Annotated in this window: 96 protein-coding genes and 4 pseudogenes (2 of these 100 only partly in view); 42 read left to right on the forward strand and 58 right to left on the reverse strand. The window is 71.7% G+C overall.

The features are described 5' to 3' along the window. The 3 genes from BJ964_RS38415 to BJ964_RS38425 form a co-directional block, all read left to right on the forward strand. Positions 1-517 carry the 3' portion of a zinc-dependent alcohol dehydrogenase gene (locus tag BJ964_RS38415; protein WP_188125244.1) on the forward strand. 494 nt of this gene lie to the left of the window's left edge, so the window shows 517 of its 1011 coding nt (coding positions 495-1011); its start codon lies off the left edge, out of view; its stop codon occupies positions 515-517. A gap of 29 nt (positions 518-546) precedes the next feature. Beyond that, on the forward strand, positions 547-1140 hold the full coding sequence (locus BJ964_RS38420) for a GNAT family N-acetyltransferase (protein ID WP_188125245.1): 594 nt from the start codon (positions 547-549) through the stop codon (positions 1138-1140). A 274-nt stretch (positions 1141-1414) separates the two neighbouring features. Beyond that, positions 1415-2254, forward strand: coding sequence for a universal stress protein (locus tag BJ964_RS38425; RefSeq protein ID WP_188125246.1), 840 nt, complete (start codon positions 1415-1417; stop codon positions 2252-2254). Here BJ964_RS38425 and BJ964_RS47590 read toward each other — a convergent pair. From BJ964_RS47590 to BJ964_RS38445, 5 genes are all read right to left on the reverse strand, one after another. Beyond that, entirely contained in the window at positions 2251-2508 is a 258-nt protein-coding gene (locus tag BJ964_RS47590) for a hypothetical protein (RefSeq protein ID WP_203832445.1), read from the reverse strand. The genes BJ964_RS38425 and BJ964_RS47590 overlap by 4 nt on opposite strands. After that, positions 2505-3053: a sulfite exporter TauE/SafE family protein gene (locus BJ964_RS38430; protein WP_203832446.1), complete on the reverse strand. Its 549-nt coding sequence runs from the start codon at positions 3051-3053 to the stop codon at positions 2505-2507. Before BJ964_RS38430 ends, BJ964_RS47590 begins: the two co-directional genes overlap by 4 nt. After that, positions 3050-3544 (reverse strand): rhodanese-like domain-containing protein, encoded by a 495-nt coding sequence (locus tag BJ964_RS38435; RefSeq protein ID WP_229807197.1) that lies wholly within the window; start codon positions 3542-3544, stop codon positions 3050-3052. The genes BJ964_RS38430 and BJ964_RS38435 overlap by 4 nt, the downstream gene beginning before the upstream one ends. A gap of 86 nt (positions 3545-3630) precedes the next feature. Then, on the reverse strand, positions 3631-3921 hold the full coding sequence (locus tag BJ964_RS38440; protein WP_188125247.1) for a metal-sensitive transcriptional regulator: 291 nt from the start codon (positions 3919-3921) through the stop codon (positions 3631-3633). A gap of 17 nt (positions 3922-3938) precedes the next feature. After that, positions 3939-5330 (reverse strand): polysaccharide deacetylase family protein, encoded by a 1392-nt coding sequence (locus tag BJ964_RS38445; protein ID WP_188125248.1) that lies wholly within the window; start codon positions 5328-5330, stop codon positions 3939-3941. A gap of 391 nt (positions 5331-5721) precedes the next feature. On the opposite strand from BJ964_RS38445, the gene BJ964_RS38450 reads away from it, so the two are divergent. From BJ964_RS38450 to BJ964_RS38455, 3 genes and pseudogenes are all read left to right on the forward strand, one after another. Then, positions 5722-6306: a DoxX family membrane protein gene (locus tag BJ964_RS38450; RefSeq protein WP_188125249.1), complete on the forward strand. Its 585-nt coding sequence runs from the start codon at positions 5722-5724 to the stop codon at positions 6304-6306. A 139-nt stretch (positions 6307-6445) separates the two neighbouring features. After that, positions 6446-6785 (forward strand): annotated as a pseudogene (locus tag BJ964_RS48655) (type III sulfide quinone reductase, selenoprotein subtype); the annotation flags it as partial. Further along, positions 6742-6933 (forward strand): annotated as a pseudogene (locus BJ964_RS38455) (TusE/DsrC/DsvC family sulfur relay protein); the annotation flags it as partial. The pseudogenes BJ964_RS48655 and BJ964_RS38455, both read left to right, overlap by 44 nt. 72 nt (positions 6934-7005) lie before the next feature. On the opposite strand, the gene BJ964_RS38460 reads toward BJ964_RS38455, so the two are convergent. After that, positions 7006-7398, reverse strand: a complete 393-nt coding sequence (locus tag BJ964_RS38460; RefSeq protein ID WP_188125250.1) for an Hsp20/alpha crystallin family protein — start codon at positions 7396-7398, stop codon at positions 7006-7008. Positions 7399-7608: 210 nt separating this feature from the next. On the opposite strand from BJ964_RS38460, the gene BJ964_RS38465 reads away from it, so the two are divergent. Together BJ964_RS38465 and BJ964_RS38470 are read left to right on the forward strand one after the other, a co-directional pair. After that, entirely contained in the window at positions 7609-8304 is a 696-nt protein-coding gene (locus BJ964_RS38465; RefSeq protein ID WP_188125251.1) for a response regulator transcription factor, read from the forward strand. Next, positions 8294-9643, forward strand: a complete 1350-nt coding sequence (locus tag BJ964_RS38470; protein ID WP_229807196.1) for a sensor histidine kinase — start codon at positions 8294-8296, stop codon at positions 9641-9643. The genes BJ964_RS38465 and BJ964_RS38470 overlap by 11 nt, the downstream gene beginning before the upstream one ends. A 59-nt stretch (positions 9644-9702) precedes the next feature. On the opposite strand, the gene BJ964_RS38475 is transcribed toward BJ964_RS38470, so the two are convergent. Then, on the reverse strand, positions 9703-12003 hold the full coding sequence (locus BJ964_RS38475) for a heavy metal translocating P-type ATPase (protein ID WP_188125252.1): 2301 nt from the start codon (positions 12001-12003) through the stop codon (positions 9703-9705). A 259-nt stretch (positions 12004-12262) separates the two neighbouring features. Here BJ964_RS38475 and BJ964_RS38480 point away from each other — a divergent pair, with 259 nt between their 5' ends. Further along, a complete protein-coding gene (locus BJ964_RS38480) occupies positions 12263-12766 on the forward strand; it encodes a pyridoxamine 5'-phosphate oxidase family protein (protein ID WP_188125253.1) in 504 nt (167 codons plus the stop codon). Positions 12767-13368: 602 nt separating this feature from the next. Further along, a complete protein-coding gene (locus tag BJ964_RS38485) occupies positions 13369-14256 on the forward strand; it encodes a universal stress protein (protein ID WP_188125254.1) in 888 nt (295 codons plus the stop codon). A gap of 452 nt (positions 14257-14708) precedes the next feature. Here the strand turns inward: BJ964_RS38485 and BJ964_RS38490 are convergent, their stop codons facing one another. From BJ964_RS38490 to BJ964_RS38520, 7 genes are all read right to left on the reverse strand, one after another. Next, on the reverse strand, positions 14709-14894 hold the full coding sequence (locus BJ964_RS38490; RefSeq protein WP_188125255.1) for a hypothetical protein: 186 nt from the start codon (positions 14892-14894) through the stop codon (positions 14709-14711). Between the two features lie 84 nt (positions 14895-14978). Further along, on the reverse strand, positions 14979-15431 hold the full coding sequence (locus BJ964_RS38495; RefSeq protein ID WP_223149685.1) for a hydrogenase maturation protease: 453 nt from the start codon (positions 15429-15431) through the stop codon (positions 14979-14981). Positions 15432-15457: 26 nt separating this feature from the next. After that, the gene (locus BJ964_RS38500; protein WP_188125257.1) at positions 15458-16756 is read right to left on the reverse strand and encodes a Ni/Fe hydrogenase subunit alpha; all 1299 of its coding nucleotides are present in this window, start codon (positions 16754-16756) and stop codon (positions 15458-15460) included. After that, the gene (locus BJ964_RS38505) at positions 16753-17589 is read right to left on the reverse strand and encodes an NADH-quinone oxidoreductase subunit B family protein (RefSeq protein ID WP_188125258.1); all 837 of its coding nucleotides are present in this window, start codon (positions 17587-17589) and stop codon (positions 16753-16755) included. Before BJ964_RS38505 ends, BJ964_RS38500 begins: the two co-directional genes overlap by 4 nt. After that, complete coding sequence (locus tag BJ964_RS38510) at positions 17589-18446, reverse strand: FAD/NAD(P)-binding protein (RefSeq protein WP_188125259.1); 858 nt, start codon at positions 18444-18446, stop codon at positions 17589-17591. The genes BJ964_RS38505 and BJ964_RS38510 overlap by 1 nt, the downstream gene beginning before the upstream one ends. Next, a complete protein-coding gene (locus tag BJ964_RS38515; RefSeq protein WP_203832447.1) occupies positions 18443-18946 on the reverse strand; it encodes a Crp/Fnr family transcriptional regulator in 504 nt (167 codons plus the stop codon). Before BJ964_RS38515 ends, BJ964_RS38510 begins: the two co-directional genes overlap by 4 nt. Then, on the reverse strand, positions 18943-20103 hold the full coding sequence (locus BJ964_RS38520; RefSeq protein ID WP_188125260.1) for a 4Fe-4S dicluster domain-containing protein: 1161 nt from the start codon (positions 20101-20103) through the stop codon (positions 18943-18945). The genes BJ964_RS38515 and BJ964_RS38520 overlap by 4 nt, the downstream gene beginning before the upstream one ends. Before the next feature lie 624 nt (positions 20104-20727). Between BJ964_RS38520 and BJ964_RS38525 the strand changes: the two genes are divergently transcribed. Further along, positions 20728-21594: a universal stress protein gene (locus BJ964_RS38525; protein ID WP_188125261.1), complete on the forward strand. Its 867-nt coding sequence runs from the start codon at positions 20728-20730 to the stop codon at positions 21592-21594. A gap of 330 nt (positions 21595-21924) precedes the next feature. Beyond that, positions 21925-22200 carry a DUF1876 domain-containing protein gene (locus BJ964_RS38530; protein WP_188125262.1) on the forward strand — a complete coding sequence of 92 codons (276 nt, stop codon included), beginning with the start codon at positions 21925-21927 and terminating at the stop codon, positions 22198-22200. Between the two features lie 293 nt (positions 22201-22493). On the opposite strand, the gene BJ964_RS38535 is transcribed toward BJ964_RS38530, so the two are convergent. From BJ964_RS38535 to BJ964_RS38550, 4 genes are all read right to left on the reverse strand, one after another. Beyond that, complete coding sequence (locus tag BJ964_RS38535) at positions 22494-23108, reverse strand: CBS domain-containing protein (RefSeq protein WP_188125263.1); 615 nt, start codon at positions 23106-23108, stop codon at positions 22494-22496. Positions 23109-23568: 460 nt separating this feature from the next. Then, positions 23569-26094 carry a cation-translocating P-type ATPase gene (locus BJ964_RS38540; RefSeq protein ID WP_188125264.1) on the reverse strand — a complete coding sequence of 842 codons (2526 nt, stop codon included), beginning with the start codon at positions 26092-26094 and terminating at the stop codon, positions 23569-23571. Further along, positions 26091-26327, reverse strand: a complete 237-nt coding sequence (locus BJ964_RS38545) for a DUF1918 domain-containing protein (protein ID WP_188127411.1) — start codon at positions 26325-26327, stop codon at positions 26091-26093. Before BJ964_RS38545 ends, BJ964_RS38540 begins: the two co-directional genes overlap by 4 nt. Position 26328: 1 nt before the next feature. After that, entirely contained in the window at positions 26329-27231 is a 903-nt protein-coding gene (locus tag BJ964_RS38550; protein WP_188125265.1) for a universal stress protein, read from the reverse strand. A gap of 579 nt (positions 27232-27810) precedes the next feature. Here BJ964_RS38550 and BJ964_RS38555 point away from each other — a divergent pair. The 3 genes and pseudogenes from BJ964_RS38555 to BJ964_RS49350 all read left to right on the forward strand — a co-directional run. Continuing rightward, entirely contained in the window at positions 27811-30438 is a 2628-nt protein-coding gene (locus BJ964_RS38555; RefSeq protein ID WP_239163844.1) for a bifunctional acetate--CoA ligase family protein/GNAT family N-acetyltransferase, read from the forward strand. Positions 30439-30834: 396 nt separating this feature from the next. Next, positions 30835-31665 carry a ferritin family protein gene (locus tag BJ964_RS38560; RefSeq protein WP_188125267.1) on the forward strand — a complete coding sequence of 277 codons (831 nt, stop codon included), beginning with the start codon at positions 30835-30837 and terminating at the stop codon, positions 31663-31665. A gap of 15 nt (positions 31666-31680) precedes the next feature. Further along, positions 31681-31992: pseudogene (locus BJ964_RS49350) on the forward strand (universal stress protein); the annotation flags it as partial. 803 nt (positions 31993-32795) lie between these two features. Here BJ964_RS49350 and BJ964_RS38570 read toward each other — a convergent pair. After that, positions 32796-33461: a hypothetical protein gene (locus BJ964_RS38570; RefSeq protein ID WP_188125269.1), complete on the reverse strand. Its 666-nt coding sequence runs from the start codon at positions 33459-33461 to the stop codon at positions 32796-32798. Positions 33462-33823: 362 nt separating this feature from the next. On the opposite strand from BJ964_RS38570, the gene BJ964_RS38575 reads away from it, so the two are divergent. Continuing rightward, on the forward strand, positions 33824-34471 hold the full coding sequence (locus tag BJ964_RS38575) for a DUF2202 domain-containing protein (protein WP_188125270.1): 648 nt from the start codon (positions 33824-33826) through the stop codon (positions 34469-34471). 168 nt (positions 34472-34639) lie between these two features. Continuing rightward, positions 34640-35116 (forward strand): universal stress protein, encoded by a 477-nt coding sequence (locus BJ964_RS38580; RefSeq protein WP_188125271.1) that lies wholly within the window; start codon positions 34640-34642, stop codon positions 35114-35116. A 224-nt stretch (positions 35117-35340) separates the two neighbouring features. Here BJ964_RS38580 and BJ964_RS38585 read toward each other — a convergent pair whose 3' ends face one another. From BJ964_RS38585 to BJ964_RS38595, 3 genes and pseudogenes are all read right to left on the reverse strand, one after another. Then, positions 35341-36129: an endo alpha-1,4 polygalactosaminidase gene (locus tag BJ964_RS38585; RefSeq protein WP_188125272.1), complete on the reverse strand. Its 789-nt coding sequence runs from the start codon at positions 36127-36129 to the stop codon at positions 35341-35343. Then, positions 36123-36770: a spherulation-specific family 4 protein gene (locus BJ964_RS38590; RefSeq protein ID WP_188125273.1), complete on the reverse strand. Its 648-nt coding sequence runs from the start codon at positions 36768-36770 to the stop codon at positions 36123-36125. Before BJ964_RS38590 ends, BJ964_RS38585 begins: the two co-directional genes overlap by 7 nt. Then, positions 36770-37306 (reverse strand): annotated as a pseudogene (locus tag BJ964_RS38595) (NAD-dependent epimerase/dehydratase family protein); the annotation flags it as partial. The gene BJ964_RS38590 and the pseudogene BJ964_RS38595, both read right to left, overlap by 1 nt. Before the next feature lie 160 nt (positions 37307-37466). Between BJ964_RS38595 and BJ964_RS38600 the strand changes: the two are divergent. Beyond that, complete coding sequence (locus tag BJ964_RS38600) at positions 37467-38288, forward strand: universal stress protein (RefSeq protein WP_188125275.1); 822 nt, start codon at positions 37467-37469, stop codon at positions 38286-38288. On the opposite strand, the gene BJ964_RS47595 is transcribed toward BJ964_RS38600, so the two are convergent. Together BJ964_RS47595 and BJ964_RS38610 are read right to left on the reverse strand one after the other, a co-directional pair. Continuing rightward, positions 38255-38440 carry a hypothetical protein gene (locus tag BJ964_RS47595; protein WP_203832448.1) on the reverse strand — a complete coding sequence of 62 codons (186 nt, stop codon included), beginning with the start codon at positions 38438-38440 and terminating at the stop codon, positions 38255-38257. The two genes, BJ964_RS38600 and BJ964_RS47595, sit on opposite strands and share 34 nt — an antisense overlap. Beyond that, entirely contained in the window at positions 38437-39474 is a 1038-nt protein-coding gene (locus tag BJ964_RS38610; protein WP_188125276.1) for a zinc-dependent alcohol dehydrogenase family protein, read from the reverse strand. Before BJ964_RS38610 ends, BJ964_RS47595 begins: the two co-directional genes overlap by 4 nt. 129 nt (positions 39475-39603) lie before the next feature. On the opposite strand from BJ964_RS38610, the gene BJ964_RS38615 reads away from it, so the two are divergent. From BJ964_RS38615 to BJ964_RS38625, 3 genes are all read left to right on the forward strand, one after another. Beyond that, a complete protein-coding gene (locus BJ964_RS38615) occupies positions 39604-40509 on the forward strand; it encodes an ABC transporter ATP-binding protein (protein ID WP_188125277.1) in 906 nt (301 codons plus the stop codon). Then, on the forward strand, positions 40506-42122 hold the full coding sequence (locus BJ964_RS38620) for an ABC transporter permease (protein WP_188125278.1): 1617 nt from the start codon (positions 40506-40508) through the stop codon (positions 42120-42122). The genes BJ964_RS38615 and BJ964_RS38620 overlap by 4 nt, the downstream gene beginning before the upstream one ends. Positions 42123-42258: 136 nt before the next feature. Next, positions 42259-43356 carry a carboxylate-amine ligase gene (locus BJ964_RS38625; protein WP_188125279.1) on the forward strand — a complete coding sequence of 366 codons (1098 nt, stop codon included), beginning with the start codon at positions 42259-42261 and terminating at the stop codon, positions 43354-43356. A 65-nt stretch (positions 43357-43421) separates the two neighbouring features. Here BJ964_RS38625 and BJ964_RS38630 read toward each other — a convergent pair whose 3' ends face one another. Further along, complete coding sequence (locus BJ964_RS38630) at positions 43422-43703, reverse strand: hypothetical protein (protein WP_188125280.1); 282 nt, start codon at positions 43701-43703, stop codon at positions 43422-43424. Positions 43704-43995: 292 nt separating this feature from the next. Then, positions 43996-44853: a universal stress protein gene (locus BJ964_RS38635; protein ID WP_188125281.1), complete on the reverse strand. Its 858-nt coding sequence runs from the start codon at positions 44851-44853 to the stop codon at positions 43996-43998. Between the two features lie 296 nt (positions 44854-45149). Here BJ964_RS38635 and BJ964_RS38640 point away from each other — a divergent pair, with 296 nt between their 5' ends. From BJ964_RS38640 to BJ964_RS38665, 6 genes are all read left to right on the forward strand, one after another. Then, positions 45150-45722 carry a hypothetical protein gene (locus tag BJ964_RS38640; RefSeq protein WP_188125282.1) on the forward strand — a complete coding sequence of 191 codons (573 nt, stop codon included), beginning with the start codon at positions 45150-45152 and terminating at the stop codon, positions 45720-45722. Between the two features lie 54 nt (positions 45723-45776). After that, positions 45777-48281 (forward strand): cation-translocating P-type ATPase, encoded by a 2505-nt coding sequence (locus tag BJ964_RS38645; protein WP_188125283.1) that lies wholly within the window; start codon positions 45777-45779, stop codon positions 48279-48281. Between the two features lie 79 nt (positions 48282-48360). Then, positions 48361-49230: a universal stress protein gene (locus BJ964_RS38650; RefSeq protein WP_229807194.1), complete on the forward strand. Its 870-nt coding sequence runs from the start codon at positions 48361-48363 to the stop codon at positions 49228-49230. Positions 49231-49261: 31 nt separating this feature from the next. Further along, the gene (locus tag BJ964_RS38655; protein WP_188125285.1) at positions 49262-50899 is read left to right on the forward strand and encodes an NAD(P)-binding protein; all 1638 of its coding nucleotides are present in this window, start codon (positions 49262-49264) and stop codon (positions 50897-50899) included. After that, entirely contained in the window at positions 50896-54420 is a 3525-nt protein-coding gene (gene nifJ / locus BJ964_RS38660) for a pyruvate:ferredoxin (flavodoxin) oxidoreductase (protein ID WP_188125286.1), read from the forward strand. Before BJ964_RS38655 ends, nifJ begins: the two co-directional genes overlap by 4 nt. A gap of 26 nt (positions 54421-54446) precedes the next feature. Beyond that, complete coding sequence (locus tag BJ964_RS38665; protein WP_188125287.1) at positions 54447-54932, forward strand: hypothetical protein; 486 nt, start codon at positions 54447-54449, stop codon at positions 54930-54932. A gap of 17 nt (positions 54933-54949) precedes the next feature. Here the strand turns inward: BJ964_RS38665 and hypE are convergent, their stop codons facing one another. The 14 genes from hypE to BJ964_RS38735 all read right to left on the reverse strand — a co-directional run bounded on the left by hypE (position 54950) and on the right by BJ964_RS38735 (position 69249). Then, a complete protein-coding gene (hypE, locus tag BJ964_RS38670) occupies positions 54950-56005 on the reverse strand; it encodes a hydrogenase expression/formation protein HypE (protein WP_188125288.1) in 1056 nt (351 codons plus the stop codon). Next, the gene (hypD, locus tag BJ964_RS38675) at positions 55992-57101 is read right to left on the reverse strand and encodes a hydrogenase formation protein HypD (protein WP_188125289.1); all 1110 of its coding nucleotides are present in this window, start codon (positions 57099-57101) and stop codon (positions 55992-55994) included. Before hypD ends, hypE begins: the two co-directional genes overlap by 14 nt. Further along, positions 57098-57346 carry a HypC/HybG/HupF family hydrogenase formation chaperone gene (locus tag BJ964_RS38680; RefSeq protein ID WP_188125290.1) on the reverse strand — a complete coding sequence of 83 codons (249 nt, stop codon included), beginning with the start codon at positions 57344-57346 and terminating at the stop codon, positions 57098-57100. The genes hypD and BJ964_RS38680 overlap by 4 nt, the downstream gene beginning before the upstream one ends. A 1-nt stretch (position 57347) precedes the next feature. Continuing rightward, positions 57348-59639, reverse strand: coding sequence for a carbamoyltransferase HypF (gene hypF, locus BJ964_RS38685; RefSeq protein ID WP_188125291.1), 2292 nt, complete (start codon positions 59637-59639; stop codon positions 57348-57350). Beyond that, positions 59636-60094, reverse strand: a complete 459-nt coding sequence (locus tag BJ964_RS38690; protein WP_203832449.1) for a hydrogenase maturation protease — start codon at positions 60092-60094, stop codon at positions 59636-59638. Before BJ964_RS38690 ends, hypF begins: the two co-directional genes overlap by 4 nt. Before the next feature lie 2 nt (positions 60095-60096). After that, positions 60097-61395 (reverse strand): Ni/Fe hydrogenase subunit alpha, encoded by a 1299-nt coding sequence (locus tag BJ964_RS38695; RefSeq protein WP_188125292.1) that lies wholly within the window; start codon positions 61393-61395, stop codon positions 60097-60099. After that, on the reverse strand, positions 61392-62141 hold the full coding sequence (locus BJ964_RS38700; RefSeq protein ID WP_188125293.1) for an NADH-quinone oxidoreductase subunit B family protein: 750 nt from the start codon (positions 62139-62141) through the stop codon (positions 61392-61394). The genes BJ964_RS38695 and BJ964_RS38700 overlap by 4 nt, the downstream gene beginning before the upstream one ends. Then, a complete protein-coding gene (locus BJ964_RS38705) occupies positions 62141-62965 on the reverse strand; it encodes an FAD/NAD(P)-binding protein (protein ID WP_188125294.1) in 825 nt (274 codons plus the stop codon). Before BJ964_RS38705 ends, BJ964_RS38700 begins: the two co-directional genes overlap by 1 nt. Beyond that, a complete protein-coding gene (locus tag BJ964_RS38710) occupies positions 62962-64095 on the reverse strand; it encodes a 4Fe-4S dicluster domain-containing protein (RefSeq protein WP_188125295.1) in 1134 nt (377 codons plus the stop codon). Before BJ964_RS38710 ends, BJ964_RS38705 begins: the two co-directional genes overlap by 4 nt. Before the next feature lie 102 nt (positions 64096-64197). Then, entirely contained in the window at positions 64198-64386 is a 189-nt protein-coding gene (locus tag BJ964_RS38715) for a hypothetical protein (RefSeq protein WP_188125296.1), read from the reverse strand. A gap of 26 nt (positions 64387-64412) precedes the next feature. Further along, on the reverse strand, positions 64413-65336 hold the full coding sequence (locus BJ964_RS38720; RefSeq protein ID WP_188125297.1) for a universal stress protein: 924 nt from the start codon (positions 65334-65336) through the stop codon (positions 64413-64415). A 68-nt stretch (positions 65337-65404) separates the two neighbouring features. Then, the gene (locus BJ964_RS38725; protein WP_188125298.1) at positions 65405-66043 is read right to left on the reverse strand and encodes a CBS domain-containing protein; all 639 of its coding nucleotides are present in this window, start codon (positions 66041-66043) and stop codon (positions 65405-65407) included. Then, positions 66022-68745, reverse strand: coding sequence for a cation-translocating P-type ATPase (locus tag BJ964_RS38730; protein ID WP_188125299.1), 2724 nt, complete (start codon positions 68743-68745; stop codon positions 66022-66024). The genes BJ964_RS38725 and BJ964_RS38730 overlap by 22 nt, the downstream gene beginning before the upstream one ends. Before the next feature lie 75 nt (positions 68746-68820). Beyond that, the gene (locus BJ964_RS38735; protein WP_188125300.1) at positions 68821-69249 is read right to left on the reverse strand and encodes a universal stress protein; all 429 of its coding nucleotides are present in this window, start codon (positions 69247-69249) and stop codon (positions 68821-68823) included. 201 nt (positions 69250-69450) lie between these two features. Between BJ964_RS38735 and BJ964_RS38740 the strand changes: the two genes are divergently transcribed. Next, positions 69451-69642, forward strand: a complete 192-nt coding sequence (locus tag BJ964_RS38740; RefSeq protein ID WP_188125301.1) for a DUF1918 domain-containing protein — start codon at positions 69451-69453, stop codon at positions 69640-69642. A gap of 53 nt (positions 69643-69695) precedes the next feature. Here BJ964_RS38740 and BJ964_RS38745 read toward each other — a convergent pair whose 3' ends face one another. Beyond that, on the reverse strand, positions 69696-69971 hold the full coding sequence (locus BJ964_RS38745; RefSeq protein WP_188125302.1) for a DUF1876 domain-containing protein: 276 nt from the start codon (positions 69969-69971) through the stop codon (positions 69696-69698). Between the two features lie 152 nt (positions 69972-70123). Between BJ964_RS38745 and BJ964_RS38750 the strand changes: the two genes are divergently transcribed. After that, a complete protein-coding gene (locus BJ964_RS38750) occupies positions 70124-71584 on the forward strand; it encodes a bifunctional aminoglycoside phosphotransferase/ATP-binding protein (RefSeq protein WP_203832451.1) in 1461 nt (486 codons plus the stop codon). Between the two features lie 26 nt (positions 71585-71610). On the opposite strand, the gene BJ964_RS38755 is transcribed toward BJ964_RS38750, so the two are convergent. Beyond that, positions 71611-72636: an Acg family FMN-binding oxidoreductase gene (locus tag BJ964_RS38755; RefSeq protein WP_188125303.1), complete on the reverse strand. Its 1026-nt coding sequence runs from the start codon at positions 72634-72636 to the stop codon at positions 71611-71613. A 124-nt stretch (positions 72637-72760) separates the two neighbouring features. Between BJ964_RS38755 and BJ964_RS38760 the strand changes: the two genes are divergently transcribed. Further along, entirely contained in the window at positions 72761-74188 is a 1428-nt protein-coding gene (locus tag BJ964_RS38760; protein ID WP_188125304.1) for a DUF4389 domain-containing protein, read from the forward strand. A gap of 10 nt (positions 74189-74198) precedes the next feature. Here BJ964_RS38760 and BJ964_RS38765 read toward each other — a convergent pair whose 3' ends face one another. Beyond that, positions 74199-74909: a CBS domain-containing protein gene (locus tag BJ964_RS38765; RefSeq protein ID WP_229807193.1), complete on the reverse strand. Its 711-nt coding sequence runs from the start codon at positions 74907-74909 to the stop codon at positions 74199-74201. A gap of 184 nt (positions 74910-75093) precedes the next feature. Here BJ964_RS38765 and ppdK point away from each other — a divergent pair, with 184 nt between their 5' ends. The 3 genes from ppdK (at position 75094) to BJ964_RS38780 (ending at position 80567) form a co-directional block, all read left to right on the forward strand. Further along, positions 75094-77760, forward strand: coding sequence for a pyruvate, phosphate dikinase (gene ppdK, locus BJ964_RS38770; RefSeq protein WP_188125306.1), 2667 nt, complete (start codon positions 75094-75096; stop codon positions 77758-77760). A gap of 9 nt (positions 77761-77769) precedes the next feature. Continuing rightward, positions 77770-78111 carry a hypothetical protein gene (locus BJ964_RS38775; RefSeq protein ID WP_188127590.1) on the forward strand — a complete coding sequence of 114 codons (342 nt, stop codon included), beginning with the start codon at positions 77770-77772 and terminating at the stop codon, positions 78109-78111. Between the two features lie 89 nt (positions 78112-78200). Then, positions 78201-80567 (forward strand): bifunctional acetate--CoA ligase family protein/GNAT family N-acetyltransferase, encoded by a 2367-nt coding sequence (locus BJ964_RS38780; protein ID WP_188125307.1) that lies wholly within the window; start codon positions 78201-78203, stop codon positions 80565-80567. Here BJ964_RS38780 and BJ964_RS38785 read toward each other — a convergent pair. The 3 genes from BJ964_RS38785 to BJ964_RS38795 all read right to left on the reverse strand — a co-directional run bounded on the left by BJ964_RS38785 (position 80550) and on the right by BJ964_RS38795 (position 82729). Continuing rightward, positions 80550-81005, reverse strand: coding sequence for a hypothetical protein (locus tag BJ964_RS38785; RefSeq protein ID WP_188125308.1), 456 nt, complete (start codon positions 81003-81005; stop codon positions 80550-80552). The genes BJ964_RS38780 and BJ964_RS38785 overlap by 18 nt on opposite strands. A gap of 26 nt (positions 81006-81031) precedes the next feature. After that, positions 81032-81982, reverse strand: coding sequence for a lysylphosphatidylglycerol synthase transmembrane domain-containing protein (locus BJ964_RS38790; protein ID WP_188125309.1), 951 nt, complete (start codon positions 81980-81982; stop codon positions 81032-81034). A 105-nt stretch (positions 81983-82087) separates the two neighbouring features. Continuing rightward, a complete protein-coding gene (locus BJ964_RS38795) occupies positions 82088-82729 on the reverse strand; it encodes a hypothetical protein (protein WP_188125310.1) in 642 nt (213 codons plus the stop codon). A gap of 121 nt (positions 82730-82850) precedes the next feature. Between BJ964_RS38795 and BJ964_RS38800 the strand changes: the two genes are divergently transcribed. Further along, positions 82851-83780 (forward strand): TAXI family TRAP transporter solute-binding subunit, encoded by a 930-nt coding sequence (locus BJ964_RS38800; protein ID WP_229807192.1) that lies wholly within the window; start codon positions 82851-82853, stop codon positions 83778-83780. Between the two features lie 82 nt (positions 83781-83862). Continuing rightward, positions 83863-86172, forward strand: a complete 2310-nt coding sequence (gene lon, locus BJ964_RS38805; RefSeq protein ID WP_268248037.1) for an endopeptidase La — start codon at positions 83863-83865, stop codon at positions 86170-86172. A gap of 49 nt (positions 86173-86221) precedes the next feature. Here lon and BJ964_RS38810 read toward each other — a convergent pair whose 3' ends face one another. Continuing rightward, the gene (locus tag BJ964_RS38810; RefSeq protein ID WP_188125311.1) at positions 86222-87748 is read right to left on the reverse strand and encodes a ricin-type beta-trefoil lectin domain protein; all 1527 of its coding nucleotides are present in this window, start codon (positions 87746-87748) and stop codon (positions 86222-86224) included. An 89-nt stretch (positions 87749-87837) separates the two neighbouring features. Further along, positions 87838-89196 (reverse strand): HAMP domain-containing sensor histidine kinase, encoded by a 1359-nt coding sequence (locus BJ964_RS38815; RefSeq protein WP_188125312.1) that lies wholly within the window; start codon positions 89194-89196, stop codon positions 87838-87840. Positions 89197-89421: 225 nt separating this feature from the next. On the opposite strand from BJ964_RS38815, the gene BJ964_RS38820 reads away from it, so the two are divergent. The 3 genes from BJ964_RS38820 (at position 89422) to BJ964_RS38830 (ending at position 98565) form a co-directional block, all read left to right on the forward strand. Further along, the gene (locus BJ964_RS38820; RefSeq protein ID WP_188125313.1) at positions 89422-90303 is read left to right on the forward strand and encodes a hypothetical protein; all 882 of its coding nucleotides are present in this window, start codon (positions 89422-89424) and stop codon (positions 90301-90303) included. Positions 90304-90531: 228 nt separating this feature from the next. Further along, positions 90532-94179, forward strand: a complete 3648-nt coding sequence (locus BJ964_RS38825; protein WP_239163845.1) for a tetratricopeptide repeat protein — start codon at positions 90532-90534, stop codon at positions 94177-94179. 435 nt (positions 94180-94614) lie between these two features. Further along, the gene (locus tag BJ964_RS38830; RefSeq protein WP_188125315.1) at positions 94615-98565 is read left to right on the forward strand and encodes a tetratricopeptide repeat protein; all 3951 of its coding nucleotides are present in this window, start codon (positions 94615-94617) and stop codon (positions 98563-98565) included. Between the two features lie 44 nt (positions 98566-98609). On the opposite strand, the gene BJ964_RS38835 is transcribed toward BJ964_RS38830, so the two are convergent. The 7 genes from BJ964_RS38835 to BJ964_RS38865 form a co-directional block, all read right to left on the reverse strand. Next, positions 98610-99269 carry a response regulator transcription factor gene (locus BJ964_RS38835; RefSeq protein ID WP_188125316.1) on the reverse strand — a complete coding sequence of 220 codons (660 nt, stop codon included), beginning with the start codon at positions 99267-99269 and terminating at the stop codon, positions 98610-98612. A 219-nt stretch (positions 99270-99488) separates the two neighbouring features. Then, positions 99489-99791, reverse strand: coding sequence for a hypothetical protein (locus BJ964_RS38840; protein WP_188125317.1), 303 nt, complete (start codon positions 99789-99791; stop codon positions 99489-99491). A 25-nt stretch (positions 99792-99816) separates the two neighbouring features. After that, complete coding sequence (locus tag BJ964_RS49355) at positions 99817-100296, reverse strand: (2Fe-2S)-binding protein (protein ID WP_188125318.1); 480 nt, start codon at positions 100294-100296, stop codon at positions 99817-99819. A 14-nt stretch (positions 100297-100310) separates the two neighbouring features. Next, positions 100311-102572, reverse strand: coding sequence for a molybdopterin cofactor-binding domain-containing protein (locus BJ964_RS38850; protein WP_188125319.1), 2262 nt, complete (start codon positions 102570-102572; stop codon positions 100311-100313). Further along, positions 102569-103711 (reverse strand): oxygenase MpaB family protein, encoded by a 1143-nt coding sequence (locus BJ964_RS38855; RefSeq protein WP_229807191.1) that lies wholly within the window; start codon positions 103709-103711, stop codon positions 102569-102571. The genes BJ964_RS38850 and BJ964_RS38855 overlap by 4 nt, the downstream gene beginning before the upstream one ends. Before the next feature lie 16 nt (positions 103712-103727). Next, a complete protein-coding gene (locus BJ964_RS38860; RefSeq protein WP_188125321.1) occupies positions 103728-104900 on the reverse strand; it encodes an oxygenase MpaB family protein in 1173 nt (390 codons plus the stop codon). A 36-nt stretch (positions 104901-104936) separates the two neighbouring features. Next, positions 104937-106100, reverse strand: coding sequence for an ISAs1 family transposase (locus BJ964_RS38865; protein WP_239163898.1), 1164 nt, complete (start codon positions 106098-106100; stop codon positions 104937-104939). 364 nt (positions 106101-106464) lie between these two features. On the opposite strand from BJ964_RS38865, the gene BJ964_RS38870 reads away from it, so the two are divergent. Beyond that, positions 106465-107091, forward strand: a complete 627-nt coding sequence (locus BJ964_RS38870) for a TetR/AcrR family transcriptional regulator (RefSeq protein WP_229806957.1) — start codon at positions 106465-106467, stop codon at positions 107089-107091. Here BJ964_RS38870 and BJ964_RS38875 read toward each other — a convergent pair. The 3 genes from BJ964_RS38875 to BJ964_RS38885 all read right to left on the reverse strand — a co-directional run bounded on the left by BJ964_RS38875 (position 107061) and on the right by BJ964_RS38885 (position 109933). After that, positions 107061-107912, reverse strand: coding sequence for an FAD binding domain-containing protein (locus BJ964_RS38875; RefSeq protein ID WP_188125322.1), 852 nt, complete (start codon positions 107910-107912; stop codon positions 107061-107063). The genes BJ964_RS38870 and BJ964_RS38875 overlap by 31 nt on opposite strands. A 72-nt stretch (positions 107913-107984) precedes the next feature. Next, positions 107985-108911 (reverse strand): acetylxylan esterase, encoded by a 927-nt coding sequence (locus BJ964_RS38880; RefSeq protein WP_229806956.1) that lies wholly within the window; start codon positions 108909-108911, stop codon positions 107985-107987. Beyond that, positions 108911-109933 carry a LacI family DNA-binding transcriptional regulator gene (locus BJ964_RS38885; RefSeq protein WP_188125324.1) on the reverse strand — a complete coding sequence of 341 codons (1023 nt, stop codon included), beginning with the start codon at positions 109931-109933 and terminating at the stop codon, positions 108911-108913. The genes BJ964_RS38880 and BJ964_RS38885 overlap by 1 nt, the downstream gene beginning before the upstream one ends. 212 nt (positions 109934-110145) lie before the next feature. Here BJ964_RS38885 and BJ964_RS38890 point away from each other — a divergent pair, with 212 nt between their 5' ends. The 3 genes in view from BJ964_RS38890 to BJ964_RS38900 are tightly spaced (each overlapping or abutting the next) and all read left to right on the forward strand, a layout consistent with a single transcriptional unit that may run on beyond the window. Next, complete coding sequence (locus BJ964_RS38890) at positions 110146-112476, forward strand: beta-xylosidase/alpha-l-arabinosidase (RefSeq protein ID WP_188125325.1); 2331 nt, start codon at positions 110146-110148, stop codon at positions 112474-112476. Then, positions 112473-113438, forward strand: coding sequence for an ABC transporter permease (locus BJ964_RS38895; RefSeq protein WP_188125326.1), 966 nt, complete (start codon positions 112473-112475; stop codon positions 113436-113438). The genes BJ964_RS38890 and BJ964_RS38895 overlap by 4 nt, the downstream gene beginning before the upstream one ends. After that, positions 113435-114127, forward strand: the 5' portion of a protein-coding gene (locus BJ964_RS38900; RefSeq protein WP_229806955.1) for a carbohydrate ABC transporter permease. It continues 177 nt past the right edge of the window; 693 of the gene's 870 nt are visible here — the first part of the coding sequence; it begins with the start codon at positions 113435-113437; its stop codon lies beyond the right edge, outside the window. Before BJ964_RS38895 ends, BJ964_RS38900 begins: the two co-directional genes overlap by 4 nt.

Genomic DNA, 114127 nt, shown 5'->3' on the forward strand with positions numbered 1-114127 from the left:
CGACCGGGTGGCGATCTTCGGAATCGGCGGGCTGGGGCACCTGGCGCAGCAGTACGCGCAGATCTTCGGCGGCGAGACCATCGGCGTCGACGTCACCGAGGAGAAGCTGGCCCTGTCCCGCCGGCTCGGCGCGGCGCACGTGATCAACGCGGCGACCACCGACCCGGTCGCCGCGATCGAGGCGCTCGGCGGCGCCGACGTGGCCGTGGTGCTGGCCGCCGACCCGCGGGTCATCGAGCAGGCGCATGCCTCGCTGCGGCGTGGCGGCCGGCTGGTCCTGGTGTCACTGCCGAAGGACAACACGATCACGCTGCCGGTCTTCCAGACCGTGCTGAAGGGCATCCGGGTGATCGGCTCGATCGTCGGGACCCGAGCCGATCTGGCCGAGGTGTTCCGGTTGCACGCGGCCGGGCGCACCCAGGTGCTCTTCGAGACCCGCACCCTCGACGAGATCAACGACTCCATCGAGGACGTGCTGGCCGGCCGGGTCGCGGCCCGGCTCGTGATGCTTCCCTGACCGGGCCGGCATCGGCGACCATGGTGATGATGGGGCCGCTGCCGATTCGCCGACCGTCCGCCGTGCCGCCGGGTTATCCGCCCGAGTACGAGCGGGAGCTGCGGCTGCCCGACGGCCGCACGGTGCTCGTCCGCCCGATCGTTCCCGCCGACCGGGGCCCGCTGGCGCACGCGATCCGCACCGCCGACCCGGACACCGTACGGCGGCGGTTCCTCGGCCCGCCGCCGCGGATCACCCCGCAACTGCTGACCCATCTGTGCACGGTCGACTACCGGCAACGGTTCGCGCTGGTCGCCGTGGACCCGGTGTCCGGTGCGGGAATCGCCGTCGCCCGGTACGAGGCGACGGCGGACGGCGGCGCCGAGGTGGCGGTCGCGGTGACCCCGTCCTGGCGGCGGGCCGGGCTGGCCACCGCGCTGGTCGAGGTGCTGGCGGAGGCGGCGCTGGATCGCGGGATACGCACCTTCAGCGCCTTCTATCTCGCCGAGAACCGGCCGGTGACGGCGCTGCTCGACCTGGCCGGAGACCGGCGGCGAGGGTCGGTCCACGAGGGCTTCGCCGAGGCGGCCGTGGCGCTGGACCGGGCCGCGGTGACGGCTGCCGTCCAGCGCCTGCTGCCGTAGCGGCCGAGGGCGCTATCGCTTACGGCCTCAACCGGCTTTTCGTCCTTTCGCCGCCGCTTCAGGCTCGGACACGACGTACCGCACCGAAGTGACGATCAGCCCGATCGTGGTCGGCCAGGGCGACAGCGCCACAAACTGCCTCCACCTGCATCGATGCTCGGCCGGAGACCACGGTGCCCGGCAGGGACAAGGTCCCAACGGCCCTGTCAAGACGGCCGGTGTGGCAGCAGGGTGGAAGGTGTGAGCAGCAGCACAGGAGCGGAAGGGGCGTCAGATGGACTCCGAACCGACCGGCCTGATCGTCGCCGGTGTCAACGATTCACACGCCAGCAGGGAGGCGGTGCGGACGGGTGCGCGGGAGGCCGCGCTGCGCCGGTGCCGCCTGGAACTGTTGCACGCGTTCAACTGGGAGCCGACGATCGCCCCGGAGGGCGGGCTCGGACGGGAGGCATTGCTGGAGCGGGCGGTGGCCGACGCGCGTGACGCCGCACCCGGCGTACCGGTCGGGACTCGCCTGTTCGAGGGTTCCGCCGAGGCCGGGCTCCTGAGCCGGTCCCGGATCGCGGAGCTGACCGTCATCGGCGACGGCGGGCTGGCGGATCGCACCTGCATGCCGCTCGAGTCGCTCACCGTGCAGGTGGCGGCACGCGCGGCCGGTACCGTGCTGATCACCCCCGCGGTGGCCCCGGCGGGCCCGGTCGTGGTGGGCGTGAACGCGTCGGACACCGCACAGCAGGCGCTGGAGTTCGCATTCGGCACCGCGGCCGGGCGGCACGCCGGTCTGATGGTGGTACGGGCCTGGGATCGTGACGACGAGGAGGAGGACCCGCGGCCCGCTCTCCTGGCGGCCGTCGGCCCGCTGGAGTCGCGGTACGGCGTGCGGGCGTGTGTCCGGGTCGTCGAGGACGATCCCTGCGCGGCCCTGCGGAGTGCGGCACGCGGAGCGGGCCTGGTGGTGCTGGGCGCCCGGGGCCATCATCCCTACTCCGGCCTGCTGGGCTGGGTGGCGCAGACACTGTTGCACCACTCCCCCGCGCCGGTGGCGCTGGTCCGGGGGAACGCGGCCCGTTCGGCGCGGCCACCTCATCGCGAGACGGCGGGAAGTAGCCGTTAGGAAGTCGCCGGAACGCGAGCTGCGCCCGCCGGGCCGCTCAGACCAGGGCGCCACCGATCGTGCGGGCGCCGACGAAGGCGGCCACCGCGAGGATCAGCCAGGCGAAGCCGGGCGACCGGCATGCGGGGCGCCAGCCGGGCCGCGATCAGCGAGCCGATGACCGCCGCCGCGGTGAAGGCGGCCGCGATCCGGTGGTCGACGGCCGCGTCCCCGGCGTGCGCGAGCAGGCCGGCGGCCGAGTTGACGACGATCACCACGAGGGGGTGGCCACGGCCGACGGCATCGGCAGGCCGAGCAGCACCACCAGGGCCGGGATGAGAAGGAAGCCGCCGCCCACGCCGAACAGGCCGGTGAGGAAACCGACGCCGAGTCCGGACGCGGCGGCCCGGGGCAGGCAGCCGCGCCAGTCGACCCGGCCGTCGGGCAGCGCGCAGGCGCCGCCGCACTCGTCCTCGCGGCGCAGCATGCGCACCCCCGCGGCCAGCATGAGCAGGGCGAACCCCGACAGGACGAGCCGCGGGTCGAGCAGCCGGCCGGCGGCGGCCCCGGCGAACGCCGCCACGGCGCCGGTGCCGCCGACCACGGCGGCGATGCGCCACCGCACGAGCCCCGCGCGCAGGCGCGGGAACAGGGCGGTAGCGGACGAGACACCGACGACCACCAGCGAGGTGGGTAGGGCGGCGGCAAGGCTGAGGCCCGCGCCGTAGACCAGGGCGGGTACGGCCAGAACGGACTCACCGCCACCGAAGAGCCCGAGCAGGACCCCGATGAGGGCCCCGAACCCGATCGCCGCGGTCATGTGGCGCCGCCGGTGAGGGCGGCCACCACGTCGCCGACGTCGGTGCGGGGCGCGCGGTTGTACGGCAGCCGTGCCAGCAGCGAGCCCATCAGGCAGGTGCCGGTGAGGGCGGCCACGGTCAGCCCGGCCTCGACCACGGCGGCGACCCACTTGACCGGCCCGGCGATCGCGCTGGCCAGCACCGCCACCAGCACCAGGAGGCCGGCGGTGAGGCGTACCTGCCGTTCCAGGTCCCAGCGGGGCCGCCCGGTACGGAGCGGCGCCGCGGCGCCCTGCCAGGCGGTGATGCCGCCGGCCAGGACCCGCACGTGCGGCAACCCGGCGGCGCGCAGCAACTGTTCGGCGTGTCCGGCACGCTGCCCGGACCGGCACACCAGGACGACGTTCTCGCCGAGGTGGGCGTGGAGTTCGTCGCGGTGTTCGCGGAGCAGGTCGAGCGGGACGTTGTAGGAGCCGGGGATGTGGTCGACGGCAAACTTGCCCGGGGTCACAGCTTGACTCCGATCAGTAAATACCCCTGGGGGTATATTGCGAGCCGAAAGAGAGGCGCCGCCGTTCGGCGACGCCTTTCGCCAGGTCAGGACAGGGACATGAAGAGCTTCTCCAGCTCCTCCTCGCTCATCGGCGGGTCCTCGCCGCGCTCCCGAGCCGCCTGGCACTGCCGCATGCCGGTGGCAATGATCTTGAAACCGGCCCGGTCGACGGCACTGGAGACCGCGGCGAGCTGGGTCAGGACGCGACGGCAGTCCTCGCCGTTCTCGATCATGGCGATCACCGCGCCCAACTGGCCCTGCGCCCGCTTCAGCCGGGTCCGCGCACAGTCCGAGTACGCCGAGGCCGACGGCCAGGGCGATCCCCAGGTAGGCATTTCTCCTCGATTCCTCGTCAGCGGTAGACGACGGTGATGGCACCGGTGGTGCTGTTCCAGATGAGTGATCCGTGCCGGAAGTCGCTGCGCCGGCCGACGGTGACGGTGTATTCGTCGCTGGTGGGCGGGCCGAGCCGGCTGCCGGTGCCGCCGAGGGCGAGGTAGCGGGTCAGGATGCCGCCGCGGACCTCGTGGGCGCCGTCGGTGCTGTTCCAGTAGACGTTGCCGCGCTGGAACTGCACGGCCCGGCCCACACTGACCGCCTTCTCGTCGGAGCGTGGGTAGCCGAGGTAGCCGGCCTCACCGCCGAGAGCCAGCCATCTGGTACGGATGGCGCCGTGCACCTCGTGGGCGCCGGTCGCCGAGGACCAGTAGATCGAGCCGCCCTGGAAGGTGCTGTACCAGCCGCCGCCCGCGCCGGGGCGTTCGCCGGCGGTGGGGTAGCGCAGGAAGGAGCCGGCGGTGCCCAGCGCGCGGTATTTGGTGAGGATCGCGCCGCGGACCGCGTGGGCGCCGGTCGCCGCCGAGTAGTACAGCCGTCCCTTCTGGAACCACTGGACCTCGGTGCCGGCCGTGGTGGCCTGCATCGGCCCGGTGGTGGCGGCGCCCAGCGAGGACGGTCCGCCGGCGGTCAGGTACGCCGTCCGGATCGGGCCTCGGGTGACCGCCTGGAAGGGGCTCACGAAGGCGTACCCCTGGCCTTTGATCTTGTCGATGATCTGTTGCAGGTTGCCGGGGTCGCTGGACGGGATGCTGACGTGCATGACGACGATCGCGCCGGGTTTGAGGAAGCGGTCGATGCGGCCGCTCACCGTGGCCCAGTCGGCGCCCTGGTAGCCGGTGGTGTCGAAGGTCCAGTCGGCGTTGATGTAGAAGCCGCGCAGCGCGAGGTCGCGGTTGAGGGCGGCGTTCGTGTACCCGGACCGGTAGGGCGCCCGGAACCAGCCGGCCGAGCTGACGCCCGCGGCACGGAACGCCGCCTCGGTACGGTCCAGCTGGGACCAGCGCTGGGCCTGCGTCAGGGTCATGAAATCGGGGTGGCTCCAGCTGTGATTTATGATCTTGTGGCCCTGGGCGGCGATGTTCCGCGCCTCGGCCGGGTTCTGTTCGGCGAACCGTCCGGTCATGCCGAAGCCGCCGGTGATGCCGTTGGCGGCGAAGACGCGCAGCACCGTGTCCAGATTGGCCCTACTGGCCGCGATCTGGTCAACCGTTCCGGTGCGCCAGTCCAGATCGAACGTGAGGGTGGCGACCTTGCTCGTGTCGTACCCCTGGGTGAAGACCTGCGCCCGGTAGGGCGTGGCGTCGGCCGCGACGGCCGACGGCGCCGCGATCAGGGTGAGTGCTGGGATGGTCAGGACGGTCACCGCGGTACGCAGCGCCACCCGGGTCATGCGCCCTGTGTCCACAGGGATCACCTCCGCGCGCGGGCGGGGGGTGCCCGCGCCACACCCCCACCGTGCGGCGGTGGCGTGCGGAGGTCCATGGCCGAAGGTCCTAATAGATGGATAGCAGCCAATGGGACCTTCGGCCGGGGCGTTGCGTATCCCAGGCGGCGGCGTCGGTTGCGGACTCGCGGGCGAGGATGAGGGTGCCGTTCCGGCCGACCAGCGCCGCGCTCCGACGCCGTCCGTGATACAGGCCTACAGCTCGGGCGGTGGCGGCAGGCTCCGCCGACGGGACGTTCGCCTCCGGCAGGTGGGGCCTTGCGGCTCGGGCGAAACAGGACTTCCGGCCCGGGAGACCCGCGGCCCGGCGGCGAATAGTCGGCCATAGAGATTCGTGATTGAGGAGGACACCATGACCGCTACCGGCCGCAGCGCGGCCACGTCGCTCGAGCACGTCCCCGCCCCCGGCTCGATGCTCACCCACAACGCCGCCCGTTCCCTGGCCGTGCTCCGCATCTCCCTCGGGTTCGTCTTCCTGTGGGCGTTCCTCGACAAGACCTTCGGCTTCGGCTACGCGACTCCCGCCGAACGCGCCTGGATCGAGGGCGGCTCGCCCACCAAGGGCTTCCTCTCCGGCGTGGCGGTTGGCCCCTTCCAGGGCTTCTTCAACGACATCGCCGGCCAGGCCTGGGCCGACTGGCTGTTCATGCTCGGCCTGCTCGGCATCGGCCTCGCCCTGATCCTCGGCATCGGCCTGCGCATCGCCGCCGGCGCCGCCGCCGTGATGATGCTGCTCATGTGGTTCGCCGAGTTCCCGCCCGCGAAGACCGACGCCGCCGGCGAGGCCACCCACTCCACGAACCCGTTCATGGACTACCACATCGTCTACGGCCTCGCCGCCGTCGTCACCGCCCTCACCTACGCCGGCCACACCTGGGGCCTCGGCCGCCGGTGGGCCAAGATTCCCTTCGTGCACCGCAACCCCTGGCTGATCTGATCCCCTCCCCCGCCAACGGCACGGACGGTTTACCGTCCGTGCCGTTCGCCGTACCGGGCCACAGGTCCCGTCGGAACCAGCGGATACGCCCTGGGACGCCACCACCACCGCAAATACCCTAGGGGGTATACGGGGGGGGTTCCTGCCGTTCGGCGGCCACACGCCGCGCCAGGTGAGCAGGCCGGTCCGGCAGCTGATCGCCGACGGCGTCGAAGTCGTGCACGCCGGGGCGACGCCGCGGCGGCCGGCTGGTCGTGCACATCACCGACATGCCGATCAAGTGCCCGGTGGCGCCGCTGGAGTTCACCTTCCTGGCGGACGACCTCCTGCGCCGCCGTGGCGTCCGCGACCGTGTGGAACTGATCTACGCCACGTCGCTGCCGGGCGCGTTCACCAAGCCGATCGCCGCCGCACGGCTCGGCTCGATGCTGGACGACCGACGCGCATTGGAAGGCCCTCACCTTCCTGCGCGCCGACTACGCCGCCCAGGGCGAAACCGCCACCCTGCGCCGTGTCTCGACGGCCGGAGGGATCCCGGTCAAGGAGCTGTTCGCCCTCTTCCCCAAGAAGCCGGCCAAGAAGATGGCCTACATCGCCGGCCTGCCCAAACCGCACGGCTGCGTCTGAAGGCGCGCAGATCATCTTCGTCTGACACGGCACCGGCCGGCGCCTGGAGCGTCGGCCGGTGTCCGGGAGAGATCACTTCTTGGTGACCGGAACCTGCCTACCGGCGGTCTCCGGCGCCGTCAACGGCACGGTCACCTCCAGGATCCCCTTGTCGTAGGTCGCGGTGATCGCGGCCTCGTCGGCATTGGCGGGTAGCCGCACCGAGCGATGCAGCAGGCCGTACCGGAACTCCGAACGGCCCATCCCCTCGGCTTCGTCGCGGCGTTCGGCCTTCACGGTCAGCACCCCGTTGAGCGTGGTGATCTGCACGTCCTTCTCCGGGTCCATCCCGGGCAGTTCAGCGCGCAGCACGTACTGCTCGTCGGTGATCCGGTCCTCGACGCGGATCGCCGGCAGCGGGCGCGGGAAGTCGACCTCGAGCCAATCGCTCATGTCGCCGAAAAGACGCGGCAACAGCGTGGACATCACGACCTCCTTTCGGGTTCTCCTTCCATCACATCTCGCGGTGGCGGCGGTGTTCAGGGTCTTCCGGCCCCACGTTCCGACTCAGGCGTACGGGTCGGGCAGCAGCACCGCGACACCGTCGACGCGGTTCACGGTCGGTGGGACGGCCCGCCCGCCGGTTGGGCCGATCGGCCCCTGGCACCGTGGGTGTCCGCGGGGGACGGTGGACGTATGCCGGGCGCGGTCCTGGTCGTCGAGGATGACCGAGAGTTGCGGGAACTGGTCCGCCGCTATCTGGAGCGGGCCGGCCACCCAGTGCGCACGACGGGGTCCGGCGCGGAGGCCGTCGATCTGCTGTCCGGCGGCGGCGTCGAGGTGGTCGTACTGGATCTGGGCCTGCCCGACATCGACGGTCTGAACGTGCTGGCGGCCGCCCGTGACGGCCGGGACGTGCCGGTGGTGGTGCTGACCGCGCGCAGCGACGTCGAGGACCGTATCGACGGGCTGCGGCGAGGCGCCGACGACTACGTGACCAAACCCTTCTCCCCCACCGAACTGGTGTTGCGGATCGAGGCGGTGCTGCACCGGGCGCGGGGCGGGGCGGCTGGCGCCGCCGGAGCGGTGACGTTCGGCGGCGGCCGGATGGCGCTCGACGAGGTTCGGCACGAGGCCCGGCTCGACGGGCGCCTGCTGCCGTTGACACCGACGGAGTGGGGGCTGCTCACCGCGCTGGCGGCGACCCCGGGGCGGGTGTACTCCCGGTACGAGCTGATCAATCAGGTGCGCGGATACGAGTTCCCCGGCTACGAGCGCACGGTCGATTCGCACGTGAAGAACCTGCGCCGCAAGCTGGGGCCGGACGCCGGGCGGATCGTCGAGACCGTGCTCGGCGTCGGGTACCGGCTGGGGTGGTCGCGTGACCGGTGAACGCCCGGCGCTGGCCGGCCCGCTGGGCCGGCGGCTGCTGACGGCGTTCCTGCTGGTGGCACTGTCGTCGGTGGCGATGCTCACGATCGCGGCGCTGGTCGCCACCGACCGAGGGCTGGCCAGCGCCGCCGAGCGGAGCCGCCGGCAGACCGCCACGCGGGTGGCGGCCGTCGCCGCGGACGCCTACACCCGCTCGGCGGGCTGGAGCCGTGCCGATCTCGCCGGGGCCTCGGCGATCGCGGACGCGGCCGGGGCCCGCCTGATCGTCGTCGACGCGGACGGTCGCATGGTCTGGCCCGGTCACGGCATGGGTTCCGGCAGGGGCGGCATGCACGCGGCCGCCGATCCGGTCGTCGAGGCGCCGGTCACCGCCGGGCAGGAGCGGGTCGGCGCCGTCCGGCTGGCGTTCGTCTCGGGCGCCGCCGGTGGGCGTACGGTGGCCTGGTCCTGGATCGCCGGCGCGGCCGTGATCGCGGTGCTGGCCGGACTGGGCGTGAGCGGATACGTCGCGAGACGCCTCGCCCGGCCGCTGGTGGCGCTCGCCGCCACCGCCCGCCGGTTCGCCGCCGGCGACCGCACGGCACGTGCCCGGCTGCGGGCTCCCGGGGAACTGGGCGAACTCGGCGACGCCTTCGACACCATGGCCGACGAGGTGGTGCGGGCCGAGACGGTACGCCGCCGGCTGTCCGCGGACATCGCCCACGAACTGCGTACGCCGTTGGCCGGGTTGCAGGCCGGTCTGGAAGAACTGCGGGACGGATTGCGGGAGCCCGCCCCGGCCCGGCTGGCTGCCCTGCACGACCAGTCACTACGGCTGAGCCGGATCGTGCAGGACCTCGCCGACCTGTCCGCCGCCGAGGCGGCCGCGCTGTCGCTGCGCCCGGTCCCGACGGATCTCGCCGAGGTGGCCGCCACGGCGCTGGCCGCCGAACGGCCCCGCCTGGAGGCCGCCGGGCTGACCGTCACCGCCGATCTCGGCGCCCCCGCCCCGGTACGCGGTGACCCCGACCGGCTGCACCAGGTGGTGAGCAACCTGCTGGCCAACGCGAGCCGCTACGGCCGGCCGGGTGACCGGGTCCACGTCGGGGTAAGGGAGCGGGACGGCGCCGCGGTCCTGGAGGTGGCCGACACTGGGCCCGGCATCCCGGCCGACGAGTTGCCGCACGCGTTCGAACGGCTGTGGCGCGGTCGCGGCGCCGCCTCGGTGCCCGGCGCCGGGATCGGCCTGGCCGTCGTGCGGGAACTGGTGTCCGCCCACGGCGGCGCCGTCACCATCGACTCCCCGCCGGGCGGCGGCGTGACCGTAATGATCCGGCTGCCGGCCGCCGACCGCCGTTGAGGACCTTGCCCCCGGCGACGACATCAGGTAGCGAGCACCTCGCTCGCGGCTACCGGGGGTCAGGTCCGGCTGGGCTCCGGCACCAGGCTGAAAGCGCCTTCCTCCTCCTGGGCGTTGTGCAGGCGCAGAATGGCGTACAGGCCGTAGAGCAGCCGCCGGACATCGGTGACGTCCTCCGGCTCAACTTCCGGGATCAAATCCTCGACGGTACGCCGGAGGCGGCTGATCTGGTGTTCTATCTCCGCGTGGGTACGGCTCAGACCACTGGTCGCCTCGATGCCGCCAAGTGCCCGGGCCATGATCGGCAGGAGTTCGGCCTCCTCGGCGCGTTCGTGGGCCACCAGCCGATCCTGGAGCTCGTCGAGCAGCTCACGAACCGGGCCCGTCTCGTAGGGTGGCCGGTCCAGGGCGTCGGCGACCGTGCGGACCCGCTCGACCAGCGGCCGCACCTGCCGGTGTTCGGTGTACAGCCGTTGCAGCGTGGCCAGATCGGCGGCGGGTAGCCGTACCGTGTGGGTCTTGCCCGGAATGAGCGCGATCAGCGCGATGGCGATGGCAGCGACATCGATGCCTTCCTGGAGCACCGCCCCGGCGACCGGCGGCAGGAAGCCGGCTGCCGCGACCAGCATCGCCACCGCCGACAATCCCATCCCGACACCGACCGCCCAGAACGCTATGGTCCGGCAGCGGCGGGCGATGAGAATCGCGTCGGCCAGCGCGGCGATCCGGTCGACGGTGAGGACCACGTCGGCGGCCTCGGCCGAGGCGGTGGCGCCACGAGCGGCGAGGGCCACACCGACACCCGCGGCGGCCAGCGCCGGCGCGTCGTTGATGCCGTCCCCGACCATGATCGTCGGCGCCCGCCGCTGCTCGGCGCGAACCAGGGCGAGCTTGTCGGCCGGGTCGCGGTCGGCGTGCACGGCGTCGACGCCGACCACCCGCCCCACCGTCTCGGCCGTGTCGGCGTGATCCCCGGTCACCAGCACCACACGGCCGATGCCGGCCGCGCGCAGGGCCCGCACCATCCGGGGCGCCTGCGGGCGGATCGGATCCTCCAGCAGCAACACACCGGCCGGTACGCCGTCGACGGCCACGAACACGGTCAGGGAGCCTTCTAGGGCCGCCCGGCGCCGGGCGTGCCGCATCCACGGCGGCATCGGGCCGCCGGCGATGGTGGACGCCTTGCCGAGCCGGACCCGGCGCCCGTCGACGGTGCCTTCGATGCCGTGGCCGTGGCGCTCCACCACCTGCTCCGCCGCACTCAGGCGCAGGCCGCGGTCCCGGGCCGCGGTCACGATCGCCCCGGCCAGCACGTGCGCCGAGGTCTGATCGAGGCTCCCGGCGAGCCTCAGGATCTCGTCGGCCGCCAGGGTCCCGTCGGCGGCGGTCACGACGTCGGTCAGCACCGGCCGGCCGGCGGTCAGCGTGCCGGTCTTGTCGAACAGCAGGACCCGTCCAGCGGCGAGCCGTTCCAGGGCGCTGCCGCCTTTGACGATCACCCCGGTACGCGCGGCACGGGAAATGCCCGAGATGATCGCGATGGGGGCGGCCAACAGCAGCGGGCACGGCGTGGCCACCACGAGCACCGCCACGGCACGCACCGGGTCGCCGGTGAACGCCCAGGCCAGTCCGGCCAGCAGCAGGGTCACCGGCACGAACGCCACCGCGACCCGGTCGGCGACCCGTACGAAGGGGGCGCTCTGCGCCTGCGCCTGCTCGACCAGGCGGACCACCCCGGCGTACGTGGAGGCCTCCGCGCCCGCGGTGGCCGTCATCCGGAACGCCTGACCCGCGTTCACGACACCGCTGCGGACGTCCTCACCCGCCCGGCGCTCCACCGGAATCGGCTCCCCGGTCAGCGCTGACTCGTCGAGCACCGCCCGGTCGACCAGTCGGCCGTCGACCGGCAGAATCTCGCCTGCGCCGACGACGAGCCGGTCACCGACGGCCACCTCGGCGACCGGGATCTCAACCGGCCCCGACGCGGTGTCCCGGCGTGCGGTACGGGGCGCCCTCGCCACCAGCGCGCTGAGCTCTCGCCGGGCCCGCGCCTGTGCCCGGGCCTCCAGCAGAGCGCCGCTGGCCAGCATGAGCGCGATGACCGCGCCGGCCAGAGCCTCGCCGACCCACAGCGCACCGGCCAGCGCCAGCCAGGCGATGACGTCGACGCTCGCCTCGCGCCGCCGGGCCGCCTCGATCAGGGCGACCGTCGAGTACGCGAGCCCGAAAACGGTGGCGGCCACCCACACCCGGTTCGCCCAGTCCCGTTCCCCGGCCGCGGCGAATGCCAGCCCGGTCAGCAACAGCAGCGTCGTCGCGGCGAACACGGCCGTCTCCCGCTGCTCTCTCCACCACCGCATATGGTCCTCCCCGGCCTCGGCCCCAGCATGGGTCCTTCGGCCGCCGTACCGGCAGGGCCGGAGGTCATCAGCTCACCCTGGGTGTTCTGGCGGCCGCGGTACCAGCCCTGGCCTGCGACGGCCCGTTCGGCGGCCCGGCCTCGTCGAGCACGGTCGCTCCGGGCGGGACTTCCCCGGCGGAAACCCCGGTACGGGACGTGCGGCCCTGTCCGGCCCGGCCGCGCGTCGGTACCTGTGGAGTGACGAAGGAGGTGCTCGCATGTCTCTGCCCATGAAGCCGCGGCACCACGACCCACACCCGGCCCTCACCCCGGCCGCCGTCTGGGCGGCGGTGTCCCGGGCGGCGTTCGCCGTCATCAGCCACGTGACCCCGGCCGGGGCGCCCCGCTCCAGCGGTGTGCTCTACGCCGTCGCCGGCGACTGCATATACGTGGTGGTCGGTGCCGACAGTTGGAAGGCCCGGCACATCCGCGACAACAGCACGATCGCCGTGACCGTGCCGGTGCGCCGCGGCGGCCTGCTGTCGCTGCTCGCCCCGATCCCGCCCGCCACCATCAGCTTCCCGGCCGTCGTCACCGTGCATCCGGCCGAGTACGCGGACCACGTACCCCGCCTGGCCCGCCTGGTGCCACCGGAGCGGCGTGCCGACTGCGCGGTGCTGGAGATCCACCCCACCGGCCACTACGTCACATACGGCCTGGGCGTGCCGCTGCTGGCCATGCGCGACACCGCACGCTCCCGGTCCCGGGTGCCGGTGCGCTGACTGCCCCGCAGGCCATCAAGGCGGTCGTCCACGCCGCCGGCCGTACCCTCGTGCTGGTGACCCCGCCGTCGGCCTGTTCGGCTGGGTCGCGCAGACGCTGCTGCACCACTCTCCCGGCACCGGCCTGCATCACGTGGTCAAGGTTGGCCTGCTGCTCCAGCACCGTCCCTACCCCGACCAGCAGCAGTAGCCCGAGCCGCTCGGCGTGACCGGGAATGCCCTGCAGATCACCTCCTCCCCGGGTACAGCCGTGCACCAGGACCGTCGACCCCTGATCGAGACATGCCAATCAGGGCCTGGCCCCCGGCGGCCATGCTTGAAGAGCCACCCGGCATCGGCACGGAGACGCCTTCTCGGCCGGATCAGCCGTCAGTTGGCGGACCCGCTGGTTGCCCTGCTGATCGCCACCGCTGCGGTGACCACCGTGCTGGGGATCTGCCGGACGCGGCGGTCGCGTTCCCGTCGCTGGACACGACTGGTCGCTACTCGACGCGGTGCCGCTCTCCGCGATCCTCCAGGACGCGCCCGGGACCTATGACCCTGCCGATCAGGCATCGACGTGAATGACGATGTAGGGAGAGCCCAGGAATGGGGAGGACATCATGCGGACACAGACCGTCGTCGTCGCAGCCGACGGCACCGATACCAGCCGGTCCGCGATCACTTGGGCCGCGGCCGAGGCACTACGCCGCGAGCAGCCGCTGCGCGTCGTGCACGTACTGGACTGGGACTGGTCGGCCGCACGCTTCGGCTACACCGGTGAGCAGTTCGAAACCGAACGCCGGAACGCGGTCGCCCTCACCGCCGACGCCGCCCGGCAGGCACGAGATGCCGCGCCGGGAATCGATGTCGAAACGGACGTGATAATCGGCGATCCGGCGGCCCAGCTGATCATCGGCTCGGAGAGCGCGGGCCTGATGGTGCTCGGAAACCGCGGCCATGGCGGCTTCACCGGACTGCAACTCGGGTCGGTCAGCCAGCGGGTCGCGACCCACGGGCGCTGCCCGGTGGCGGTGATCCGCGAGAACACCGAGAACGACCGCCGGCCGGTCGCCGCCGGCGTGGACGACTCGCCGGCCGCCGGCGGCGTGCTGGAGGCGGCGTTCAGCGCGGCTCACCAACGGGACGTGAACCTGGTGCTGATCCGCTGCTATACGCCGCCGTTCCCACACTACCGGGGTGGCTTTCAGCCGGGCGACCTGCACACTCCGCGGCAGGACGACGCCGAACGCGCAAGTCTGGCCGCACTGGTGGAGCCATGGCAGGCCAAGTTCCCGGACCTCCAGGTAGAGCAGTTGGTGTCGCACGACAGCGCCGCGGCGGTGCTGGTCGGTGTATCGCACGGCACACAACTGGTGATGGTCGGCAGCCGGGGCCACGGCGTGATCGCCGGGACCCTGCTCGGTTCCACCAGCCTGCAACTTCTGCACCACGCCGAATGCCCGGTGTTGATCGTCCATCCCGAGCGCAGGCCGGCGCGGCAACGATGAACCAGGAACCCGACCGGCCCCGCGCCGCCTGCGGGGCCGGACGACCGCCGCCAGCCCACCCACCAGCCAGCGGACGAACTCGTCGCCCTCCGCTGTGAAACGACGTCACAGTCAACGCTCGAGACGACCGGTCTCGACGTGCCGTTCGGCCCTGGTACCGGGCGCACCCCGGACCCACACTCAATAGTGAGCGGCATCTGCCGCGGCCTGGACCCACCCCTGGGCCGACGAGATCGCGCCCACACTGAAAATCCCGGACGGCCGTAGCCGCCCGGGATTTCGGCACCGGGCGCACTCGCTCGGCAGGCCCACGTTGTGCGCCGCGACACCGGGCATCCGGTCCCGGTGTTCCGCACGCCTGCCCGGTTCACCGCCGCACCGGCTGTGCCTTTCCTCGATGTGCACGGCAGCCGCCATCCATGATCAGGCGGCATGTCTGTTGGTCAGGCGAATCATGTCCGGCCGACCGTCCTGATCTGGCGCGCGGCGGCGGCGCAGAACGCGAGGATGGCCAGAACGGCCAGGGTGATGAGCGGCTTTCCGCAGATGGCGCGGACCTCGCCGCCGCTGCCGGCGAGGGCGCGGCGGGAGCCGACCGCCGTACGTACCACGAGGCGGCCGGGATCGCTGTCGGACATGGTTCCGATGCGGACGGCGCCTTGGCCTTACCGGATCGACCAGGTGTCTCGGGCAGGTGCGATCCGGTCCGTCACCGAGACGTGTCAGCCCACCAGGTCGCGGACCCGCGCTACGACAGGCTCCACCGCCGCGGCGACCTCGGGGGTGAGCCCGGCGCCGAAGCCGAACTCGTGGCCTCCCACGGCGAGGACCACCAGACGGTGGGGCAGCCGTCCGAGTGCCTGGCCCAGCTCCACCGTGCTGCCGAGGCTGATCCCGTGGGAGCTGGAGGAACGCTCATCGGGCAGGTCGGTGAGCTCGCCGAGAACCAGTTCGTACCGGTGGCCGCCATGATCGTGGCCGTCGCGCACCGCATCGACCACCACCGCCAGGTCGGCCCCGGTCCACAGGTCGATCAGACGGGTCGGTTCCCCGTCAGTGGCCCTCACCGTCACACCCGACTCCGGATCGCCCAGTCCCAGCTCGGTCAGTCGCGCGACCACCGTCGGCCCGAACCCGTCGTCCCGGCGGTACTCGTTGCCGACGCCGATCACCACTCGGCGTCCGCCATCACCAGCCCTGGTCATTCCCGATCCACCGTGAGGTCCAGGAAATGGGTGGAACAGGAGATGCACGGATCGTAGTTTCGGATCGCCTGCTCGCACTGCGCCGTCAGCCGCTTGTCGTCGAGGTCCAGCCGAGCACCGACGAAACGGCGCAGGTCATCTTCGATACTGGCCTGGTTTTGCGATGTGGGCGGCACGATGCGGGCCGACGTGATCAAGCCGTCGGCGTCCACGCCGTACCGGTGGAACAACGCCCCGCGCGGGGCCTCGGTCGCGCCGAAGCCGACCCCGGCCCGCGGCGGTACCTCCAGCGCCGGACGGTCGGGCGGCTCGTACTCCTCGATCAGCCGTAACGCCTCGTCCACTGCGTACACCACCTCGACGGCGCGGACCAGGATGCTGCGGTACGGGTTGCGGCATTCATCGCCCAGCCCGGCGGCGTCGGCGGCCTGGCGGGCCAGCGGCGAGAGCCACTGCCGGTTCAGCGTGTACCGGGCGGCGGGCCCCACCAGGTACCGGCCCCGGCCCGCGAGCCGGGCATGCAGCGCGGTGGAGTGCGGCACCTGCTCCTCGATGACGTGGTCCTCGAACTGCCGCGGCGGGAAGGTCGGGCCGCCGGTTGTCGCAACGTCGCCGCGCTCGATGGCGTACGTGCCGGGCGCGACCAGTGCGAGCAGCTCGTGGTCATGGTGGAAGTCGGGGAAGTCGAATCCGGCAACCCACTGGACGGTGTCCAACGCCTGGTCGAGCGCCACCCGCAGGGTCCGTCCCAGCGCGGCGAGATCCTCCTTTACCGGGGCCCGGTAGAATCCGCCGAGCCGCACATTGATCGGATGGATGGCCCGGCCGCCGATCAATTCCATGATCTCGTTGCCGGCCTTCTTCAGGGCCAGGCCGCGCTCCACGATGCCCCTGCGGTCCTTGGCCAACTCCAGCGCGCTCGGGTAGCCGAGGAAGTCCGGCGCGTGCAGCAGGTAGATGTGCAGCGTGTGGCTCTCGATCCACTCCCCGCAGTAGAGCAACCGCCGCAGGTCGGCGATCGGCCCGTCGACGGGAACACCGCACGCGTCCTCGATCGCCGCGCACGCGCTCATCTGGTACGCCACCGGGCAGATACCGCAGATGCGGGCAGTGATGTCGGGCGGCTCGGTGTACCGGCGGCCGCGCAGGAACGCCTCGAAGAAGCGTGGCGGCTCGTAGATGTCCAGTCGCACGTCCTCGACGCTGTCGCCGCGTACCCGTACATGCATCGCGCCCTCACCCTCGACGCGGGCCAGCGCCCGCACGTCGAGGATGCGATCCGAGCGATGCGTCATGGCCGCGCCTCTCCAGGTTGGTGTTCGCGCGGACCGGCCCCCGGCGGCGGTCCGACCGTTACCTGGGACAGTTCGACGAACGCGGGCGCTCCGGCGTTGAAGGTCCGGTAGGCCCGCACGACGTCGGCCTCGGACATGCCGGTGGCCCGCAGCAGACCCGCCTGGGCGCCGGCGTTCGGCGACTCCATCGGGCCGAAGCAGCCGTAGCAGCCCCGGTGGTGTGCCGGGCAAAGCGCGCCGCAGCCGGCGTGGGTGACCGGGCCGAGGCAGGGGGTTCCATGGGCCACCACCACGCACACGGTGTGGCGCTGCTTGCACTCGAAGCAGACGCTGTGCGCCGGGATGTTCGGCCGGCGCCCGATGAGCAGGGCGGTGATGACCTCCAGAAGTTGACGGCGGTCGATCGGGCAGCCGTGCAGCTCGTAGTCGACGTCGACGTGCGCGGCGATCGGGGTGGAGGTGGCCAGCGTCGACACGTACTCCGGATGGGCATAGACGACGGAACGGAACTCGTCGATGTCGGCGAAATTGCGCAAGGCCTGTACGCCGCCGGCGGTGGCGCAGGCGCCGATGGTCACCAGCGTCCGCGACAGGTCGCGGACCCGGTGGATACGCTCGGCGTCCTCCGGCGTGGTGATCGAGCCTTCCACCAGGGAGATGTCGTAGGGGCCGGCCAGCGCCTGCCTGCTCGCCTCCAGGAAATGCGCGATCCGCACCCGACCGGCCAGCGGCAGCAGTTCGTCCTCACAGTCGAGCAGGGTCAGCTGGCAGCCGTCGCAGGAGGCGAACTTCCACACCGCCAACGTCGGCAGGTTCGCATGCTCGTCGGTCATCAGAGTTCCCGCACGCTCGTCAGCGGCGCCGCCCGCGACCAGTCGACCACCGGCCCGTCCCGGCAGACCAGTAGCGGCCCGAGCTGGCAGTGCCCGCACCAGCCGGCACCGCAGCGCATGTTGCGCTCCAGCGATACCCGAATCCGTGTGGCGGCCACCCCCTGTGCCAGCAGCGCAGCGGCCGTGAACCGCATCATCACCTCAGGTCCGCAGACGAACGCGACCGTGCCGGCCGGCTCGAATGCCGCCCGCGGGATCAGCGTGGTCACCACCCCGACGTGGCCGGTCCAGTCGTGGTCGGGCCGGTCGACGGTGACGGCGACATCCACGTCCTGCTCACCCCACCGGCGCAGCTCGTCGCGGTAGAGCACGTCGGCGGGCGTTCGGGCACCGGCCAGCAGTGTCACCCTGCCGTACCGGGACCGCTCGGCCGTCACCGCCCGGATCAGCGGGCGCAGCGGCGCCAGCCCGATCCCGCCGGCGACAATCACCACGTCCCGGCCGACCGCCGATGCGACATCCCAGCAGGTGCCAAACGGCCCGCGCACCCCGACCACGCCGCCCGGCACGGCCCCGTGCAGTGCATGGGTCACCGCGCCCACCGCGCGCAGGGTGTGTACCAGGCGACGGGCGCGCCCGTCGCCGGTGTCCACCACGCCACTGAGCGAGATCGGCACCTCGCCGATGCCGTACGCGGTGAGCATCGCGAACTGCCCCGGGGCGAACGCCGGCAACGGGCCGGCGTCGTTCCCCAAAGTCAGGGTGACGGTGTCGTCGGTGTCCACGAGACGCGACAGCACCCGGTACGGGCATGGCACCGCCACGCCGGCCAACTCTGCCTCGGCCGTCGCGCTCATCGCGACGCCTCGCCTCGTTGCAGAGGGCGTCCAGCCTGGGCCGGGCTCGCGTAGAGATCGAGCAGCCGCAACCGCGTCGCCTGCAGCCGCTCGATGATGACCGGGGTGAAACAGCGTAGGATCGCGTACCCGAACGTGGGATCGGCGGCACAACGGCGCCGGACCGAGGAGGCGTCGAACGCGAGCCCGTCCGTCGCCTCGTGCGCGAGCGCACCGAACTGCCACCGGTACGGTGGGTACAGCCACGACCAGCCCAGCAGGGTTCCGGCGGCGAGGGTCTCGATGATCTGGTCACCGCGTCCCGGAACGTGCATGTCCAGGGCGACGCGGCCGGTCTCGATGAGCCAGAACCGGTCGGCTACCCCGCCCTCGGTGAAGATCCGCTCGCCCGGCCGGTAGGTCACCGGCCGCCCGTCGGCGGACAGCACGGTGAACTGCTCCGTGGTCAGCGCCGAAAAGAACGGGCGGGCCCCCACCCGCCCGATCATAGGTCCGGTCATGGCGTGACCTCGTCGAATCCCTCGGCGGACGGCTGCAACGCGAACAGGGCTGCGGCCTCCTGGGTGATGTCGATGCCGGTCGGGCACCACACGATGCAACGGCCGCACCCCACGCAGCCGGAGGAGCCGAACTGGTCGTGCCAGGTGCCCAGCTTGTGACTGATCCACTGCCGGTACCGGCTCTGCCCGCTGGTACGCACGCTGCCGCCGTGCAGGTAGGAGAAGTCGAGGTCGTAGCAGGAGTCCCAGCGCCGCCACCGTTCGGCGTGTTCGCCGGTCAGGTCGGTGACATCCTCGGTGGTGGTGCAGAAGCATGTCGGGCAGACCATGGTGCAGTTGCCGCAGGTCAGGCAACGGGAAGCCACGTCGTCCCAGTGCGTCGACTCGCGGCTCGCAGCCAGCATCTCGGGCAGGCCGTCGGTGCGCAGGTGCCGCCCCATGTGAGTGGCTGCCGCGGCCACCGCGTCGCCGGCCTGCTGAACTGTCGCCTCGTCGGCGGGGCGCCGCGGCAGGTCGGCAAGTACCTCGGCGCCGGCCGGGGTGCCGGCCCGGACCAGGAACCGGTGTCCGGCGGAGTCGACCATTTCGGTCAGGGCCAGATCAAACCCGGACTCGACGTTCGGGCCAGTGTTCATGGAGGTACAGAAGCAGGTGGCGCCCGGTTCGGTGCACTCCACGGCGATGACGAGGTTGCCGTCACGACGGCTGGTGTAGATCGGGTCAGCGTGTCGTCCGCCGGCCAGGACCCGGTCCAACACCCGGATGGCGGCCAGGTCGCACGGACGCACCCCGAGCAGTGCATACCGGTCCGGCCGTGCTGGCTCGGTGGTCACGGTGCCGGTGGCCCGGTCGGCCGACCACATCCGGGAACGGGCCGGGTGCAGAACGCTCTTCCACGACTGCGGGCCGGCTGAGTGTCCGAAGACGGCGGTGTCGCCGCGCGCCCGCAAGCGGTAACGGCCGGCCTCGGTCTCCACCCCCCACCCGTATGGAAGGTCCGCAGCCGACGCCAGCTCGGCGACAACGATCGCGCCGTCGCGGGCCACCGGGCCCATCACGGTGTAGCCACGGGAGTGAAGTGCGTCGAACAACGCCTGCAGCCCCGCCGCCTCGACCACCGACGCCTGCTCGTGCCCTAGCTCGTCCCCTAAGAGCATCGCACAGCCCCCTTAATACCATAAACGGGCTTTACGGACAATTCTAAACCGCATCGGTCGTCTCGGCCCGCCATACGGCCGCGGTCAACCGGCTCGGCCAGCGCCGCGCGCCGGTCTACGACCCGCCGGAACGGGCGGTACGCGCGATGTCTCAGGCGGCCGCCAACGCCACACCTGGCGTCGCCAACCACTGGGCCGCCGACGCCAGCCTCCCGTCAGCGAGCCGCGGAGTAGACGGCTCCGGTGGCGCCGACCGTGCTGCGGTTCGCCGCTGACCAGGCGGCCCGGCCACCAGGCCGAACACCATCCCGGGATCTTCGGTATCTGGCCATTCGCTCGGCCAACCCCATACGCGCCGCGAATTTGTCGAAGGAGAACTGGCCGCGCTTCGGGGCCTGTGCCCGGACGTCGTGTTGGCATGTGGCCGTTCGCCGAACTCGCGACCCGCATCCTCGATCCCCTGGACATTGTGTCCCCGCCGCTGTCGGGCGCCATGGCGACCGACACGCCAGTTTCCGGGATACCGCACTCGGCCAAGGCCCTGGCAGAGTCCTAAGGCTCGGCCACCGCCGCACGTCAGGTGTTACGGTCCGGGATGGCGGCTCCGTCCTCGGGAGGTAGCCGATGAACACGAGTGGATCTATAGTCGTCGGCACCGACGGCTCGCCACCGGCGCAGGCGGCCGTCCGGTGGGCGGCGATCGAGGCTCAGAGCCGCGGCACCGCACTGACCATCCTGAACGCCTACGACAACACATGGGCGGCCACGCCCGGGTTGCCACGCCGGGATCTGGCCGACGCGGCCGACCTGGCGGAGGCGATCGTGACGGACGCCCGCGCCGCCGTCGGGACCATGCTGTTCAACGTCACGGTGCACACCGTGATCGCGCCCGGCGACCCGGCGGCCGTGCTGATCGAGCGTGGGGCGGACGCTGACCTGCTCGTGGTTGGCCATCGCGGTCGTGGCGGCTTCACCAGCCTCATGCTCGGATCCGTCAGTCAGCGGGTGTCCACCCACGCACGGTGCCCCACGGTCGTGGTGCGCGGCCGTACGTCAGCCGCCGACGGTCCGGTCTTGGTCGGTGCGGACAGCTCATCCGGTGGCGCACTGGCACTCGACGCCGGCTTCGAGGCCGCCCGCCTGCGGCACGCGCCGTTGCTCGCGCTGCACGCCTATACCGAGCCGGTGCCACTGGCCACCCCAGGCCTGCCCCCGATCCCACCGCCCCATACCGAAGGTTTGGCAAAGTTTCACGCCAGCCAGGTGAACGACCTGCTGGCCAGTCGGCGAAGTCAGTACCCCGACGTCCGGGTGCAGGTCCAAGTAGCCGCCGGGACCGCTGCGGGACCGCTGGTCGGCGCCTCGCATCACGCCCAACTGGTAGTCGTCGGTAGCCATGGTCACGGCGCGTTGACCGGCACCCTGCTGGGCTCGGTCGGCCACCAACTGTTGCATCACGCAGATTGTCCGGTACTCATTGCCCGCGGCTGAGGCCCGGGCGCATCGGCGGCGTCGTTCACGCGTCCACAAGGCGACCAGGATGACCGTGTCGCCGTGTTCCAGCAGGCGGCGGGCGCGACAGACGATCTCGGCGTGGGTGCGTTCGGTCCGCTCCGCGGTGTGTCTGCAACATCTCCGCGCGGTCGAACGTTCCCATGATCCACCACCTGCGGCGGCTGGGAGCTTCACCTTCGTCGCCTCGTCCCGACACCGGTAGGGACATCGGACCCGGAAACAGGACCAGCGGCCTTGACCGCCCATGAGGCACCCATGCCCCCTGCCAGAGGGAAAATGAAGACAGGACCGCGAGAGGAGGTAGTGATGGTTCAGACACGGAACTGGACGGTTGATGTCGCCATCGACGAAAACGAGGAGGACCGCCGTACCCATGCGGTGGCCGTGCTGCACAGCGGGGTCCGGTCGCCCGTACGGGGTGAGGGCACCGCCCACCGCGCACCATGCGATCGGGAGGTGCCGGAAGTCGGCGACGAACTCGCGACGGCGCGTGCCCTGTCCGATCTCGCTTACCAACTGCTGGACATGACAGCTGCGGATATCGAGGCGATCACCCACCGTCCAGCGCACCTGATCAGCTAGAAGATGCGACAGCCGCGGCCTCGGGTCACCGGAGCGATTCCCTGTCCTTTGGTGCCCGGCGCCGCCCGCGCCAAGCAGGGCGCAATCGCCATGCGGGCCCACGAGATCATGATGGCCCACCTCGAAACGACCACATCGCCCACTGTTCCTGGACCAGCATGTCTGCTGCGCCGGCTCCGCGACCGGCGCAGCAGGTGACCACATCAAGGTGAGCAGATCTCGACCTTGCCGCCCGGTGGCCGACACAGCCGTCGGAGGGGCCAGGCGTCGGCACTGGCCGCCACCGTCCGGTGTCAGACGGAGGGCACCGCGTCAAGCCGCACAGCGGCCACGCCTGGAACCGTTCGTGCGAGGATCTCCACTACTGTCCGCTCCGTTTCGCTCAGGTAATCCCCGGCAACCGTGACGATGCCCGTCTCGACGGTCACTGTCCACCGGTGTTCGCCGGCCGCGTACTCGTCGAGGCGATGTCGCACCTCCCGAGCGAGCACGTCGTCGCTACGCACCAGAGCACGGATCAGGTCACGTCGGCTGATGATGCCGACGACATTCCGGTTCTGCACCACCGGAAGGCTCCGAATGTTGTGCTCCAACATCTGCTCGGCGACCTTCGCTACGTCGGTGTCGGGGGTAGTGGTCACCGGATATCGGGACATGACCTCTTCGACCATTGCTGGCCGGTTGTGCGGATCGGGGTCGGGGCGGCGCCGCTGGTGGGCGGTCACGTCCGGGGGAACGCGGCCTTTGAGCAGGTCGCTGTCGGCCACCATGCCGACGAGAAGCCCGTCAGCGTCGACCACGGGCAGCGCGGTGACCGACTTGGCGGTCATCAGCTCGGCCGCATTCTCCACGGGATCGTTCTGCCAGATGACGTGAACCGGGCTGGTCATGATTTCTTTGACGTGCATGATTTCACCTCCGGGCGGCGAATCATTTGGTCGGAGGCACCAACCTGATCGGTGCGGCCGAACCCGTTGTCTGGCACCGGCCCGTCGCCGGCATCCCGCAGCATCGCCGAGCCATGAGGGCTGCCAACCACATTGATCTTGAGCCAGCTCACTAATCTGCCACCGGCACCTTCGACAATTCTCCCAGAGGTCGGCGCCAGCCGGCGTTCAATTCGCGGGTCGGCCAAGCCACTTCGGTTCAAGTCAGACCCCCGTGCCGGAGTCGCCCTTCTCCGGCACCGACAACGGATGCTGCTGGTCATCGCGAGCTGCCAGGCCGTTCCAAGGCCCGCTGATACTGCTCGCGGTTGATCTCGTCGCGCAGGAACTGGCGGGTCGCTGCCCCTCAAGGGTTGATCGTCAGGTGCGGCCTCCTCATCCTTGTGCGCCGCGCGGAAGGCGGGGCATGCGGGTCCGTGGATCACCACCGGAGGTGACGCTGCAATCGCAGGCCGATCCCGGGCAACACCGACACGGCAGCGCAGGCGAGCAGTTCCGCCGCGGTCAACGCTTCGGTGCCAAGCAGTTCCCGCAGCACCGGCACGAGCACGCCGGCGATCTGTAGCACCGCCGAGATCACCACGGCCGCGATCAATGCCGGGTTCCCGGGCCCGCCGCGGACCCGCCGCGAGCGCACGGCCATGGCCACACCGAGCTGGGCCAGGCCCAGGACGACGAAGACCACCGTCTGCCAAGGGCGTCCCTGCGAATGCGCAACGACACCCGAGCCGAGCACTGTCACGGTGATCGCCAGGCCACCGAGAAGGATGTCGCGGAGCAGCCCGTCGCCCAGCACGGATTCCTGAGGCGAGCGAGGCGGGCGGCGCATCACGTCCGCCGCCGCAGGCTCGGCTCCCAGGGCTACACCAGGTAACCCGTGGGTGATCAGGTTGACCCACAGGATCTGGGCGGGCAACAACGGCACCGCCAAGCCCAGAAACGGTCCGGTGAGCATGATGAAGATCTCGGCGGCACCCCCGGAGAGCGCGTAGCGCAGGAAACGGCGGATGTTGTCGTAGATCCGGCGGCCTTCCCCGATGGCATGGGCCACCGTGGCCAGGTTGTCGTCCACCAGGACCAGATCGGCGGCCTGCCGAGCGACCTCGGTGCCGCCACCCATGGCAACGCCGATGTCGGCCTGGCGCAACGCCGGGGCGTCGTTGACGCCGTCGCCGGTCATCGCCACCACGTGGCCGCGCTGCTGGAGCGCGGCGATGATATCGAGCTTCTGCTCCGGCTGGGTCCTGGCGTAGACCCGGACATGCTCAGGATCGTCGCCGGGTGCTCCGGTGTCACCGTTGACCACCCGGTCGTGCGGGCCGAGCAGCCCCAACCGGTCACCGATGGCGGTGGCGGTGGCGGGGTGATCCCCGGTAACAAGGATCAGCCGTACCCCGGCGGCGGCGAACGTCGCGGCGATGTCCGGCGCCCCGGACCGCAGCGGATCCCCGATCCCGACCACGCCCAGCGGGCGCAGCCCAACCGGGTCGGTGACATCGATCGCGGGGTCGTCCGCGGCGGCTACCGCCAGTACGCGCAGACCGTCGGCCGCCAGCTCCGCCGACACGGCCCGCAGCGCCGCGAAGGTGTCCGGCGCTGCGGCCACCACCGGTTCACGCAGCACGGCCTCCGGCGCACCCTTGCAGACCACCAGGTGCGTGCCGCCCGGCCCGTGGTGCGCGGTCACCATGCGCCGCTGCGCCTGGTCGAAAGGATGCTCCGCGGTCCGGGGATGTCTGTCTCGTTCGGCATCGACGTCCAGCCCACACCGGCCAGCGAAGGCAACCAGGGCCGCCTCCAGCGGATCGCCGACGGCAGTCCACTCGGAGTGGTCGGCGTCCGGCGCCACCAGCGCGGCGTCGTTGCACAGCAACGACGCGCGGGCCAACTCAAGCAGCGACGCGGGCGGCTCGATGGGTTGATCGTCGCGCTGCACCCTGCCCTGCGGCGCGTACCCCGGTCCCGCGACGGAGAAGTTGGCATCTGCGACTGCGGCGGCCTGCACCGCCATCCGGCCCTCGGTCAACGTGCCGGTCTTGTCCGACGCGATGACCGTCACCGAGCCGAGGGTCTCGACAGCGTGCAACCGGCGAGGAATGGCCTGTGCCTGCGCCATCCGGCTGGCACCCAACGCCAGCGCCAGCGTCACCACGGCGGGCAACGATTCTGGTACGGCCGCGACGACCAGGCTCACGGCGGTGACCGCCATCATCACCAGCTCGCGACCGGCCAGCAGCCCGAGCACGAACACGACCGCGGACAGAATTACAGCGGTGAGCCCGAGCACCCGGCTGAGCCGGCCCAGACGCCGCTGCAGCGGCGTGGGACCGGACCGCGTGCCGACGACGAGCGCGGCGATGCGGCCCAGTGCGCTGGACGGCCCGGTCCGCACGACCAACCCTGTCGCCCGGCCCGTCACCACGACCGTGCCGGCGTGCGATTCGTCGCCGGCCTCGTGCGTGACGGGCGCTGACTCCCCGGTAAGCGCGGATTCGTCCGCCCTGAGCCGGAACGCGGTGTGCAGCCGCAGGTCGGCGGGCACGATGTCACCCGCCTCCAGATGGACGAGGTCACCGGGCACGAGATCGGCCGCGGGGATCACCGCGTCACTGCCGTCGCGGACGACGCGGGCGGTGGGCGCGGCGAGGCGGTCCAGGGCCGCGATGGCCCGATCCGCGCGAACCTCCTGCACTACCCCGATTGCGGTGTTGACCAGCACCACCAGCAGGATCACCAGGGTGTCGGCGACATCCCGCAGCACCGTGGTCACCACAGCGGCCGCGAGCAGCAACGCCACCAGCGGGTCGGTGAGCTGGTGCAGAACCCGACCGGCCAGCCGCTTCGGCCGGGGCCGCGCCACCGCGTTGGGCCCGTGGACCCGCAGCAGCTCCACCGCCGCGCCGGACGACAGCCCGGTCAGCCGCTGCCCGGCATCCGTCGTGGTCATCGCCGACCTGCCGTAGTCCGCCGCGGCGGCGGCTCGACGTGGGCCTCCGGGCCCGGGAACACCAGTGAGGTGTGGCCGTCATCCAACCAGTGCACCTCATACGGCGGGGTACCGTCCGCGTGCCGCAGCGCGGTGATCACCCCGACCCGGAAGCAGTCGCAGGCGTGTGAACCCTTGAGGACCAGACGATCCCCTACCCGAGCGTTCCGGTCGGCGTTCCGGCGCTCCGGCAGGTCAGCTGGCCAGGAAGACCGGGCAGTTGGCGTGCTGGACCATGGCCCGACTCACTGATCCGAGCATCGTCACCGGCTGCAGCCCAAAACCTCGCCGGCCCACGACGATCGCTGCCGCCCGGTCCGAGTAGTCGATCAGCGCGGGCGACGGATCCGAGTCGACCGTCCGGTGGTGCACGACAACACCCTCGATGGTCTCGGTCCGCTCGCAGGCCGAGGCATTGGGCTGGGCATGCAGCATCACCAGTTCGCAGCCGCGCAGGCGTGCCTCGGTCAGGGCGAACGCGACCGCCGGTGTCACCGACGCGGGGTTGTCCACGCCCACCACGAGCGGCAGCGCCCCGAACCCGGGACCTGGCGGCCAGTACGGCATACGAACGATCATGACCAGCCCCGAATGCTGGGCGGCCACCCGATCGCCGACGCTCATGCCCAGCGCGGTGCTCACCGCACGGTGCCGGTGCCCGACGACCAGCAGGTCCGCGTTGCTGCCTCCGATGAGTAGCCGCGCCGCCGGCGATGTGGTCGCCAGCTCACTGCTCACCGCCACCGTCGGCGCGGCAACGGAGACCCGGCTCGTCAGCCGTTCGAGCAGCCGGAGACCAGCGTCCCGGGTGTTGTGCCGCGACCCACGGAGATGCTGCACGTGCAGCAATTTGAGCTCCCAGCCGTGTAGTTGGGCTTCGATCGCCGCGTGGTCCACCGCCATGTAGCTGGTCGGCGAATCGTCCACACCCACCACAACCGTGCCGCTGACTGCGGCTACCGGGGGGACGTGAACTGCCGCTGGGGCGGACCTGCCGGAGGCTGCGAGATACCCATTAAGGGCATCGGCGAAGTCCTTCGGGCGGGAATCGACGGCTGAGGGTTCCCGCGAGACGTGATACTTGCTGATCTCGATCATGGCCCACCTCCCACACCGTTTCCGACTTTTTCGTCACTTTCCAGTTCAATTCATAAACAGCTCGTTATCCAGGGTCCTTCGTCCCACCCGGGCGGTCCTGTAGCACTACCCACCGCACCCACCCGGAGTTCGCTACGATTCTGGTTGCCGGTCGGATGCGGACCCATGAACTGCGTCTCGGGCACGCTGATGGCCCGCAGGAAGTCTCAACACCTTTCGGCCAAACACTTCGCCGCTGGTCGCGGTCACTGCGCCGGCTCGTCGGAGCGACGATCAAGGTCGTTGGCGACGCCGTACCCGCGCTGAGCGACCCCACGGGTGGTGGTCCGGACCGCCCTGGGCTCCCGCTGGGTCCTCAACATGCTCATTGACGAACAACTGCCCCGCATCTGCTGAGTCGGTGGACCTCCGAAGGCGGGCATGGGCCGGAATACCCTACGCCGACCCGGTGGACTGCGCTTGGCTGATCGGAGAGCCTCTCGGCCGACCTGCGGGTCTAAGGAGGAACCCGTGACCACCAGCACCGTTGCACTTCATCGGGGGGTCGCCGTGGACGCCCTCACCGCCGATGGGGGCATCGTGCATCTGCGTCCGGTTGATCCCGACGATGCACCCGCGTTATCGGCGCTGTACGGGCGATCGTCTGCCGACGACCTACGGATGCGCTTCTTCGCCGTCCCGGCCGGCGCAGCCCTCCAGGCCGAGGTTCGTCGTCTCTGCCGAGCACCCACCGACGGGCATCAGGCTATCGTGGCTGAACTGGCGGGTCGCATCGTCGGCGTCGCCTCGTACGAGCCATGCGCTGCCCGGCGCGCCCAGTTCGCGGTCTTCGTCGACGACTCACAACGTGGCCGCGGTATCGGCACACTGCTGCTGGAACACCTCACCGACACCGCCCGCCGCTGCGGCATCACACATCTGATCGGCGAGGTCCTGCCCGGCAACACCGCCATGCTGCACGTCGCACGTGACCTCACTACCGGCACCCGGGCGGTCCTGCACGAGGGCTTGTTCGACGTCGCGGTACCGACCGAGAACGAGACCGCGCAACCAGCGATCGCTGACCGGGAACGCCACGCCGAACGCGCCTCGCTGCGCCCACTGCTTCGGCCGACCGCAGTGGCCGTCGTCGGCGCCGGCCGCACACCGGGCAGCACCGGCCATGAGACGCTGCGCGCCCTACGCGAGTACGGCTTCACCGGCCCCCTGTACGCGGTCAACCCGCACGCCGGGACAGTCGCCGGCGTTGCGGCGTACCCGTCGCTGACGACGCTGCCCGGCCCTGTCGACCTGGTCGTGATCGCGGTTCCCGCGCCGGCGGTCGCCTCGGTGGTCGCCGACGCGGCGGTCGCCGGTGCCGGCGCCGCGGTGATTCTGAGCGCCGGGTTCGGCGAGAGCGACGGGCCGGGCCGGGACCGGCAGGCAGAACTGGTCCGCGTCGCCCGAGAGCACGGAATCCGGCTGGTCGGACCGAACTGCCTGGGTGTCCTCAACACCGCCCCGGACATCAGGCTGAACGCCGGGTTCACCCCGGTCGTGCCGCCGCCCGGTGGCCTGGCCGTGGCGTCGCAGTCCGGCGCGGTCGGCATCGCCGTGATCGAGCACGCCGCCCGCACCAGATGCGGATTGTCCGCTTTCGTCTCGCTCGGCAACAAGGCGGACGTGAGCGGCAACGACCTGCTCGCGTACTGGTTCGACGATCCGGCCACCACCGCCGTGGCGTTGTATCTGGAGTCGTTCGGCAACCCCCGCAAGTTCAGCCGGCTGGTGCGAGCTCTGGCCCGCCGCAAGCCCGTCCTCGCGGTCAAGAGCGGCCGGTCGACGGCTGGCCAACGCGCGGGTGCCTCGCACACCGCCGCGGCCGCGGTCCCGGACGTCACCGTCGACGCGTTGTTCGCGCAGGCCGGAGTGGTCCGTGCGGACAGCCTGGGCGAACTGCTCGACACGGCCCGGCTGCTCACCGACCAGCCTTTACCGACGGGCGACCGGCTCGCCGTCGTGGGCAACGCGGGCGGGCTCAACATCCTCGCCGCGGACGCCGCCGAAGCCGGGAACCTGCGGGTGCCGGCGCTGAGCGAAACGCTGCGGCAGCGGCTGACGCAGGTGGCGCCCGGCGCCGCCGGCTACGACAACCCCGTCGACCTGGGCGCCGGCGCCACCCCGCTGGCATTCGCCGAAGCCGTCCGGGCGGTGGCCACCAGCGGCGAGGCGGACGCCCTGCTGCTGGTACTCATCGCTACCCGCGCCAACGACGTACCGGCCATCCTGACCGCGCTCACCCCGGTCGTGGACGCCCATCCAGCGCTGACCGTCGCCGCGGTCGTCGTCGGCGCCCCCGGCACCGCCCCGACGCTCGGCCAGCGCCGAGTGCCCGTGTTCGACCTGCCCGAACGGGCGGTCCGGGCGCTGCGGCACGCGGCCCGCTACGCGGCCTGGCGGCGCGAGCCGCTCGGCGGCTGGCCGGCGCTGTCCGGCCTGGATACGGACGCCGCCCAGGCCTGCGTCACGGAAGGGCTCGCCGCGGGAGGCGGCTGGCAACCCTACGAGCGCGCGGCCCGCATCCTGACCGCGTACGGCATCCCGCTGTCCCCCGCCGTGACCGCTCCCGACGCCGGCACCGCGGTCGCGGTCGCCGAGCGGTTCGGCTACCCGGTCGCACTCAAGTGCGCCGACCCCGACCTGGTGCACAAGAGCGACACCGGCGGGGTCCAGCTGGCTCTGACCGACGCGGAGCAGGTACGCGGGGCGTTTGCAGGGGTGACGGCCGCGGGCCGGCCTGGGCATGGCGCCCTGGTGCAGCCAATGCTGTCCGGCGAAGTAGAGCTGAGCTGCGGCATCGTCCACGACCCGCTTTTCGGCTCGCTGGTCATGGCCGGGCTCGGCGGCGTACACACCGATGTGCTCGGCGACCGCGTATTCCGGCTGGTCCCGTTGACCGACCTAGACGCCAGGCGGATGTGGCGCTCGTTACGCGGTGCACCGCTGCTGACCGGCTACCGCGGCAGACCAGCGGTCGACACGATCGCGGTGGAGGATCTGCTGCTGCGGGTGGGCCGGCTCGCCGAGGATCTACCCGCGGTCGCCGAACTCGACCTCAACCCGGTGCTCGCGGGGTCGACCGGTGTTGTCGCCGTCGACATGAAACTGTGCCTGCGGGCCGCGACCGGTGAGCCCGACCCGATCCTGCGAGACCTGCGTCGCCCCTGAGGCGCCTGTGCCGCCGAGTGGAACCGCCGCGTCTGTCGATCACCCGCACCGGCACGCGCTGTCGGGTGCGGGTCGCCCACGAATAACAATCATGATAACGAATACGCAATCGTGTTAGCCGCACACCTGCCCCGGTGCGAGGCAGCAACTGCTCGAGTCGTAGTTGATACGACGCACTCTTCGTGAGTACGGCTCCGGTGGCCGGTCCGAATGGTAGAAATAAAGCAGTTGCGAATACTTTTCACATTTGGAGTTTCTATGCGTACGCGTTCTGCGCTCGGAATCGGGATGGCCATCGCAATGGCAGCCTCGGCGCCGGTAACGGCTCATATGGCTAGCCCCAACCAGGAGCTAGCCGGCTCTGGTTCGACCACACGGACAGACGTGGTGGCGGCGATGCATGACGAGGCTTATGCATATGTGACATATCGCGCCTATGCATCGGAAGCGGCTCACACCGGGCTGGGGACGGTGGCCAAACTCTTCCGCAAGACCGCACATCAAGACCGGTACGAGCATTTCGCCGAGCTCGCACAGCTTACCGGCTTCGTACGCAGCGACGTGGACAACCTCACCGAGACCATCGCCGGGGAACATCACGAGGCGACCGTGATGTACCCCTCGTATGCCCAGCAAGCACGACGGGACGGTTGCACCGCCGCAGCGGAGTTGTTCACCGAAATCAGCGGTGACGAGGCACGTCATGCACAGTGGTTCACAGCCGCCCGCGACGCGCTCATCGACCCGGACCAGGAACAGGATTTCCCGGTCGGCAATCGCGTGCCCGCCGTATCGATCCCCGCCGGACCGCCGCACTGCACCGGCCAGACGCTGACCAACCTGAAGGACGCGATGCACGGCGAGGCCTTCGCCAGCCTGAAGTACGAATTGTACGCGAAACACGCCCAGCGGACCGGCCACCCGCGGCTGGCCCAACTGTTCACAAACATAGGCAGCACGGAACGCAACGAGCATTTCGCGGAGCAAGCCGCCCTCGCCGGGCTGGTGCAATCCACGAAAGAGAACCTGCGCACCGCCATGACCGGCGAACAGGACGGAGCGACGACTACCTATCCCGAATACCGCGACCGAGCCGCGCAGCGCGGCGACGTGGGCGCCGCACGGCTCTTCAACGAACTCGCCCGGGACAAGGCGGAACATGCCTGCCGGTTGACCGCTGCCCTGGCCGAACCCTTCCTCGACAAGCACGGGAACCGCCATCCGTGATCATGGCCGGAACGCGTGTCCCCATGTACCTGTAGTGGAGTCGCCCTTTCCGGCACGGCCCGACTGGCCGCCCGTAACGGAGGCATCTCCGACGGACGTGCTGATCGCCACGGCCCTCCCCACGGGACACCGACGACTGGCCCGAGGCACATCGCTCACCTGGCCGCCTCCCGCAACAATGCGGCCGGCGCGCTCGTCGCGGCCGGCGCGCTCGTCGACCTCTTCCACGACACACAACTGGTCGTGGTCGGCAGCCGCGGCCACGCCGTGATCGCTGGCACCCTGCTCGGCTCCACTGGGCGGCAGCTGCTGCGTCATGCCGACTGTCCGGTCCATCTGGACAGGCAGCGCAAAGGTGGTCAAGGCGCGCCGAGGATCAAACGCCGACGCCACACCGGTGTGCGGGGGGAGCCCGGCGAACTCCGGGCGGATCCGGTTCCTGCTGAGCATCGTGGCGGTATCGGCGGCATGCGGTCAGCCGTACGCCGCCGATACCGGCCGCTCCTTTCACGAGCGGAGCCGTCGGTACCGGGTGTCTCGTCCGCGAGCGGCTTCAGAAGTGTTCGACCACCCACAGGCCCGCGTACATCAGTAAGGCGAGGCCGGCCAGCACGGCCACAGCCCGGCACAGCAAGCCCAGCCAGGTTCGCATCGATCCTCCCTCGTCAGAATGGGGTCTCACCGGAACCATAGGCATCCGTGGCCCGGCGTATGCGGCCTGCCCGGAATATCCGGCATGACCCCTCGTGGCCGTCTTGCAAGACGGCCGAATCTCCCTTCAGCAGCACACCTTTACCTCGCCGGGCTCTCCACGGTCTCTGCCGTTCATGCATGGTGAGCCCGCGAGTAGGGGTTGGAGATCTTGCTGCCGCGGTACCGGTATCGAGTGACCGGTACCGCGGCGATGTTGAACAGTTCGACCCCGTCCACAGTCGATCTTTTCCACCGGCCGTTGGGGCCGATGAGGTGACGGCGGACGTCTTTCCACTTCCAGCGGTGTAGCCGTATCCACCATCGGATCACCCGGTGCCATACGAAGTTCTCCAGGGCGTCGAAGGCGCTTTTGCAGACGATCTCCGACCCGCTCACCTGCCATGACCAGCGCCGTCAGGCTGGAGAAGGCTTATTTGTCAACGGAGTGGTGAACGGCCGGGTTCCACGGGGATCACCGCTGAATGCAGCAGCGTGCTGCTGGCAGTGACGATCCAGACGATGGAGATCGGGTACAGGATGTAGCTCACCCACCCCCGCGGATCGAGCAGGCCGGTCGGGAGGAATGCGGATAGCACCAGGACCGCTGCCGCCGCGGCGGCAATAGCCGCGAACCATCCAAGCCATGCCGGCAACACGCGCGTACGCCGCACGGCGAACCCGATCGCGGCGAACATGAGCGCGATCGGCGCGTTCGCGAGTGTCAGCATGACGAAGCCGAGTGCGTCCAACAGCACCGCTGTCTGCGGGTAGAGGACCTCGCCGGGCAGCAACGTCAAAGCCAACTGTGGGGCCTGCCCCAGAATATTCGCGCCGTACCCGACCGTGCCGGCGCCGAACATGATCGTCGCGGGCAGTGTCGAATCGGCGAGGACTTCACGCAACGAACTCACGAAGATCAGCAGGACGGCCGCACTGAACACGAATGAGAGGCTCTGCACGACGAGCAGGCCACGAAACTCCGCCACGAATCCCGGCAAAGACTCCGGGCCCGGCCACGACCGTTCACAGAGCGCACCGGCCACCCCGAGCACAACGGCGGCGAGCCCGCTGACTCCGGCTACCCGCCGCGGTGATTGCCGCACGAGAATCTCCTGACGATGATCAACGACCCTTGCGGACCAGAGCCGAGGTCGATGTCTCTCAAGGGATCCGCGGTGACCGGCACCAGCCCGCTTCTACCAGAGCTCAGTATCCACCGCATGCTTGGGTGCGATCAGGGACTGAAGTCCCGTTGCGGACGGGCTCGATCGACGGCGGGACCGTTGACTGCCACCGACGACTGATCTGGCAGATCGCTGGCGAACGGATCCGAGCCGTGGCGTCCCGGTCTGGGCAACGATCCGAACCCGGCGCCGCCCGGCTTCTCCATCCGGCCTGCACATCGGCTCCACACCGTCGCCATGTCGGAGGGCCACTGTGAAGGTGGTTTCAGAAGGGAGGAGTCATGCGGAGCATCATCCGCCGTACCGCCACCGTGGTGGCGGCCGGTGCGCTCGGCCTGGGCGGGTTGGCGGTCGCGGTGCCGGCCCTGGCGGGCAACGGCCCGTTCGGTGGCCCGGCCGCGTCGAGCACGATCTTCCCGGGCGGCGACGGCCCCGGGTACGGAATGGGCAACGGATACGGCGGCACCCACTGCATGGGTGCGGGCCTCATCGCTGAGCAGGGCGCGCTGACCGGGGCGCAGAAGGCCACACTGGCGTCGATCGCGCAGAGGGAGAAGCTCGCCCACGATCTGTACGCCGCGTTCGCGGACCGCCACGACGCGGCCGTCTTCGCCCACATCGCCAGGGCCGAGACGCACCACCTGACGGCGGTGCGCACGCTGCTGCAGCGCTATGGCGTCGCCGACCCGACCGCGCAGCGGCCAGCCGGCTCGTTCACCGACTCGGCTGCCCAGGCCACTTACGACAGGTTGCTGAAGCAGGGTGACGGCAGCCTGTCCGCGGCGCTGGCCGCGGGCGCGCAGATCGAGCACGACGACATCGCTGCATTGTCGGCCGCACTCGACGGCCTCGACGCGGCCGACGTCGAGCAGGTCTACAGCTGGCTACTGGCCGCCTCACAACGGCACCTGACCGCATTCACCTCGTGATTCCGCTGGTGGAACGTCCTCGTTCCACCAGCATCGCGACACGATGACGCCCGGTCCGGTGGACAACGTCCTGTTCGCCGGGCCTTACCGCCCTACCGAACAGCCCGGTGCCGGGGCAGCTTGGACGGTGTAGGAGAAGTTCGGGCGCCGAGCTGTGCGGGAGGAATCATGAACGCCAACCACCTGATCGTCGTGGGCGTGGACGGCTCCGACGGCGGGCGCCGGGCGCTGGAATGGGCGGTTCGTGAAGCCGCCGGCAGCGGATGCGCCGTGCAGGCGGTGACGGCCTGGTCCTGGGTCGCCATCGAGTACGGCCCGTCACCGGACGAGGAACGCAACCGGGCCACCGCCCTGCTGGACCGCGAGATCGCGGCGGTGATGACCGCGGTCGGCGGACACCACACGATCGCCGCCGAGGTCCTCGAAGGACGCCCGGCCGACGTGCTGACCGCAGCCGCACAAGCCGCGGACCTGCTGGTTCTGGGCAGTCACGGGCACGGCCGGGTGCGGCACACGATGCTCGGCTCGGTCAGCGAGTCGTGCGTCCGCAAGGCACCCTGCCCGGTGGTCGTGATCCCCGCTCCGGCTGGCCGGTCCGCCCCCGCGACGCCTCCCGTTCCGCGCCAGACGGCCGCGCCGGCATGAGGAGGACCGGCGGGTGCGACCGATGCGCAGCACCGGGCGTTCCGCCACGGCGGTGAGCTGGGTGACCCTGCCGAAATTGGCCAGGGTCAGCACCGTGACGATCTGGTAGGCGCCGGAGAGCCGCGGCGACGCCGGGAGGCGGCGAGATGGCGCTCGGCAGCCTGGTGGGCAGCGTGATCGCCCTGGTCGTGCACGCGTTCACGCTGCTGACCGGTGGCCCACGCTCAGCAGGTCTGCCGCCAGGAGCCCAGAGCGCGGGTCTTGCGGATCGAACTGAGTCCCAGAGTCCGGGTCTCGGCGCAGAACGTGTCCGGTGACCGGTCGTACTCGGCGTGGAAGACGGCTTTGCCAGCGGTGATGAACGGGCGCAGGGCCTGGCATTCGGCATGTGCCACGCATTCCTCGTCGACCGCGAAGTCGAAGGCGCCCACCAGTTCAGAGATCTGTTCGAGGTCGTTCTTGAGGCCGACGGACAGGCCCCGCTCGTGGGCGAGGTCGGCCACCCAGTGGTTGAAGGCGACCTGGTCGGCGGCGGTGAGCGGGAACCCGGTGTCGTGTGTGAAGGCGTCCATCACGTCGGGTTCCACACCGTCGAAGCCCTTGTCCCGGCACATGTCCATGCGGTCGGCCAGGATGGGGCCGACGCTGTCCCGGTCGCGGATGTCGACCCAGCGTTCGCCGGGCCACCCTGTCGGGTTGCCGAGCACCCTCTCCGGCCAGCGGACGGCGTCGGAGCGGAACTGCTCGGCGGAGCCGGCCGAGATGTAGCAGATGACCTTACGGCCACGCTGGTGCAGGGCTTCCACCTCGGTGGCGGTGGTGTTGAAGCCGTCCACGTCGTACACCTGGGCATCGACCGTGAGGTCGAGCTTCCCGGTGAGCTGCCACTGCCAGGTGACGCCCGGCGGTGGAATCCAGCGCGTAGGCGGCGGGGCGGGCGGGATCGGGGACGCGGCCTGGCAACCGGCCAGCAGTGCCGTGGCCAGCAGCGTGACGACCCGCCGGGTCAGCATGGCCGCGGAAAGTACGGCGGAAGCCCATCCCAGGGATTCGCGCCGCCCCGATCGGTGAGGTAGACGCTGCCCGCATGTGCGGTCGCCGCGTGGGCGAGCACCGTGGTGAAAAGGCGCGCCGGTGTCTCGTACACGAGATGGCAGAAGGTGGCGGCGGCGTGCCGCCGGGCCCAGGCGGGCGGCGCGAGGGTGAGGTAACGCCTGGCCGGGCCCTCGAAGACGCCGAGCATGTCGGCCAGGTCGGCGAACCGCGGGTCGGGGTAGACACCGTGGTGGAACATGACCGTGCCGCAGCCCTGCCGGCGTGCCTCCGCGGCCAGCCGCCGGTAGACAGCCAGCCACTCGCATCCGGCCGGGACCTGGTCGAAGAAGACGCCACCGACCCTGTACCAGGCCAGGTGCCGGGCGACGTCGCGGGCGACAGCGTGCGCGCCGCGCTGCCCGTAGGCGGTGTCCACGTAGCCGAGCACCGGCACCCGCAGCCGCTCGGCGGCCAAACGTAACGCCGGGTCGGGGCGGGCGCCGGGCCCGTCGGCGACGTTGAGGACGACGGCCCGGACGGCCGGCCCGGCGTCGGCGAGCCGCCGCCACTCGCCGGGATGCGGCGCCGGATGGAAGTAGGCCGGGACGATCGGTCCCATCACCCGGCTCCCACCGTGGCCAGCCCCATGTCGCGCAGCGAGTCGGTCAGCGAGCGGCGCGGTCGCCAGGCCAGGTCCCGCCGGGCCGCGGTCACGTCGGCCCGCTGCCGCAGAGCCGCCGCGGACCGGCGTGGCGGCGGGTCGGCGGTCTCCTCGGGCACGGCCGTACCGGCCAGTGCCGCCGCGAGGATCGCCAGGTCGCGTAGTTCGGTGGCGTGTCCGCTGCCGATGTTGAGCACCGGCGGCAGTGGTGCCGGGGCGGTGGCCGCGGCCAGCACGGCGTCGGCGATGTCGCGTACGTCGACGAAGTCCCGTGCCCCGTCCAGGGATCCCAGCCGGGCCCGGCCGCCGTGGTCGGCGGCGCGGCGGATCTCGGCGGCGAGCCGGCCGGGCAGCAGGGTCGGCGGTGTGCCGGGCCCGATCGGGTTGAAGATCCGCAGCACGACGGCCGGGTGTCCCAGGCCGCGGACGAGGCGGATCAGGCAGGTGGCGGCGAGTTTGGCGTACCCGTACGCGGACACGGGCCGTTCCGGGCAGTCCTCGGCGACCGCCCGGAGGTCCCCGCTTCAGCTGACCGGTTCAGGTCAACGGACCTCGACGTCAAGCCGCCCCAGCGGGGCGGGGACTCCGGAGGGGGACGTTCGGCCCTGCCCGCCCCGGGACCGGCGGCCCACGCTCGAGCAGGAAGGAGGAGTCATGAGTGTTCAGGAAACCGTGCTGGTGGGAACCGACGGCTCCGAACCGGCACTGACCGCGGTCCGCTGGGCGGCCCTGGAGGCGCAACGGCGCGGCACCACGCTCACCGTTCTGCACGCGTACGACGAGGACTGGTCGGCCATGCCCGGTCTGCCCTGGCCGCACCCGCCCGGTGATCCCCGCGACCACGCCGAGGCCGTGGTGGCGACAGCCCGGGAGGCGGCCACCGGGGCCGCCCCGGCGATCACCGTGCACACCGTCGTCGTGCCCGGCGATCCGGCCGCCACCCTGGTGGGGCATGCCACCACCGCGGGGCTGACCGTGGTGGGTCATCGCGGACGCGGCGGGTTCACCAGCCTGATGCTCGGCTCGGTGGGCCAGCGGGTAGCCACCAGGGCCCGCTGCTCCGCGGTGGTGGTCCGCGGCCGTACCGTGGCATTCACCGATCCGGTGGCGGTCGGCGCGGACGGCTCACCGGCGGCCCGGGTCGCGATGGCCGCCGCGTTCGGCGTCGCTCACGTCCGGGGTGCCGCGCTGCTGGCCGTGCACGCCTACCGCGAGCCGCTGCCGTCCGGCCTCACCGGCCGGGAGATCGCCGCGGCTGACATGCTCGACCGGCTGCTCGACCCGCTGCGGAAGGAGTTCCCCGACGTTCCGGTCGGCACCCTGGTCCACGCGGGCCCGGCGGCCCGGCTGCTGGTCGGTGTCTCGCACCAGGCCCAGCTGATCGTGGCCGGCGCGCACGAGGCCGGCGGCCTGCCCGGACCGATCACCTGGCAGCTGCTGCATCACGCCGACTGTCCGGTTCTCGTCGCCAGGTAGGCGATCTCGCCGGCGATCGCTGGTTGCAGCAGGCGCGGCAGGTCGCGCCCCATGCCCGGGTAGGTCACCAGCCGGGCGCCGGGCACCCGCGGGCGGCTCCCAAGGAGCCGCCCGGCATGGCCGTCCACACGGGCCGCAAGGCCCGCGCTCACCGGGTGAGCACCACCTTGAGCGCGCCGGTGCGGCCCGGGTCGGCGAACACGTCGTACGCCCGTTCCATCTCGTCGAGGCCGAACCGGTGGGTGACCAGCGAGCCCACGTCGATCTGCCCGGCCACCAGCATGTCGAGAAGCTTCGGCGTCGAGTACGTGTCGACCAGCCCGGTGGTGATCGTGACATTGCGGATCCACAGGTCTTCCAGGTGCAGCGTGGCCGGTTTGCCGTGCACGCCGATGTTGGCCACCGTCCCGCCCGGGCGCACCAGGTCGGTGCACAACTCGAAGGTCTGCGGCGTGCCGACCGCCTCCATCACCACGTCCGCCCCGAGCCCGCCGGTGAGCGCCCGGATGGCGCCCAGCGGCACCCGTTCCGGGGTCAGGGTGACATCAGCGCCGAGGTTCTTGGCGGCCTGCAGCCGGCTCTCCGCCTTGTCGATCACCACGATGTGCGCGGGTGAGAACAGACGCGCGGTGAGCACGGCGGCCAGCCCGATCGGCCCGGCGCCGACGATCACCACGGTGTCGCCCGGGCGGACCCGGCCGTTGAGCACCCCGACCTCGTACGAGGTGGGCAGGATGTCGGCCAGCAGCACCGCGTCCTCGTTGCTCACCCGCTGCGGCAGCCGGTACGTGGACAGGTCGGCGAACGGGATGCGGGCGTACTCGGCCTGCACCCCGTCGATGGTGTGGCCGAGGAGCCAGCCACCACCGGACCGGCACTGCCCGTAGGCCCGGTCCCGGCAGAACCGGCAGGTGCCGCACGCCGAGATGCACGACGCCAGAACCCGGTCGCCGACGGTCAGGCCGGTCACCGCGGGCCCCAGCGCCACCACCGTCCCGACCGCCTCGTGGCCGAGCACCCGCCCGGGCGCCACCTCCGGCACGTCGCCGCCGAGGATGTGCAGGTCGGTGCCGCAGATCGTGACCGTGTCGACCCGGATCACCGCGTCCCGCGCGTCACGCACCTGGGCGTCCGGGACATCCGTCCAGGACCGTCGTCCGCCTCCGCCGTACACGAGCCCTTTCATTGTTGCCTCCCTCGTCCATGAAGGAATCGCTTTCGCTCAGGGTGCGCGCCGCCGGGGAGTGGCCGTAAGGGCCGAACGACAGGACCTCGGGCACTGCCCGTGCCGGGCCCATCGGCCGATGCTGGGGGCATGGCGACCATCGAGGTACGCGAATTGGTCCGCGCGTACGGGCCGGTGCGAGCCGTCGACGGGATCAGCTTCTCGGTCGGCGACGGGGAGATCTTCGCGCTGCTCGGCCCCAACGGGGCCGGCAAGACCACCACTGTGGAGATTCTGGAGGGTCACCGTACGCGCGACGCCGGCGACGTACGGGTGCTCGGCTTCGATCCGGCGACCGGCGGTTCCGCCTACCGGGCCCGTATCGGCGTAGTGCTGCAGTCGGCCGGTTTCGAGGAGGAGTTCACCGTCCACGAGCTGGTGCGGTTGCAGACCCGGCTGTTCCCGCGCGGCCACGACCCCGGCGAGCTGATCACGCTGGCCGGCCTGGCCGACAAGCGCGACACCAGGGTGAAGCATCTCTCCGGCGGCCAACGCCGCCGCCTGGACCTGGCGCTCGGCCTGGCCGGCGCCCCCGAGTTGCTCTTCCTCGACGAGCCGACCACCGGCTTCGACCCGGCCGCACGGCACCACGCCTGGCAGCTGATCGCCGGCCTGCGCGAGCTCGGCACCACGATCCTGCTGACCACGCACTATCTGGAGGAGGCGCAGCGGCTGGCGGACCGGGTCGCGGTGATGCGTGACGGCCGGCTGATCGCCGAGGGCCCGCCGGAGCGGCTGCGGGCCGGCAGCGATCTGCCCACGGTGATCACCTTCGGCCTGCCACCGGAGACGCCGGCCGACCGCCTACCGGTGCTCAGCGCCCCGCCCTCCATGACCGTGGGCCGGGTGCGGGTGGAGTCTCGTGACCCGTTGGCGGACACGTGGCGGCTCACCGGCTGGGCCCGCGACCGCGGCCTCGACCTGCCCGATCTGACGGTGGCCCCGCCGACGCTGGAGGAGGTCTACCTGGCGTTGACCGAGGGGGCGGCCCGATGACCGCGCTCCGGGCGCTGACCAGGCACGCCCTGCTCGGCTTCGCCCGCAACCCGGTCGCCGCGTTCTTCACCATCGGCTTCCCGGTCGCCTTCCTGATCATCGTGGCAAGCATCGTCGGCGACCAGGACGCAGGCAGGGTTCCGGTCGCCCAGTACCTGGTGCCGCCGTTCGCCGTCTTCGGCGTGGCGCAGGCGTCGTTCGTGCTGCTCGCCGTCGACACGGCCGGCATGCGCGACAGCGGAGTGCTGCAACGGCTGCGGGCCGCGCCGGTGCCGCCGTGGATCGTGCTCGGGTCCCGCATCGCCGCGTCGACGGTGATCTCCGCGGGCGGAGTGGCGCTGCTGACCGCGGTGGGTGTGCTCGGGTACGACGTGGTGATCGTCTGGCACAAGACACCGGCGCTGCTGGTGACCCTGCTGCTCGGCATCGCCTGCTGCGCCGCGCTGGGGCTGGCACTGGCGGCGCTGGCCCGTACCGTCCTGATCGCGCAGACCCTGGCGCAGGGGCTGCTGATCACACTGGCGTTCATCTCGGACGTGTTCATCGTCGGCGCCGATCTGCCGCGCTGGCTGGACGTGATCGGCTCGGTACTGCCACTCAAGCATTTCGCCCGGGCCATGGCCGAGGCGTTCCATCCGGGCACCGGGTCCGGCTTCTCCCCCACACATCTGGCCGTGCTCGCCGTGTGGACGGCCGCCGGGATCGTGGTGGCGCGGGCCGGTTTCTCCTGGCAGCCGCGCAGTGCCCGGGCCGCGATCACGGCCGGCACGACACCGCCCGTCCCGGCTCAGCTGTCGGCGCCCACGGCCGCGGACCGGCGTTCGCCGCTGGGCGTACAGATCGGATATGCCCTTCTCGGGCTGCGCCGCGAGATGATGGCGGTCTTCTCCTCCGTGGTGTTCCCGGCGCTGCTGCTGGCACTGTTCCCGACCGTGTTCGGCGACCAGCCGGTGCACGGCCTGCCGATGGCCCAATATCTGTACGCCGGGATGATCGCCTACACGGCGGCGGTCGCGGCGTTCGTGGACATGCCCGAGTCGGTGGTGGGAGCCCGCGCCGCCGGGGTCCTCAAACGGCTGCGTGGCACCCCACTGCCGTTCCGCTGGTACTTCGCCGGGCGGGTGTCGGCCGCGCTGCTGGTCTCGCTGCTGGCCGCCGCCGTGCTCACGGTCGTCGGCGCCGGTTTCCTGGACGTACGCCTGGACGCCGCACGCCTGCCGGCACTGCTGCTGGCCGTCGTCGCCGGATCACTGTGCTTCGCGGCGCTCGGTCTCGCGGTCGCCGCCCTGCTGCCGTCGGCGCGCTCGGTCGTCCCGGTCACGCTCGGCACGCTGCTGCCGCTCTGCTTCATTTCGGAGATCTTCGTGGTCGGGAACGTGCCGCTGCCCGGCTGGCTGACCACGGTCGCCAACGTGTTCCCGCTGCGGCATCTGCTCCAGGCGGTGCTCGCCGCCACCGACCCGGCCGTCAGCGGTGCCGGCTTCGCCGTGGCCCACCTCGCCGTCCTGGCCGTGTGGACGGCGCTCGCCCTGGCCGTCATCCGGTGGCGCGGCCTGAGCACCGACGGCGGGGCGACGCAGTTGGTGGTGCGAGAGCCGGCAAAAGCCACCTGATGGCGCAGCGCGTTGACGTCGCCGGAGGCACTCGCGCCATCTGCGGACGCGGCCGCGGCGGGCGGGACCGAAGGCCCTTTCCCCGCGCGTAAGCCCGTTCCAGGCTGGCGAAAAGACATCGAAGGGGGCAACTCGCATGAGTGGGGACATCGTGACCCTCCGGGTGGAGGAGGACTTCCTGCTGCTCGACCCGGCACACGGGTGGCCGACCCAGGCCGCCCCGGCGCTGCTCGACAGCCTGCGCGGTTTGCCCGGTCCGCACGCCGACCTGATGCGCTACCAGATCAGCGCCACCACTCCGGAGTGCTCCAACGCCGCCGGGCTGAGCCGGGAACTGCATCGGGCGCGGGACCTGCTCGCCACCGGCGCACACGGACTGGGCTGCGAACTGGTCGCCTCCGGCACAGCACCGTACGGGGCACACGGGCTGTCCACGATCAGCGACCTTCCCCGCTACCGGGCGCTGGCGCTGCGCTACCCCGCCCTGGCCGCCCGGTCCGGCGTCTGCGGCTGCCGGGTCCACGTCACTGTGCCGTCCCGGGACCTCGGCGCCCGTGTCCTCGGCCGGCTCCGCCCGTGGCTGGCCACCCTGCTCGCGATCAGCGCCAACTCGCCGATAGCCGGCGGCCGCGACACCGGCTGGGCCAGCACCCGCTACGAGGCCCTGGCCCCGTGGCCCACTCTCCGCCCGCCCGAGGTATGGCCAGGCGCGGACGCGTACGACCAGGCAGTCCGGCAGGCTGTACGGGCCGGGTCGGCCCTCGATGAACGCGGCGTCCAGTTCCTCGCCCGGCTCACCCCCGGCCGCCCCGAGGTGGAGGTACGAGTGACCGACACCTGCCCCGACGCGGCCACCACCGTGCTGGTGGCGACCCTGACCCGGGCTCTGGTGGCGACCGCCGCCGCGGAGATCCACGCCGATGTCCCGGCGGCCCCGGCGCCCCGTCCCTGGGTCGTCGCCGGTGTGCTCGTGGCGGCCCGCAACGGCCTCGGCGGGATGGGTGTCGACCCGTGCACGGGCCGGGCCGTCCCCGCCTGGGACCTGCTGCACCGCGCCGTCGGCCACGCGGGTAAGGCGCTGGCCGACCTGGGCGACACCGACACGGTCGACGCCCTGCTGACCCGGCTCCGCGAGCTGGGCACCGGCGCCGACCGGCAGCGCCGACTGTGGACCAGTACCGCCGCCGCTCCGGCGATGGTCGCCTCCCTGAGAGCGTTGACCGTCGGCGCGTAGAAGACGGACGGATCCAGCCGAACAGATCGGCGGATGCCGATTGAACAGGGATACGCGGCCGCCCCTCAGGCACAGGCGTCCGGCCGGTCGCTGCCTGGCACCGCCAGCGGGTTGCGCTCGTCGTCGCGGGCCGCGAGTTGGGACAGTGCCGCCTGGTACTGGGCCCGGCTGATCTCGCCGTGCACGAGCTGGGCCACCAGCGCGCCCTCCAAGGTGGTCGGCACGGCGTCGCCGCCACCGGCCTCGGTCTTCTGCTCCGCCTCCGGCGGGACGGCCGGGTCCTCCCGCGGGAACAGGAGGATCAGGAGCGCGACGAACAACGCCAAAGCACCGATATACGTCAACATCGCTACCACCTCCATCGATGCCATCCTCGACCGGCAGGGCCCGGGCCGGCAGGGACGAAGGTCCCGCTTTCCGAGGCCAGGTGGCCGGGGACAAGGTGGGAGGCCGAACGGCCCTGCCGGATCCGCGCCGAAGGGCACGACGGTGAGGAAACGCACCCTCCGAGAGCCCCGGGAGAGGAGTCCGATGTCCGCCATGGCCTCTCCACGCGGGCTGCCGGAGGCCCAGCTAACGGCCCTACTCCGCCGAATGGTGCGACTGCGCGGCGTGGCCGCCGCCCTACAGCGGTGACGGTCAGTAGCCGGCGGGCCGGGACGCTTCGGCCGGAACCCGGCCGCCCACCGGCCAACCCGGCGGCACGAGCAGGACCGGACACAGCTGGCGGCCACCGGCCACTCCGCCGGAGTTGTAGACCGCCTCCACCGACCATCCCTTGCGCCCGCGCCCGGCGATCAACAGGCGGCAGCGGCGCGATGCCCGGTCGATCGTGTACGCCACCTCGTCCTCGTCGATGACCAGCCGGTCCACCGGCACGTCCGGCCATTGGTCAGCCCACTCGGCCAGCGCCGTGTCCAGACGGTCCCCGGTGTCCCCACCGGCTTCCCGGACGTGGACCGCGGTGACGCCGCATCCGGCCCGGGCCGCCGCCTCGAACGCCGACCGCAAGGAGGCGGTGTGCCGCCCGGACACGGCCACCGCCACCGGCCCGCGCGACGGGACCGCGCCGCGGTGGACCAGCAACGGGCAGACGCTGTGATGCGCCACGTACGCCGCCGTCGAGCCCCAGCCATGGCCGAGTCCCGCCTCGTCGCGATGCCGCACCACCAGCAGGCCGGCCCGCGCCGACCAGCGGACCAGGGCCTCAGCGGCCCCTTCGTCCACCAACTGGGTCCCGACGACCAGGCTGGGGTACGCCAGCTGGACCCGGCGGATCGCCAGCTCCAGCAGGTGCCGCCCGTCCGGCTGGTCCGCCGCGGCCCGGTGCCGCGACCACGACACCAGCCGGCCCGGCCAGGCGTGCACCACGTGCAACGGGACTCCACGGAATGCCGCCTCCTCGGCGGCCGTATCCACCACCTGCAGGTCGGCCGGCGTTCCATCGACGCCGACCACCACGGGCAGCCTCTCCACTACCGACACGACACTGGTCATATCCGCAAGGTAGTCGCCCGGCTGTGGCGCCCGACACCGCCGTGCGGCAGGTCCACATGGTCCATTGGACCCGCGGGACCTCGATCAGGACCTTCGGCCCTGGGTGCCGCGCCGCGGCCGCGCCACGCTTCAGGCACCCACCGGCCGGGCGGCGAAGCCCACCGGCTGCCGGACGAGACCGAGGTGTGGCCGCCGAGCCACCAGACCCACCGTCGTCAAGACGGGCACCGGATCCGGCGGACCGCGGCCCGGCCGAGTGGTACCAGCAGCGATCTGACGACGGTCCGGGGTGACCCATGGACACGACAACGGCACTCACATCGGTGGACCGGCTGGCCGCGGCGATCCGTACCCGGCTGGGCCCGGAATCCCGCTGGCGGCTACGCGTCCACCCGGACCGGTACGCCGTCGAACTGATCCCGCAAGCTCCCCCACCGGCCGCTCTGGTGCTCGCCGCGATCACCGAGGACGCCCGCCAGGACGCCGTGATGACCTATGCCCGGCTGCGGGCGACCGAACTGCGGGCCCGGCTGCGCCTGGTGCACGTCTGCACCGGCCGCGGCCGGGAGACCGATGGTGTCCGGATGCGTCCCGAAACCCTGGCCCAGGCCGACCTGTTGCTGGCTGCGGCCGTCCACGACGGCCTCGGCCCTGCCGAGATCGCGGCGGCGGAACGGCAGATCCTGCACGACGAGGACCCCGGGGCCGCGCTGCGCGTGCTCGCCGAGCATGCCGCGCTGCTGGTGGTCGGCGCCGACGCGGACGCGGTCGGCGCCACCTCGGGCGCGCTGATCGGGCGCACCGCCTGCCCACTGGCGCTGGTGCTCGCCGGCGCCCGGCCACCGGACGGGGCCATCGACCCTGCCTGACCAGGTGATCCCGGGTTCACGCTGAAGGTACGCCGACGTCAGGAGGCGACCACGATGACGAACCTGGTGCAAACGACGGGCCCTGCGGTGCGGGGCCTGTCCGACGCGGAGGCGGCGGCACGGCTCGCCGCCGACGGGCCCAATCTGGTGGCGCCGCCCCGGCGGCACGGTGTGGGGTACCGGGTGGGGCGGCAACTGGCCGATCCACTGGTGGCGCTGCTGCTGGCCGCCGGGGTGGTGACGGCGGCGCTCGGCGATGTGCCGGACACTCTGATCATCCTGCTGGTGGTGGCCGTCAACACGGTGATCGGCGTGGTCCAGGAGGTCCGGGCGGACGCCGCGATCTCCGCCCTGGACCGGATGGCGGCCCCGGTGGCCCGGGTGGTCCGCGACGGCCGGGACCGGCTGGTGCCGGCCGCCGAGCTGGTGCGCGGCGACCACGTACGCCTGGAGGCCGGCGACGTCGTCCCGGCCGACCTCGAGCTGACCGAGGCGCAACGGGCCACGTTCGACGAGTCGGCGCTGACCGGCGAGTCCGTGCCGGTGCACCGGTTCGCCACCGAACCGGCCGGCGCGGGAACGGTCCTGGCCGGGGGCCGGGCGGCCGGAACCGTGACGGCCACCGGCCCGGCCAGCGCGCTCGGGCGGATCGCCGACCTGGTCTCGCGGACCCGGCCGGGCCTCACCCCGCTGCAACGGCGGCTGACCGCGCTCGGCCGTCTCCTGGGCGTGACCGCGGTGGTGGTGTCGTCGCTGGTGTTCGCCCTCGGGGTGCTGGCCGGCCAGCCGGTGACCCGGATGGCGATCACCGCGGTCAGCCTGGTGGTGGCGGCGGTGCCGGAGAGCCTGCCGGCCGTGGTCACGCTGGCGCTGGCTCTCGGGGCCCGGCGGATGGCCCGCACCCGGGCGATCCCGCGCCAGCTGCACGCCGTCGAGACGCTCGGGTCGGTCACCGTGATCGCCTCGGACAAGACCGGGACGCTCACCGAGAACCGGATGACGGTGCAGCGGGCGGTCACCGCGGACGGTACCCGGCACACGGTCACCGGCACCGGCTACGACCCGGCCGGGACGGTCAGCGGCGACATCAGCGAAGGGCTGCGGACCCTGGCACGAGCCGGGGCGCTGTGCAACGACGCGAGTCTGCTGCCACCGGACGGCGAACACTCCCACTGGGCCGCGGCCGGAGATCCGATGGAGGCCGCCCTGCTGGCCTTCGCCGCCCGGTGCGGCTTCGATCCGGACGCCGAGCGCACCGCCGCGCCCCGCGTCGCCGAACAGCCGTTCGACCAGGCCCACCGCCGGATGACCACGGTGCACCGGACCCCGGACGGCCGGTACCTGACAACCCGCAAGGGCGCCCCGGAGACGGTTCTCGATCCGGACCGCCACGGCGATCTGCTGGCGGCCGCCGCGGAACTGGCCACCGCCGGGCTGCGGGTGCTGGCCGTGGCCACCGCCGTCACCGTCGGCCGGCCAGACCCGGCCGCTCCCCCGCCCCTGCACGCGGCCGGGCTGGTCGCCATCGGGGACCCGCTGCGGGCCACCGCCCGCGACACCGCCGCGGAGTTCGCGCGCTCCGGCGTACACCTGCTGTTGATCACGGGTGACCACCCGGGGACCGCGACCGCCATCGGCAGAGACCTCGGGATCCTGGAGCCGGGCGACGAGGTCGCCCGCGGCGACCTCGGCCCGCTCACCGCCGGGACCATCGAGAAGACCAGGGTGTACGCGCGGACGCGCCCCGAGCAGAAGCTGGACATCGTGGCCGCGCTTCAGGACCGCGGTGAGGTCGTGGCGATGACCGGCGACGGTGTGAACGACGCCCCGGCCCTGCGCCGCGCCGACATCGGGGTGGCCATGGGCAGCGGCACCGAGGTGGCCCGGCAGGCCGCCGAACTGGTGCTGGTCGACGACAACCTGGGCACCGTGGCGGACGCCATCGGCGAGGGCCGGCGGATCTACGACAACATCCGCCGGTTCCTGCGCTACGCCCTCTCCGGCGGCCTGGCCGAGCTGCTGGTGATGCTGGCCGGACCGCTGCTCGGGATGCCGCTGGCGCTGCTGCCGGCCCAACTGCTCTGGATCAACCTGCTCACCCACGGCGTGCCGGGGGTCGCGCTGGGCGCCGAACCGGCCGAGGCGGACGTCCTGCGCCGGCCACCGCGGTCGCCGCAGGAGTCGGTGCTCGGCGCCGGCCTGCTGCGCGACGTGCTGACCGGCGCCGGGCTGCTGGCCACGGTGACGCTGGCCGCCGGGGTGACCGCGCAGCGCCTGGACCTGCCGTGGCAGTCGGTGATGTTCCTGGTGCTCGGGTTCGCCCAGCTCGGTGTGGCCCTCGCGGTGCGCGCGCGGCCCGCCCCCGGCGCCGGCCGCAACCGGTCGCTGCCCGCCGCCGTCGTGGTGTGCCTGCTGTTGCAGGTGGCCGGGGTACTGGCCGCCCCGATGCACACGCTGCTGGGCACCGCGCCGCTCCCGCTCGCCACGATCCTGGCCTGCTGTGCGGTCGCCACCGTGCCGGGAGCCGTGCTGCGGATCGCCGGCCGGCGGGACCGCTGAGGTACGGGACTTCCGGCCCTGCCCGGCGGGCATCGATGGGCGTGCCATGGAGGTAAGGACCGTGAAGGAGGGCAGTACCGTGCAGAAGAGAATCATCGTCGGGTACGACGGATCGTCATGGTCCGACGATGCCCTCACCTGGGCGCTGGAGGAAGCGGAACACACCGGCGAACCGGTGGAGCTGGTCCACGCCGACGAATGGCCGGTCCTCGCCCCCGCCGCGAGCATGGTCCCGTCCCCCGACCTGAGCCCCGAGTTGTACGTGGAGCGAATCATCGAGAGCACACTCGACCGGGCGGTCGAGACGGCGCGCACGACGCACCCGCTGGTGCCGCTGACCACGACGACCGTGCGCGCACATGCCGCCACGGCCCTGATCGACCGTTCCCGGCACGCCCGGCTGCTGGTGCTCGGCGGTCGTGGGCACAGCGCCGTCGCCGGGCTGTTCGGCTCGGTCTCCGCGGCGGTGACCGCCCACGCCCACTGCCCGGTCGTGGTGATCCGGGGCGCCCAGTCGGCCACCGGCCCGGTGGTCGCCGGCGTCGACGACACCGCCGCCGCTCCGGCCGTGCTGGTGTTCGCCGCCGAGCAGGCGACCATGCTGAAGGCGCCGCTGCATGTCATCCACGCCTGGCCGCCGGTCACCGGCATCTGGGCGGAGACGCCGATGGCCACGTGGACGATCACCGCCCAGGAGCGGGAGCCGTTCGACACGGAGGTGACCGTCATCCGCGACACCTTCCCGAACCTTCGGATCGAGGCCGAAGCCGTGGTCGAGCACCCGGCCGCGGCCCTGACCAGGGCCAGCGACGGCGCACAACTGCTGGTGGTCGGATCCCGGGGCCGCGGCGCGGTCCGCGGGCTGCTGCTCGGCTCGGTCAGCCAGCACCTGCTGCGCCACTCGGCCTGCCCGGTGGCGGTCGTCCACGACAGTCTCGCGATGTCCTGAGCCCGCACCACCCGGCGGCAGGGAGGCCGGCATGAACCCCGTGTGGCACGACATGACACCGCTGCCGGACCTGCTGCACGACGAGCCGCGGGGCGGGCCGGTACGGCAGCGGCGGCCGGTCTACGTGGATCTGCTACCGCCCTGCAACGCCGGCTGCCCCGCCGGTGAGAACATCCAGGCCTGGCTCGGGTACGCGCGAGCCGGCGACCACGAGCGGGCGTGGCGGGCGCTGACCGCCGACAACCCGCTGCCCGCCGTGCACGGCCGGGTCTGCTACCACCCGTGCGAGTCCGCCTGCAACCGTGCCCACCTGGACAGTCCCGTGTCGATCCACGCGGTGGAGCGGTTCCTCGGCGACCTGGCGCTGGAACGCGGCTGGCGGTTCGGACCGCCGCCCGCGCCGACCGGCCGCCGGGTGCTGGTGGTGGGCGCCGGGCCGAGCGGCCTGTCCGCGGCCTACCACCTGGCCCGGCTCGGGCACCGCGTACACGTGCGTGACGCCGGCGCCGAGCCGGGCGGCATGATGCGGTACGGCATCCCGGCGTACCGGCTGCCCCGCAACGTGCTGGCCGCCGAGATCGCCCGGATCGCCGATCTGGGCGTCACCATCGAGTGCGGCAACCCGGTGCACGACCTGGAGGCCGACCGCCGGGCCGGTGGCTTCGACGCGGTGTTCGTGGCGGTCGGCGCGCACCTGTCCAAGCGGATCGACATCCCGGCCCGCGAGGCCGGACGGATCGTCGACGCGGTGAGCCTGCTGCGCAGCGTGGCGGCCGGTGAGCGGCCGGCGATCGGGCGGCGGGTGGCGGTGTACGGCGGCGGCAACACCGCGATGGACGCCGCGCGGGTTGCCCGGCGCCTGGGCGCCGAGGAGGCGCTGATCGTCTACCGGCGCACCCGGGCCCAGATGCCGGCGCACGCCGAGGAGGCCGACGAGGCCGAACGCGAGGGCGTGAAGATCAACTGGCTGCGGACCATCCAGGCGTTCGACGGCCCGGACCTGACCGTCGAGGTGATGGAACTCGACGCCGACGGCCGCCCGGTGCCGACCGGCCGCACCGAGACGCTCTCCGCCGACACCGTCGTGCTGGCCCTCGGGCAGCGCTCGGACACCGCCTTCCTGCGCGGTGTGCCGGGCGTGGAGTTCGGGCCGGACGGCACGGTCCTGGTGTCTCCGTCGTTCCAGACCGGCTGCCCGGGCGTCTTCGCCGGTGGCGACATGGTGCCGGCCGAACGCACCGTCACGGTCGGCGTCGGGCACGGCCGCAAGGCGGCCCGGCACATCGACGCCTACCTGCGCGGCCTGGCCCATCAGCCGGCGGAGAAGCATCCGGTCGCCGAGTTCGGGCTGCTGCGCCCCTGGTACTTCGGCGACGCGGGCCGCCGCTCCCAGGCCGAACGCGACCCGGCCGCCCGGGTCGGCGACTTCACCGAGATCGTCGGCGGACTCGACCCGGCCGCCGCCCGGTTCGAGGCCGGGCGCTGCCTGTCCTGCGGCAACTGCTTCGAGTGCGACGGCTGCCTGGGCGCCTGCCCGCACGACGCGGTGATCAAGCTGGGGCCCGGCGACCGCTACCGGTTCGACTACGACCGGTGCACCGGCTGCGGCACCTGCTTCGACCAGTGCCCGGTGCACGCGATCGAGATGATTCCGGAGGCCCGGTCATGACACGCGTGACGATCGACGGCAACGAGGCGGCGGTGTCGGTCGCCTACCGGCTCAACGAGATCTGCTGCATCTACCCGATCACCCCGTCGTCGGTGATGGCCGAACTCGCCGACCAGTGGTCGGCGGCCGGGCGGCCCAACGTGTGGGGCAGCGTCCCGTCGGTGGTGGAGATGCAGAGCGAGGGCGGCGCGGCCGGCGCCCTGCACGGCGCGTTGCAGAGCGGGGCGCTGACCACCACGTTCACCGCCTCGCAGGGCCTGCTGCTGATGATCCCCAACATGTACAAGATCGCCGGGGAGCTGACGCCCGCCGTCCTGCACGTGGCAGCCCGCGCACTGGCCACCCAGGGGCTGTCCATCTTCGGCGACCACTCCGACGTGATGGCCGCCCGCGCCACCGGCTTCGCGATGCTCGCCTCCGCCTCCGTGCAGGAGGCCCACGACCTGGCGCTGGTGGCCCAGGCCGCGACACTGTGCACCCGGGTGCCGTTCGTGCACTTCTTCGACGGATTCCGGACCTCGCACGAGCTCAACACCGTCGACACGCTCACCGACGACGACCTGCGCGCCCTGGTCCCGGCCGACCTGGTCCGCGCACACCGGGCCCGCGCCCTGTCACCGGAACGGCCGGTGATCCGCGGCACCGCCCAGAACCCGGACGTCTACTTCCAGAGCCGGGAGACGGTCAACCCCTACCATGCCCGGGTGCCGTCCGCGGTGCAGGAGGCCATGGACGCCCTCGCGGCACGCACCGGCCGCCGCTACCGGATCGTCGACTACCACGGCGCGCCGGACGCCGACCGCGTGCTGGTTCTGATGGGGTCGGGCGCCGAGACCGCCAGGGAGACCGTCGCCCACCTCAACGCCCGCGGCGAGCACACCGGTGTGCTGCACGTCCGGCTGTTCCGCCCGTTCCCGGCCGCCGAGCTGATCGCCGCGCTGCCGCCGACCGCCCGCCGGATCGCCGTACTGGACCGCACCAAGGAGCCCGGCTCGGCCGGCGAACCCCTCTTCCTCGACGTGGTCGCCGCCCTCGCCGGAAGCGGCCGGCCGATGCCCGGCGTGATCGGCGGCCGGTACGGGCTCGGCTCCAAGGAGTTCACCCCCGGCATGGTCGCCGCGGTGCTGACCGAACTGGCCGCCGCCCGGCCCCGGCCACGATTCACCGTCGGCATCGTCGACGACGTCACCGGCGCCAGCCTGCCCTGGACCGACCTGGACATCGAACCGGACGCCACCACCCGGGCGGTGTTCTTCGGACTCGGCTCGGACGGCACGGTCGGCGCCAACAAGAACACCATCAAGATCCTCGCCGCCGACGAGGGCACACACGCGCAGGGCTACTTCGTCTACGACTCCAAGAAGTCCGGCGGCCTCACCGTCTCCCACCTGCGGTTCGGCCCCGAGCCGATCCACGCTCCGTACCTGATCTCCAAGGCGGGGTTCGTCGCCTGCCACCACAGCGGCCTACTGGACCGGGTCGACGTGCTCGACCACGCCGCGCCGGGCGCCACGCTGCTGCTCAACAGCGACGCCGACGACGTCTGGCAGGCGCTGTCCCGACCGGTCCAGGAGCAGATCATCGCCCGGGGCCTGACCGTCTACGCGATCGCCGCCGACCGGGTCGCCGCCGCCGCGGGCCTGCCCGGCCGCAGCAACACCGTGCTCCAGACCTGCTTCTTCGCGATCTCCGGCGTGCTTCCGGCGGGCGCGGCGGTTACCCGCGTCAAGGAGGCCATCACCAGGACGTACGCCCGGCGCGGCGCGGACGTGGTCGCCCGCAACCACGCTGCCGTCGACGCCGCCCTCGCCGCCCTGCGGCCCGTGCCCGTACCAGGAAAGGCCACCACCACCCGGCGGCCGCCGCCGATCGTCCCGGACGACGCGCCCCGCTTCGTCCGCGAGGTCACCGCCACCATGATGGCCGGGCGTGGCGACCGCCTGCCGGTGAGCGCGCTGCCCGCCGACGGCACCTACCCGGGCGGCACCACCGCCTACGAGAAACGCAACATCGCCGACCAGGTCGCCACCTGGGATCCGCAGACCTGCATCCAGTGCGGGGCATGCGCGTTCGTCTGCCCGCACAGCGTCATCCGGTCCAAGTTCTACGACGCCGACCTGCTCGCCGGCGCGCCGGACGGGTTCCGGTCCGCGGAACTGAACGCCCGCGGCCTGCCGGCAACCGCCTACACCCTCCAGGTCTACCTGGAGGACTGCACCGGCTGCGGCCTGTGCGCCGAGGCCTGCCCGGTCGGCGCCATCGACCTGCGACCCCGCGAACCGCAACTCGAACAGGGGCGCGCCGCCATCGCCCACTTCGAGACGATTCCGTACGCCGACCGGTCCCGGGTCGATTTCGGCACCGTCCGAGGCGCCCAGTTCCTCCAGCCGCTGTTCGAGTTCTCGCTGGCCTGCACCGGATGCGGCGAGACGCCGTACCTCAAGGTTCTCTCCCAGCTGTTCGGCGACCGCCTGATGGTCGCCAACGCCACCGGCTGCTCGTCCATCTACGGCGGCAACCTGCCCACCACCCCGTGGACCCGCAACGCCGACGGGCGCGGCCCGGCCTGGTCGAACTCGCTGTTCGAGGACGACGCCGAGTTCGGGCTCGGCTTCCGGCTCGCCGCCGACCTGCACCGCCGCCTCGCCGAGACCCGGTTGCGGCAGCTGCGCGACCGGCTCGGCCCGGATCTCGTGGACGCGCTGCTGGACGCCCCGCAGCGCCGCGAGTCGGAGTTCGCCGCCCAGCGGGACCGCCTCGCCCAGCTGCGGGAACGCCTGGCCGGACTGGACCCCGCCGAACCCGCGGTCGCCGACCTGACCAGCGTCCTGGACCACCTGGTACGCCGCAGCGTGTGGATCGTCGGCGGGGACGGATGGGCGTACGACATCGGCGCGGCCGGGCTCGATCACGTGCTCGCCTCCGGCCGTGACGTCAACGTGCTGGTGCTGGACACCGAGGTCTACTCCAACACCGGCGGCCAGATGTCCAAGGCCACCCCGCTGTCGGCGGTCGCCCGGTTCGCGGCCGGCGGCAAGACCACCCCGAAGAAGGACCTGGCGTTGCAGGCCATCGCCTACGGCAACGTGTACGTGGCCCGGGTCGCGATGGGCGCCGATCCGCAGCAGACGTTGCAGGCGCTGCGGGAGGCGGAGGCGTACGACGGGCCGTCACTGGTCATCGCGTACGCCCACTGCATCGCCCACGGCCTGGACATGCGCGACGGCCTGACCCGCCAGCAACTGGCGGTGGTCACCGGCTACTGGCCGTTGATCCGCTACGACCCGCTGCTGCGCGCCGCCGGCGCCAACCCGTTCCTGCTGGACTGCCCCCGGCCCAGTCGGCCGCTGACCGACTTCACCGAGGGCGAGTTGCGCTTCCGGCAGCTGCGCGACACCGACCCTGCCGAGGCGGACCGGCTGGCCCGGCTCGCCCAGGAGGCGGTCGACCAGCGGTGGCTGCGGTACGAGGAGATGGCGGCGCACGGCCCGGAACGGTTCCCGGCCGACGCCCGCCGCTGACCGCCCAACGGCAAGGAGGTAGGGCGATGACACACAAGGAGATCCAGATCCTGCACCCCGTCACCGGCAAGGTGCTCCGCGTCTGCCACGGCCCGGACGCGTCGGGTCGCTGCCCGATGGACGGCCCCGACGGTGTGGTCCCGTGCGCCGGGTTGATGATCGCGCCGCCGCGGCCGGATCCGCCGTACTGGCCGCTGCGGATACCGTCCGGATACCGGTACTGCGACGTGCCGTGGAACGAGAGGGTCCGCGACTGCCTGCGCAAGGCGGAGAACTGCCGCCGGCGGTGGGACGCCGGGCTGCGCCGCTCCAACCTGCGGGTCCACTACCTGGCCGAGCACCGCGACCCCCGCTACCGGAAGATGTCTCCCAGCGACCTGGAGGTCACCGCCCTCTGGTACTGGCGGCTGTCCGGGACCGCGCAGGGCCTGCGACGGTCCGAGAAACGGGCCCAGGAGCAGGCGGACTCCTATCTGGCCGCCGCCGAGCGCCGCCGCGAAGCCGACCGCTGAGAACCGGGCGCCCCGGGTCAGCAGATCCGGGGCAACTGCTCGCCGAGCAGCACGTCGAGGACCCGCCGCGAACCCACCGCGGTCCGCACCACCACCGGCCCGTCATCGCACGCCGTCCCGATCCGGACCGCCTGGGCGCCCTCCGGCCGGTCCCGCATCGCGGCCAGCACCGCGTCGGCCCGCTCCGCGGCGACGAACGCGACCAGGCAGCCCTCGTTCGCGACGTACGCCGGGTCCAGGCCGAGCATCTCGCAGGCGGCCCGCACCGGCTCCGGCACCGGCAGGGCCCGCTCGTCGATCTCGGCACCGACGCCCGAGGCCGCGGCGATCTCGTTGAGCGCCGACGCCAGGCCACCCCGGGTCGGGTCGCGCAGCGCGTGCACGGCGTCCCCTCCGGCCGCCACCATCGCGGCGACCAGCCGGTGCAGCGGCCGGCTGTCCGAGACGAGGTCGGCCTCGAAACCCAGACCCTCGCGGGTGCTGAGCACGGTGACGCCGTGCGCGCCGATCGGCCCGGACAGCAGGATCGCGTCGCCCGGCCGGGCAGCCGCCACGGACGGGGCCACGCCCGGCAGGCGGCGGCCCAGCCCGGCGGTGATCACGAAGAGCCGGTCGGCGGCGCCCCGTCCGACGACCTTCGTGTCGCCGCTGACGATCGGGACACCGGCCGCGACGGCCGCCTCCCCGGCCGACTCGGCCACCGAGCGCAGCACCGGCAGCGGCAGGCCCTCCTCGACGACGTACGCCACGGTCAGCGCCACCGGCATGGCGGCGCGCATGGCCAGGTCGTTGACGGTGCCGTGGACGGCCATCGACCCGATGTCGCCACCGGGGAAGAACAGCGGGTCCACCACGTACGCATCGGTGCTCAGGGCCAGATCGGACTCCCCCACCTCGACCACCGCGGCGTCCTCGAGCGGCCCGCCGGGCGCGGCCGCGCCGAGCGCCGGAACCAGCACCCGGCCGATCAGCTCGGCGGACAGCCGCCCGCCGGAACCGTGCCCGAGCAGCACCCGCTCGGTCTCCGGCACCGGGGCGGGGCAGGTTCCGGTGGCCGGGTCAACGTGACGCATGACGGTCCTCCTGGCGGCGGCCAGCGGTGTAGTAGGCGGCGCAGGTGCCCTCCGCGGACACCATCGGCGCGCCCAGCGGTGTACGGGGGGTGCAGGTGGTGCCGTAGGCGGCGCAGTCGAGCGGCGTCTTCGCGCCGGTCAGGATGTCGCCGGCCACACAGTCGGGGTGCTCGCGCACGACGAGCCGGCCCACGTCGAACCGGCGGCGGGCGTCGAACGCGGCGAACTCGTCGGTCAGGGTGAGGCCGCTGTCCGGGATGGTGCCGATGCCCCGCCACGCCCGGTCGGTGACCCGGAAGACCCGCCGGATCGCCGCCCGAGCCGCGGTGTTGCCGTCCCGGCGGACCGCCCGCGCGTACTGGTTCTCCACCTCGTGCCGGCCCTGCTCCAGTTGCCGGACCGTCATCAGGATGCCCTCCAGCAGGTCCAGCGGCTCGAACCCGGTGACCACGATCGGCACCCGGAACTGTTCGGCCAGCGGCTCGTACTCGGACCAGCCCATCACCGCGCAGACGTGCCCGGCGGCGAGGAAGCCCTGCACCCGGCAGCCGGGGGCGCGCAGCACGGCCGTCATGGCCGGCGGCACCAGGACGTGGCTGACCAGGACGCTGAAGTTGGTGATCCCGAGGGCGGCGGCGTGCAGGACGGCCATCGCGTTGGCCGGCGCGGTCGTCTCGAACCCGACGGCCAGGAACACCACCTGCCGGTCCGGGTTGTCGCGGGCCAGGGTGACGGCGTCCATCGGCGAGTAGACAATCCGCACGTCGGCGCCGCGGGCCCGCTGGGCGAGCAGATCGGTACGCGAGCCGGGTACCCGCAGCATGTCGCCGAAACTGGTCAGGATCGTCCCGGGGGTCGCCGCGATCGCCATGGCCCGGTCCAGGACCTCCAGCGGGGTGACACAGACCGGGCAACCCGGCCCGTGGATCATCTCGATGCCACCGGGCAGCAGCTCGTCGATACCCTGCCGCACGATCGTGTTGGTCTGCCCGCCGCACACCTCCATGAGCGTCCACGGCCGGGTGGTGACCCGGCCCAGCTCGGCGAGCAGCAGCCGGGCCAGTTCCGGGTCCCGGTATTCGTCGATGTATTTCACGGTCCCAGCTCCCGTTCGAGGACGTCGCCCATCGCCCGCAGCACCGCCAGGGTGCGCTGGGCCTCGGCGGCGTCGACCACGCTGATCGCGAACCCGACGTGGACGATCACGTAGTCGCCGACCGCGGCCTCGGGCGCGTAGGCGAGACACACCCGTTTACGGACGCCACCGAAGTCGACCGTGCCGACCCGCAGCCCGTCCTCCTGATCGATCTCGGCCACCCTGCCGGGGATGCCCAGGCACATGTCAGTCTCCCCCGGCCAGCCGGGCCGCGGCGACCACCGCCTGCCCGTAACTGATACCGCCGTCGCCAGCCGGCACGTCCCGGTTGAGCAGCGCGGTCAGACCGGCCGTCCGCAGGGCCGGCGGCAGCGCCCCGGCCAGGATGCGGTTCTGCAGGCAGCCACCGGACAGGCAGACCACCCGGACGCCGGTGCTCTCCGCGGCCCGCCCGCACAGCTCCACGGTCACGTCGACCACCGCGCGGTGCACCGCGAGCGCCAGGTCGGCGGCCGGTTCTCCGCCGGCGGCCCGCCACAGCAGGGCGCTCAGGGTGCCGGACCAGTCGTAGACCCAGAGGTCGTCCTTACTGGTCAGCCGCCACGGCAGTGGTTCGGGGTGGCCGGTGGCCCGGTGCGCGGCCGCCTCCAGCAGGATCGCGGCCTCGCCCTCGTAGCCGTTGTCGTCGCGGATGCCGAGCAGACTGGCGGCGGCATCCAGGAAGCGGCCGGCGCTGGAGGCGTACGGGCTGTTCACGTGCCGTTCGATCATCCGCCGGACCACGGTCTGCTCGGCTGCGGGCATCCGGCGGCACAGCGCGAGCGGCGGGGCGTCCGGCAGCGGGAACTCACCGCCGTAAAGGTAGCCCAGCGCGGTACGGACCGGGCGGCGAACCGCGGCCTCCCCGCCGGGCAGCGGCGCGGCCCCGAACCGGCCCAGCCGCCGGAACCCGGTGTAGGTGGCCAGCAGCAACTCCCCACCCCACAGCCGGCCGTCGTCGCCGTAGCCGAGACCGTCGTACGCGACGCCCAGGAACGGGCCGTCGAGGCCGTGCTCAGCCGCGCACGACACCACGTGCGCGTGGTGATGCTGGACGCCGATCAATTGCGGCCCGGCGGCGGTCTCCCGGGCGTACGCGGTGGACAGGTAGTCCGGGTGCAGATCGTGCGCCACCACCTCGGGCTCGAACCGGTGCAGGCGGCTGAGCTGGGCGACGTTCGCCCGGAACGCGGCCAGCGTGTCCGCGTCGGCCAGGTCGCCGCCGTGCGGGCCGACCAGCGCCCGGTCCCCGCGGGCCAGGGTGAAGGTGTGCTTGAGCTGGGCGCCGACCGCCAGCACCGGCCGCCGGGCGGGCACCGGCAGCGGCAGCGAGCCGGGCGCGTAGCCGCGGGCCCGGCGCAGCATCCGGGCGGTCCCGGCGGCGATGTGCACCACCGAGTCGTCGTAGCGGGCCCGGATCGGCCGGTCGTGGCTCAGGAAGCCGTCGGCGATCCCGGCGAGCCGCTCCGCCGCGTCGGCGTCGCCGATCGCGATCGGCTCGTCGGCGCGGTTGCCGCTGGTCACCACGAGCGGCCGGCCCACGGCACGCAGCAGCAGGTGATGCAGGGGTGTGTACGGCAGGAACAGCCCCACCCGGTCCACGCCCGGCGCGACCGCGGCCACCACCGGGGAGCCGGTCCGGGCGGGCAGCAGCACGATCGGCCGGGCCGGCGAGGTCAGCACGGTCCACCCCTCCGGGCACAGGTCGGCCACCGCGTGCGCCGCCCCCAGGTCGGCCACCATCACCGCGAACGGCTTACGTGGCCGCTGCTTGCGACGGCGCAGCCGGTCCACCGCGCTCGCATCGGTGGCGTCGCAGATCAGCTGGTAGCCGCCGAGGCCCTTGACCGCGACGATCCGCCCGACCCCGATCGCACCGGCCGCCGCGGTCAGCGCCCGGTCGGCGTGGGCGGACCGCTTCCCGGCGTGCCAGGTGAGCCGCGGCCCGCACGCCGGGCACGCCACCGGCTCGGCGTGGAACCGCCGATCCGCCGGGTCGCAGTATTCGGCCGCGCAGCGCCGGCACAGCGCGAAGCCCGCCATCGCGGTGCGCTCCCGGTCGTACGGCAGAGCGTCCACGATGGTGGCGCGCGGCCCACAGTTGGTGCAGTTGATGAACGGGTACCGGAAGCGGCGGTCGCCCGGGTCGAACAGTTCCCGCAGGCAGTCGTCGCAGGTCGCCAGGTCGGGCGGCAGCCCGGCGAACCCGCCGGTCAACTCGGCGTCTCCGCTGGGCGTGACCCGGAAACCGGGCGGCGGCGCCACCGGAGCCGGGGCGACGATCACCTCGACCACCCGGGCGGCCGGCGGGGCCTGGTCGCGCAGCGCCTCCACCAGCCGGGCGACGGCCGCCTCCGGACCGCCCACGTCGATCAGCACATCCCCACCGACGTTACGGACCGCGCCGTCCAGGCTCAACCCGGTGGCGACCCGGTGCACGAACGGCCGGAAACCGACACCCTGCACGGTGCCACGGACCCGTACCGACCAGGCGGTCATGACGTCGCCTCCAGTTCACAGACGCGGTCGGCGACCGGGCTCACCGCGGCGGCCACCGGATCGCTGAGCCCGACGCCGAAGCCGAACTCCCGCCCGTACGCCACCAGCGTCACCAGGCGCCCGGGCAGCCGGTCCAGCTCCCGGGCCAGGGCCACGGTGGCGCCCAGCCCGAAACCGTGTCCGGAGGTGGCGGGCTCGCCGGATTCCGGCAGGGTCACCTCGTGCCACGCGCCGGCCGTGCCGCCGGACGCCACATCGATCACCACGGCGACGTCCGCGCCGGTCCACGCCTCCAGCATGCGGGCCGGCTCACCGTCGCTGACCCGCAGCTCCACCCCGGCGAGCCGTGGGTCGTGGCCGCGGCGTGCGGAGAGTTCGGCAACCACCCGGGGGCCGAAGCCGTCGTCGCGGCGGTACTCGTTGCCCACCCCGATCACCACCCGTCGCCCGTCCACGGTCAGCTCCGTTCCACGTGCAGGTCGAGGAAGTGCGTGGCGCAGGAGATGCACGGGTCGTAGTTGCGGATCGCCTGCTCGCACTCATGGGTGAGGCGCTCGTCGTCCAGGTCGAGCCGACCGGCCACGAAACGGGTCAGGTCGTCCTCGACGGCGGCCTGGTTCTGGGCGGTCGGCGGCACGATCCGGGCCGAGGTGATCAGCCCGTTCGCGTCCATCTCGTACCGGTGGAACAGGGTGCCGCGGGGGGCTTCGGTGGCGCCGTAACCGGCGGCGGCACGGGGTGGCACCCGTACCGCGGGGAACGGCGGGGGCTCGTAGGCGTCGATGAGTCGGATCGCCTCCTCCACGGCGTACACCGTCTCGACGGCCCGGACCACGATGCCGCGGTAGGGGTTCCGGCACTGCGCGCCCAGCCCGGCGGCCTCGGCCGCCTCCCGCGCCAGCGGCGACAGCAAGCTGTGGTTGAGGGTGTAGCGGGCGACCGGTCCGGTCAGGTAGCGGCCGCGGCCGGCCAGGTGGGCGTGCAGGGCGGTGGAGTGCGGCACCTGCTCCTCCACGACGTGCCGCTCGAACTCACGGACACCGAACTCCAGGCCGCCGGTGGTGACGATCGACCCGGACTCGATGGCGTACCGGTCCGGCTCGGTCAGCGCGAGCATCTCGTGGTCGTGGTGGAACGGCGGGAAGTCGAAGCCGGCCACCCACCGAACGGTGTCCAGCGCCTGGTCGAGGGCGGTGCGCAGGCGTTCCCGGAGCGGCGCCAGATCGGCCGGCGCCGGGGCCCGGTAGAAGCCGCCCACCCGCACGTTGACCGGGTGGATGGCCCGGCCCCCGATCGCCTCCATCAGGTCGTTGCCGGTCTTCTTCAGTGCCAACCCGCGTTCCACCAGGTCACGCCGGTCACGGGCCAGGTCCAGGGCGCTGTCGTAGCCGAGGAAGTCCGGGGCGTGCAGCAGGTAGATGTGCAAGACGTGGCTCTCGATCCACTCACCGCAGTAGAGCAGCCGGCGCAGCGCCGCGATGGCCGGCGGCACGGTCACCCCGCAGGCGTCCTCGATCGCCGCGCAGGCGCTCATCTGGTACGCCACCGGGCAGATCCCGCAGATCCGGGCCGTGATGTCGGGCGGCTCTGTGTGCCGGCGCCCCCGCAGGAACGCCTCGAAGAACCGGGGCGGCTCGTAGATCTCCAGGCGCACGTCCTCGACCACGCCGTCGCGGACCCGTACGTGCATGGCGCCCTCGCCCTCCACCCGGGCCAGTCCCGGCACGTCGAGGAGCCGGTCGTGCCGATGCGTCATGACGTCGCCTCCTCCGGTTCCGCGGCCGGGTCGAACAGCCGCCGCATCCGTACGATGTCCGGGCCGGACATGCCGGTGGACCGAAGCAGGTCCACCTGGGCCGCGTCGTTGGGTGTCTCGGCGGGGCCGAAGCAGCCGAAGCAGCCGCGCCGGAACGCCGGGCAGATCGCCCCGCACCCGGCCCGGGTCACCGGCCCGAGACACGGCTCGCCGTACGCCACGACCACGCAGACGTTGTTGCGGCGCTTGCACTCGAAGCAGACGCTGTGCGCTGGCAGGTCCGGTTTGCGGCCCACCAGCAGCGCGCCGATCGTCTCCAGCAGCTGACCCCGGTCGATCGGGCAGCCGTACAGCTCGTAGTCCACGTCGACGTGCGCCGCGATCGGCGTGGAGGTGGCCAGCGTGTCCAGATACCCGGGCCGGGCGTAGACCACCGAGGCGTACTCGGCGACGTCGGCGGAGTTGCGCAGCGCCTGCACGCCGCCGGCGGTGGCGCACGCGCCGATGGTGATCAGCACCCGGGACACGGCGCGGATCTCCCGGATCCGGCGGGCGTCGCCGGGCGTGGTGATCGAGCCCTCGACCAGCGAGATGTCATAGGGGCCCGGAGCGCTCGCCCGGGTCGCCTCCGGGAAGTGCACGATCCGCACCCGGCCGGCCAACGCCAGCAGCTCATCCTCACAGTCCAGCAGGCTGAGCTGGCATCCGTCGCAGGACGCGAACTTCCAGACGGCCAGGGTCGGCATCACAGCTCCCGAACGGTCAGCAGCGGCTCGGCCACCGGATAACCGACGACCGGGCCGTCCCGGCAGATCAGCAGCGGGCCGAGCTGGCAGTGGCCGCACCAGCCGGCGCCGCAGCGCATGGCGCGTTCCAGCGACAGCCACACCCGCTCCGCCTGGACACCCCGATCGACCAAGGCGCGGGCGGTGGCCCGCATCATCACCTCGGGACCGCAGACGTACGCCACGGCCCGTCCGGCGTCCACCCCGGCCGCCGGGATCAACCCGGTGACCAGACCGACCCGCCCCCGCCAGCCGGGTTCGGCCCGGTCCACGATCACGTCGACCCGCACGTGCGCCGCCCAGCGCCGCAGATCGCCCGGGTAGAGCAGCTCACCCGGGCGGCGCGCGCCGATCAGGACCGCCACGTGCCCGTAGGCCCGGCGGTCGGCGAGCAGGCACTCGACCACCGGGCGCAACGGGGCCAGGCCGATGCCGCCGGCCACCACGAGCACGTCGTGGCCGGCGGCCGCACCGACGTCCCAGCGGGTGCCGAACGGGCCGCGCACGCCTATCACGTCGCCGGACCTGGTCGCGCACAGCGCCCGGGTCACTGCCCCGACCGCGCGGATGGTGTGGATCAGCCGGGTGCCGCGGCTACCGCTGACAGAGATCGGAACTTCCCCGATTCCGTACGCGGTGAGCATGGCGAACTGTCCCGGCCCGAACTCCGGCAGGCCCTCGCCGTCCCGGTCGAGTTCGAGCGTGACCGTGTCGGCGGTGTCCTCCCGCCGCCCCGCCACCCGGTAGGGCAGCGGGATCACCCCACTGATCGTGGCGGCGGTCATGACGGCTCACCAGCCGGCGTCGGGGCGGCCAGGGCCGCGGCCTCGCGGGTGATGTCGATACCGGCCGGGCACCAGGCGATGCACCGCCCGCAGCCGACACAGCCGGACATCCCGAACTGCTCGTGCCAGGTGCCCAGCTTGTGACTGATCCACTGCCGGTAGCGGGAGGCGCCGCTCGCGCGTACCGGGCCGCCGTGCACGTACGAGAAGTCGACGCTGAAGCAGGAGTCCCACTGCCGCCACCGTTCGGTGTGCTCGCCGGTCAGGTCGGTGACGTCCGTGGTGCTGACGCAGAAGCAGGTGGGGCACGCCATCGTGCAGTTGCCGCAGGTGAGGCAGCGGGAGGCGACGTCCGCCCAGTGCGGGGACTCCCGGTTGGCCGCGATCAGCTCCGGCAACGAACCGTCCGGCATCCGGCGCGGCATGGTGACGGCGGCCCGCTCGACGGCGGTGTCCGCAGCGGCGACGTCTACCGGGCTCGCCGGGCGGGTCGGCAGCCGTGCGAGCAGGTCCGCGCCGGCCGGTGAGCCGGGCCGGATCAGAAAGCGGTGGCCGCCGTCGACCAACTCGGTCAGTGCCAGGTCGTATCCGCCGGTGGCGGCCGGCCCGGTGCCCATGGAGGCGCAGAAGCAGGTGGCTCCGGGCTCGGTGCACTCGGCGGTGACGACGAGGACGCCGTCGCGGCGGGCCGTGTAGACCGGGTCCGGGTGCTCGCCGTGGGCCAGCACCCGGTCCAGGACGGCGAGCGCGGCCACGTCACAGGGGTGTACGCCGACCAGGGCGTACCGTTTGGTGGGCGGTTCCGGGCCGGTGGCGATGATCCCGTCGGCGGTACGGTCGGTGGACCAGAGCCGGGCCCGGGGCGGGTGCAGGAAGTTCTTGACCGACTGCGGGCCGGCGCAGTGGGCGAAGCCGGCGCCGTCGGCGCGCTGCCGCAACCGGTAGTGGCCGGGACCGGTGTCCGCGCTCCAGCCCCACGGCAGTTGCGTGGCGCTGTCCAGCTCGGCCATCGTGACGGTGCCGTCGCGGACGGTCGGGCCGACGATCGTGTAGCCCCGCTCGTGCAGGACGCCGAACAGCACTTCGAGACCGGTGACGTCGATCAGCTGAGCGGATTCTGCGGTTCGCATGGCGCCTCCTCGGAGCCTGCGTGCCTTCACCCCTCACCGTGCGCCGCCTTCCGGTCACGGCACAGGGCCGGAGGTCCCGATCCCGGCGGCCGAAAGGTCCGCTCAGCGCTCCGGAGTGCGCAGCGGGTGGGCAGGGGCGTCGGGGGCGGCGATCGCCACCCCCGACGCCCGGGACTGACCCCTGCCGATCTCGCCGGCCCGCGGGCGCTCGGCCGGCGGGGCCTCCGGTCCGGTCGGCGGCGGCAGCGCCAGCAGCGGTGCCAGGCAGGGATCGGCTACCGCGGGCCGCATGACTCCTCCTCCATGTCCGGCGGTGCTCAGCCGACGACGAACACCGGGCAGTACGCCCGCTGCGGCAGCAGCCCGGCCGCCGGGGCAAGCACCGAACCGGAGATCGCGCGGTGCGCCTGCCGGCCGAGAACCACCGCGGCGGCCCGGCCGGACTCCTCGATGAGGGCGGCGACGGGATCGCCGGTGATGAGCCGGTGGCGTACCGGCACGCCGTCGCGGATCTCCAGGCCGCGAACCGGGTCTCCGGCGCCGGCCAGACGCAGCAGATTGACCTCGCAGCCGCGGGCCCGTGCCTCGCTGAGGGCGAAGTCGACCGCCACCCGCGCCTGCGGCGAACCGTCCGTCGCGACCACCAGCGGCCGCTTGCCGAACTCCGTCCCGGACGGCCAGCCCGGAATCCGGATCACCAGAACCGGACCGGCATGGTGCCGGGCGACCTTCCCGGCGACGCTACGGCCCAGGGTGGTGGCGGTCCGCCCGTGCCGGTGCCCCACCACGAGCAGGTCGTTCCCGGCCGCCTCGGACAGCAGGACGGACGCCGGGGCGGCGCCGGCCGCGAGCCGGGAACTCACCGCGACCGACGGCGCGCTGGTCCGCACCCGCTCGGTGAGCCGGCGCAGCAGCGCCTCCCCGGCCGGATCACCGGCGTGGTGCCGCACGGTGATCAGGTGCAGATCCCAGCCGTACAGCTCCGCCTCGACCGCGGCGTGGTCGACGGCGACGCAGCTGATCGGGCTGTCGTCGACGCCGACCAGCACCCGGCCGCCCCCGGGTGCCGGGTACGGCGCGGCTGTGGCCGGAGCCGGGCCGGGCCGTACCGCGTACGGGTCCGGGTAGCTCGCCGCGCCCAGGTACCTGTTGATCACTTGACTGAAGCGGTTGGGCTGCGTCACGGCATCGCTGTGCCGGCGCGCCTCGGCTTCCGCTCGGAAATCGCTACGGGTGGCCATGACGGCACCTCCGACAACGCCGGGGCCGGCAGCGTCGCCGGCGCCTCTACCTCTATGCCAGCACCCGATCACCTCCGGTGATAGTGCCGTTTGGCCCGCTTTGCGGCTCCCGCAGCCGGACCGCGGCGACCCCCCGGCACGGTACGGGCGAGCAGCGCGACCACCCGCCGCTGCTGCTCGTTCGGGTAGCGGCCGGTGACCACGGCGACACCGGCGTTCACCTCGGCGAACCACAGCCCCGGACGGCCGGCGTAGTCGTCCAGACGTGCCTGAACGTCGCCGTTGAGTGTGAGGTCGTCGCGGACCATCGATCTGAGGATGTCCCGGCGGCTGACGACGCCGACCACCGCGCCGCCGTCGACCACCGGCAGGCTGCGCACGTCGTGGTCGAGCATCGCCTGGGCGGCGTCGGCCACGTCGGCGCCGGGAACGGTGGTGACCGGGTACTCCGACATCACCTCCACCACGGTGCCGGGCCGGAACGTGGGCTCGGTGTCCGGGTGCAGTCCCGGGTCGGCCTCCGGCTCAGCGGGTACCCGGTGCCACAGCAGGTCCCCTTCGCTGATCATGCCGACCAGCCGCCCGTCGGCGCCGAGTACCGGCAGGGCCGTCACCTCGTATGTGGTCATCAGCTCGGCGGCGCACTCGACCGGAGCGTCGTGCCAGGTGAAGTGAACCGGGCTGGTCATGATGTCACGGACTCGCATGATGGTGCCTCCTCGATCGCGGGGTGGGATCCGCGGCGGCGTCGCCGTGCGCGGTAGATCTCGTCGGCGCCCCACACCAGCAGCGGGAACGGCGCCAGGAACGTCAGTTCCGCGCCCCCGAGGGCGGCCGTGCCGAACACCGCCTGCAGAGGCGGCAGGTAGATGAGAGCGGCGGCGAACGCCAGTTCGAAGGCGATACCACCGAGCAGCAGCCGGTTGCTGAACACGCCGATCGTCCGCAGCGACGCGTGATCCGTGCGGGACGCGAACGCGGTACCGATCTGGCAGGCCACGATCCCGGCGAAGGTCATCGTGGTGGCCCGGGCGTAGGCCGTGCCGGACAGCGTGACACCGGGACGCCAGCCGTTGCGCGCCAGCACGAAGAAGAAGCCGGCCAGCACCAGCACCGCGGAGGTGACCCCGAGCAGCCCCCAGGCCCGCCACAGCAGCCGGGCGTCGATGACACCGGCGCTGCGGGGTCGCGGCGGCCGGTCCATCAGCCCCGGCTCGGCCCGCTCACGGCCCAGCGCCAGCGCCGGCAGCGTCTCGGTGCCCAGGTCGATGGCGAGGATCTGCAGGACCGTCAACGGCAGTGGGACGGCCCCGCCGGAGAGCGCGAAGACCAGGAAGGGCACGACCTCCGGTACGGCGTGGGCGAAGATGTAGAGCACGAACTTGCGCACGTTGTCGTAGACCCGGCGGCCGGCCTGCACCGCCCGTACGATCGTGGCGAAGTTGTCGTCGGTGAGCACCATGGTCGCCGCTTCCCGGGCGACGTCCGTGCCGGAGCGTCCCATCGCGACGCCGATGTCGGCGTGGCGCAGCGCCGGGGCGTCGTTGACGCCGTCGCCGGTCATCGCCACGATGTGGCCCTCTGAACGCAGCGCCTCGCAGATGCGGAGCTTGCTCTCCGGCGACGAGCGCGCGAAGACGATCTCCCGGCCGTCGGCGAGCAGCCGGTCCAGGTCGGCGTCGCCGATCCGTTCCAGTTCCGCGCCGGTGACGACCCGGCGGCCGTCGCCGATGCCGACCTCGGCGGCGATCTTCGCGGCCGTGGGCCCGTAGTCACCCGTGATGACGTGCACGGTGATCCCGGCTCGATGGGCGGCGGCGACCGCCTCGGGCACCGCCTCGCGGGGCGGGTCCACCATGGCCACCAGGCCGAGCAGAATGAGACCGGTCTCGGCGGACTCCCGGCCGGCGGCGAGCACGGCGGGCTCGGCGATGCGCTGGGCCACGGCGAGGACCCGCAGGCCGGTCTGGGCGTACCGGTCGACGGCCGCCGACGTGTCCGCGCGCGCCGGCCCGGTCAGTGTGGCGAACCGGCCCGCGGCGTCCAGGTAGCGGTCACACAACGGCAGCACCGACTCCGGCGCGCCCTTCAGGAACAGGTGCCCGCCGTAGACCGTCGACATTCGCTTGGTACGCGGATCGAACGCGTACAGCGAGGTGCGCGATCCGTCCCGGTCGGCGGTCCGCACCGGCACACCGAGCGCCGCGGCGAGCCGCAGCAGGGCCAACTCGGTGGGGTCGCCGCTGTCCGCGGGCGCCCCGTCGCCGGCCAGGTGGGCGGTGGTGCACGTGGCCGCGGCCGTGGCCAGTTCCCGGGCGAGCCGGTCGCCGCCGGCAATGGCGGCGTCCCACTCCCGGTCGGCCACCCGCAGCCGGGTGACCCGCATCCGGTTCTCGGTGAGCGTGCCGGTCTTGTCGGTGCAGATCACCGTGGTCGAGCCGAGAGTCTCCACGGCGGACAGCCGCTTCACCACGGCGCCCTCGCGGGCCAGTTCACGCACCCCGGCGGCCAGCGCCAGCGTGATCGTGGGCAGCAGGCCCTCGGGCACGTTGGCCACGATCAGCCCGATGGAGAAGGTGATCGCCGCCGCCCAGCCGAGCCCGGCGAGCACCCCGATCGGCAGGAACGCCGCCCCGGCCGCGACCGCCACCGCAGCGATGATCCACGTGACTTTGCGGACCTGCCGCTCCAGCGGGCTGGGGTCGGGGCAGCCGCGCTGAGACAGGGCGGCGATCCGGCCGATCTCGGTGTGCATACCGGTGTGGGTGACCACCGCCCGCGCCTGCCCGGCGGTGCAGGAGGTTCCACTGAACACGAGTTCCCGGGCCTCCAGCAGGGGGCCCGGGACGTGTTCCGGGTCAGCGGTGCGGATGGCTGGCAGTGACTCCCCGTTGAGGGTGGACAGGTCGACCGCGACGGAGCCGTCGATCAGGCGTGCGTCGGCGCTGATCCGGTCCCCTTCGGCGATCTCCACGACGTCGCCCGGCACCAGATCCCGGACCGGGGCCTCCACCAGCACTCCGTCCCGGTACACCCGCGCCGACAGCGGCAGGAAGGCGGCCAGCGCCTCGACGGCCCGTTCGGCCTGCCGCTCCTGGACGAACGCGAAGGCCGCGTTCAGCAGGATGACCGCGACCACGGCCATACCCAGTGCCGGGGCGTGCCCGAACCAGGCCAGCACCGCGGCGACCATGAGCAGCACCGCCAGCGGCTGGGTGAACTGGGTCAGCAACTGCCGCGGCCAGCGCCGCACGTGGCGCCGGGACAGTTCGTTCGGGCCGTACACCGTCAACCGGCGGGCGGCCTCGCGGGACCGCAGCCCTCGGGGCGTGGAGCGCAGGTGCCGGAACAGTTCGGTCGGCGGTTGGCGTTCGTCGACCTCGGCCGGTGCCGTCATCGTCTGAGCCATGACTCCAGAGTTCGCCCGCCCGCCATCGCGGGGCAGGGCCGAACGTCACGGCCTCACGAAGGCGGCACCGACCGCCTACGGGTTGCCCCGGACCACCACGACCGGGCAGTGCGCGTGCTGGACGCACTGCTGGCTGACCGAGCCGATCAGCGCTCCGGCGAACGGGCTGTGTCCACGGCTGCCCACCACCAGCAGGCGGGCGCGGGCGGACAGATCGATCAGGACCTGTGCCGGGTGGCCGGGCTCCACTCTCTCCACCACCTCCAGATCCGGTGGCTCCTCACCGAGGACGCTGTGCACCGCGGTCGTCAGCACCTTCCCGGCGGCTTCGGCCAGATCCTCGTCGGGCGCGGTCGGCGCCCACCCGAAGTAGGCCGGAATCTGCCAGGCGGTCACCGCGTACAAGCGGCCTCCGGTCAGTTGTGCCTGCCGGGCCGCCCAGCGCAGCGCGGCCCGCGCCGACGGGGAGCCGTCCACACCGACCACCACGTCACCGATTCGCACATCGGACGAATCATGCTCGTCGAAACCGTGCCATCATCGACCTCCTGTTTCGTCAACACCTGCTGCCACAGTGCCCCGGCACGGCACCGCCCGAGCAGGGCCCAACGGCCCTGCCGATCCCGGCCGGCGCACGCCCACAGTGAAGGTGACTGCCGCCTCTGTGCTGGTCGGGTGGCTAGGGCCGAACAAAGGGAGGACACCATGAACGCGAGAGTCGGCGACCGCGTCGTCGTCGAAGCCATCCGTCTCGGCGGTGAACGGCGGATCGGCATCATCACCACCGTCGAACACGCGGACGGGACACCGCCGTACCGGGTGCACTGGCTCAGCGACGACCGCACCACACTCTTCTTCCCCGGCCCGGAAACACACATAGAAGCCGCCGCACGGTGACCGCACGGGTGAGGGCGGGGATCCCCGCCCTCACCACGTCCATCGCTGCCGGATCAGCTGGTCAGGTACACGGGGCGGTGGACTATCGCCTCGATGTCGGCGGCCGTCACGTCCAGCAACTGGTAGGCCAGATCGGCCAGGGCCCGCGCGGTGGCGAGCTCGTCGCCGATCTCCGGCACCTCCCGGTCACGCGGCGACCGGTAGGCGTCACCGACACCACGCACTTGGGGGCGGGCCTCGGTACGCAGCACGGCGACGGCACGGGTACGACTTTCGTCCTCGTGCTCGTCGATGGTGATCTCGACCGTCCAGGTCCGGGTGTGCATCATCAAGCACCTCCTCACGGTCTCTCCTCCCATACCACCCTTGCCGCGGCGTCTGTACACAGTGCTGTTGGTCCCGGTCCGGAACCCGAAGTGCCCTGGGAACCATCCGCCGTACCGGTGATGGTGGAGGCTGAGAACCGGAAAGGCGGTGTGTCATGACGGTGCTCGACCAGGCGGAGATGGTGCAGACCCACACCGCGGTCCTGACCCTCTTCGGGGACCGCGCCTACAAGCTCAAGAAGCCTGTCGACCTGGGCTTCCTCGACTACCGGCGGCGCGCCGACCGGTTCCGGCTCTGCCACCGGGAGGTGCGACTCAACCGCCGGCTCGCCCCCGACGTCTACATCGGGGTCGCCGACATCCTCGGCCCCGATGGGCTGCCCTGTGACCACATGGTGGTGATGCGCCGGATGCCGGCCGAACGGCGCCTGGCCACGCTGGTCCGGCAGGGCGCGCAGGTCGACGCCGACGTGCGCCGGCTGGCCCGGGTGATGGCCGTCTTCCACGGCACCGCCCGGCGCGGGCCGGCGATCGACGCCGAGGGCGGCCGGGCCGGGCTGCGCGGCCGCTGGGACGCCACCTTCGAGCAGATGCGCCGCTTCCACGGCGGGGTGCTCGACCGGGACGCGGCGGCCGAGGTGGAGTGGCGGGTCCACGAGTTCCTGAACGGCCGCGACCGGTTGTTCACCGACCGGATCGCCCAGGGGCGCATCGTCGACGGCCACGGCGACCTGCTCGCCGATGACATCTTCCTGCTCGCCGACGGTCCCCGGATCCTGGACTGCCTGGAGTTCGACGACCGGCTGCGCTACCTCGACGGACTCGACGACGCCGCCTTCCTGGCGATGGACCTGGAACACCTCGGCACGCCCGACCTGGCCCGGCGGTTCCTCGACTGGTACGCCCAGTTCAGCGGCGATCCGGCACAGGAACCGCTGCGCCACCACTATCTGGCGTACCGGGCGTTCGTCCGGGCGAAGGACGCCTGCCTGCGGCACGAGCGGGGCGAGCCGGACGCGGCCGCCGACGTGGCCTCCTACACCGACCTCACCCTGCGTCACCTGCGGGCCGGGACGGTCCGGCTCATCGTCGTGGGCGGCCCGCGGACGGCGGACCGGACCGCAGTCGCCGGCGGGCTGGCCGACCAGCTGGGCGCCACCGTTCTCAGCAGCGACCGCATCCGCGGGGAGATGGCCGGCCTCGATCCGCTGACGAGCGCGGCGGCCGGCTTCGGACAGGGCGTCTACACCACCGAGTGGACCGACCGCACCTACGCCGAACTGTGCTGGCGAGCCCGGCGCCTGCTCGAGCTGGGGCAGACCGTGGTCCTGGACGCGTCCTTCGCCCGGAACCGGCACCGGGAGGCCGCCCGCCGACTGGCGGCGTGCACCCACAGCGCCCTGACCGAGCTGCGGTGCACCGTCGCGACGCCGGCTGTCCCGACCCGCCCGGGCGCCCGCCGCGACACCGACGCCCTGATCGCCGACCTCCTGGCAACCGAGGCCGACGACTGGCCGCAGGCATGTCGCGTCGCCACCGACCCGGGGTCTCTGGACGTCGTCGAGGCGCTAGCCGCCATCGACGACGACCGGCCGGCGGTGACCGCCGGCCGGTGACCGATCCGCGTCTCGATGCCGGGTCGTCATCGCGTTCGCTCCACTCCGACGCTGGGCTCCTCCGGCCCGGACGTGGCAGGATCCGACGGCCCGTCCGGCATCAGCACCTCGGTGACCGCCCGGCGCGGGGTGCGCCCGGTGGTTCGGCCGTAGCCGATGCGCAACACGATCTGCACGGGAAGGGCGGGCGTGCCGGTGAGGATCCGCCGGACCGTCGGCACCTCGACCGGCTGGCTGATCGGGGTGGCGGCCAGGCCGAGCCAGGTCGCAGTGAGCAGCACCCGTTGCAGCGCCTGCCCGGCGCGCAGCCAGTCGAGTCGGGTGTCGCCCTCGGTGACGAGCACCAGGATCGTCGGGTGCGGCTCGTACGGCTCGCTGGGCCGCAACAATCGTGGAAGCCGGCTGAAGTCGCGGACCGGGATCACGCCGAGGGCGTCCCACGGGCCGGCCGCCCAGGTCGGCACGCCGTCGTGGTACGTCTCGCCGGTCCATCGCCGCATCTCGCGGGCGTATTCCGGGCGTTCGCGCAGCCATCGGTCGGCGGTCCGGGCCATCTCCAGGACGGCGTCGCGGCTCTCACCTTCGGCCACCCGCAGGATCGCGCCCTCCTGGGCCGCGGCGTCCCGCAGCCGGCTGAGCGCCTGTCGCGGCACCGGCACCTGGGCGAACGGCCCCCGGTTGGTGTGCCGGTGCGGGATCGCCGCGGCCAGGGCCTCGGTAACCTTGTCGAGGCGCGCGGGCCGGGCCGCGGACACCCGGGCGACCAGCGCCGGGTCGTCGCTGGACGGCAGAAGTTGGACCCGGGTCTGGTATCCGCTGCGCCGGACCGCCACCCGCAGGGTGAAGACCGCCGCGCCGACGCTGATCATCTGCTCCCGGCCCTCGGGATCGACCACCCGCAACAGCCGCCCGTGGTCGGCGTATACCTCCACCGCCGGCCCGTCGATGCGGAACAGCCACGGCTGGCTGTTGTGCAGCGACGGCGCGGTGACGGCCGAGCGCACGCAGTCGATGAGGACCCGCCGTGACGGCGGCACGAACGACGTGGACATCGCGGCCCCCTTCCGAGGTCTTCGTTCGACGCTATGGCGCTGGTAGGCCATTCGGGCAGGGCCGGACGGCCCTGCCCACCCGGTGGCTCCGGCGTTCTGCTGGAGGAAATACCTGGGAGGTGCCATGGACCGCTATCCCCTGCGGATCGAAGCGCACCGTGACGAATCCCCGAGCCGCTGGCTCTGGCTCGTCAAGTGGCTTCTGCTGCTTCCGCACTACCTGGCGCTGCTGGTGCTGTGGACCGGACTGGTGGTGCTCACTCTGGTGGCCTACCTGGCCGTTCTGATCACCGGCCGCTATCCGGAGCCGATCCGCGCCTACAACGTGGGCGTGCTGCGCTGGACCTGGCGGGTCGGCTACTACGGCTATCAGGCGCTCGGCACGGACGCCTATCCACCGTTCACGCTCGCCGACGTGCCGGAGCATCCGGCCCGGCTGCGGCTGGACGAGGCGGTGGACCCGCCGCGCTGGCTGCCGCTGGCGGCGTGGCTGTTCGCCGTACCCCATCTGATCATCCTGGGCGCCGTGCAGGGCGTCGTCCGCGGCGGTGACGTCACCGGCGGCACCGTGGTGTTCGTCCCGCTGAGCGTGACCGGCGCGCTGCTGCTGGTCGTGGTGGCGGCACTGCTGTTCACCGGCCGGTACCCGGGCGGCCTGCACGACCTGCTGGTCGGTGTGGCCCGGTGGAACCTGCGAGTGCTCGGCTATCTGACCCTGATCACGCCGCGGTACCCACCGTTCCGGCTGGACCAGGGCGGCTTCGAGCCCGACCCGATGCCCACGCCGCCGGTGGAGGTCCGGACGCCCCGGTCCGCACCAGCCGCCGGACCGGTGATCGCCCTGATCGCGGGTGTCCTGCTGCTCGCCCCGGCGACCGGACTGGCCTTCGGTGGTGGCGCCCTGCTGGCCCTGGACGCCGGCAAGGACCGTGCCGGGTACGTCAGCAGTCCGGAGGTCCGGCTGGCCAGCGATACCGCGGCGATCACCGCGGAGCACCTGGTCATCACCGACACCGGCGTGTGGGCCCGTCAGACCACCGACTTCGGCGGTCTGACGGTAACCGCGTCGGCGCCGTCCGGGCGGCCGCTGTTCATCGGCATCGGGCCGCAGTCGGCGGTGGACGCCTGGCTAGCCGGAACCGGACACGACCAGCTGACCGGGTTCGACAACCGCCGGGCCCGGTACGACCGGGCGGACGGCCCGGTCCGGGCCGTGGGCCCACCCGGCACGCAGGACTTCTGGGTGGCACGGACCGCCGGCACCGGCGAGCTGACGCTGCGCTGGGAGGTGACCGACGGCGAGTACGCGGTGGTCATCGCGAACGCCGGCGGCACACCCGGCACTGCGGCGGACGTGCGCGCGGCGGTGCAGGTCCCCGACCTGACCGGCATCGGCTTGGCCCTGCTGGCCGCCGGCCTCCTGACCGGTCTCGTCGCGGTCGGGCTGATCGTCGCGGGCGGCATCGGCCTGGGCCGCCGCCACAGCGGTCCGCCTCCGGGTCCACCGGCCGCCGGGCCGAGGCCCACCGGGCTGGCCACAGCCGGGCGATGATCCCGGCAGGTCAGCGGCCGGCCGACGACTCGGGGCCGAACGGGGGATTCGGCCCCGGGGAGTCGGCCCCGAACGGCTGACGCGGCCCCCGGAACTCGCGGTCGTCGAAGTCGTAGTCCAGCCGCGAGTACACCTCGACCACCCCGGCCACCTGTCGGGCCAGCCGGATCGCGATCTCCGCCGACGACCGGCGCTCGACCTTTCCGGTCAACGTCACCACACCGTTGACGACCTGAGTCGTGACGGCACGGGAGTCCTCGGCCAGAAACGGCTTCAGCACCGCCTTCTCGATGTCGGCGAGGATCTCGTCGTCCAGCCGCAGGTGGACTTTCAGCAGGTCACCACGGGAGACGATGCCGGTCAGCCGGCCCAGGTCGTCGACGACCGGCAGCCGCTTGACCGCTTCGGTGTTCATCAGCCGCGCGGCCGCCGTCACCGTCATGTTCGCCGTCGCGAGGACGGCCGGCGCGCTCATCAGCTCCGCGGCCGTACTCCCGTGCGCCTTGTCCCGCTCACCGCGCCGCCGCCGGCTCTCGAACATCCGCGGCTTCTCTGCACCGGCGTACTCGATCTTTCGAAGGAGATCGGCCTCGGAGACCACCCCGACCACCCGGTAGGCCTCGTCGACCACCGGGACGGCGCTGAACCGGTGGCCCACCAGCACGTCGACCACCTGCCGGTACGAGGTGTCCTCCCCCACCGAGACGACCTTCTGGGTCATCACGTCACCAACATTCCATGTCCGCATCATGGCCTCCCGGGGTCACGAATCCTTCCCCTTCACAGTGGTCGCCCGTCGACCCGCGGGGTAGGGACCTAAGACCCTGCCCGCTCGGCCGCATCGGCGATATTACGGACTGTGAGGGCGGGAGGGCCCGCCATCAGACGAGGGCGAGGGTATGAAGATGTCCCGCTACGTGTACGACTTCTTCGAGGGGAACAAGGATCTCAAGGACCTGCTCGGCGGCAAGGGCGCCAATCTGGCGGAGATGACCCGGATGGGCCTGCCGGTGCCGCCCGGGTTCACCATCACCACCGGCGCCTGCCGGGAGTTCCTGCGTACCGGCGCCCTGCCGGCCGGCCTGTTAGACGAGGTGGAGGAGCACCTGCGGCTGGTTCAGGCCCGGCTGGGCAAGCGTCTCGGCGACCCGGCCGACCCGCTGCTGCTGTCGGTCCGCTCGGGCGGCAAGTTCTCGATGCCCGGGATGATGGAGACGATCCTCGACATCGGCCTCAACGACGCCACCGTGCTGGGGCTGGCCGAGCACAGCGGGGACGAGCGGTTCGCGTGGGACTCGTACCGGCGGCTCATCCAGATGTTCGGCAAGACCGTCTTCGGCGTACCGGGCGAGGAGTTCGAGGGCGAGCTGGCCGCCGCACGGGCCGCCGCCGATGTCACGACCGACGCCGACCTCGGCGCCGACGCTCTGCGTGACCTGGTCGGCGCGTACAAGAAGGTGTTCGCGGCGCACACCGGCCGGGACTTCCCGCAGTCGCCGCACGAGCAGCTCTTCTCGGCGATCAACGCGGTCTTCGACTCGTGGAACGCCGACCGGGCGGTCCTCTACCGCCGGCAGGAGCGCATCCCGCAGGACCTGGGCACCGCGGTCAACGTGATGGCGATGGTGTTCGGCAACCGCGGCCCGAACTCCGGCAGCGGGGTGGCGTTCACCCGGGATCCGGCCACCGGGCGGCGCGGCGCATACGGCGACTACCTGCCCAACGCCCAGGGTGAGGACGTGGTGGCCGGCATCCGCAACACCATGGGCCTGGCCGAACTCGCCGAGATCGACCCGAAGAGCCACGCCCGGCTGCTGTCGATCATGCAGAAGCTGGAGCAGCGCTACCGCGACCTGTGCGACATCGAGTTCACCATCGAGGACGGCACCCTCTGGATGCTGCAGACCCGGGTCGGCAAGCGCACCCCGGCGGCCGCCTTCGTGATCGCCGCCCAGCTCGTCGAGGAGGGTCTGATCACCCTGGACGAGGCGCTGCTGCGGGTGTCCGGCGAGCAGCTGGCCAAGCTGATGTTCCCGAGCTTCGACACGGCGGCCGCCCCGGAGCCGCTGACCACCGGTGTGGCCGCCTCTCCCGGCGCCGCCGTCGGCGCGATCGTCTTCGACTCGGCCGCGGCCGCCGCCGCCACCGGCCCGGTGATCCTGGTCCGGCGGGAGACCAACCCGGACGACCTGCCCGGCATGATCGCCGCCCAGGGCATCCTGACCGGCCGTGGCGGAAAGACGTCGCACGCCGCCGTGGTGGCCCGCGGCATGGGCAAGACCTGCGTGTGCGGCGCCGACGAGCTGGAGGTCGACGCGGCGGCCGGCACCCTGACCGTGGCCGGCCGGGTGCTGCACGCCGGGGACGTCGTCTCGATCGACGGCACTTCCGGCCGGGTCTACGCCGGCCCGGTCCCGGTGCACCCCTCCCCCGTGGTCCGCTACTTCGAGGGCGAGCTGTCACCGCTGGGCGACCCGTTGCTGGCGGCCGTACAGCGGCTGATGACGCACGCCGGCCACGTGGCCCGGCTGGGCGTGCACGCCAACGCCGACACCGGCGCCGACGCCCGCCGCGCGCACCGGTTCGGCGCGACCGGCATCGGCCTGTGCCGGACTGAGCACATGTTCCTCGGCGACCGGCGGGAACTCGTGGAACGCCTGATCCTCGCCACCGGCACCGAGGAACGCGAGGCGGCGCTCGCGGCTCTGCTGCCCCTGCAGCGTGACGACTTCGTGGAACTGCTCGCGGCGATGGACGGCCGGCCGGTCACCGTACGGCTCATCGACCCGCCGCTGCACGAGTTCCTGCCGCCGCTCGACGAGCTGACCGCGCGGGTGGCCCGGGCCGAGGCGCTCGGCGAGGACCCGGGCGGCGACGGCCGGCTGCTGGCCGCGGTCCGCCGCATGCACGAACAGAACCCGATGCTCGGGCTCCGCGGCGTACGTCTCGGTCTGGTCGTACCCGGTCTCTTCGCGATGCAGGTCCGCGCGGTCGCCGAAGCCGCCGCCGCGCGGCTCGCGGCGGGCGGCGACCCGCGCCCGGAGATCATGGTCCCGCTGGTCGGCGCGGTTCAGGAGCTCGAGATCGTACGCGCGGAGGCCACCCGCGTCCTGTCGGACGTGCCCGGCGCCCCGCCGATCCCGATCGGCACCATGATCGAGGTCCCGCGGGCCGCCCTGACCGCGCACCAGATCGCGATGAGCGCCGACTTCTTCTCCTTCGGCACCAACGACCTCACCCAGATGACCTGGGGATTCTCGCGTGACGACGTGGAGGGGGCGTTCTTCGGCCGCTACCTGGACCTGGGTGTCTTCGGCGCCTCGCCGTTCGAGACCCTGGACCGCCTCGGCGTCGGCGAACTGGTCCGCACCGCCGTCGAACGAGGCCGCGCCGCCCGGCCCGGCCTGCCCACCGGCGTCTGCGGCGAACACGGTGGCGATCCCGCCTCCATCCGCTTCTTCCACGACGCCGGGCTCACCTACGTGTCCTGCTCCCCGTTCCGGGTGCCGGTGGCCCGCCTGGAGGCCGGCCGCGCCGCGGTGGACACCGGCCCGGTCTCCGACGCCCGCTAGGAGCCTTCGATGAACCGGCTCTCCGAGACGCTCACCAGCGTCCCCGCCGACAAGAGCGGACCACGGCCGGTGCGGCACGGGCAGCGCGAGATCGGCGCCTACGCGACCGGCCCGGACGGCACCGTCTTCGTACCGGCAGTGGACGTGACCACGATCGCCGTCGCCGCGCTCGGCACGGCAGCGCTCATCGCGGTGGCCGTCTCGGCACGGCGCCGGCCCGCCATCGGCGCGGTGACCATGGGGCCCGGCGGCTGGGTCAGTCTGCGGCGCAGCACCGCCCCGCCGTTGCGGGCGGGACGGCCGTGGTGGGCACGGCTGCTGGGCGCCCGTCGGCTGGTGGTTCAGCACTGACGCACGGCCCGTCCCGGCGGGACCTTCCGCCCTGCCGGGACGGATCGACACCGATGAGGCTGGGGCACGAACCGACCAGGGAGGAACCGATGCGCACCCCGACGACCGTGGTCGCCGCCGACTCCGCCGACGCGCTGACCGCCGACGGCGGCATCGTGTCGATCCGGCCGGTCACCGACGAGGACCGGCCGGCCGTCGCGGCCCTGTACGGCAACGCCTCCCCGGACAACCTGCGCCTGCGGTTCTTCGCCCGGCCCAGCGCCGCCACCCTCACCGCCGAGGTGAACCGGGTCTGCCGGCCGGAGTCCGGCGCCCACGTCAACGTCGCCGCGTACGAGGGTGACGTCCTGGTCGGGATCGCGTCCGGGGAGCGGCTCGGCAACCGTCCGCGCGCCGAGTTCGCGGTGTTCGTCGACGACCGGCACCACGGCCGCGGCATCGGCACGCTGCTGCTGGAGCACCTGGCGGCCCGCTGCCGGCGGCACGGCATCACCGAGCTCGTCGGCGAGGTGCTGCCCGCCAACACCGGCATGCTGCGGGTGGCCCGCGGGCTCACCCCGCAGTCCGCGCACCGCTACGACCGCGGCGTCGTCGACGTCACCCTGTGCACCGACGACGACCGCGCCTGGGCCGCCGTCGACGAACGCGACCGCACCGCCGAACGGGCGTCCCTGCGCGCCCTGCTCAACCCCGCCTCGATCGCCGTCGTCGGCGCCGGTCACCGGCCCGGCGGCATCGGCCGGGAGACGGTACGGGCACTGCTCGACCACAACTACCCGGGCGGCCTGTACGCGGTGAACCGGCACGGCGCCCCGATCGGCCCGGTCCCCGCCTTCCGCAGCGTGCACGACCTGCCCACCCCGGTCGACCTGCTGGTCGTCGCGGTCCCGGCCGACCAGGTCGCGGACGTGCTCGCCGACGGCGCGAAGGCCGGCGCCCGCGGGGCGGTCGTGCTCAGCGCCGGTTTCGCCGAGATCGGCCCGGACGGCGCACAACGCGAGGCCGGCCTGGTCCGGCTGGCCCGCTCGCACGGCATCCGCCTGATCGGCCCGAACTGCCTCGGCGTCCTCAACACCGACCCGGCCGTACGCCTGACCGCCTGCCTGGCCCCGGTCACCCCACCGCACGGCACCCTCGGCGTGGCCGTCCAGTCCGGCGCGGTCGCGACCACGATCCTGCAACACGCGCAACGCGCCGGGATCGGCGTGTCCACCCTCGTGGCGCTCGGCAACAAGGCCGACGTCAGCGGCAACGACCTGATCGCCTACTGGTACGACGACCCGGCCACCCACGCCGTAGCCCTGCACCTGGAGTCCTTCGGCAACCCGCGCCGGTTCGCCCGTACCGTCCGGGCCCTGGCCAGGCGCAAACCGGTACTGGCGCTGCGCACCGGCCGTACGGCCGCCCCGGACACGGTGAACGCCCTGTTCGCGCAGGCCGGCGTGATCGCCACCGACACCCTGGGCGAGTTGCTGGACGCCGCCCGCATGCTCACCGACCAGCCGCTGCCCGCCGGCGACCGGCTCGCCGTCGTGAGCAACGCGGCCGGGCTCAACCTGCTCGCCGAGGCGTTCCTCCCGGCTCCGGTGACGTCGGTGGATCTGGGCGGCACCGTGGCCCCGGACCGGTTCGCGGCCGCCGCCGATCACGCCGCCGCGGACGCCGACATGCTCCTGCTCCTGATCGCCGGAACCCGCGCCAACCGGCCCGCCGAGATCCTCACCGAACTCGGCTGTGTGGTGGACCGGCACCCCGGCCTGACCGTCGCCGCCGTCCTGACCGGCGCTCCCGGTCTGCCCCGCCGTCTCGGCACCCGCGGCGTGCCCGTCTTCGAGTTGCCCGAGCAGGCGGTCCGCGCCCTGTCGCACGCCGCCGCCTACGCCGCGTGGCGACGGCGACCGCTGGGCGGCCGCGCGGATCTGGCCGGCATCGACCGTCGCGGCGCGCGGGCCGTCATCGACCGGGCACTGGCCGACGGCCCCGGCTGGCAGTCCCCCGGGGTGACCGCGGAGCTGCTGTTCACCTACGGCATCCCTCTGCGGCCGGCCGGTGACACCGAGACGGTCGACCTGACGGCCGGCCTGCGCGCCGACCCGCTGTTCGGTTCCGTGGTGACCCTGGCCCGGCGCGGCACGCGTACCGATCCGAGCGACGACCGGGCCCTGCGCCTGGTCCCGATGACCGACCTGGACGCGGCCCGCATGTGGCGCTCCCTGCGCTGTGCCCCACTTCTGGCCGGCGAGCGGGGCCTCCCGCCGGCGCACACCGCCGGCCTGGAGGACCTGCTGCTGCGGGTGAGCCGCCTGGCCGAGGACCACCCGGAGATCGCCGAACTCGAACTCGACCCGCTGCCCGCCGGCCCGCACGCGGTACGCCCGGGCGCCGCCCGCCTCCGGCTGGCCCCGCCCTCCGACGCCCCGGACCCGCTCCTGCGCCGTCTACGCCCGCCCGGCTGAGCGGGCGGGTCGCGCGTCGCGCAGCACCCCCGGAACGAGAAGGCGGTGCACCCTGGCGAGCGTGGGCCAGACGTGACGGGCCGGGTCCCGGTCGTAGCGCAGCAGGGTGGTCAGTGACACCCAGCCCGGGCCGGTGTGCACGATCAGGTTGGCGCTCAGGAACCAGGAGGCGGCTTCGAGCCGGATCCAGTCCGCGCCGCGGCCACCGGTCCGCCAGCCGGCCACGGTGTCCGGCGATCGCCCGGAGCTGAGCCGCAGGCCGAGCACGGTGCGCCAGATGAACAGCTGGCCGAGGTTCGGGACGTCGCCGAACACGGCCCGGGCCCACTGTTCGGGGGTGGCGGTCACCTCGGTGCGGAGCGTGAACCGGTCGGAGTAGTCCACGCGGTCCAGGGATCCGTCCAGCCGGACCGGTGCGGGATCGCGGTGCAGACCCACGACGCTTTCGATGCGTTTGCCGGCCATCATCCTGCCCTCACGACCGGAGCCTCCCGCAACATCAGATGCGCCGCCAACCCCACCGGCAGCACCAGCCAGAACGTGATCAGCCGATACCCGAGAACCACCGCGACAGCGCTCGCCGCGTCGGCCCCCGCCGTCGTCAGCCCCGCGAGCAGACTGGCCTCGATCAGACCGATACCGCCGGGCGTCACCGGAATCTGCCGCACCACCTGCATGGTCAGGTAGACGGCGGCGACCCGCACCCATCCGACGTCGACCCGGAAGGCCTCGACGACCGCGAGCAGACACGCCAGATCGAGCACCCATTTGCCGGCCGCGAGGGCCAGCGCCGCCGCCCAGTCCCGGCCACCGACGGCCCGGCTGGCCCGAAGCGCCCGGTCAGCCTGCCGAACAAGCCGGGCAACGGGCGAAAACCGATTCACAAGCCTTCGTGATCGTACGGCCAGAGCACTCCGAAACCGCACTCCGAGGACCAGCACTCCCACGACGGCGACCGCCGACAGGCTCGCACCGGCGTCGAGCGGCCGCCATGTCGCGGCGGACAGCCCCGCCGAGACGACCGACCCCGCGCCGAACAACATCAGCAGGCTGAGCACCGTGATGACGCCCGACACCAACGTCACGGTCAGTGCCACGGCATGGTCGGCGCCGCGGCGCTGATAGTGCCGAAACGTGTAGGCCGCCGCAACGGCTCCACCGGCGGGCGCCACCATGCAGATCGCACCGCTGCTGTAGGTGAGCGCGATCGCGTCCCGGCGCCGAAGCGGCACGCCCATCGCCACCATCAGCACCCGCTGCTGATAGGCGAACGCGAACTGCGACGCGGTCCCGAGCACCAGCGCGACCAGCGCCCACCAGGGGTTGACCGTCCGCAGCACCGTCGACAGCGACGACACCTGCGGAAACTCCCGGCGCATCAACTCGACCGCACCGACCCCGACGACACCGGCCATGACGGCCTTACCCCCGCGCCGAACGATCCGGCGTCTCGGCCCCACCTGTCGCGGCATGTCTGACACGGTTCGACAATTGCCGATCAAGTCAAGCGCGTGCGGCCCTCAGACGGCGGAGCGCAGGCCCAGGCGCGGCGGGGTGGCCGGGAGCAGGTCGGCGGTCTCCGCGGAGACGGTGACCACGACGCAGCCGGAGCGGCGGGTGACCATGGCGGTGGCGCCGAGCAGGCGGGCCGCCCGGACCAGCACCGCGGCGATCTCCTGGTCGCGGACCGTCACCCAGATCAGGTCCCGTCGGCGGCGCTGGCCGGCGGCCAGCAGCGCGGCCCGCCACGCGGCCTGCGCGAGCGCGAGCCGCTGGGCGTGCCGGGGCGACGAGGCGCCGAGCGAGGTGGAGTCGAGGAGGGCCTGGCGCCCTTGTCGCCAGGCCGTCTCGAGCATCCGGCTGGTGGCCAGACGCTGGGTTTCCTGTACGAGCACCCGCTGCACCTGGTATCGGCGGCGCCCCCCGCCCGACCAGGTCTCCCGTGCAGCGGCGCATCCCAGGTCGGTGAGCAGGAAGGCGAGCCGGTCGGCCGCCTCCGCGCGGTCGAACTCCGCCAGGGCCTCACCGGACCGCGGGACCGGCCTCAGCGGCGACGGCCGCTGCGGGCGGGCCGTGTCGACGCATTCCACGAGGCAGGCCGATTCGAAGGCGGCGGGCAGCGCACGTGCGAGTACGACCGTGCGTGTCGTCGTCCGGTCCATCGGCTTCTCCCTCCCGCGGTTACCCGACACCGTGGCCGATCCGCCCGTTCGGCCGGTACTCCCCTGGCGAAGACTTGAGGGAAACTTGCGCGGACCGGGCCGTCCCACATAGGGAAACAGGGTGACCCTCCGAAGCAGCCGTCGCGCGACGCTCGCCGGGCTGCTCGCACTCCTGATGGTCACTGCCTGTGACAGCGACACAACGCACGAGCGACGGGTGCGGATCGCCACCGGCAGCCCGACCGCCGTCTACCACGCGATCGGCACCGCCCTGGCCGGCGTGATCGACCGGGAGCTGCCCGGCACCAAGGCGGAGGTGCTGGTCACCGCGGCGTCGGCGGAGAACGTCGAGAAGGTGTCGCAGGGCACCGCCGAGATCGGCTTCACCCAGGCGGATGTCCTGGTCACCGGCGGGGCGCCGACTCCGACGGTGGTCGCTCTGGCCCGGGTGTACGACGACCTGCTGCACCTGGTGGTCCGCGCGGACAGCCCGATCGCGACCCTGGAGGGCCTCAAGGGCAAGCGGGTGTCGGTGGGCGCCCGCGGCTCGGGCACGACCGTGACCGTGGACCGGTTGCTGTCGGTGGCGAACATGTCGAACGCGATGTACCGGCGGCAGCTGAGCCTGGACGACTCGATCCGTGCCCTGCGTGACGGCGAGATCGACGCGTTCTTCTTCTCCGGCGGGCTGCCGGTCACCGGGATCAAGCAGCTCGGCGCCGACGTCGGCATCCGGGTGGTGGACCTGTCCAAGTGGGCGGGCGACCTGCGGCGCAGATACAGCGACGTGTACGTGGTGCGCGACGTGCCGACGTCGGCCTATTCGGTGCCACCGGTGGCCACGATCGCGGTGCCGAACCTGCTGGTCGCCTCGGAGTCGATGCCGGAGGACCTGGCGTACGAGCTGACCCGGCTGCTGATGGAACGGCGTGAGCTGCTGGCGTCGGCGCATCCGGCGGCCGAGCGGCTGGACCCGCGGACCGCGATCTCCACCCTGCCGGTCCCGCTGCACCCGGGCGCGGCCCGCTACTACCGGTCGGTCAAACCCTGAGCTGTTCGCTCGCAGTGAACGCTGGAAGATCGCCGAACCCGCCGAGGTTGAGTCCGACGTACTCAACTCCCCGGAGGTAAACGTGACCGGCAAGCGACTTCCTGTGCTGTTCCTCGACGACGTCGTCCTGCTTCCGGGCATGGTCGTCCCGGTCGTCCTCGACGAGGCCGCCCAGGCCGCCGTCGACGCGGCCCGCACCTCGTCCGGCTCCGAGCTGCTGATCGCCCCGCGCCTGGAGGACCGCTACGCCTCGTACGGTGTGGTGGCCGCCGTCGAGCAGGTCGGCAGGTTCCGTGGCGGCTCCCCGGCCGCCGTCCTGCGCACCGGCACCCGGGCCCGCATCGGCAGCGGCGTGACCGGTCCCGGCGCGGCCCTGTGGGTGGAGGCCGATCCCGTCCCGGCCGGCGCACCGAGCCCGCAGGTGCGTGAGCTCGCGGACGCGTACAAGAAACTGGTCGTCTCGGTGTTGCAGCGCCGGGAGGCGTGGCAGGTGATCGACTCGGTGAGCGCCATCGACGACCCCGGCGACCTGGCCGACACCGCCGGCTGGGCGCCGTATCTGTCCAACGACCGCAAGCGGGAGCTGCTCGAGACGCCCGACGTCGAGGCCCGGCTGCGGTTGCTGATCGAGTGGACGAAGGACTTCCTGGCCGAGTCCGAGGTCAACGAGACGATCGAGAAGGACGTCCGGGAGAACGTCGAGAAGCGCAACCGCGAGTACCTGCTGCGCGAGCAGCTCAAGGCGATCCGTAAGGAACTCGGCGAGGGCGAGCCGGACGGCGGCGGCGACTACCGGGCCCGGATCGAGGCGGCGGACCTGCCGGAGGCGGTGCGCGAGGCCGCGCTGACCGAGGCCGGCAAGCTGGAACGCGCCGGTGACCAGAACCCGGAGGCCTCCTGGATCCGGACGTGGCTCGACACGGTGCTGGACCTGCCGTGGAACGTCCGCACCACCGACAGCACCGACCTGACCGCGGCCCGGGCCGTCCTCGACGCCGACCACCACGGCCTGGACGAGGTCAAGGACCGGATCGTCGAATACCTCGGCGTCCGCGCCCGCCGCGAGTCCCGTGGCCTGGCGACGGCCGGCGGCCGCGGCTCCGGCGCGGTGATCCTGCTGGCCGGCCCGCCCGGGGTCGGCAAGACGTCGCTGGGCGAGTCGGTGGCCCGCACGCTGGGCCGCGAGTTCGTCCGGGTCGCACTGGGCGGGGTCCGCGACGAGGCGGAGATCCGCGGCCACCGGCGCACGTACGTCGGCGCGCTGCCCGGCCGCATCGTGCGGGCGATCCGGGAGGCCGGCTCGATGAACCCGGTCGTGCTGCTCGACGAGGTCGACAAGGTCGGCAGCGACTACCGCGGCGACCCGGCCGCCGCCCTGCTGGAGGTCCTCGACCCGGCGCAGAACCACACGTTCCGCGACCACTACCTGGACCTCGACCTGGACCTGTCGGACGTGCTGTTCATCGCCACCGCCAACGTGCTGGAGACGATCCCGCAGGCGCTGTTCGACCGGATGGAGCTGATCGGCATCGACGGCTACACCGCGACCGACAAGGTGGCCATCGCCCGCGACCATCTGGTGCCCCGCCAGCTGGAACGCGCCGCCCTCTCCGCCGATGAGGTGACCGTCACCGAGGCGGCGCTGCGCGAGATCGCCGCCGATTACACCCGGGAGGCAGGGGTACGGTCGTTCGAGCGCCTGCTCGCGAAGGCGTTCCGCAAGGTGTCCTTGAGGGAACTGCCGGCCACCATCGACGCCGGCGACCTGAGGGACCTGATCGGCCGTCCCCGGTTCACGCCGGAGTCGGGCGAGCGCACTGCGGTCCCCGGCGTGGCCACCGGCCTGGCGGTGACCGGGATGGGCGGTGACGTGCTCTACATCGAGGCGTCGCTGCTGCCCGGCAACACCGGCGGGCTGTCGGTGACCGGCCAGCTCGGCGAGGTGATGAAGGAGTCCGCGCAGATCGCCCTCTCCTGGGTCCGGGCGCACGCCGGCGAGCTGGGCATCTCGCCGGAACAGCTGGACCACCCGATCCACCTGCACGTACCGGCCGGCGCGGTGCCCAAGGACGGGCCGTCGGCGGGCGTCACCATGACGACAGCGCTGGTGTCGCTGCTGCTGGGCCGCAACGTGCGCGCGGAGGTGGGGATGACCGGCGAGGTGTCGCTGACCGGCCGGGTGCTGCCGATCGGCGGGGTGAAGCAGAAGCTGCTCGCCGCCCAGCGGGCCGGCCTCACCGAGGTCTACCTGCCCGCCCGCAACGAGCCGGACCTCGACGACGTCCCGGCCGACGTGCGGGCGGCGCTGACCGTGCACATCGTCTCCGACGTGCGGGAGATCCTGCGCACCGCCCTGGAGCCGGTCTCCGCCGACACGGTGGCGGTGGCCTGAGCCGGGCCGGCCGATCCCGTCCCCGTGACGGGATCGGCCGGTCGTGCGGTCAGCCGCGGCGCCACTTCTGGTTGAGCGTTCCGGCGCACTCCCAGAGCTGGAGCTGAGCCCGGTCGTCACCGTTCCAGTCCTTGATGTCCAGGCACTTGTCGGCCTGCGGGTTCACCAGGTCACCGGCGGCGCTGAGCACCCACTGCTGGGCCGGGTTGCCGCTGCAGTTGGCGATCTGGATGATCACGCCGTTGGCGGTGGAGCCCCACGGCACGTCCAGGCACTTGTTGTTGCCCGAGCGCAGCGTGCCGTTGACCGCCTCCCACTTCTGCGGGTCGAGGCCGTTGCACGGCCACATCTGCACCTGTACGCCGTCGGAATAGTTGCCGCCGGGCACGTCCAGGCACTTGTTGTTCCAGTTGCTGACGATCGCGGTACGGGTGCCGCCGCCGCTGGTGGTGGTGAGGCTCAGGCCGTACACCTGAAGGATCTCGTTGACCGGCTGGAACCACATCGTGCCGCCGGTGGTGCAGTCGCCGGTGCCGCCCGAGGTGACGCCCTGGGCCTGGTTGCCGGAGATCCACGAACCGCCGGAGTCGCCCGGCTGGGCGCAGGCGTTGCTGCGGCTCAGGCCGGACACCGCGCCCTGCTGGTAGTTGATCGTCTCGTTCTTACCGAGCAGGGTGCCGCAGCGCCAGCCGGTGGTGCGCCCGGACCGGCAGATCGAACTGCCGATCGCCGCCTCCTGCGAGCCGGCGACCAGCACGTTCCCACCGGCGTAGTTGTTGACCCACGGTTGCGGCGTCCAGTTGGCGTTGGTCCGCACCCAGGCGTAGTCGTTGCCGGGGAAGGACGATCCGGCGAACGTGCCCTGCGCCTGGTTGTTGAAGCCGAGCGTCGGGCTGCCGGCGCCGCCGCAGTGGCCAGCCGTCACGAAGCCGCCGGCCACCGCGAAGCCGATCGAGCAGAGCGTGTTGCCGTTGATCACGTACTGGTCGCCGCCGCGGATGTCGAACATCGGCCGGGGCGCGCCGTCGGCCGTCCGGACGGTGACCGTGCCGGCCCCGCTGGCTCGGGCGAACCGCTTGGCCGCGGCCTCGGCGCCCGGTGCGGCGGTGACGACGACGCTGTTGGTGGCCGGATCGACGTACCAGCTCCGGATCTCGTCACCTGCCTCGGCGCTGTTGCGGTCGAGTTCGGCGCGAGCCGCGTCGAGAGCCGCCGCCGAGCGGGTGACGATCTTCGGGACGGCGCCCTCCTCGCGTACGGCCGCGGCGTCCGCCGGGTCGGTCACGGCGACGGTGAGCCGGCTGCCACCGGCCGGGATCCAGGCGCCGGCGAAGTCCGCGCCCAGCCGTTCCCGCAGGCGTTGTTCGACGACGGGCGCGGCTGCCTCGGTGGTCAGCCGCTCGGCGATCTGGGTGTCGGTCAGCTTGAGGTCGCGGCGCATCGCGTCGAGCATGCCGGGCGCCAGGTCGAGCCGGACCGGGGCGGTGGGCTCCGGTTTACCTGCGGCGACACTGGCGGCCGGCGTCGCCGCGACGGTGGCCAGGGCCACGATCAGCGGGAGGAGCGAACGTTTCATGGGGAGTCCTTCTCAGCGCGGGGAACGGGGAGAGCGCTCTCTGGAAGGAGCTTTCTATCGACGTTCATAACTGTCAAGAAGGTTTGAAATTAAGACGTGAACCAGATGGTCGCGGCCAGGCCCCCGGTCGCCGCCGGCGCCAGCGTGAACCGGCCACCCGACGCCTCGACCAGCACCGCCACGATCGACAGGCCCAGACCGGCGCCGTCGACGTTCTGCGCGTCCGGGGCCCGCCAGAACCGTTCGGCGGCCCGCCGTCGCTGCTCCTCGGTCATGCCGGGACCCGTGTCACGGACCGTCACCTCGGCCCCACCCTCGCGGGCCGCGACCTCGACCTCGACCTTCCCGCCGGCCGGCGTGAACTTCAGCGCGTTGTCGATCAGCGCGTCCAGCGCCTGATCCAGCGCGGTCGCGACCATCCGCGCCGGCAGCCGCTCCTCCGGCAGGACGGCGACCAGCTCGATGTCGCGGCGCTCGGTGAGCGGCCGCCACGCCTGCACCCGGTTACGGGTGAGCGCCACCGCGTCCACCACCTCGACCCGCTGCTGACCACGTTCGGCGCGGGCCAGGGCGAGCAGCCCGTCCAGCACGTCGGCGAGCCGGTCGGTCTCCTCCAGGGCGATCTCGTGATCGGCGCGCAGATCCTCGTCGTCGAGGCCGCCACCCAGATCCTCGATCCGCAACCGCAGCACGGTGAGCGGATTACGCAGCTGGTGGCTGGCGTGCGCCACGAACGACCGCTGCCGCTCCATCGCCTCGGCCACCGCGTCCGCCATCTCGTTGAAGCTCGCCGACAACCGGCGCAGCTCGGGCGGGCCCAGGCCCGGCTGCACGCGGGCCGCACTGTCCCCGGCGGCGATCTCGTGGGCCGCCGCGTCCAGGCGGGTCACCGGCCGCAGCACCCAGCCGGCCAGCCGGTGCGCGGTGGTCAGGCAGGCGGCCACCGCGATCGCGCCGACCATGGCCAGAACCAGCCAGACCACCAGCACGGCGCGCCGGTTACGGTCGGTGGGCGAGACGGTCAACACCACGCCCAGTACGGCGCCGCCGTCACTGACCGGAACAGCGACCACCAGAGGTTCGGTCGTCCACGGCCACAACGTCTCGGGGCTGCCGACCTGGTGCCCGGCCAGCGCGCCCCGGATCGCGCCCGCCGGGTCGGCCGGCCGGCTCCCGAAGACGCTGAGCACCCGCTGATCCTGGTCGACCAGCATCGTGCCGATCCCGTACAGCTCCTGGTAGCGGCGCAACTCGTCGGTGAGCGCGTCCAGCTCCCCGCTGCGCACCGCGGGCGCGGCCAGCGAGGCGAACCGGGTGGCGTCGGCGAGCCGGTCGGCGACCGCACGGTCCGTCTCCCGGCTGGCGACCGTCACGGCGAGCGGGATGGCCAGGGCGAGCAGCACCATGCAGAGCAGCAGGAGGTAGGTGACCACCAGCCGCCTGCGCACGGGCGCTCCCCCGATCTGCTCCTTACCCAGCGCGCAAACGGTAGCCGACCACACGGACCGCCGGCACGGGCCCGTGGTCACCGAATGGTCACGCAGCAAACCGCAGGCCTGCACCCGAAACGGCGCTCGCCCTCCCCACCAGAAGGACAGCCACTACAGCCATGGCATTCGTCACCCTGTCGAGCGACTACCCATCATGGAGCACCTAGCGCTACGCTAACCCCCATGCCCTCGCAGACACACGAGGTCCTCATCGAGATGTTCCGCAACCGGCCGTCCCTCGCCGCCGAACTCCTCGACGGGCCCCTGCACGACCACCTCCCGCACTACGACGAAGCCATCCTCACCTCCGCCGAACTCAACGACGTCGCCCCCACCGAATACCGCGCCGACGCCGTCGTCACCCTCAACCGATCCGGCGCCACCGTCCTCGCCGTCGTCATCGAAGTCCAACGCCGCATCGACGGCCGAAAACAACGCAGCTGGCCCGCCTACGTCGCCACCCTCTACGCCCGCCTCGGCTGCCCCGTCGCCCTCCTCGTCGTCTGCCCACACCAACCCGTCGCCGACTGGGCCGCACACCCCATCATCATCGGCCTCCCACCCGCCACCATCACCCCCATGGCCTTCGGACCCCAACAGGTACCCGTCATCACCACCCCCGACAACGCCCGCCGACTACCCGAACTCACCGTCCTCTCCGTCCTCGCCCACGCCCCCCACACCGACCCCCACCCACTCTTCAACGCCCTGTTCAGCGCCCTCGACAGCATCGAACCCGACACCGCCACGCTCTACCATGACTTCATCCTCACCGTGCTGCCCGCCGCGACCCGAAAGCTGCTGGAGGACTACATGCCCACCACCGACTACCCCTACAAAAGCGAGTGGTCCCAACGACAATTCGCCGCAGGCAAGGCGGAGGGCAAAGCCGAGGGCGAGACCCGGGCGATCCTCACCTTCCTGGAGGCCCGCGGTGTGGACGTCCCCGACAAGGCCCGGGCGACAATCACCGCCTGCACCGACCTCGACCAGCTCGAACAATGGGTCCGCCGGGCGGCCACCGCCGAACGGGTGGAAGACCTGGGCGGGCCACTGCTCGACTGAGCCCGGTCCCGAGCCGACTCCCCGGATCGGGTGCCTCCGATCGACAACCCCGCCACGTGACGCATCGTCACCGCCTTGGAAGCCGGAGGCGGATCGCTGTCCGCCAGATAGTGATGACGGCTGACAAGGCTGCGGAGCTGTCGGTGCCGGGTCAGGAGGTCTGCGCGGGTGGTTACCGGTCTGGTTCTGGATGCTGCCGGGTTCGAGGTGCTGGTCGCCGGGGAGCGGGTGGGTTCTCCCCGGCCTCTGGAGGCCTCTGACGTCGAACTGCTGCGGGATGTGACAGGCCGCTATGTGGATGCGATCCACGCGCAGGCCGATGACGCCGTGTTCGTCGGTTTGGGCCGGGAGCTGTTCGCGTGGCTCGACGGTGACCTGAGGCAGTTGACCTTGCTCCTGGATCGGGCGGCGACACCGTTGATGTTCGAGATTCAAGGACCGCGGGCGCCGTCCGCAGCCGGCTGGGCGGTGTTGCGGGCGCCGTGGGAGGTGCTGGCCGACCAGGGTGGGTTTCTGGCCGCGGATGCGCTCCGCCGGTTCGAGGTGGTTCGCCGGCTGGGTAGGCCATCGGCTGCTCCACCACTCGACAGGTTCCGGCTGGGGCTGATGTTCATGGCCTCGGCCCCGGCCGGGCAGCACGAGCTGGACTTCGAGGCCGAGGAATCGGCCATCCTGACGGCGGTCGCCGACGCCGGAGTGGACCTGGTCGTGGAGGACACTGGGGATCCCGACCAGCTGCGGTTGCGGTGGGCCAACCTCGACGGACTCCCGGTGCTGCATCTGTCCTGCCACGGGGTGAACAACTGGCCCGCGCCCGCGGGTGGGCACCGGGTGCCGGTGCTCATGATGGAGAACGAGGTCGGCGACGGTCGGCCCGTCACAGCGGCTGAGCTGGTCAAGCGGTTGTCGGTGATGCCGCGGTTGATGTTCGTGTCGGCGTGTTTGACCGCTACCCCGGCAGATGCGGCCGGGTATCTCGCGCCCGGCCCGGACCACCGCTACACGGACACCGAGGCGGGTGCCGATGTGGTGGTGCCGGTGGCGCATTCCCTGTCCACCGAGCTGGTGACCGCCGGGATCCCGGCGGTGGTGGGCTGGGACGGGTCGGTCACCGACGGTGCCGCGACCCTGTTCGCCCACCATCTCTACCAGCAGTTGGGGTCACGGCAGGATCTGGCACTGGCGGTCGGTGACGCCCGTCGCAAGCTGTTGGCCTGTGACCAGCCACCATTGCGGGCGGACTGGCATCTGGCCCGGATCTGGCTCGGCCCGGCCGGCGGCGGACCGGTCGTCGCCGGAGCCACGAAACGGCAGAAGGTGTCCGCCGTACACGGGACGAAGACGTTCCTCGACCTGAAGCGCCAGCATGTTCCGGTGGCCTCGGCGGACATGTTCGTCGGCCGGCGGAGGGAGATGCGGCAGGCGTTGCGCGTGCTGCGCGGTGGTGAGCTGGCCGGGGTGCTGCTGCACGGGCAGGGGCGCTTGGGCAAGTCGAGCCTGGCGGCCCGCCTGGCGGACCGGTTCCCTGATCGGGCGGTCGCGGTGCTGTTCGGCGACTACACCGCGCTCGGCGTGCTGGACGCGATCACGACCGCGGTGCAGGACAACCCGGCCGCGCGAGCCATGATCGAGGCCCGGCGAGCCGAGGTGCGGGATCGGCCGGAGGCATTGCGGTGGATCCTGGTCGATCTACTGGCCGGTCCATGCACGCAGAACGGCGAAGATCATCAGCGACCACTGCTGCTGATCATCGATGATTTGGAGCAGGCCCTCGAACCGCGACCGGATGGTCCGCATCGTGTGGCCGCGGGGTTCGCGCCGGTGCTGGCGGCCGTCTTGCAGGCGTTCGATCCGGACCGGAGTGACAGCCGGCTGGTGGTCACCAGCCGGTTCGTGTTCACGTTGGACGGGCTGGAGGACCGGTTGGCGCCAGTGCAGTTGGCTCCGTTGTCGGAGGTGGCGCAGCGCAAGCTTGCGGTTCGGCAGCGGGCGGCGTCGCCCGAGGAGTTGCGGGAGACGAGGGCCGGACTGGCGGCGCGGGCGATGACTCTCAGCCGGGGCAACCCCGGTCTCCAGGATCTGGTCGGGTTGCGGCTGGTCTACAGCCCGGAGGTCACACCCGCCCGTGCCGAACAGGCCGTCACTGACATGGAAACCTACCTGGACCAGGGAGATCTGCCCACCGACGGCGAGGTCCGGGCGTTCGTGGAGAACCTCGCCCTGGATGCCCTGATCGACCAGGCCGGACCCGACCACATCGCTCTCCTGCGAGCGCTGATCCTGTTCGACCTGCCCATGCCGGCTCCGGTCACGGACCTGCTCGAAAACCGGACCGGCGGAACGGTCCAGCGACTGTGCGGGCTGGGGCTGGCCGACACCTTTCCCGACCCATACAGCGAAGCGGCCACCGCCGTCGCGGTCAATGCTCTAGCCGCCGGCCGGCTCACCCCACTGACCGAGCCGGAACAGGTAGAACTGGCGACGGCGGCAATTCAGGCTCTGGCTGCGGCGTGGGGCGCCCCCGACGAGGAGTCTCCCCGGGATCCAGCCCTGGACCTGCAACTGACCCGATTGGCGATCCTGGCTGACGATCCCACGGTGATCACCCTATGCGCGGCGTACGCGGTGCGAACCTTGCTTTCCGGGCCCGCCGCGCAGGCTCTGGCGCTCGGGCAGGCGGCCATCTCGATACTCGACCGGCACGACAGCCCGGTACCAGCCCTACTGCTACGGCAGGTCGCCAACGCCGCGCAGGTCAACGGCGATGGCGACGCTGCCACTTCACTCTTTGACCGGGCGGTCAAGCAAGCCATCGCGGAAGGTGCCAAAGCTGACCCGCTGGAACATGCTCGGGTCATCGCCGGATACGCCCGCCTGCTGATAACCCGTGGTGAACTGGATCGGGCCAAGCAGTTGCTCTATCAGGCCCGGGACATGTTCACCACCGCCCGTTCAGATCGCGAAACCGCCGTCGCCTGGGGCGACATCGCCGACATCCTCTACCGACGCGGCGACTACCACGAAGCACTCCGCATCCACCACGAGCACCAACTACCCGTCTACCAACGCCTCGGCGACACCCGCTCCACCGCCATCGCCTGGGGAAAAATCGCCGACATCCTCTACCGACGCGGCGACTACGACGAAGCACTCCGCATCCGCCACGAACGCGAACTACCCGTCTACCAACGCCTCGGCGACACCCACTCCACCGCCGTCACCTGGGGACAGATCGCCGACATCCGTTACCAACATGGCGACTACGACGAAGCACTCCGCATCCGCCACGAACTCCAACTACCCGTCTACCAACGCCTCGGCGACACCCGCTCCACCGCCGTCACCTGGGGAAAAATCGCCGACATCCTCTTCGAACGCGGCGACTACGACGAAGCACTCCGCATCCACCACGAACTCCAACTACCCGTCTACCAACGCATCGGCGACACCCGCGAAACCGCCATCGCCTGGGGACGGATCGCCGACATCCTCTACCAACGCGGCGACTACGACGAAGCACTCCGCATCCGCCAAGAGGAGGTACTGCCGACTTTCGAGCAGTTGAGCGACTTGGACGGCATCGCGAATGCCACCTGGGGTATCGCGGAGATCCAACTGGACCGCGAGGAATTCGAAGCCGCGGTACCTAATGTAGTCAAAGCATTCCAGATCCTCGAACACCTGCAACGACCCGACGGTCTCGCGGTTGTCGGCAGCACCCTCGGTCAAATCCTGATCAAATATGGCAAATCAGACGCTGCACGGCATGTATTGGAGACAAGTCGCGCCGCAGCCCGCAAGATCGCAGCTACAGGGATGGAGCAGCATTTGGGGAAGTTGCTGCGGGAACTCGATCAGAACCCCGAGGAGGGGTAGGGCAACTCTGCATGCTGATGCCCCCGGAGCCTCGTCCGCGGCTCGAAGGCTGCACCCCGACAAAGCCCGGACGACGATCACCGCCTGCACCGACCTCGACCAGCTCGAACTATGGGTACGCCGGGCGGCCACCGCCGAACGGGTGGAGGACCTGGGCGGGCCACTGCTCGACTGAACCTTTTGAATGTCGCCGACCGTCACGGTGAGCGGGATGGCCAGGGCGAGCAGCACCGTGCAGAGCAGCAGGAGGTCGGTGACCACCAGCCGCCTTTGCAGGGGCGCTCCCCCGATCTGCTCCTCACCCGGTGCAAACGGTGGCCGACGCCCTGACCCGTCGGCACCGCGTCGTGGTCAGCGGATGGTCACGCGGCATCCGCTGTCCGCCAGGTAGTGGTGAGGGCGGCCACTGCCGGCGCCGGGGCAGGAGGTCTGCGCGTGTTCACCGGTCTGATTCTGGACGCTGCCGAGTTCGAGGTGCTCGTCGGCGGGGAGCGGGTGGCCCGCCGGCCGCTGGCGGACGCCGATGTCAGGCTGCTGCAGGACGTGGCGGTCCGCTATGTGCACGCGGTGCAGACCCGCGCCGAGGATCCGGTGTTCCTCGGTCTCGGCCGGGAGTTGTTCGCCTGGATCGACGGTGGCCAGGGTGGGTGGAGCGGGCTGTTGCAGCGGGCCACGGCGCCGCTGGTGTTCGAGGTGCAGACCCCGGGCCCGCCGTCCCCGGCCGGGTGGGCGGCGCTGCGGGCGCCGTGGGAGGTGCTCGCCGACGAGGTCGGGTTCCTGGCCGCTGACGGCCTGCGCCGCTTCGAGGTGGTCCGCCGCTTGGGGAAGCCGTCCCAGGCGTCTCCGCTCGACGGGTTCCGGTTGGGGTTGATGTTCATGGCCTCAGCCCCGGCCGGACAGCAGGAACTGGATTTCGAGGCCGAGGAGTCGGCGATCCTGACGGCGGTCGGCGACAGCCGGGTGGACCTGGTCGTGGAGGACACCGGCGATCCCGACCAGTTGAGTCTGCGGTGGGCCGACCTCGACGGCCTCCCGGTCCTGCACCTGTCCTGCCACGGCGTGAACAACTGGCCGTCGAACGGGACCCGGGTGCCGGTGCTGATGATGGAGGACGAGGTCGGTGAGCCCCGTCCGGTGACGGCGGCGGAACTGGTTGGCCGGTTGTCGGTGATGCCGCGGTTGATGTTCGTGTCGGCGTGCCTGACGGCGACGGCGGCGGACGCGTCCGGGCACCTGCCGCCCGGCCCGGCCCATCGCGCCTCCGACTCGCCCGGCAACGGCAACGGCAACGGTGTGATGGTTCCGGTGGCGCACTCGCTCTCCACCGAACTCGTGAGCGCCGGGGTGCCGGCGGTGGTGGGTTGGGACGGGTCGGTCACCGACGGCGCGGCGACCCTGTTCGCCCAGCACCTCTACCAGCGGCTGGGGTTACGGCAGGAGTTGGCAGCGGCGGTGGGCGACGCCCGGCGCAAGCTTCTGGCCTGCAAGGATCCGCAGTTGCGGGCGGATTGGCACCTTGCCCGGATATGGCTGGGCCCGACCGGCGGCGGCCGGGTGGTCGCCGGTACCGCCCGTCGGCAGGTCTCCGCGGTCCAGGCCACGAAGACGTTCCTGGACCTCAAACAACAGCATGTGCCGGTGGCGACGGCGGACATGTTCGTCGGCCGCCGCCGCGAGATGCGCACGGCCCTGCGAGCGCTGCGCGGCGGCGAGCGGGCCGGGGTGCTCTTGCACGGGCAGGGCCGGCTGGGCAAGTCGAGTCTGGCCGCCCGGCTGGCGGACCGGTTCCCTGACCGGGCGGTGGCGGTGGTGTTCGGTGACTACACCGCGATGGGGGTGCTGGAGGCGGTCGCGGCGGCGGTGCAGGACAACCCGGCCGCCCGGACGCTGATCGAGTCCCGGCGGGCCGAGGTACGCGACCATCCGGAAGTGCTGCGCTGGGTTCTGATAGACCTGCTGGCCGGCCCGTTGACACAGGCCGGCGAGCACCGGCAGCGGCCGCTGTTGCTGATCATCGACGATCTGGAGCAGATCCTTGTAGCCCAGGCGGACGGCCCGCATCGGCTGGCGACGGGTTATGCGCCGGTGCTGGCGGCCGCGCTGCAGGCGTTCGATCCTTCCCTGGGTGACAGTAGGTTGGTGCTGACCAGCCGTTTCGTCTTCGCCCTCGACGGCCTGGAGGACCGGTTGGCATCGGTGCAGTTGACACCGTTGTCGGACGTGGCTCAGCTCAAGCTCGCGGTACGCCAGCGGGCGGTGTCGCCGGAGGACCTGCGGGAGGCACGGGCGGATTTGGCCGCCCGGGCGGTGGCGGTCAGCCGAGGCAACCCCGGCCTGCAGGATCTGGTCGCGTTGCGGCTGGTCTACAGTTCGCAGGTCGCGCCCGCACGGGCCGAACAGGCGGTCTCCGACATGGAGACCTACCTGAGCCAGGGTGATCTGCCCGCCTCCAGCGAGGTGCGGGCGTTCGTGGAGAACCTTGCGATCGACGCCCTGATCGAACAGGCCGGACCGGCCCACATCGCCCTGCTTCGCGCGCTGACCCTGTTCGACCTGCCGATTCCCACCACGGTCATCGGCCTTCTCGAAACACGCACCGGCGGATCGGTTCAACGGCTGTGCGGACTCGGGCTGGCCGATACCTTCCCCGACGCCCGAGACCAGGCGACCACCGCCGTGGCGGTCAACGCACTCGCCGCCGGCCGGCTCACCCCACTGACAGCCGTCGAGCAGACCGAACTGGCGGCTCTGATGGTGCAGCCGCTGCTGGCCGCGTGGGGCGGCCCCGGACAGCAATCGGAGTGGAGTCGCGGTCTGGATCTGCAACTGACCATGCTGGCGGTCCAGGCGGATGATCCGGCAGTGGTCGCGCTGTGCGCTCCGGACGCCGTACAGGGGTTGCTCGCCGGGCCGGCACAGGTGGCGCTCAGACTCGGCCAGCAAGCCCTCGCCATTCTCGACCGGCACGCCATTCCCGCGCGGGTCCTGCTGCTGCGGCGTGTCGCTGAGGCGGCACTCATCAGCGGCGACGGCGACATAGCGGCCACGCTGTCCGGCCGGGCGGTCGAGCAGGCCACTGCGGGGGGCGTTGCGGCCGATCCGCTGGAACACGCCCGGGCCATCGCCGAACACGCCCGTCTTCTCAAGGACCGGGGTGAGCCGGAGCAGGCCGAAATGCTGCTGCACCAGGCCCGGGACATATTCACCGCTGAAGGATCCGAACGTGAGGCGGCGTTCGCCTGGGGCGACATTGCCAGTCTGCTGTACTGGCGCGGCGAATTCGACGAAGCGCTCCGCATTCGCCACGAAGTCGAACTTCCGGTGTACGAACGCCTCGGCGACACCCGGGCCATCGCGTTCACCTGGGGTGACATCGCCGACATCATGTACCAGCGAGGCGAACTCGACGAAGCGCTCCGCATCCGCCACGAAGTCGAACTTCCGGTGTACGAACGCCTCGGCAACACCCGGTCCATCGCGTTCACCTGGGGAAAAATCGCCGACATCATGTACCAGCGCAGCCAATACGATGATTCACTCCGCATTCGCTACGAAAGACAACTACCGGTCTACGAACGCCTCGGCGATACGCGCGAAATCGCCATCGTCTGGGGAAAAATCGCCGACATCATGCACCGGCGCAGCGAATACGACGAAGCTCTCAGAATCTATCGCGAGAAGCAACTACCGGTCTACGAACGCCTCGGCGATACGCGCGAAATCGCCATCGCCTGGGGCAAGATCGCCGTTATCCTACATCGGCAGGGCGATATCGATGCGGCCCTCCGAATCCATCAGGAGAAGGCGCTGCCAGCTTTCGAGAAGGTTGGCGACACACGCTCCCTTGCGATCACCTGGGGAAATATCGCGTCAATCCACTACCAAAACGGCGACTACGGCGAAGCCCAGCGAATCAATCAGGAGAAGGCGCTGCCGGCTTTCGAGCAGCTCGGCGACACACGCTCCATTGCGGTCGCCTGGAGCAATATCGCATCCATCCATCACGAGAACGGCAATTACGAAGAAGCTCAACGTATCAATCAGGAGAAGGCGCTGCCCGCGCTTGAGCAACTCGGCGACCTGGACGGCATCGCGAACATCAGGTGGCGTATCGCGGAGATCCAGCTGGACCAGAACGACTTTTCAGCCGCAGCGTCCAACCTGGTAGCAGCATTCCAGATCTTCGATCACCTGGACCGACCCGATGGTCTCGCTGTCACTGGTGGCATCCTTGGTCAACTCCTGATCGCCTCCGGAGAGCCGGACGCCGCGCGGCAGGTGCTGGAGAAGAGTCTCGCCGCGGCACGCAAGGTCGTGAATCGACGTCTCGCGGAGCAGATCCAGGAACTGCTGCGAGGGGTCGAATCCAGACCTGATGGCGGGTAACCCACCACCCGACGTCGATCCGGGGGTTCCCGGGCGGTGGCTCATCAGGTGGAGCGGAGGCGGTAGCCGACTCCTCGGACGGTCTGGACCAGGTCGGGGTCGCCCAGTTTGTTGCGCAGGGAGGCGACGTGGACCTCCAGGGTGTGTTTGCCGGACCAGGTGGTCTGCCAGACGTCGAGCATGATGCGCTCGCGGGTGAGGGCCACCCCGGGCTGGCGGGCCAGAGACGCCAGGATGTCGAATTCCTTGCGGGTGAGGTTGACCGGCTCGCCGTCAACGGTGACGCTGCGGGCGCCTGGGTCGATACACAGCGGGCCGACCTCGACCACCTGGGCCGGCGCGGGGGCCGACCGCATGGTTCGCCGCAGCAGGGCCTCGATGCGGGCCTGTAGTTCGGCCATCGAGAACGGCTTGACCACGTAGTCGTCGGCGCCGACTCGCAGGCCGGTCACCCGGTCGCGTTCCTCACCGCGGGCGGTGACGGCGATGATGCCGAGGTTCTCGTTGCGGGCGCGCAGCACCCGGCACACGTCGATGCCGTCGCCGTCGGGCAGGTTGAGGTCCAGGAGCACGAGGTCACACGGGGCGGCCTCGAGCGCCGCGGTGGCGGTGGCGGCGTGTTCCACCGCGTAGCCGCGCCGTTGCAGCATCGTGGTCATCACCGCGCCCACCCGGCGGTCGTCCTCCACCAGCAAGATCCGCATCGGTCCCCCGGCCTTCCGTCGTTCGAACGCCGCACGGTAGCCGCTGGATGTTTCCGGCGGCCACTCGGAGGATATTGGCCCTTGACAACCAGGTGCCGTTTTTGTCGGTGACCCGGCAGCTCAGCCCGGTGGGTGCGGCACTGGCCGGACCCGGCAGTAAGCCGGGCTGAGCTGCGGGAACGGCCGTGGTTGCGGTTGGCGACTGCGGCGTCCGTACCCCTAAGAAGTCATTCTGAGGAGCGCGTTGCCGCCGAGCATGAGCACGTCGGCGCCGGCGACGAACGCCATGCACCGCCGGTAGAGGCGGTCGGCGAGTTCCGGGTCGTCGGTGGTGCCCCAGGCGCGGAAGAGCAGGATGACGGCGCAGATCACCAGCGGGATCCCGCCGATGACCAGCAGCCAGCCCTCGCCGGGTGTGGTGCCCCGGGCCACCAGCGTGGTCACCATTGTTGCCGGGAGGATCCCGAAGAACACCACGGCGAGTACGGCGTACCAGCGCAGCGGCGTGATCGTGTTCGTCATCTGTCACCTTTCGGTCCGCGCGATCCTAACCGCCGGAGGCGGCGGCCGCCCTGATCGCCTCCCGGATGCGCGCGTAGGTGCCGCACCGGCAGATGTTGCGGATGCCGTCCAGGTCGGCGTCGGTGATCTCCCGGCCTTCGGCGGCGACCCGGCGCACCAGGTCGACGGCCGCCATGATCTGGCCGGGCTGGCAGTAGCCGCACTGCACCACGTCGTGGTCGAGCCAGGCCTGCTGCATCGGGTGCAGGTCGGCTCCGGCGGTGGCGGCCAGGCCTTCGATGGTGGTCACCTCGTCGCCGGGGCCCAGGTCGCGGACCGGTACGGCGCACGGGTTGAACGCGCGCCCGTTGAGGTGGCTGGTGCAGGCCTTGCAGACGTTGATGCCGCAGCCGTACTTCGGGCCGGTGACGCCGAGGATGTCGCGCAGCACCCACAGCAGGCGCACGTCGCTGTCGACATCGACGGTGACCTGCGCACCGTTGACCCGGAAGGTGTGCTCAGGCACTCATACCCCCTGTTTCATCGGACGTGGTCGAGTCCGTCGACCGGGGAGGCGGGAATCGGTGGGACGGTCGGTTTCGGCACGAACGACAGGGTGCCGTGGTTGATCGGGAAGGTGGTCGGCATGGTGCCGGTGGCCCGTCCGTAGGCGCAGGCGACCGCCGCCATGGCCGCCGACACGCCCAGTTCGCCGGCGCCGCCGGGCTGGTCGGAGTCGCTGGGCATGATGATGATCCGCAGGTCGGGCGGGGTGTTCCACTGCCGGGTGTAGAAGTAGTTGTCCCAGCTGGCCTCGAGGAAGTAGCCGTCGCGCAGGTGCAGGCTGGAGGTGAGAGCCAGCGCGATGCCGTCCATCACACAACCCATCATCTGTGCCTCCAGGCCGAGTGGATTCACGGCGAGACCCACGTCGACGGCGAAAACGGCCCGGGTCACCCGGGGTCCGGCCACGCCGTCGCGGATCGGCCGGTTCACCGTCTCGGGCCGGCAGTCGATCTCGACGAGGCAGGCGCTGACGCCCTTGTACTCGGAGTGGAAGGCGATGCCCTGGGCCACTCCGGCCGGCAGGGTCCGCCCCCATCCCCCGGTTTCCGCCACCGCCCGCAGGACGGCCCGGGAGCGGTCGCCGCGCAGCAGGTCGTGCCGGAACCGGTACGGGTCGCGGCCCATCCGGGCGGCGACCTGGTCGACGACGAGTTCGCGGGCGCAGGTGGTGTCGGGTGAGTAGACGTTGCGCATGCTGCCGGTGTTGAAGCCTTTGCCGGTCTCGCTGAGCAGCCGGCTGTGCAGTCCGAAGTCGTACGGCGAGGTGTGGCTGAACTGGAAGAACGTCTGGGCGAACGCCTTGTCGCCGATCGGCAGTTTGGCGGCCATGGCGGTGAACAGCTCTCCGAGGCCGTGGCCGAGGTCGGTGGTGACGCTGGTGTGCCGCTGTTCGAAGCCGAGAACCAGGTTTCCGGCGTAGGCGATGCGGACCCGGGAGGTGGCCATCGGGTGGGTGCGGCCCTGCCGGGAGTCGTCGGCGCGGTGCCACATGAGTTTGACGGCCTTGCCGAGTTTCTGGGACAGCTCGGCGGCTTCCAGGGCGGCGTCGAAGAACAGTTTGCGGCCGAACGAGCCGCCGCCCTCGGTGACGTGCACGGTGACGGCGCTGACCGGCAGCCCGAGGCGGGCCGCGATGCTCTGTTTGGCGACGATCGGGGATTTGAGGGCCGACCAGATCTCGGCGCGGCCGCCGCGGACGTCGGCGATCGCGCAGTTGGGTTCCAGGGCGCTGTTGCTGCGGAAGTGGAAGGTGAACCGGCCTTCCACGTACGGGGTGATCGGTCGCGGGCCGAGGGGTAGTTCGGCCGATGCCAGCTCGCGTGCGACGGTGGTGTCGGACTGTCCCTCGACGGTGCCCGGCTTCCAGGTGACGCGCAGTGCGCGGACCGCGTCGATGCACTGGCCGAACGTGTCGGCGCGGACGGCGACGCCGGTGGAGATGGTGACCACGTCGGTGACGCCCGGCATGGCGCGTACCTCGTCGAGGTTGGCGACCGTGCCGGGTTTGCCGTTGATGGTCGGTGGCCGGCACACCATGGCGGGTTTGGCGCCGGGCACGGTCACGTCCATGGCGAACTTCTTGCGGCCGGTGACGGCGTCGCGGGCGTCGATGCGGCCGTGCGGGCGGCCGATGACGGTGAAGTCGTCCTTCGCGGTGAGTTCCACCGGTACGGCGAGGGTGCGCGGGCTGGCCGCCTTGGTGGCCAGTTCACCGATGCCGATCCGGCGCCCGTCGCGGGTGCTGATGACGCCGTCGGCGAGCCGCAGGTCGCTGGAGCCGAACTCGTCGGCCGCGGCGGCGAGCAGGCGCTGACGGGCGACCGCCGCGGCCACCCGGATCGGGGTGTACGTGGCGATCGTCGTGTTCGAGCCGCCGGTCATCTGGTTGAACAGCAGTTCCGGGCGGGCGTCGGCCAGGGTGATCTTCACCCGGTGCAGGGGTACGGCCAGTTCCTCCGCGATGAGCATGGCCGTGGAGGTGGTGATGCCCTGCCCCACCTCGGCTCTGGGCAGGGCGAACGACACCGTACCGTCGGCGTTGATCTCCACCGCGATCAGCCCGGAGGTGGGCAGGGCGGCGGCCGTCATGATGTCGTTGAGGTCGAGCAGTTCAGCGGCCTGCGCCTCCCCGAGTGAAGCTGCCGCCGCCTCCCCGAGTGAAGCCGGGGAGGCGGCGGCCACCAGGACGGGGGCCGCCAGCACATATCCCAGGAACCGTCGCCGGGATGTCGTCATCCTTCGGGCCGGTTGATCGTCGGAATCTCGATCTTGGTCTGCTGGGCCTTGGTCAGGAACAGCAGGATGTACTGCCGGGCGGCCTCGTCCAGCACCCAGGCGACCTCGGGCACCAGGGGCAGCGGGATGAGCTTCTCCCGGAACTTGACCAGCAGCGGCCACGCGTTCGCGACCAGCGGCCCCCAGATCGGCTCGCGTTCGATCTGGTCCCAGTCGGACACCTGGTCGCCGACCAGGTACCGGGCCAGGGCGTTGACCAGCGGCCGGCTGATGCTGGCCGGGCTGGTCTGCTCGGCGAGCTGGCTGAGCAGGATGTCGGTGAGCTCGACGCCCTCCCGGGTGGGTCCCATGTTGGGCGGGAGCACCTGGTCGGACTGGGCGTTGGCGGCCGCCCAGGTGGCCGGGATGTATTCGTCGCGCACCCCGAGCATGTGCGCGGTGACCTGCCAGACGTGCAGGTAGGCCTGGGAGTCGGCGGCGCTGATCGGGACCTGCCATTCCCGCAGCTTGCGCATCGCGTACGTGGGGAGCGTGTGCCAGGTGACCAGGATGTCCTCCTGGCTGATCGGGACGCTCCACTTCCAGTGCGGCGACTGTTGCAGCAGGTGCCGCACCGCTGCGTGGACCAGTCGCGTCTTGACCGCCTGGACGATGCAGTCGCCGTCCGGCCGGTACGCGTTGAGCGAGCCGACCGAGAAGCCGAGGAGGCTGGTCTTGGCGACCCGGTCCTCCATGTCGGCGCCGCCTTTGGAGTAGTAGACCGACCACGCCTCTTTGGGGATGGCCGTGCTCAGCATGCCGCCGCCGACACCGTTGAGCAGGTTGAGATAGAGACCGCGGGACTTGTTGAAGGTGGCCGCCGTCTCGAGTTTGGCGCGGTCCGCCCAGGACGGCAGCTGCCGCGCCTTCTCGATGAACTCGACCAGGTATCCGGGCAGTCCGTCGGGCAGCGGCTGGTCGTTGCGGGTCCAGTTCCACAACAGCCGGTTGACCTCGGGAACCGCGCCGCTGTCGAGCAGCTCGGCCGAGACCGGGTCGGCTTCGGCGTCCCACTGGCTGCTCCACGGCAACGCCGCCGCTGCCTGCGCTCTCGAGGGAACCGCGAAGATCGCCGCGGCTGCCGCGCCGGCCCTCAGCATGTCGCGTCTGCTCAGGTCAGCCATGAGACGTCGCCGGGCGGTTGGTGAGCGGGATCTCGATGCTGATCGGCTTGGCCTCGGACAGGAACAGCAGTGCGGCCTTGCGCAGGAACTCGTCGAACAGCCAGTAGGCCTTCGGGGCCAACGGGAAGGGCAACAATCCTTCGCGTACGGCGATGAAGGGTCCCCACGCGGTCTTGAGCAGCGGGTCCCAGATCAGTTCGCGGGGGATCTTCAGCCAGTTGGCGATCTCGTCGCCGAGCATGAACCGGGTGAACGCGCCGAGGATCGGGGCGCTGAGGATGCCGGCGTCGATCGGGGCGCCGAGGTTCAGCAGGATGTCGGCGAGCTTGATGCCCTCCGGGGTGGGCCGCAGGATCGGGTCGAGGACCTGTTCGGCCTGCGAGTTCGCCTCGGCCCAGGAGTTGGGGATGTACTCGTCCTCGACGCCGAGCATGTGCGCGCCGACCTGCCACGAGTGCAGGAACGCCGCGGACTCGGCGGCCGGGATCGGCACCTTCCAGTCGGTCAGCTTCCGCATGACCGTGGTGGGCAGGCTGTGCCAGGTGACCATGATGTCGGCCTGGCTGATCGGGATGTCCTCCTCGGCGACCGGTGTCCAGTACGGCGACTGCGGCAGCAGGTGGCGGACGGCGGCGTGGACGAGCCGGGTCTTGACGGCGGTCACGATCATTTCGCCGTCGGGTTTGTAGGCGTTGACGGCGCCGATGTCGTACCCGAGTTTGGCGGTTTTGGAGATGCGGTCCTTCATGTCCGCGCCGCCCTGGGAGTAGTAGACGGCCAGGGCTTCCTTGGGGATGACGGTGCTCATCATCCCGCTGGCGAGGCCGTAGAGGACGCCGAGGTAGAGGCCGCGTTTCTCGTTGAATTTCACGGCGAGGTCGAGTTTGGCCGGGTCGGCCCAGGACGGCAGCTGCCGGGCGCGTTCCATGAAGTCGCGCAGGTCGGCCGGGAGCCCGTCGGGCAGCGGCTGGCCGTTCTTCTTCCAGGTCCGCAGGAGGGCGTTGACCTGGGGTACGTCGCCGCGCTCGATGAGGGATGCGACCAGCGGGTCGGCCTCTTCGTCCCACACCCATCGCGGGTCGGCCCCGGCGCCCGCGCCGGCCACGGATCCGGTGGGGGACCAGGTCCACAGTGTCTGTGCCTGTGCCGGCGCGGCGATGCTCATCGCCCCGAGGGCGCCCAGCAGGGCCCCGGCAAAGTCCTAAATGAGGCCGAGGAGTGTCAACGGGCGGTTGCTGTCGCGGGCGTGATGGCGGGTGGCGGCGGCGATGTTGGTGGTTCCGGCTGCCCGTAATGCGCTGATGGCAGCGTCGCGGAGGGCGGCCATGACGTGTGGTCCGGTGCCGGTACGGATTTGGCTGCGGTCTTCTGCGTAGGTGACGTCGCGAACCCAGTGGATCTTGTTTTCGATGGTCCAGTGCCCGCGGATCCAGGCTGCCAGTTGGGCAGGTTTTGCCTGGTGGACGTGTAGGTCGGTGATGGCGTAGACGGTTTGGGTGGTGAAGCGCCGTGGCTGGTCGAGGCGGCGTCTACGACGGCGGATCTGCAGGGCTTGGACGGCATGCGGGAAGTCGATGCCTGCGGCGACGGTCACGATCCTCAGGGTGCGGATCTCCCGGCGGCCGTGGCCGCGGTCATCCTGGCGGGCAGCTTGCGGGACTTGCCGCCAGGGCAGACGGGAGAGCTGTTTGTGCAGGTGCGGTTGGTTGCCTTTGACGGTCAGGATCCAATGGGCGCCCCGTTCGGCGAGGTAGTCGACGTGTTCGCGCTGGCAGTGCATCGCGTCGGCGGTGATCACGGCGTCTCGTAGGTCGCCGATCTGGTCCAGCAGAGGCGCGAATCGGGTGATCTCATTGGTCTTGCTGTCGATATCGGTGCTGGCCAGGACCATGCCGGCGTTCTGATCGCAGGCGGCCAGCAGGTGCCGGGCGGTGCTGTCGCCGGTGCGGGATCCGCGCAGTGTCTTGCCGTCGACCGCGATGGCCTGCCGGCTTGTCGAGGTCTCGGCCCGGCCTACGAGCCAGACAGCGATCGCCGTGGTCAGCAGCTGCGCATCGAGGGCCTGCAGCAATCGGCGGATCATCGCTTCAGAGGGGCGCCGGTCAGGGGCGATACCCAGGGCGAGAGCTGTCGAGGCCGGAACGTCGGCGACCCATTCGGCGATCGCCGTATAGGAACGGCAGCCGGCGATCACGGCACAGACTGCTGCGATCACTACCGCCGTCAACCGGTGCCGGACCCCACGACGTGCCCGCGGATCAGGCAGGCAATCGAGCACTGCCACCAGGCCGCCAGCGGTTTCGGGCACGGTCAGAGCCGGTGCGCAGGACAAAGAGGAGATCAGCGATGATGGCAGTGCGGGCATGACTCACTTCGGATAGATCATCGTGGCGTAGGAACCTTGATGATCTTTCGAACCGGTCATGCCCGTCTTGCTACACCCAACAGCGGCGCTTCTACTCCAGATCCCCCAAGTCGGACACCGTCACGACTTTGCCGGGGCCCTGGGGCGCCCAGTGCGCCGCCGGCTCTCAACATGTTGCGCCTGCTGAGTGGTTCCATGCCTCACTCCAGCCTTGATACGGTGAAACACGAACTGCTTCGGTGTATCAGCCATGAGAGCACAGGGCTTCCGCGTTCACAAGCTTGAATTTTTGCGTTCATCGATATGTGCGAGACGTTGATACGCTGATACGCATCGTGTAAATACATTTCGGGGGAGGATGACCATGTCGATGCTGGGACGCGCCCTGGCCGACGCCTTCGAGCCGGCCGACCCCGGCGACGAGGTCACCGCCCGGCTGCTCGACGCGGCCTACGACCAGTTCTGCCGGATGGGCATCCGCCGCTCCACCATGGAGGACGTCGCCCGCCGCGCCGGCGTCTCCCGGATCACCGCGTACCGCCGCTTCGCCACCAAGGATCTGCTGGTGGAGCATGTGGTCCGGCGCGAGTTCCGGCGCTACTTCGACCAGTTCCTGCTGGACATCGCCGAGGCCCGGACCGCCGCCGACCGGGTGGTGGTGGGTTTCGTCAGCTCGTTGCAGGCGTTCCGGAGCAATCCGCTGATCGGCGGCCTGATGTCCGCCGAACCCGACCTGCTGGTCCCGTCGATGATCAGCGACGGCGGCGAGACCCTGTCCACGGTCCAGAAGTTCGTCGCCGGGCAGCTACGCCGCGAGCAGGAGGCCGGTTACATCTCCGAGCGGGTCGACGTGAACCTGGTGGCCGAGATGTGGACCCGCCTGTCCGCCTCGTTCCTGGCCATCCCCAGCCGGGTCGTCGACCTCGACGACACCGAACAGCTGCGCGACCTGGCCCGCCGCTACCTGGCCCCGATGCTCGAAGCACCCTGAAGACGGTCCCGGGCCCGGGTCAGCGCCCGGCGGGTCAACGTCTGGAAGGCCCGCCGGTCGGTGGTGGCGTCGACCTCGGCGGCCGCCTCCGCGGCGGCCGAGATGGCCGCGTCCGAGAACTCCGTCCCGGTCAGCGCCTGTTCCGCGGCCCGCCCGCGTACCGGGCACGGGCCGGCGTTGACCAGGCCGATCGACGCCGCGCCGACCACGCCGCCGGTCACCGTGACCGCGGCCATGGCGGCCGCCTGCGGATAGACGGTCCCCCGGCGGTCCTCCGCGTAGCCGGTGCCGGTGCCCGTCGCCAGCACCGGCAGGCGGGCCTCCAGCAGCAGTTCATCCGGACGGCGTACGGTCGTGAACGGCCCGGTGAAGAACTCGCCGGCCGCCACGGTCCGGCAGCCCCGCGGCCCGATCAGGTCCAGTTGCGCGCCGACCGCCACCGCCAGGGCGGGCCACTCGGCCGCCGGATTCGCGTTCGCCAGACTCCCCAGCATCGTGCCGCGGGCGCGTATCGGCGGGTGCCCGAGGTGCCGCACCACGGTGCGCATCAGGTCGCCGATCGCCCCGCCGATCGTGTCCGACTCGAACTCACGGTGCCTGATCAGCGGCCCGACCCGGACGAACCCGCCGGACTCGGTGAGCATGTCCAGCCCGGCCACCTCGTTGATGTCGACCACCCGGCGGGGCGCCGCATCCTGCGCGGTCAGCTCCAGGATGAGGCTCTGGCCACCGGCGAGGACCGCGGTCTCCCCGTCGGCCAGCGCGGCCAGCACCTCCTCCAGGGTGCGCGCGGCGACGTATTCGACGACCGCAGGTCTCATCCCATCTCCTCCACCGGCTCGGGCCTCCGCCAGTCTTGCGGGGCCCGGGGGTGGATGGGGAGCGGCGTCCTTCTATCGGGTGACCAGGTCACGGAGCCAGCGGAGCTGATCGCGTACGTGGTACGCCTCGCCGCCCTCGTGGCCGTTGAACGGGTACACCCGCGTCTCGTGGGGCGGCTGCCACCGGTCGACGGCCGCGAAACCGGTGTCCGGCGGGCAGACCGTGTCACGCAGGCCGATGCCGAAGTGGCCGGGTGCGGTGGCCCGGTGCGCGAAGTGGACGCCGTCGAAGTGCGACAGGGTGTGCCACACCGTGTCGGCGGCGTCGCGGTGCACGGACAGGTAGGTGGCGATCGCGCCGTACGGCTCGGCGCCGGTGAGGTCGACGGCGTGGCGGATGTCGCAGAGGAACGGGGCCGAGGCGAGCACCGCGGTCAGGTCGGGGACGAGGCCGGCGACGGCGATCGCCAGCCCTCCGCCCTGGCTGTTGCCGGCCACCGCGACGCGGGCCGGGTCCACGCCGGGCAGGGCGCGGACGGCGTCGACGGCCCGGACCGCGTCGGTGATGAGGCGGCGGTAGTAGTAGTCGTACGGGTCGAGGATGCCGCGGGTGACCGGGCCGGGACCGCCGGAGGAGTACGGGCGCGGGTCGGGGGTGTCGCCGCCGCAGCCGTACTGGTCGCCCTGCCCGCGCACGTCCATGAGCAGGTGGGCGTAGCCGGCGGCGGGCCAGGTGAGCCGTTCGAACGGCAGGCCACGGCCACGGCCGTACCCGGCGAACTCGACGACGGCCGGCAGGTCCGCGCCATGTGATGACGGCCGCGTGTACCAGGCCCGGATCGGGTCACCACCGAACCCACCGAAAGTCACGTCGAAACATTCGAACAGCGGCAGGTCGTCCGGGCCGGGCGTCACCTCGAGCAGGACCGGGCCGCGGGCGGTGTCCAGGGTGGCCTTCCAGAAGGCGTCGAAGCCGTCGGGTTCGGCGATGGAGGACATCATGAGCTCCGGGGCGCCGCGGTGCTCTCCCGGACCACCAGCTCGGTGACCAGGTCGATCCGGGTCATCGGGACGGGCGCGCCCTGGGCCAGGTCGAGCAGCATCCGGGCGGCGGTGCCGGCCATCGTCTGCACGTGCTGGTCGACGGTGGTCAGCGCGGTGGCCGCCCACGCGGCCATCGGCACGTTGTCGTAGCCGACCACGGACAGGTCGGCCGGGACCTGGAGCCCGAGCTTGCGGGCGGCCCGGATGACGCCCATCGCCTGCATGTCGGAGCCGGCGAAGATGGCGGTCGGTGGGTCCGGGCGGTCCAGCAGTTCGAGACCGTGCTGGTAGCCGGTGTGGCCGGTGAACAGGCCGTAGCGCACCAGCTCCGGGTCGGCCGGCAGGCCGGTCTCGTCGAGCGCCGACCGGTAGCCGGCCACCCGGGCCCGGCTGCACAGCACGTCCTGGGGCCCGGAGATGACGGCGATCCGCCGGTGGCCGAGCTCCACCAGGTGCCGGGTGGCGAGCAGGCCGCCGTTGAAGTTGTTGGAGCCGACCGTGGGCACGCTGGCGGCGGTGGCGCTGTCGGTGTCCAGCACGACGAACGGGATCCGCTGCCGGTCCAGCTGGCGGCGCTGGGTGTCGGTGAGGCTGCACAGCACCAGCAGCACGCCGAGCGGGCTGCGGCCGAGCACGTCGTCGGCCCAGTGCGGGGGCGGCCGGTGCCTGCCGCCGAGCTGGGAGACCACCAGCTCGACCCGGGCCGGGGCGGTGACCGCCTCGACGCCCTGGATCACCTCCATCGCCCACGCCGAATCGAACTCGTGGAAGACCAGGTCGATGTGCCCGGTGACGGCCGGGAGCCGGCGGTTGCGCCGCCGGTAACCGTGCCGTTCCAGGCTCTCCTCGACCCGGGCCCGGGTCCGGGCGGCCACGTCGGCGCGGCCGTTGAGCACCTTGGACACGGTCGCCGCGGAGACGCCGACCTCGTCGGCGATGACGGCGATGGTGGCGGGCCCGGACTCCGGCTCGGTCATCGAAACATCACGCCCCCGTCTCGGATTTTTCGAGATCAACTGTCGTCATCGACGAGCACGATACTCGCAACGCATCGATGTAGTCCACATTGAGCGTCATCATGCTTGCCAGGTCAAGGCCCTTGACACGACCGAAAAGTGGGGCTTACGTTCGCCGCCATACATGCCGTAACTTCGATGAAACTTTCGGAGAATCTACCGACTGGGGTGGCATGAGCATCACTTCCGGACTGGACGCACGCTGGCACGATCCGCGCCTCTCCCCCATCGAGCGGGCCGAGAATCTCGTGCCCCTCATGACGTTGGAGGAGAAGATCGCGCAGCTCGCCGGGGTGTGGGTGGGCGCCGACGCCGACGGCGCCGGGGTGGCCCCGCACCAGGCCGACATGACCGGCACGACACCACCGCTGGACGCGCTGATCGGCAGTGGTCTCGGCCAGCTGACCCGGCCGTTCGGCACGGTTCCGGTGGAGCCGGCGGCCGGGGCCCGGGCGCTGGCCGCGTCGCAGGAGCGGATCCAGGCGGCCAACCGGTTCGGCATCCCGGCGCAGGTGCACGAGGAGTGCCTCACCGGGCTGGCCGCCTGGAAGGCCACGGTCTACCCGGCGCCGCTGAGCTGGGGTGCGGCGTTCGATCCGGACCTGGTCGAGGAGATGACCGGGCGGATCGGCCGGAGCATGCGGGCCGCCGGCATCCACCAGGGCCTCGCCCCGGTGCTCGACGTGACCCGCGACTACCGGTGGGGCCGCACCGAGGAGACCATCGGCGAGGATCCCTACCTGGTCGGGACGATCGGGGCGGCGTACGTGCGGGGCCTCGAGGGCGCCGGCGTGGTGGCGACCCTCAAGCACTTCGCCGGGTATTCGTCGTCGCGCGGCGGCCGCAACCACGCGCCCGTGTCGATGGGCGCCCGCGAGCTGGCCGACGTGGTGCTGCCGCCGTTCGAGATGGCGTTGCGCCTGGGTGGGGCCAGGTCGGTGATGAACTCGTACGCCGAGATCGACGGCGTCCCGGCGGCCGCCAGCGCATGGCTGTTCACCCGGCTGCTGCGCGACGACTGGGGTTTCGCCGGGACGGTGGTGGCCGACTACTTCGCGATCCGCTTCCTGGAGCGGCTGCACGGGGTGGCCGGGGACGGCGTGGACGCGGCCGGGATCGCGCTGAGCGCCGGGATCGACGTCGAACTGCCGACCGTCGACACGTTCGGCGCGCCGCTCGTCGAAGCGGTTCGCGACGGGCGGATCGCCGAGGCGCTGATCGACCGGGCGCTGCTGCGGGTGCTGACCCAGAAGGCCGAACTCGGGCTGCTCGACGACGACTGGAAACCGCTGCCCGACGGCGCCGGCGACCTCACCTTCGACGACCCGGGCAACCGCGACCTGGCCCTGCGCCTGGCCCGCGAGTCGGTGGTCCTGCTCCGCAACACCGGCGGGATCCTGCCACTACGCCCCGGGCAGCGGGTCGCGCTGGTCGGCCCGGTCGCCGACGACCCGCTCGCCATGCTCGGCTGCTACTCGTTCCCGGTCCACGTCGGCCAGCACCATCCCGACCACGACACGGGCGTCGCGATCCCCACCCTGCGCGCGTCGCTCACGGCCGTCGTCGGCGAGTTGGCGTACGCCCAGGGCTGCGCGATCACCGGCACGGACACCTCCGGGTTCACCGCCGCCGTGACGGCCGCCGCCGCGAGCGACGTGTGCGTGGTGGCGGTCGGCGACCGGGCCGGGCTGTTCGGGCGGGGCACCTCGGGCGAGGGCTGCGACACCACCGGGCTGCGGCTGCCCGGGGTGCAGGCGGAGCTGGTCCGGGCCGTGCAGGCGACCGGCACCCCGGTCGTCCTGCTTCTGCTCGCCGGTCGCCCGTACCCGATCGATGTCGATTTTGATGGGGTCGCCGGGATCGTGCAGGGCTTCTTCCCGGGCCAGTGCGGCGGGCAGGCGCTGGCCGAGATCCTGACCGGCGCCGTGAACCCGTCCGGGCGGCTGCCGGTGAGCGTGCCCCGGGACGCCGGTGGCCTGCCCGCCACCTATCTGAACCCGCCGCTGGGCCGGCGCACCGAGGTGTCGTCGGTGGATCCGACACCCGCGTTCGGTTTCGGTCACGGCCTGAGCTACACGACGTTCGACTGGATCGGTGACGAGCCGGGCGAGCCGGTGGAGTGGCCGGTCGACGGCGACGCCGCGGTCAGTGTCACGGTCCGCAACACCGGCGACCGGGCCGGAACCGAGGTGGTGCAGCTCTACCTGCACGATCCGGTCGCGCAGACCACCCGCCCGGTGGTCCGGCTGATCGGTTTCACCCGGGTCGCCCTGGAACCCGGGGAGGCGGCGCGGGTCACCTTCACCGTGCCGGCCGATCTGACGTCGTTCGCCGGTCTCGACGGTCACCGGATCGTCGAGCCGGGTGAGGTGGAGCTGCGGTTCGGCCGCTCCAGCACGGACATCGCGGCCACCGTCCGGCTGCGAATCACCGGTGAGGAGCGACGTGCCCGCCACGACCGTCGCCTCCAGCCGGACTGTGCCGTGGAAGGGGTGCGGCCATGACAATGACCCGCACCCCGCAACGGGTGGCCGAACCGCCCACCACCGGGCTGCGGCCCCGCCGTCGCACCTGGGGGCAGGCGCTGCGCCGGGACTGGCAGTTGTACTCGCTGGCCGTACTCCCGCTGCTGTTCTTTCTGATCTTCCGTTATCTGCCGATGATCGGGAACGTCATCGCGTTCCGGCGCTACGAACCCGGCGGTGACCTGCTCGGCGAGTACTGGGTGGGCCTGCGCTACTTCGAGATGTTCCTGAACGACCCGACGTTCTGGCAGGTGTTCGCGAACACGGTGATCATCGGCGGGCTGACCCTGCTGTTCTGCTTCCCGCTGCCGATCGTGCTGGCGCTGCTGCTCAACGAGGTCCGCACCCGCTGGCTCAAAGGCTTCGTGCAGACCATTTCCTACCTGCCGCACTTCCTGTCGATCGTGGTCATCGCCGGCCTGATCTTCCAGACCCTGGCCGTGGACGGCGTCGTCAACCAGGGGCTGCGGGCGCTCGGCCAGGATCCGGTGGCGTTCATGCAGGACCCCGCCTGGTTCCGGACCATCTACGTCTCCTCCGAGGTGTGGCAGACCGTCGGCTGGGGCACGATCCTCTACCTGGCGGCCCTCACGACGATCGACAACGACCTGTACGAGCAGGCGAGCATCGACGGCGCGAACCGGTGGCGGCAGACCTGGCACGTCACGCTGCCCGGCATCCGGCCCACCATGATCACCCTGCTGATCCTGAACATCGGCACGTTCCTGGCGGTCGGCTTCGAGAAGATCCTGCTGCTCTACAACCCGCTCACGTACTCCACCGGCGACGTGGTGGCCACCTACCTGTACCGGGTCGGCATCGTCTCCGGCAGCTTCAGCTACGCCGCCGCGATCGGGCTGTTCGAGTCGCTGATCGGGCTGGCGCTGGTGCTCGGCGCCAACACCATCTCGCGCCGCACGGTCGGGACGAGCCTGTGGTGAGGCCCACCCGGGGGTACCGGGTGTTCCAGGCGGTCAACGGGTTCGTGCTGGCCGGCGTCGTGGTCGTGACGCTGTTCCCGTTCGTCAACATCGTGGCGCGGTCGTTCAGCGGCGAGCACGAGATCCGGTCCGGGCAGGTGACGCTCTGGCCCAAGGGGTTCAACCTCACCACGTACCAGAACGTCATGTCCGACCCGCTGTTCTGGATCAACTACCGCAACACCGTCGTCTACACCGTGGTGGCCACCGCCATCTCGCTGGTGCTGACCACCTGCTACGCGTACGTGCTGTCCAAGCACCGGCTGCGCGGCCGCGCCCTGCTGGTCGGCGTCGCGGTCTTCACGATGTTCTTCAACGGCGGCCTGATCCCCAACTACGTGCTGGTCAGCTCACTGGAGCTGCGCAACACGCTGTGGGCCATCGTGCTGCCGAACGCCATCAACGTGTTCAACCTGCTGGTGATGAAGGCGTTCTTCGAGAGCCTGCCCACCGAGCTGGAGGAGGCCGCCGCGGTCGACGGCCTCGGCACCTACGGCATCCTGGCGCGGATCGTGCTGCCGCTGTCCAAGGCGGTGCTCGCCACCATGCTGCTGTTCTACGCCGTCCAGTTCTGGAACTCGTGGTTCGCCGGATTCCTCTACATGGACCGGCAGGAACTGTTCCCGGTCACCGTCTACCTGCGCAACCTC

It is taken from the genome of Actinoplanes lobatus, from assembly GCF_014205215.1.
GTDB lineage: Bacteria > Actinomycetota > Actinomycetes > Mycobacteriales > Micromonosporaceae > Actinoplanes > Actinoplanes lobatus.

What these genes read in the sequence shown, in the direction of transcription:
- BJ964_RS38420 (WP_188125245.1), top strand. Translation starts at nt 547, where the DNA reads ATGGGGCCGCTGCCGATTCGCCGACCGTCCGCCGTGCCGCCGGGTTAT.
- BJ964_RS38425 (WP_188125246.1), top strand. Translation starts at nt 1,415, where the DNA reads ATGGACTCCGAACCGACCGGCCTGATCGTCGCCGGTGTCAACGATTCA.
- BJ964_RS38430 (WP_203832446.1), bottom strand. Translation starts at nt 3,053, where the DNA reads ATGACCGCGGCGATCGGGTTCGGGGCCCTCATCGGGGTCCTGCTCGGG.
- BJ964_RS38440 (WP_188125247.1), bottom strand. Translation starts at nt 3,921, where the DNA reads ATGCCTACCTGGGGATCGCCCTGGCCGTCGGCCTCGGCGTACTCGGAC.
- BJ964_RS38450 (WP_188125249.1), top strand. Translation starts at nt 5,722, where the DNA reads ATGACCGCTACCGGCCGCAGCGCGGCCACGTCGCTCGAGCACGTCCCC.
- BJ964_RS38460 (WP_188125250.1), bottom strand. Translation starts at nt 7,398, where the DNA reads ATGTCCACGCTGTTGCCGCGTCTTTTCGGCGACATGAGCGATTGGCTC.
- BJ964_RS38465 (WP_188125251.1), top strand. Translation starts at nt 7,609, where the DNA reads ATGCCGGGCGCGGTCCTGGTCGTCGAGGATGACCGAGAGTTGCGGGAA.
- BJ964_RS38475 (WP_188125252.1), bottom strand. Translation starts at nt 12,003, where the DNA reads ATGCGGTGGTGGAGAGAGCAGCGGGAGACGGCCGTGTTCGCCGCGACG.
- BJ964_RS38480 (WP_188125253.1), top strand. Translation starts at nt 12,263, where the DNA reads ATGTCTCTGCCCATGAAGCCGCGGCACCACGACCCACACCCGGCCCTC.
- BJ964_RS38485 (WP_188125254.1), top strand. Translation starts at nt 13,369, where the DNA reads ATGCGGACACAGACCGTCGTCGTCGCAGCCGACGGCACCGATACCAGC.
- BJ964_RS38490 (WP_188125255.1), bottom strand. Translation starts at nt 14,894, where the DNA reads ATGTCCGACAGCGATCCCGGCCGCCTCGTGGTACGTACGGCGGTCGGC.
- BJ964_RS38500 (WP_188125257.1), bottom strand. Translation starts at nt 16,756, where the DNA reads ATGACGCATCGCTCGGATCGCATCCTCGACGTGCGGGCGCTGGCCCGC.
- BJ964_RS38505 (WP_188125258.1), bottom strand. Translation starts at nt 17,589, where the DNA reads ATGACCGACGAGCATGCGAACCTGCCGACGTTGGCGGTGTGGAAGTTC.
- BJ964_RS38510 (WP_188125259.1), bottom strand. Translation starts at nt 18,446, where the DNA reads ATGAGCGCGACGGCCGAGGCAGAGTTGGCCGGCGTGGCGGTGCCATGC.
- BJ964_RS38515 (WP_203832447.1), bottom strand. Translation starts at nt 18,946, where the DNA reads ATGACCGGACCTATGATCGGGCGGGTGGGGGCCCGCCCGTTCTTTTCG.
- BJ964_RS38520 (WP_188125260.1), bottom strand. Translation starts at nt 20,103, where the DNA reads ATGCTCTTAGGGGACGAGCTAGGGCACGAGCAGGCGTCGGTGGTCGAG.
- BJ964_RS38525 (WP_188125261.1), top strand. Translation starts at nt 20,728, where the DNA reads ATGAACACGAGTGGATCTATAGTCGTCGGCACCGACGGCTCGCCACCG.
- BJ964_RS38530 (WP_188125262.1), top strand. Translation starts at nt 21,925, where the DNA reads ATGGTTCAGACACGGAACTGGACGGTTGATGTCGCCATCGACGAAAAC.
- BJ964_RS38535 (WP_188125263.1), bottom strand. Translation starts at nt 23,108, where the DNA reads ATGCACGTCAAAGAAATCATGACCAGCCCGGTTCACGTCATCTGGCAG.
- BJ964_RS38540 (WP_188125264.1), bottom strand. Translation starts at nt 26,094, where the DNA reads ATGACCACGACGGATGCCGGGCAGCGGCTGACCGGGCTGTCGTCCGGC.
- BJ964_RS38550 (WP_188125265.1), bottom strand. Translation starts at nt 27,231, where the DNA reads ATGATCGAGATCAGCAAGTATCACGTCTCGCGGGAACCCTCAGCCGTC.
- BJ964_RS38560 (WP_188125267.1), top strand. Translation starts at nt 30,835, where the DNA reads ATGCATGACGAGGCTTATGCATATGTGACATATCGCGCCTATGCATCG.
- BJ964_RS38575 (WP_188125270.1), top strand. Translation starts at nt 33,824, where the DNA reads ATGCGGAGCATCATCCGCCGTACCGCCACCGTGGTGGCGGCCGGTGCG.
- BJ964_RS38580 (WP_188125271.1), top strand. Translation starts at nt 34,640, where the DNA reads ATGAACGCCAACCACCTGATCGTCGTGGGCGTGGACGGCTCCGACGGC.
- BJ964_RS38585 (WP_188125272.1), bottom strand. Translation starts at nt 36,129, where the DNA reads ATGCTGACCCGGCGGGTCGTCACGCTGCTGGCCACGGCACTGCTGGCC.
- BJ964_RS38590 (WP_188125273.1), bottom strand. Translation starts at nt 36,770, where the DNA reads ATGGGACCGATCGTCCCGGCCTACTTCCATCCGGCGCCGCATCCCGGC.
- BJ964_RS38600 (WP_188125275.1), top strand. Translation starts at nt 37,467, where the DNA reads ATGAGTGTTCAGGAAACCGTGCTGGTGGGAACCGACGGCTCCGAACCG.
- BJ964_RS38610 (WP_188125276.1), bottom strand. Translation starts at nt 39,474, where the DNA reads ATGAAAGGGCTCGTGTACGGCGGAGGCGGACGACGGTCCTGGACGGAT.
- BJ964_RS38615 (WP_188125277.1), top strand. Translation starts at nt 39,604, where the DNA reads ATGGCGACCATCGAGGTACGCGAATTGGTCCGCGCGTACGGGCCGGTG.
- BJ964_RS38620 (WP_188125278.1), top strand. Translation starts at nt 40,506, where the DNA reads ATGACCGCGCTCCGGGCGCTGACCAGGCACGCCCTGCTCGGCTTCGCC.
- BJ964_RS38625 (WP_188125279.1), top strand. Translation starts at nt 42,259, where the DNA reads ATGAGTGGGGACATCGTGACCCTCCGGGTGGAGGAGGACTTCCTGCTG.
- BJ964_RS38630 (WP_188125280.1), bottom strand. Translation starts at nt 43,703, where the DNA reads ATGTTGACGTATATCGGTGCTTTGGCGTTGTTCGTCGCGCTCCTGATC.
- BJ964_RS38635 (WP_188125281.1), bottom strand. Translation starts at nt 44,853, where the DNA reads ATGACCAGTGTCGTGTCGGTAGTGGAGAGGCTGCCCGTGGTGGTCGGC.
- BJ964_RS38640 (WP_188125282.1), top strand. Translation starts at nt 45,150, where the DNA reads ATGGACACGACAACGGCACTCACATCGGTGGACCGGCTGGCCGCGGCG.
- BJ964_RS38645 (WP_188125283.1), top strand. Translation starts at nt 45,777, where the DNA reads ATGACGAACCTGGTGCAAACGACGGGCCCTGCGGTGCGGGGCCTGTCC.
- BJ964_RS38655 (WP_188125285.1), top strand. Translation starts at nt 49,262, where the DNA reads ATGAACCCCGTGTGGCACGACATGACACCGCTGCCGGACCTGCTGCAC.
- nifJ (WP_188125286.1), top strand. Translation starts at nt 50,896, where the DNA reads ATGACACGCGTGACGATCGACGGCAACGAGGCGGCGGTGTCGGTCGCC.
- BJ964_RS38665 (WP_188125287.1), top strand. Translation starts at nt 54,447, where the DNA reads ATGACACACAAGGAGATCCAGATCCTGCACCCCGTCACCGGCAAGGTG.
- hypE (WP_188125288.1), bottom strand. Translation starts at nt 56,005, where the DNA reads ATGCGTCACGTTGACCCGGCCACCGGAACCTGCCCCGCCCCGGTGCCG.
- BJ964_RS38680 (WP_188125290.1), bottom strand. Translation starts at nt 57,346, where the DNA reads ATGTGCCTGGGCATCCCCGGCAGGGTGGCCGAGATCGATCAGGAGGAC.
- hypF (WP_188125291.1), bottom strand. Translation starts at nt 59,639, where the DNA reads ATGACCGCCTGGTCGGTACGGGTCCGTGGCACCGTGCAGGGTGTCGGT.
- BJ964_RS38695 (WP_188125292.1), bottom strand. Translation starts at nt 61,395, where the DNA reads ATGACGCATCGGCACGACCGGCTCCTCGACGTGCCGGGACTGGCCCGG.
- BJ964_RS38700 (WP_188125293.1), bottom strand. Translation starts at nt 62,141, where the DNA reads ATGCCGACCCTGGCCGTCTGGAAGTTCGCGTCCTGCGACGGATGCCAG.
- BJ964_RS38705 (WP_188125294.1), bottom strand. Translation starts at nt 62,965, where the DNA reads ATGACCGCCGCCACGATCAGTGGGGTGATCCCGCTGCCCTACCGGGTG.
- BJ964_RS38710 (WP_188125295.1), bottom strand. Translation starts at nt 64,095, where the DNA reads ATGCGAACCGCAGAATCCGCTCAGCTGATCGACGTCACCGGTCTCGAA.
- BJ964_RS38715 (WP_188125296.1), bottom strand. Translation starts at nt 64,386, where the DNA reads ATGCGGCCCGCGGTAGCCGATCCCTGCCTGGCACCGCTGCTGGCGCTG.
- BJ964_RS38720 (WP_188125297.1), bottom strand. Translation starts at nt 65,336, where the DNA reads ATGGCCACCCGTAGCGATTTCCGAGCGGAAGCCGAGGCGCGCCGGCAC.
- BJ964_RS38725 (WP_188125298.1), bottom strand. Translation starts at nt 66,043, where the DNA reads ATGCGAGTCCGTGACATCATGACCAGCCCGGTTCACTTCACCTGGCAC.
- BJ964_RS38730 (WP_188125299.1), bottom strand. Translation starts at nt 68,745, where the DNA reads ATGGCTCAGACGATGACGGCACCGGCCGAGGTCGACGAACGCCAACCG.
- BJ964_RS38740 (WP_188125301.1), top strand. Translation starts at nt 69,451, where the DNA reads ATGAACGCGAGAGTCGGCGACCGCGTCGTCGTCGAAGCCATCCGTCTC.
- BJ964_RS38745 (WP_188125302.1), bottom strand. Translation starts at nt 69,971, where the DNA reads ATGATGCACACCCGGACCTGGACGGTCGAGATCACCATCGACGAGCAC.
- BJ964_RS38750 (WP_203832451.1), top strand. Translation starts at nt 70,124, where the DNA reads ATGACGGTGCTCGACCAGGCGGAGATGGTGCAGACCCACACCGCGGTC.
- BJ964_RS38755 (WP_188125303.1), bottom strand. Translation starts at nt 72,636, where the DNA reads ATGTCCACGTCGTTCGTGCCGCCGTCACGGCGGGTCCTCATCGACTGC.
- BJ964_RS38760 (WP_188125304.1), top strand. Translation starts at nt 72,761, where the DNA reads ATGGACCGCTATCCCCTGCGGATCGAAGCGCACCGTGACGAATCCCCG.
- BJ964_RS38765 (WP_229807193.1), bottom strand. Translation starts at nt 74,909, where the DNA reads ATGACCCAGAAGGTCGTCTCGGTGGGGGAGGACACCTCGTACCGGCAG.
- ppdK (WP_188125306.1), top strand. Translation starts at nt 75,094, where the DNA reads ATGTCCCGCTACGTGTACGACTTCTTCGAGGGGAACAAGGATCTCAAG.
- BJ964_RS38775 (WP_188127590.1), top strand. Translation starts at nt 77,770, where the DNA reads ATGAACCGGCTCTCCGAGACGCTCACCAGCGTCCCCGCCGACAAGAGC.
- BJ964_RS38780 (WP_188125307.1), top strand. Translation starts at nt 78,201, where the DNA reads ATGCGCACCCCGACGACCGTGGTCGCCGCCGACTCCGCCGACGCGCTG.
- BJ964_RS38790 (WP_188125309.1), bottom strand. Translation starts at nt 81,982, where the DNA reads ATGGCCGGTGTCGTCGGGGTCGGTGCGGTCGAGTTGATGCGCCGGGAG.
- BJ964_RS38795 (WP_188125310.1), bottom strand. Translation starts at nt 82,729, where the DNA reads ATGGACCGGACGACGACACGCACGGTCGTACTCGCACGTGCGCTGCCC.
- BJ964_RS38810 (WP_188125311.1), bottom strand. Translation starts at nt 87,748, where the DNA reads ATGAAACGTTCGCTCCTCCCGCTGATCGTGGCCCTGGCCACCGTCGCG.
- BJ964_RS38820 (WP_188125313.1), top strand. Translation starts at nt 89,422, where the DNA reads ATGCCCTCGCAGACACACGAGGTCCTCATCGAGATGTTCCGCAACCGG.
- BJ964_RS38835 (WP_188125316.1), bottom strand. Translation starts at nt 99,269, where the DNA reads ATGCGGATCTTGCTGGTGGAGGACGACCGCCGGGTGGGCGCGGTGATG.
- BJ964_RS38840 (WP_188125317.1), bottom strand. Translation starts at nt 99,791, where the DNA reads ATGACGAACACGATCACGCCGCTGCGCTGGTACGCCGTACTCGCCGTG.
- BJ964_RS38850 (WP_188125319.1), bottom strand. Translation starts at nt 102,572, where the DNA reads ATGACGACATCCCGGCGACGGTTCCTGGGATATGTGCTGGCGGCCCCC.
- BJ964_RS38855 (WP_229807191.1), bottom strand. Translation starts at nt 103,711, where the DNA reads ATGCTGAGGGCCGGCGCGGCAGCCGCGGCGATCTTCGCGGTTCCCTCG.
- BJ964_RS38860 (WP_188125321.1), bottom strand. Translation starts at nt 104,900, where the DNA reads ATGAGCATCGCCGCGCCGGCACAGGCACAGACACTGTGGACCTGGTCC.
- BJ964_RS38865 (WP_239163898.1), bottom strand. Translation starts at nt 106,100, where the DNA reads ATGCCCGCACTGCCATCATCGCTGATCTCCTCTTTGTCCTGCGCACCG.
- BJ964_RS38870 (WP_229806957.1), top strand. Translation starts at nt 106,465, where the DNA reads ATGTCGATGCTGGGACGCGCCCTGGCCGACGCCTTCGAGCCGGCCGAC.
- BJ964_RS38875 (WP_188125322.1), bottom strand. Translation starts at nt 107,912, where the DNA reads ATGAGACCTGCGGTCGTCGAATACGTCGCCGCGCGCACCCTGGAGGAG.
- BJ964_RS38880 (WP_229806956.1), bottom strand. Translation starts at nt 108,911, where the DNA reads ATGTCCTCCATCGCCGAACCCGACGGCTTCGACGCCTTCTGGAAGGCC.
- BJ964_RS38885 (WP_188125324.1), bottom strand. Translation starts at nt 109,933, where the DNA reads ATGACCGAGCCGGAGTCCGGGCCCGCCACCATCGCCGTCATCGCCGAC.
- BJ964_RS38890 (WP_188125325.1), top strand. Translation starts at nt 110,146, where the DNA reads ATGAGCATCACTTCCGGACTGGACGCACGCTGGCACGATCCGCGCCTC.
- BJ964_RS38895 (WP_188125326.1), top strand. Translation starts at nt 112,473, where the DNA reads ATGACAATGACCCGCACCCCGCAACGGGTGGCCGAACCGCCCACCACC.